Origin of the sequence: Arthrobacter sp. zg-Y1143, assembly GCF_030125565.1 — a bacterium.
Taxonomy (GTDB): domain Bacteria; phylum Actinomycetota; class Actinomycetes; order Actinomycetales; family Micrococcaceae; genus Arthrobacter_B.
In genome coordinates this window covers 1-85790 of the sequence record NZ_JASKLW010000014.1, presented here as the reverse complement: position 1 = coordinate 85790, position 85790 = coordinate 1, and the positions used below count along the sequence as shown (strand labels likewise).

The 85790-nt window shown below is 64.2% G+C and carries 78 protein-coding genes, 2 tRNA genes and 2 rRNA genes; 62 read left to right on the top strand and 20 right to left on the bottom strand.

Annotated features, from left to right (window positions below; translation table 11 throughout):
* From QNN98_RS15680 to thiL, 13 genes are all read left to right on the top strand, one after another.
* Nucleotides 1-123 (top strand): 23S ribosomal RNA (locus QNN98_RS15680); the annotation flags it as partial.
* A gap of 227 nt (nt 124-350) precedes the next feature.
* Nucleotides 351-467: ribosomal RNA gene (gene rrf / locus QNN98_RS15675) — 5S ribosomal RNA — on the top strand.
* 139 nt (nt 468-606) lie between these two features.
* The gene (locus QNN98_RS15670) at nt 607-1380 is read left to right on the top strand and encodes a fumarylacetoacetate hydrolase family protein (protein ID WP_227911741.1); all 774 of its coding nucleotides are present in this window, start codon (nt 607-609) and stop codon (nt 1378-1380) included.
* Nucleotides 1380-2000 carry a hypothetical protein gene (locus QNN98_RS15665; protein ID WP_283998323.1) on the top strand — a complete coding sequence of 207 codons (621 nt, stop codon included), beginning with the start codon at nt 1380-1382 and terminating at the stop codon, nt 1998-2000. The genes QNN98_RS15670 and QNN98_RS15665 overlap by 1 nt, the downstream gene beginning before the upstream one ends.
* A 39-nt stretch (nt 2001-2039) precedes the next feature.
* A complete protein-coding gene (gene gltX / locus QNN98_RS15660; RefSeq protein ID WP_227926056.1) occupies nt 2040-3557 on the top strand; it encodes a glutamate--tRNA ligase in 1518 nt (505 codons plus the stop codon).
* A 9-nt stretch (nt 3558-3566) separates the two neighbouring features.
* Nucleotides 3567-4292, top strand: coding sequence for an HAD family hydrolase (locus QNN98_RS15655; RefSeq protein WP_283998320.1), 726 nt, complete (start codon nt 3567-3569; stop codon nt 4290-4292).
* A gap of 134 nt (nt 4293-4426) precedes the next feature.
* Nucleotides 4427-4498, top strand: a tRNA-Gln gene (locus QNN98_RS15650).
* A 127-nt stretch (nt 4499-4625) separates the two neighbouring features.
* Nucleotides 4626-4698: transfer RNA gene (locus QNN98_RS15645), tRNA-Glu, on the top strand.
* Between the two features lie 172 nt (nt 4699-4870).
* A complete protein-coding gene (locus QNN98_RS15640; protein ID WP_283998318.1) occupies nt 4871-7111 on the top strand; it encodes a D-glucuronyl C5-epimerase family protein in 2241 nt (746 codons plus the stop codon).
* Nucleotides 7101-8279, top strand: coding sequence for an AGE family epimerase/isomerase (locus QNN98_RS15635; protein WP_283998316.1), 1179 nt, complete (start codon nt 7101-7103; stop codon nt 8277-8279). The genes QNN98_RS15640 and QNN98_RS15635 overlap by 11 nt, the downstream gene beginning before the upstream one ends.
* Nucleotides 8280-8376: 97 nt before the next feature.
* A complete protein-coding gene (locus QNN98_RS15630; protein WP_283998314.1) occupies nt 8377-8805 on the top strand; it encodes a hypothetical protein in 429 nt (142 codons plus the stop codon).
* Between the two features lie 13 nt (nt 8806-8818).
* Nucleotides 8819-10927, top strand: a complete 2109-nt coding sequence (locus tag QNN98_RS15625) for a glycosyltransferase (protein ID WP_349643228.1) — start codon at nt 8819-8821, stop codon at nt 10925-10927.
* Nucleotides 10928-11157: 230 nt separating this feature from the next.
* A complete protein-coding gene (gene thiL / locus QNN98_RS15620; protein ID WP_283998312.1) occupies nt 11158-12168 on the top strand; it encodes a thiamine-phosphate kinase in 1011 nt (336 codons plus the stop codon).
* Nucleotides 12169-12468: 300 nt separating this feature from the next.
* Here the strand turns inward: thiL and QNN98_RS15615 are convergent, their stop codons facing one another.
* The 3 genes from QNN98_RS15615 to QNN98_RS15605 all read right to left on the bottom strand — a co-directional run bounded on the left by QNN98_RS15615 (nt 12469) and on the right by QNN98_RS15605 (nt 15149).
* Complete coding sequence (locus QNN98_RS15615; RefSeq protein ID WP_283998310.1) at nt 12469-13113, bottom strand: acyltransferase; 645 nt, start codon at nt 13111-13113, stop codon at nt 12469-12471.
* 857 nt (nt 13114-13970) lie between these two features.
* On the bottom strand, nt 13971-14396 hold the full coding sequence (locus QNN98_RS15610) for a potassium channel family protein (RefSeq protein WP_227911736.1): 426 nt from the start codon (nt 14394-14396) through the stop codon (nt 13971-13973).
* 33 nt (nt 14397-14429) lie between these two features.
* Nucleotides 14430-15149 carry an IclR family transcriptional regulator gene (locus tag QNN98_RS15605; RefSeq protein WP_227911735.1) on the bottom strand — a complete coding sequence of 240 codons (720 nt, stop codon included), beginning with the start codon at nt 15147-15149 and terminating at the stop codon, nt 14430-14432.
* 111 nt (nt 15150-15260) lie between these two features.
* Between QNN98_RS15605 and leuC the strand changes: the two genes are divergently transcribed.
* The 7 genes from leuC (at nt 15261) to QNN98_RS15570 (ending at nt 23064) form a co-directional block, all read left to right on the top strand.
* Nucleotides 15261-16715, top strand: coding sequence for a 3-isopropylmalate dehydratase large subunit (gene leuC, locus QNN98_RS15600; protein ID WP_283998307.1), 1455 nt, complete (start codon nt 15261-15263; stop codon nt 16713-16715).
* Nucleotides 16716-16725: 10 nt separating this feature from the next.
* Entirely contained in the window at nt 16726-17325 is a 600-nt protein-coding gene (leuD, locus tag QNN98_RS15595; protein WP_283998305.1) for a 3-isopropylmalate dehydratase small subunit, read from the top strand.
* 245 nt (nt 17326-17570) lie between these two features.
* Nucleotides 17571-18911, top strand: coding sequence for a UDP-N-acetylglucosamine 1-carboxyvinyltransferase (gene murA / locus QNN98_RS15590; protein ID WP_283998303.1), 1341 nt, complete (start codon nt 17571-17573; stop codon nt 18909-18911).
* 9 nt (nt 18912-18920) lie between these two features.
* The gene (locus QNN98_RS15585; protein ID WP_283998301.1) at nt 18921-19685 is read left to right on the top strand and encodes a lysophospholipid acyltransferase family protein; all 765 of its coding nucleotides are present in this window, start codon (nt 18921-18923) and stop codon (nt 19683-19685) included.
* Nucleotides 19682-20725: an NAD(P)H-dependent glycerol-3-phosphate dehydrogenase gene (locus QNN98_RS15580; protein ID WP_283998298.1), complete on the top strand. Its 1044-nt coding sequence runs from the start codon at nt 19682-19684 to the stop codon at nt 20723-20725. The genes QNN98_RS15585 and QNN98_RS15580 overlap by 4 nt, the downstream gene beginning before the upstream one ends.
* Nucleotides 20726-20736: 11 nt before the next feature.
* A complete protein-coding gene (locus QNN98_RS15575; RefSeq protein WP_283998331.1) occupies nt 20737-21876 on the top strand; it encodes a D-alanine--D-alanine ligase family protein in 1140 nt (379 codons plus the stop codon).
* A 258-nt stretch (nt 21877-22134) separates the two neighbouring features.
* Nucleotides 22135-23064, top strand: a complete 930-nt coding sequence (locus tag QNN98_RS15570; protein WP_283998296.1) for an LCP family protein — start codon at nt 22135-22137, stop codon at nt 23062-23064.
* Nucleotides 23065-23072: 8 nt separating this feature from the next.
* Here the strand turns inward: QNN98_RS15570 and QNN98_RS15565 are convergent, their stop codons facing one another.
* Nucleotides 23073-23543 carry a DUF3515 domain-containing protein gene (locus tag QNN98_RS15565; RefSeq protein ID WP_227911728.1) on the bottom strand — a complete coding sequence of 157 codons (471 nt, stop codon included), beginning with the start codon at nt 23541-23543 and terminating at the stop codon, nt 23073-23075.
* 97 nt (nt 23544-23640) lie between these two features.
* Between QNN98_RS15565 and QNN98_RS15560 the strand changes: the two genes are divergently transcribed.
* The 10 genes from QNN98_RS15560 to QNN98_RS15515 all read left to right on the top strand — a co-directional run bounded on the left by QNN98_RS15560 (nt 23641) and on the right by QNN98_RS15515 (nt 39269).
* The gene (locus tag QNN98_RS15560; RefSeq protein WP_283998294.1) at nt 23641-24681 is read left to right on the top strand and encodes an LCP family protein; all 1041 of its coding nucleotides are present in this window, start codon (nt 23641-23643) and stop codon (nt 24679-24681) included.
* Nucleotides 24682-25003: 322 nt separating this feature from the next.
* Nucleotides 25004-25420: a hypothetical protein gene (locus QNN98_RS15555; RefSeq protein ID WP_283998293.1), complete on the top strand. Its 417-nt coding sequence runs from the start codon at nt 25004-25006 to the stop codon at nt 25418-25420.
* A gap of 69 nt (nt 25421-25489) precedes the next feature.
* On the top strand, nt 25490-26701 hold the full coding sequence (locus tag QNN98_RS15550; RefSeq protein ID WP_349643227.1) for a glycosyltransferase family 4 protein: 1212 nt from the start codon (nt 25490-25492) through the stop codon (nt 26699-26701).
* Between the two features lie 278 nt (nt 26702-26979).
* Entirely contained in the window at nt 26980-28452 is a 1473-nt protein-coding gene (locus tag QNN98_RS15545; RefSeq protein ID WP_283998291.1) for a glycosyltransferase family 4 protein, read from the top strand.
* Nucleotides 28449-29339 (top strand): ABC transporter permease, encoded by an 891-nt coding sequence (locus tag QNN98_RS15540; RefSeq protein ID WP_283998290.1) that lies wholly within the window; start codon nt 28449-28451, stop codon nt 29337-29339. Before QNN98_RS15545 ends, QNN98_RS15540 begins: the two co-directional genes overlap by 4 nt.
* Nucleotides 29323-30234, top strand: coding sequence for an ABC transporter ATP-binding protein (locus tag QNN98_RS15535; protein ID WP_283998289.1), 912 nt, complete (start codon nt 29323-29325; stop codon nt 30232-30234). Before QNN98_RS15540 ends, QNN98_RS15535 begins: the two co-directional genes overlap by 17 nt.
* A 218-nt stretch (nt 30235-30452) precedes the next feature.
* Nucleotides 30453-32135 (top strand): glycosyltransferase family protein, encoded by a 1683-nt coding sequence (locus QNN98_RS15530; RefSeq protein WP_283998288.1) that lies wholly within the window; start codon nt 30453-30455, stop codon nt 32133-32135.
* Nucleotides 32136-32146: 11 nt separating this feature from the next.
* The gene (wecC, locus tag QNN98_RS15525) at nt 32147-33394 is read left to right on the top strand and encodes a UDP-N-acetyl-D-mannosamine dehydrogenase (protein ID WP_283998287.1); all 1248 of its coding nucleotides are present in this window, start codon (nt 32147-32149) and stop codon (nt 33392-33394) included.
* A 38-nt stretch (nt 33395-33432) separates the two neighbouring features.
* Nucleotides 33433-37833: a glycosyltransferase gene (locus QNN98_RS15520; RefSeq protein WP_283998286.1), complete on the top strand. Its 4401-nt coding sequence runs from the start codon at nt 33433-33435 to the stop codon at nt 37831-37833.
* Nucleotides 37834-38225: 392 nt separating this feature from the next.
* The gene (locus QNN98_RS15515) at nt 38226-39269 is read left to right on the top strand and encodes a hypothetical protein (RefSeq protein ID WP_283998285.1); all 1044 of its coding nucleotides are present in this window, start codon (nt 38226-38228) and stop codon (nt 39267-39269) included.
* On the opposite strand, the gene QNN98_RS15510 is transcribed toward QNN98_RS15515, so the two are convergent.
* From QNN98_RS15510 to QNN98_RS15495, 4 genes are all read right to left on the bottom strand, one after another.
* Nucleotides 39235-40416 carry a hypothetical protein gene (locus QNN98_RS15510; protein ID WP_283998284.1) on the bottom strand — a complete coding sequence of 394 codons (1182 nt, stop codon included), beginning with the start codon at nt 40414-40416 and terminating at the stop codon, nt 39235-39237. The genes QNN98_RS15515 and QNN98_RS15510 overlap by 35 nt on opposite strands.
* Nucleotides 40413-42155 (bottom strand): DUF6270 domain-containing protein, encoded by a 1743-nt coding sequence (locus QNN98_RS15505; RefSeq protein ID WP_283998283.1) that lies wholly within the window; start codon nt 42153-42155, stop codon nt 40413-40415. Before QNN98_RS15505 ends, QNN98_RS15510 begins: the two co-directional genes overlap by 4 nt.
* Entirely contained in the window at nt 42076-43215 is a 1140-nt protein-coding gene (gene wecB, locus QNN98_RS15500) for a non-hydrolyzing UDP-N-acetylglucosamine 2-epimerase (RefSeq protein WP_283998329.1), read from the bottom strand. Before wecB ends, QNN98_RS15505 begins: the two co-directional genes overlap by 80 nt.
* Nucleotides 43216-43322: 107 nt before the next feature.
* On the bottom strand, nt 43323-43577 hold the full coding sequence (locus QNN98_RS15495; protein ID WP_283998282.1) for a hypothetical protein: 255 nt from the start codon (nt 43575-43577) through the stop codon (nt 43323-43325).
* A 200-nt stretch (nt 43578-43777) separates the two neighbouring features.
* Here QNN98_RS15495 and QNN98_RS15490 point away from each other — a divergent pair, with 200 nt between their 5' ends.
* Genes QNN98_RS15490 through rsmD form a run of 3 tightly spaced genes read left to right on the top strand, consistent with a single transcriptional unit; the run spans nt 43778 to nt 47558 of the window.
* Nucleotides 43778-44755 (top strand): DAK2 domain-containing protein, encoded by a 978-nt coding sequence (locus QNN98_RS15490; RefSeq protein WP_227911745.1) that lies wholly within the window; start codon nt 43778-43780, stop codon nt 44753-44755.
* On the top strand, nt 44745-46970 hold the full coding sequence (locus QNN98_RS15485) for an ATP-dependent DNA helicase RecG (protein ID WP_227926065.1): 2226 nt from the start codon (nt 44745-44747) through the stop codon (nt 46968-46970). The genes QNN98_RS15490 and QNN98_RS15485 overlap by 11 nt, the downstream gene beginning before the upstream one ends.
* A 9-nt stretch (nt 46971-46979) precedes the next feature.
* Nucleotides 46980-47558: a 16S rRNA (guanine(966)-N(2))-methyltransferase RsmD gene (gene rsmD, locus QNN98_RS15480; protein WP_227911725.1), complete on the top strand. Its 579-nt coding sequence runs from the start codon at nt 46980-46982 to the stop codon at nt 47556-47558.
* A 9-nt stretch (nt 47559-47567) separates the two neighbouring features.
* Here rsmD and QNN98_RS15475 read toward each other — a convergent pair whose 3' ends face one another.
* On the bottom strand, nt 47568-48356 hold the full coding sequence (locus QNN98_RS15475; RefSeq protein WP_227926067.1) for a spermidine synthase: 789 nt from the start codon (nt 48354-48356) through the stop codon (nt 47568-47570).
* On the bottom strand, nt 48353-49597 hold the full coding sequence (locus tag QNN98_RS15470; RefSeq protein ID WP_283998278.1) for an aminotransferase class I/II-fold pyridoxal phosphate-dependent enzyme: 1245 nt from the start codon (nt 49595-49597) through the stop codon (nt 48353-48355). Before QNN98_RS15470 ends, QNN98_RS15475 begins: the two co-directional genes overlap by 4 nt.
* Nucleotides 49598-49637: 40 nt before the next feature.
* On the opposite strand from QNN98_RS15470, the gene coaD reads away from it, so the two are divergent.
* The 5 genes from coaD (at nt 49638) to mutM (ending at nt 52825) form a co-directional block, all read left to right on the top strand.
* The gene (gene coaD / locus QNN98_RS15465) at nt 49638-50111 is read left to right on the top strand and encodes a pantetheine-phosphate adenylyltransferase (protein WP_227911722.1); all 474 of its coding nucleotides are present in this window, start codon (nt 49638-49640) and stop codon (nt 50109-50111) included.
* 177 nt (nt 50112-50288) lie between these two features.
* A complete protein-coding gene (locus tag QNN98_RS15460) occupies nt 50289-50855 on the top strand; it encodes a YceD family protein (protein ID WP_227911744.1) in 567 nt (188 codons plus the stop codon).
* A 2-nt stretch (nt 50856-50857) separates the two neighbouring features.
* Complete coding sequence (gene rpmF, locus QNN98_RS15455; protein WP_146364453.1) at nt 50858-51061, top strand: 50S ribosomal protein L32; 204 nt, start codon at nt 50858-50860, stop codon at nt 51059-51061.
* An 85-nt stretch (nt 51062-51146) separates the two neighbouring features.
* Nucleotides 51147-51854: a ribonuclease III gene (rnc, locus tag QNN98_RS15450; protein ID WP_227911721.1), complete on the top strand. Its 708-nt coding sequence runs from the start codon at nt 51147-51149 to the stop codon at nt 51852-51854.
* An 11-nt stretch (nt 51855-51865) separates the two neighbouring features.
* The gene (mutM, locus tag QNN98_RS15445) at nt 51866-52825 is read left to right on the top strand and encodes a bifunctional DNA-formamidopyrimidine glycosylase/DNA-(apurinic or apyrimidinic site) lyase (RefSeq protein ID WP_283998274.1); all 960 of its coding nucleotides are present in this window, start codon (nt 51866-51868) and stop codon (nt 52823-52825) included.
* Nucleotides 52826-52831: 6 nt separating this feature from the next.
* Here mutM and QNN98_RS16555 read toward each other — a convergent pair whose 3' ends face one another.
* Together QNN98_RS16555 and QNN98_RS15440 are read right to left on the bottom strand one after the other, a co-directional pair.
* Complete coding sequence (locus tag QNN98_RS16555; RefSeq protein WP_502864784.1) at nt 52832-52987, bottom strand: VOC family protein; 156 nt, start codon at nt 52985-52987, stop codon at nt 52832-52834.
* Between the two features lie 95 nt (nt 52988-53082).
* Nucleotides 53083-54000 carry a phosphotransferase gene (locus QNN98_RS15440; RefSeq protein ID WP_283998272.1) on the bottom strand — a complete coding sequence of 306 codons (918 nt, stop codon included), beginning with the start codon at nt 53998-54000 and terminating at the stop codon, nt 53083-53085.
* 170 nt (nt 54001-54170) lie between these two features.
* Here QNN98_RS15440 and QNN98_RS15435 point away from each other — a divergent pair, with 170 nt between their 5' ends.
* Nucleotides 54171-55688, top strand: coding sequence for an HNH endonuclease (locus tag QNN98_RS15435; RefSeq protein WP_283998270.1), 1518 nt, complete (start codon nt 54171-54173; stop codon nt 55686-55688).
* Nucleotides 55689-55694: 6 nt separating this feature from the next.
* On the opposite strand, the gene QNN98_RS15430 is transcribed toward QNN98_RS15435, so the two are convergent.
* Genes QNN98_RS15430 through QNN98_RS15415 form a run of 4 tightly spaced genes read right to left on the bottom strand, consistent with a single transcriptional unit; the run spans nt 55695 to nt 61277 of the window.
* Complete coding sequence (locus tag QNN98_RS15430) at nt 55695-56480, bottom strand: serine hydrolase domain-containing protein (protein WP_283998268.1); 786 nt, start codon at nt 56478-56480, stop codon at nt 55695-55697.
* 29 nt (nt 56481-56509) lie between these two features.
* Nucleotides 56510-57526 (bottom strand): NAD-dependent epimerase/dehydratase family protein, encoded by a 1017-nt coding sequence (locus QNN98_RS15425; protein ID WP_283998266.1) that lies wholly within the window; start codon nt 57524-57526, stop codon nt 56510-56512.
* A complete protein-coding gene (locus QNN98_RS15420) occupies nt 57523-60258 on the bottom strand; it encodes an alpha/beta fold hydrolase (protein WP_283998264.1) in 2736 nt (911 codons plus the stop codon). Before QNN98_RS15420 ends, QNN98_RS15425 begins: the two co-directional genes overlap by 4 nt.
* A complete protein-coding gene (locus tag QNN98_RS15415; protein ID WP_283998327.1) occupies nt 60252-61277 on the bottom strand; it encodes a 3-oxoacyl-ACP synthase III in 1026 nt (341 codons plus the stop codon). Before QNN98_RS15415 ends, QNN98_RS15420 begins: the two co-directional genes overlap by 7 nt.
* A gap of 214 nt (nt 61278-61491) precedes the next feature.
* On the opposite strand from QNN98_RS15415, the gene smc reads away from it, so the two are divergent.
* A complete protein-coding gene (smc, locus tag QNN98_RS15410) occupies nt 61492-65130 on the top strand; it encodes a chromosome segregation protein SMC (RefSeq protein WP_283998262.1) in 3639 nt (1212 codons plus the stop codon).
* On the opposite strand, the gene QNN98_RS15405 is transcribed toward smc, so the two are convergent.
* Nucleotides 65127-65858 (bottom strand): glutamine amidotransferase, encoded by a 732-nt coding sequence (locus QNN98_RS15405; protein ID WP_283998260.1) that lies wholly within the window; start codon nt 65856-65858, stop codon nt 65127-65129. The genes smc and QNN98_RS15405 overlap by 4 nt on opposite strands.
* Nucleotides 65855-67084 (bottom strand): MFS transporter, encoded by a 1230-nt coding sequence (locus QNN98_RS15400; protein ID WP_283998258.1) that lies wholly within the window; start codon nt 67082-67084, stop codon nt 65855-65857. The genes QNN98_RS15405 and QNN98_RS15400 overlap by 4 nt, the downstream gene beginning before the upstream one ends.
* Before the next feature lie 62 nt (nt 67085-67146).
* Here QNN98_RS15400 and ftsY point away from each other — a divergent pair, with 62 nt between their 5' ends.
* From ftsY to QNN98_RS15385, 3 genes are all read left to right on the top strand, one after another.
* Nucleotides 67147-68334: a signal recognition particle-docking protein FtsY gene (ftsY, locus tag QNN98_RS15395; protein ID WP_227926079.1), complete on the top strand. Its 1188-nt coding sequence runs from the start codon at nt 67147-67149 to the stop codon at nt 68332-68334.
* Nucleotides 68335-68544: 210 nt separating this feature from the next.
* Nucleotides 68545-69840 carry an ammonium transporter gene (locus tag QNN98_RS15390; RefSeq protein ID WP_227926080.1) on the top strand — a complete coding sequence of 432 codons (1296 nt, stop codon included), beginning with the start codon at nt 68545-68547 and terminating at the stop codon, nt 69838-69840.
* Nucleotides 69837-70175: a P-II family nitrogen regulator gene (locus tag QNN98_RS15385; RefSeq protein ID WP_227911708.1), complete on the top strand. Its 339-nt coding sequence runs from the start codon at nt 69837-69839 to the stop codon at nt 70173-70175. Before QNN98_RS15390 ends, QNN98_RS15385 begins: the two co-directional genes overlap by 4 nt.
* Nucleotides 70176-70182: 7 nt before the next feature.
* Here QNN98_RS15385 and QNN98_RS15380 read toward each other — a convergent pair whose 3' ends face one another.
* Entirely contained in the window at nt 70183-71580 is a 1398-nt protein-coding gene (locus QNN98_RS15380) for a glucose-6-phosphate dehydrogenase (RefSeq protein WP_283998254.1), read from the bottom strand.
* Between the two features lie 130 nt (nt 71581-71710).
* Between QNN98_RS15380 and ffh the strand changes: the two genes are divergently transcribed.
* The 15 genes from ffh to QNN98_RS15305 all read left to right on the top strand — a co-directional run bounded on the left by ffh (nt 71711) and on the right by QNN98_RS15305 (nt 82115).
* Complete coding sequence (gene ffh, locus QNN98_RS15375; protein ID WP_283998253.1) at nt 71711-73294, top strand: signal recognition particle protein; 1584 nt, start codon at nt 71711-71713, stop codon at nt 73292-73294.
* 122 nt (nt 73295-73416) lie between these two features.
* Nucleotides 73417-73989, top strand: a complete 573-nt coding sequence (locus QNN98_RS15370; RefSeq protein ID WP_283998251.1) for an NUDIX domain-containing protein — start codon at nt 73417-73419, stop codon at nt 73987-73989.
* Nucleotides 73990-73997: 8 nt separating this feature from the next.
* Nucleotides 73998-74699, top strand: a complete 702-nt coding sequence (locus QNN98_RS15365) for an alpha/beta fold hydrolase (protein WP_283998249.1) — start codon at nt 73998-74000, stop codon at nt 74697-74699.
* A complete protein-coding gene (locus QNN98_RS15360; RefSeq protein WP_283998247.1) occupies nt 74699-75238 on the top strand; it encodes a GNAT family N-acetyltransferase in 540 nt (179 codons plus the stop codon). Before QNN98_RS15365 ends, QNN98_RS15360 begins: the two co-directional genes overlap by 1 nt.
* On the top strand, nt 75235-75576 hold the full coding sequence (locus QNN98_RS15355; protein WP_283998245.1) for a GrpB family protein: 342 nt from the start codon (nt 75235-75237) through the stop codon (nt 75574-75576). The genes QNN98_RS15360 and QNN98_RS15355 overlap by 4 nt, the downstream gene beginning before the upstream one ends.
* 44 nt (nt 75577-75620) lie before the next feature.
* Nucleotides 75621-76502 carry a VOC family protein gene (locus QNN98_RS15350; RefSeq protein ID WP_283998244.1) on the top strand — a complete coding sequence of 294 codons (882 nt, stop codon included), beginning with the start codon at nt 75621-75623 and terminating at the stop codon, nt 76500-76502.
* Nucleotides 76503-76708: 206 nt separating this feature from the next.
* Nucleotides 76709-77116, top strand: a complete 408-nt coding sequence (gene rpsP, locus QNN98_RS15345; RefSeq protein WP_283998242.1) for a 30S ribosomal protein S16 — start codon at nt 76709-76711, stop codon at nt 77114-77116.
* Nucleotide 77117: 1 nt separating this feature from the next.
* The gene (locus tag QNN98_RS15340; RefSeq protein ID WP_227911701.1) at nt 77118-77360 is read left to right on the top strand and encodes an RNA-binding protein; all 243 of its coding nucleotides are present in this window, start codon (nt 77118-77120) and stop codon (nt 77358-77360) included.
* Nucleotides 77361-77529: 169 nt separating this feature from the next.
* Nucleotides 77530-78111, top strand: a complete 582-nt coding sequence (gene rimM / locus QNN98_RS15335) for a ribosome maturation factor RimM (RefSeq protein WP_229958807.1) — start codon at nt 77530-77532, stop codon at nt 78109-78111.
* A complete protein-coding gene (gene trmD / locus QNN98_RS15330) occupies nt 78112-78891 on the top strand; it encodes a tRNA (guanosine(37)-N1)-methyltransferase TrmD (protein WP_283998239.1) in 780 nt (259 codons plus the stop codon).
* Nucleotides 78892-79143: 252 nt separating this feature from the next.
* On the top strand, nt 79144-79503 hold the full coding sequence (rplS, locus tag QNN98_RS15325) for a 50S ribosomal protein L19 (RefSeq protein ID WP_227911698.1): 360 nt from the start codon (nt 79144-79146) through the stop codon (nt 79501-79503).
* Nucleotides 79504-79508: 5 nt separating this feature from the next.
* Nucleotides 79509-80219, top strand: coding sequence for a signal peptidase I (lepB, locus tag QNN98_RS15320; RefSeq protein ID WP_227911697.1), 711 nt, complete (start codon nt 79509-79511; stop codon nt 80217-80219).
* Between the two features lie 11 nt (nt 80220-80230).
* Nucleotides 80231-81001, top strand: a complete 771-nt coding sequence (gene lepB, locus QNN98_RS15315) for a signal peptidase I (protein WP_502864779.1) — start codon at nt 80231-80233, stop codon at nt 80999-81001.
* Nucleotides 80998-81798: a ribonuclease HII gene (gene rnhB / locus QNN98_RS15310; protein WP_283998236.1), complete on the top strand. Its 801-nt coding sequence runs from the start codon at nt 80998-81000 to the stop codon at nt 81796-81798. The genes lepB (QNN98_RS15315) and rnhB overlap by 4 nt, the downstream gene beginning before the upstream one ends.
* A complete protein-coding gene (locus QNN98_RS15305; RefSeq protein WP_227901490.1) occupies nt 81795-82115 on the top strand; it encodes a DUF2469 domain-containing protein in 321 nt (106 codons plus the stop codon). The genes rnhB and QNN98_RS15305 overlap by 4 nt, the downstream gene beginning before the upstream one ends.
* Before the next feature lie 3 nt (nt 82116-82118).
* Here QNN98_RS15305 and QNN98_RS15300 read toward each other — a convergent pair whose 3' ends face one another.
* Complete coding sequence (locus tag QNN98_RS15300) at nt 82119-82709, bottom strand: GNAT family N-acetyltransferase (RefSeq protein ID WP_283998234.1); 591 nt, start codon at nt 82707-82709, stop codon at nt 82119-82121.
* 41 nt (nt 82710-82750) lie between these two features.
* On the opposite strand from QNN98_RS15300, the gene QNN98_RS15295 reads away from it, so the two are divergent.
* The 4 genes from QNN98_RS15295 to QNN98_RS15280 all read left to right on the top strand — a co-directional run bounded on the left by QNN98_RS15295 (nt 82751) and on the right by QNN98_RS15280 (nt 85712).
* On the top strand, nt 82751-83350 hold the full coding sequence (locus QNN98_RS15295; RefSeq protein WP_229958813.1) for a 2'-5' RNA ligase family protein: 600 nt from the start codon (nt 82751-82753) through the stop codon (nt 83348-83350).
* A 35-nt stretch (nt 83351-83385) separates the two neighbouring features.
* Nucleotides 83386-84429, top strand: a complete 1044-nt coding sequence (locus QNN98_RS15290; protein WP_283998231.1) for a hypothetical protein — start codon at nt 83386-83388, stop codon at nt 84427-84429.
* A 103-nt stretch (nt 84430-84532) separates the two neighbouring features.
* Nucleotides 84533-84889 (top strand): YraN family protein, encoded by a 357-nt coding sequence (locus QNN98_RS15285; RefSeq protein ID WP_227911692.1) that lies wholly within the window; start codon nt 84533-84535, stop codon nt 84887-84889.
* Nucleotides 84890-84941: 52 nt separating this feature from the next.
* The gene (locus tag QNN98_RS15280; RefSeq protein WP_283998228.1) at nt 84942-85712 is read left to right on the top strand and encodes an STM3941 family protein; all 771 of its coding nucleotides are present in this window, start codon (nt 84942-84944) and stop codon (nt 85710-85712) included.
* Nucleotides 85713-85790 lie beyond the last annotated feature (78 nt).

Below are 85790 nucleotides of genomic sequence, written 5' to 3'. Positions count from 1 at the left end.
TTCCATACACCTTGTGTGTGAGAGGCCCCCAGCCAGACCACTGGGTTGATAGGCCGGATGTGGAAGCGGGGACTAAAGACCCGTGAAGCTGACCGGTACTAATAGGCCGATAACTTACACCACATCAACACCTGGGGAAACACGACTTCAAACGGTTTCCCAATGTAGAGGGTGTTGTGATCATGCTGCTTGCGTCCACTATGTGGTTCCCGGACAACAACCCGTGAGGGTTGTTCCCCTGGGAACGAATGAACACTATATTTGAATATTTGCTTACGTCTGTTTGATGTTCGTGACCATTGTTTTCCCCACGCACACTGTTTTTGGGTGTGTGGTGCGGGTGGAAGGGTTACGGCGGTCATAGCGTGGGGGAAACGCCCGGTCCCATTCCGAACCCGGAAGCTAAGACCCACAGCGCCGATGGTACTGCATCCGGGAGGGTGTGGGAGAGTAGGTCACCGCCGGACAATTTGTGGGGTGAGGCCCGTACCAGTGTTGGTACGGGCCTCACCTGTTTAACCCCTGAACCCTGGTTGCGGCCTACAGGGGCACCGCTCCAGGGTTGCCCATGCCGGCAGGGGCGGTTTCTCCACTAGGCTTGTATCCATGCGTATTGCTCGATTTGTACAGGACAGCGACCCGGCGTTCGGCGTGGTCGGCGGAGAAGAAGGCAGCGAAGAAATTGCCGTTATCAAGGGAGACCCGTTCTTTTCGGGGATCCAGCTCACGGGGGAGCGGCACAAGCTCGAAGACGTTCGGCTGCTGGCGCCGATTATCCCGCGCAGCAAGGTAGTGGGCATCGGCCGCAATTACGCGGACCACGCCAGCGAGATGGGCAACGAGGTGCCGGCTGCACCGCTGATGTTCCTCAAGCCCAACACCTCGGTCATCGGCCCCAATGATCCCGTGGTGCTGCCCTCCTTCTCGGACGAGGTCTCATACGAGGCGGAGCTCGCCGTCGTTATCGGCCGCATCTGCAAGGACGTCCCCATCGAACGGGTGGACGAAGTGATCTTCGGGTACACCTGCGCCAACGACCTCACTGCCCGCGACGTGCAGCGTACCGATGACCAGTGGGCGCGGGCCAAGGGCTTTGACACCTCCTGCCCTCTGGGCCCGTGGATTGAAACCGAACTGGACCCGGAAAGCACCGACGTGCGCGGTTTCCTGAACGGCGAGCTCGTTCAGGACGGCAACACGAGCTCCATGATCTGGGGTGTCAAGGAACTGGTGTCCTACGTGTCCCAGGCCTTTACCCTCTTGCCGGGCGACGTCATCCTCACCGGAACCCCTGCAGGAGTAGGCATCATTACCGACGGCCAGCGCTTCGAGGTCGACATCGAGGGCATTGGCCGCCTGGTTAACACCGTCCGCAGCTGATGTCCTTCGGGGCGGTCAGGCAGGAAGGCCAGGGCACGTTCGCCGTGCCGGCGGCACTATGGTCCGCCATCCTCCTGGCTGCCCCGTTCCTCAGCTTCGCACCGGCTGCCGCATGGCCGTGGGGCGTAGGGGCGGCACTGCTGCTGGGTGTGTTCCCCACCGTACTCATTGCCACTCTCCGGCGCCGCTGCGACCTGCGTCTGCTGCCGCCGTCGTCCCTGCCGCCCGCTGTGCTGGGCGCGGCCGCACTGGCGGGCATGACGCAGTGGGCAATTCTGTGGCTGGACGGTCCGTTGGCGCTGTCCGCCGCCGCTTTCGGGCTGATCACTTCCGCCGTTGTCTTGATGATCGCGAACTGCTTTGCATCCTGGGACTGGCTGGACGTGTCCCTGGGCGCCGGCGTCGTCATCACCGCGGCGGAGGCCTACCTGTTGCTGCCGGGGGGTTACGGCCCGGCGGCCGCAGTGGTCCCGGCAGCAGGGTTGGGGACCGCAGTGGCCCTGCGTTTCCGCGAAGCGGCGCCGCACCACAATTACCGGTTCCGGCGCCTCGCTGCTGCTGCTGCCGGCGCACTTGCCGGGGGAGGAGTGTTCCTCTGGCTGCTCTCACATGCCCGGTGAGGGCCCTGCGGGGCAGAAGCGACTAAACTGGGAAGCATCATGACTAATGCGCCCACTCCCTTAGCTGACCTGCCCACCGTTACCGATGACACGCCCGTGCGCGTGCGGTTCTGCCCGTCTCCCACCGGCACCCCGCACGTGGGCCTGATTCGGACAGCCCTGTTCAACTGGGCCTATGCCAAGCACACCAAGGGCACCATGGTGTTCCGCATCGAGGACACCGATACGGCCCGCGACAGCGAGGAAAGCTTCCTGCAGCTGCTCGACGCGCTGGACTGGCTGGGCATCACCTGGGACGAAGGCGTCAACGTGGGGGGTCCGCATGAGCCGTACCGGCAGTCCCAGCGCGGAGAGATCTACCAGGACGTCATCGCCAAGCTGCGCGACGCCGGCTACCTCTATGAGTCCTACTCCACTCCCGAAGAGATCGAAGCCCGCCACCGCGCTGCAGGCCGCGACATCAAGCTCGGCTATGACAACTATGACCGGGACCTGACCCCGGAGCAGATCGAAGCCTTCAAGGCCGAAGGACGCTCGCCTGTGCTCCGCGTCCGGATGCCCGATGAAGACATCACGTTCACCGACCTGGTCCGCGGTGAGATCACGTTCAAGGCCGGCACCGTTCCCGACTTCGTGGTGGTCCGCGCCAACGGCGCCCCGCTGTACACATTGGTGAACCCCGTGGACGACGCCCTGATGGGCATCACCCACGTGCTGCGCGGCGAGGACCTGCTCTCCTCCACCCCGCGCCAGGTTGCGCTGTACCGTGCATTGATCGACGTCGGAGTGGCGAAGTACATGCCGCTGTTCGGCCACCTGCCGTACGTCATGGGCGCCGGCAACAAGAAGCTCTCCAAGCGCGATCCCGAATCCAGCCTCTTCCTGCACCGGGAGCGCGGCTTCATTCCGGAAGGCCTGCTGAACTACCTGTCCCTGCTGGGCTGGTCGCTCTCGGCGGACGAGGATATTTTCACCGTTGAGCAGCTGGTGGAGAACTTCGACATCCACAACGTGCTCGCCAACCCGGCGCGGTTCGACCTGAAGAAGGCCGAAGCCATCAACGGTACCCACGTGCGGATGCTCGAACCCACTGACTTCCGCAACCGCCTGGTCCCGTACCTGCAGCACGCCGGCTTGGTGGGGGAGACCCTCACCGGCCGTGAAGAGCAGATCCTCACCGAAGCAGCCCCGCTGGTGCAGGAACGCATCACCCTGCTCGGCGAGGCCCCGGATATGCTCGGCTTCCTGTTCAAGGCCGACGACGCCGTGGACGTTGCCGATGACGCACGCAAGGGACTGCCGGCGAACCTGGCCGAAGTGCTCGATGCAGCGCTGGGTGCACTGGAACCGGTCACGGACTGGACTGCCGAGAACATCCAGGCGGCGCTGCGCCAGGCCCTCGTGGAGGACATGGGCATCAAGCCGCGCCTGGCCTTCGGCCCCGTGCGTACCGCTGTTTCCGGCCGACGGATCTCGCCGCCGCTGTTCGAGTCGATGGTCATCCTTGGCCGCGATTCCTCGCTCGCGCGCATCCGCGCCTTCCGCGACGCCGCGTAGGAGCACCTGATGGGCAGGTCCATTGATGCGGTGCTGTTCGACATCGATGAAACATTGGTGGACCTGCAGGCTGCCATGGGTAGTACTCTGCAGGCAGTAGGGGCCGCGGATCTGACCCATTTCACGGCGGCGGACTGGGACGCGTATACCGCCCTGTTCGCCGCCGACCCGCAGGGCCACTATGAGTCCTATCTTGCGGGGCGGCTGGACTTTGCCGATCAGCGGGTGCTGCGCCTGCAGCACGCGCGCGAGCAGGCGGGCCTGGCGCCGCTGGACAGTGACGCCGCCCGCGCCTGGAACGACGCCTACGAGCAGGCCCTGCCGCGCTACTTCCGGGCGTTCGACGACGTCGTGCCCCTCCTGGATGCGCTGGACGCCCGCGGGATTTCCTACGGTGCGGTGAGCAACAATGTCCACGACTACCAGCGGGCCAAGCTCGACGCCGCCGGACTGGAGCGCATCAAGGTCCTGGTGGGCATAGACACAGTGGGCGTCTCCAAGCCGGACCCGATCATTTTCCATGAGGGTGTCCGTCTCCTGGGCGCCGCGCCTGAGCGCACCGCCTATGTGGGGGACAACCTCCGGGTGGACGCGGCAGGAGCTGTCGCCGCCGGGCTGCTGGGGGTATGGCTGGACCGCACGGACAACCCGTCACCGGTCCGTGAAGACAGCATGCCCGTGCCGGCAGACGTGCACACCATCGGTTCGCTGGCAGAGCTGCTGGGCCTGCTCTGACAGCAGCCGGAGAGGGGTGAATGATCCCTATCCTCCCGTTTTGCACTAGCCGCAGAAGGCGTGTATAGTTATATCTCGTGCTGAGGGGTTGAGCGGCCAAGGGAAACCTGAAAACAGCTCAACGGAAAGCATATTGGGATATGGTGTAATTGGCAACACATCGGTTTCTGGTACCGACATTCTAGGTTCGAGTCCTGGTATCCCAGCGGTTACCGATTGTAACGGCTTCACGTCGAATTGGTATCTAACTGAAGAGTATGGAAATGCTCTTTAGATCGGTTTCTTGAAACCGGTAAGGAAGTGCCCGAGCGATCAGCTTGGCGCACTGTACACGGCCCCATCGTATAGCGGCCTAGTACGTCGCCCTCTCACGGCGATAACGCGGGTTCGAATCCCGCTGGGGTCACATATTGAGAGCCGGTCCGGACATTGTCCGGGCCGGTTTTTTGTGTGCTTCGAAACTGAAGCGTCCAGTGAAATTGGGATTTATAGCCTGTCCATGCGCGGTCCTTTGTAAGGATGTTGTGAGCTTCCTGTAGAATCTCAGGATCACTGTACGAATAGTTGGGGAAGCTTCAATGGGGCCAAATTGGGACAAGCGGCATGAAGTACCGGTTTATCATTTTTCTTCAATCGAAGGTTCATGGATAGATCCTGGGCATCCAAGTCGTATTGTTATTACGGCTAGCGGTCTCCCCTCCGACGTTCTGGATATAGATTCGCTGTTCATTCCGAATGATTCGGACACGCTCATTGTGGCTTTCCATGGTGCGCTGGTGCGCAACGATGTGGAACTGCCCCGGTTCGAATGGCTCGGAACCCTCCGAGAGCGCCCCGAGAACTTGCTTTTTGTTGCTGACACAACGCTCTCCCTCTCGGATAAACTGACGCTTGGTTGGTACATAGGCACCGCCGAAGACGACCTAACACAAAAGATCGCGCGATACATACGGCATGTACAAGCTGTCCGCGGAATAAAGAGGACTATTCTCTTAGGATCGTCCGGCGGAGGCTATGCCGCCCTGGCGCTGGCAACGCTTCTCGAGGATAGTTGTGCGGTGGCCTTTTCGCCCCAAACGAACGTTTTCGACTTTACGCAAGGCCACACGGACAATCTCATCAAGTACGTATTCCCGCAGTACAGCAACGCTGACGAATTAATGAAGCGTTGGCCAGAGCGCTTTTCGCTTATCGAACGATATAAGGTCTCACCATCCCCTTCCCGGTTCATATATTTCCAGAACCTCGGCGACATTGAGCACAATCTGAAACACAAGAGACCATTTGCTGAGTCTCTGGGGGTTCGCCTTCCCAATGGTCGGACTTTCGATCAAGCAGCCCGCTTTGTCGCCGTGAACCACGGGGCAGGCCATGTTCGCCCTCCAACAGCTGAGGTGCCGAAGCTTATCGTTGAAGCGAGCGAGATGATCTCTCGTCCGATAAAACCGCGGTTGGGCAGCGCCGGACATGCGGGTAACCTGCTCGATTTTGACTTTATTGAGGGGCCTAGCCAGTCCTTCGTGCGTGTGAAACCTGAAAGCAATTCATATTACTCGCTCCAGCCCTATCCTGTGCCCCCAGAGGGGCCTGGTCTTGCCTATACCGACCGTGGTGTACCTCTCCGTGTAATAGGCGGTGAGGCCTATGATCATCCGGTACTTCAAGCTCAGTTTTTGTTGAAGTTGGTTAATAACTACCGTCTGGAACCGACAGGTGAATTGCGGCAACTTATGAATAGCGTGTTTGAGCGGCTGGTCGGTCAGTCTGTTCTTTCGCGGGGGGCGCGATACCTGCCCTATCGGTTTTCTTGGCATCAGGGAAAGTTGCAACCGCCTTGGTATTCCGCCATGGCTCAGGGGCAGGCGCTAGGAGCAATAGCCCGTCTTTACGAAGCGGATCCGCGTCCGGAGTACCTTGAATTCGCACACTCCTTGTTTAGCAGCTTCTTGAAGTTAAGGGATGGGACAAGCCCTTGGATCGTAGACGTGGATACAGAGGGATATCTGTGGTTTGAAGAGTACCCTTATGGCGACCACGGGATGGGCGTCATGAACGGACACCTGTTTGCTGTATGGGGAGTGTATGACTACTGGCGGGTTACCGACGATAATCTTGCCCTTCGCCTAGCTAGCGCCGCGCTAATGACGACCAAGAAGTATTTGCGACATCATAGGAACAGAGGCTGGTCATCCCACTACGATCTGACCGAATTTCTACTAATACGAAACTATCACGCGACGCACATTTCTCAGCTCGAGACGACATACAACTTAACGGCTGATCCTTTCTTCGTGGCTACGGCCGACGAGTACGAGTCAGACTTTCCGAGCTATCAGCGAGGCGGTTCCGTGTATTGCTCACCGGGGGAGCACACGCTCGTCAAGGCTGATCACCACGTCGTGCCCACGATGGTCGTCGAGAGCCAACGAGTGGTAATTGACAAGGCAATGGCCTTTCAGTTTTCACTTCGTACCAAAATGGAGTCCGAGGGGGGCATTTGGCTTCTCATATCCAGTGGCGAATATGCCGGGCTTTGGATCAGAGAAGAACCAGATCGGGTTTTCCCAAAGGGCCGATTCGATCAGCATGTGTATACCAGGCCCCGAAAGGCTTTGTTCCGGACGGGCGAATACATAGCCCATAAATTTAACGAATTTGGTTCCGCGGTGGAACCCCTATCGCTGCAAATCTCAGAACCTAGTATTGAGATCGTTACCGTAAAGGCACTGTGGCGGGGCCGGTGGTACTGGAAGATCGGTTCGGGGACTTTCCGCGAGCGGTGGATGAGATGTGATACGGAAGGCATGTATGTCCACTGACATTTTCCCTGGATCCAATATTCATGAATCCGAAGTAACCTTAGATTTTTCCTCTATACAGGAGAAGCTTGGCAAAAGTCAGCGGTTCCTCAGATACAGTGAGTCATTGCGAACATACTTTGACAAGCACCTTGACCCCAGCCTTGATGCTCAAGCGTACGCATTGACTGATCCTGCCTTAGGTTCTTTCGCGAGTTGCTGCACTCAGGTGCAGGCCGCCGGCCTGTACGCCCTAGATGGTCTACTCCGCAATACGGATGGTCTCACCATTGCGGCAGGACTAATTAGCGATGTTGCGTCCAGACAACAGGAGGATGGAGGTTTTTCGCTGCCCTATAACCAGGCAGCAGGTGAGGGACCTTTTGCAGACGTAGCTGAGCTGGGCGCGGCTGCAGACAGCCTTTATCTGGTAGCCCTGTGTGCCCCCAATAGCGCTGCGAAACAAGTATTGGAGGCTGGAGCCACATATGTATTTATGAACCAGTCTTCCGAGACGGTTGGTGCCATTTACAAGAACCGGCGGACCACCAACGGCGATATCCTGAACGGAGACGTTTACGGCGCGTTAGTGTGTGCCAGAGCATATAGCGTCACCGGAAACGGCCGTTACTTGGGGCTGGTGTCCTCGGTGGTGGAACATATTGCGGAGCGCTTCGTCTTGACGGACCAGGGGGGGTGGTGGCCTTATATGGAGGCATGGGACGGTAACTCGTTAGTCGGCAAGAGCATGGCTTATCAGGCGACTATCGTGGCATATGGCCATTCGCTCTTCCCATACCTGCCCCGGGGCCAGCGAGCGTCATGGTCCAGAACCCTGGACTTAGCCCGTCGTACTTTAGTCCAGGAGTTAGGGTTCGGTCCGCACGCGGACAACGAAGCCGCGACATGGGCCAGGGACTGGGAGCACACATGGGAAATCTATATGGCTCTGGCGTTAGACGTTGGAGGTCCGCGTGCGCGCAGTTATCTGGATAATCGGTTAGAGAGGTTGGATGAAACCGTTGGGAGGATAGGTGCGGATGCCTGGTCGCCAACTGCGAATACCAGGGACGGGAAAAGCGCCGTCACAAGTCAGTTTCGCAAGTGCTCCAGTTTTGCCGGCGCGGTTGTTTCTAGGTGCCTGCAAGAGCTGATTCCTTCGGTGGTGACAGAAGAGGTCTTTCCCTGACACCTGCAATGGTGTTCCGCCGTACTGAAACGGGAGTCCCCGGCGTCGCGATGGACGTCGCTCGCGAGGCCCCTGTACATACCTATGAAAAGTGGTTGTGAACATGAAATCTGTTCGAAAGTTGGGCACCGCGTCCTCTATTTTGTTCGCAGGAGCGGCAATGCTGGGTCTGCTGGGTTTGGTAGGTCCCGCCGTTGCAGCTCTATCTGCTGCGTCATTGTGTTTACTGGCAGTAATGTACGTTTTGGAACAGCGCCGGGGGCTCGCGCATCGGGAACAGATGCGCGAACTTCGTCGCCTAAACCAAGTCGTCGCCAAGGACACGGCGGCCCAACAGAAAAGTACAGGTCTTTTGTTTCGCGAGGTCCGACTCCTTACTTCAGAGTTGTGCAGCGATAACTCGCTAATCATCCGCGAGAGCGAGAAAGCGGTGTCTATCCATCTCCATGCCCTCCGCCTCGCGAAAGCGGAAATCATGGAGTCGGTCGAAGTGCGTGGAGCAGATCTTGCACTCGGTAGCAAGTGACTAAGTCGGCACAGTGGGGGGAGAGTTAGTGCAAACAGCGCACGTCGAGGTATCTGTGGTCATACCGGTTTACATGGGCGCCACCTGGTTGGAAACATGCCTTAATTCGCTCAACAAACAAACGCTAGACCACGCGCGCTTTGAAGCGATTCTTATTTTCAACGGACCTGACGATGGAAGTGCAGCTCTCGCAGAAGCATTCGGGCAGCGCCATCCCTCACTTAACATCCAGCAACTTATGAGTTCAACGGCCTCAGCTTCGCACGCTCGCAACTTGGGAACGGGGGCTGCTGCGGGAAAATATTTGACTTGGCTCGATTGCGACGACTGGATTTCGGCAGAATATCTTGAGTTGATGTTATTGTCTTCCCGGCGAGGCATTGTACCGCTGGCCCAAATAGTGAACGTCTCAGAAGACGGTTCACACGATGAACTCTCACTAATTAATCGTTCGATTCTTGGGCATGATGGCCACCTCATTAGTCCGGCCGATTTTCATCGGGGTCTTTCGTTTATGACTTGCAAACTTATTCCGACCTGGATGGCTCGGAAGGTCCCCTTTAATGAGTCCCTCCGCAGCGGTGAGGATGTCGCACTGTATGGCGAAATGTTTGCTCGCTATTCTTTCCAATTTTCGCTTTTACCTGCCCTCGCAGGAGCAAAGTACTTCCGTCTTATGCGCGATTCATCCGTTTCGCGACAAGAGCCGTCTTTCGATTTTCTTGTTACGCAGCGCGTCGATGTCATATCGTCCCTGAATCAGACGCTAAACGAGTGTCGAGCTGAGGCGCTTCCCTTAGTGAAGGGCTTTATAAATTCGCAAGCTTCATTCATCAAGAGATACTATCACGCACATCCCGAGGACCAATCCGTTATTGCCGATATACTGGCCCAAGCAGGGTTTCGATACTTTCCTTGGACCAATTGGTTTGATGTGGTAAGCCGCTTGGTAATTGCCTACAACTTCGTTCCATATTCTGATACCGGCGCTATGGTCATGGCTAAGCGAATACGCGAAGAAGGTCAGGCTGTAGATGTTATAACGCATAATATGGATAATGTCCGCAGCAAGGACGCTACGCACAACGCTATAGCTCGTCCTTACGTTCAGTATGTTGGTTCGGTCCCGGGTCCAGCAAATTTCGCCCATTCTGGATCGATTGCTGACTTTTGTAAGAGGGGGTCACATATAGTTGAATCCTGGACGCGGTCAAAAAACCGACACTATACTGAGGTGTACAGCCGAGCAATGTGGCCGGCGTCCCATTTTCTTGCTGCCCTGTACAAGGCGCGCCATCCGCATGTCCGGTGGGTCGCGGAGTTTTCGGATCCCGTTCAATTGAATACTGATGGTGAATTCCGCTCGTCTCCGATCACGATGGATACCGTCTTTGAGGAGATACTGCAAGCGGTTCCGGACGAACAGCGGGCTGTCCTTCTCGACAACATGAATGTGTTCTTCTGGACGGAACATATAGCGTACCTGTTGGCTGACGAAGTGGTTTTTACCAACACGAATCAGCGCGACGTTATGCTTGCTTACGCAGACGTCCGAGCTCTAGATAAGTTGGGGCAGGAATCTGCGGTGGCATTGGCCGGCCAGCCCACATTAGCCCCGTCGTTTTACCGGATCAAGGATGTCGAGCTGGCTTTGTCGCCTGCTTACGTCAACATTGGTTATTTCGGAGAATTTTATGCCACCCGCGGCCTTGACGAGGTGGTTGCTGCTCTAAGTGGACTCCCGGCTGCCGATCGGGAGCGGGTTCGCCTACATGTGTTTACCTCCAACGCGGACGCGGCACAGAGCAGGTTGTTGGCTGAGGAGAGTGAACTGGCTCGAAACGTAGCCTTCAGGGCTGCGTTACCCTATTTTGAGTTCCTGAATGCGCTCCGGAAGTTTGATTGCCTGCTTGTGAATGACGCTGTTACCGGGGCAACCCATTCAGTGAATCCCTATCTTCCTTCGAAGCTAAGCGATTATCGTGGTTCGGGTACTCGTATTTGGGCTCTTGTTGAAGGAGGGAGCGTATTGAGCCAACTTGAACACGACTATGTCAGCTCCGTTGGGGATGCAGAGGGAGCTGCCGCTATTCTTCTTCGACTAGTGCAGGGACTTGAATAGCTATGGCTAACCTATAGACGTGACGTCAGGATTTGAGGTTGCAGGACTGGTTGGCGCTTATCCCCAGCAGGGCAGCGCATTCTATGGGGGCAGAGATCCCTCGGAGTGTACAGGAATAATGTAGCCGTGGGAGCGGGCGTTGGCCCACATATCTCGCGCTGTTACGGGGACTGAGTGATGTAGGTGGTAGTTTCGAAGCCGTACCCCACTGGATTACAGAGGAACAGCGCGTGCCACCCAATGCCCTGACCGTAGGCCAGCTCGACGAAAAGACGCTCCTTGAACGGATCTTCCCCCGCCTAGGTCCGGACACCGCGCTTCTGGGCCCCGGAGATGATGCCGCCGTTATTGCTGCTCCGGACGCACGGACCGTGATCTCCATCGACACCCTCGTCCAGGATGCAGACTTCCGCCTGCTTTGGCCATCGGGGTACCGCACCAGCGGCTTCGACGTCGGCTGGAAGTGCGTGGCACAGAATGTTTCGGATATCCGCGCCATGGGCGCTGTGCCGACGTCGCTGGTGGTCAGTCTCACCCTCCCGGCCAGCACGGAAGTGTCCTGGGTGGAGGATCTTGCCGCTGGGCTGGCTGCGGGCATTGGCTCCCTGGCGTTCGAACGGTGTTCCGTAGTGGGCGGCGACCTTGGCCGTGGCAGCCAGATAGTGGTTACCGCTGCCGTAACGGGTGATCTGGAGGGCAGGGACCCGGTCCTGCGCTCCGGGGCCCGGCCAGGTGACGTCCTGGCCCACATCGGCTCGCTGGGACTGGCAGCAGGCGGCCTGGCGGTGTTGGAGAGCGGCGTCGATATGAATGACCCCGGGAACGCTGCCGACCAGGAGCTTGCAGGCCTGGCAATGGCACAGTGCCGGCCCCGCCTGCCACGCGTGGGAGCCGGCCCTGCGGCAGCAAAGACCGGTGCCACAGCTATGCTGGACGTCTCCGACGGATTGGTACGCGACGCCGGCCGCATCGCGCGGGCCTCCGGGGTGGGCATAGACCTGGACGCCGGCTACCTGACCGCACGCGCGGATTCGTTGGCAGCGGCAGCTGCCCGCCTCGGCGTCGATCCGCTGGCCTGGGTGCTTGGCGGGGGAGAGGACCACGGACTGCTGGCCGCCTTCCCGCCGGGCGCCGTCTTGCCGGAGGGGTTTGTCCGGATCGGAGAAGTGACCGACGGCGAGGGAGTGCTTTTCGGTGGTGAGGTTCCCCCGGTGACCGGCTGGGACCACTTCGCGGGCTGAGGGGCTGACGGGTTTGTGTTTGGCGCCGAGGTCGGCCAGCACGGACTCGGAATCGTCCGAGTGGCGGTGGGGGACAAGTTGTCTGTCTTCATCCGTTTCATCCATGCCCGTGGTCGGCGACGAACGCTGGCGCATGGTCCAGGAAGCCGATGCAGGTGGAACCTTTCTCCTCGGCGTGGACGTAGTCGAACCCGACCCGGGTATGGCCTTTTCATGGTCGCTCGCGGACGGACGGACTGGTACGGTGACACCAAAAAGGGATTGACATTTTATTTGTACCTCAAGTGGTACTCGGCAAACCTAGTCTTCCAAGAATCGGAGCACTTTCGCAGGAACCCCTCCAACCACCGCGTTAGGAGGGACGTCCTTCGTAACCACCGCGCCGGCACCGATTATCGCCCCGTCCCCGACAGTGACCCCACCGATTATGGTCACGTTGGCACCGACAAAAACGCCGTCGCCAATAACGATCGATCTTGAATAGAGCTTGCCCGCACGCTGGGATGGCCCGCCCAGTTCGTGATTATCCGTCACCAGCTTGCAATAAGCTCCTATAGCAACTCGGGAGCCGATGGTCACGTTGGCACGGATGTAACCGTCACGGTTGATGAAGGACCTGTCACCGATAGCGACAGGCCCCAACAATTCGTTACCCCGATAGAGCTTGACGTACTTACCCAGAGAGACCGCCTGTTCGGGCCCAGGAGCCATGATCCGGACGCCGGGCGCCACAGTCGCCCCCTCGTCGAGGGAGACGTACGGATGTTTCTCGGGTGCGAATGCCGGCAGTTTCACGGCGTGCGAACCGCCATGCTGGGTGTCCCTGAGCAATGCTATCTCTGACGCCAGGTCAGCGATCGAAGATTCGGAGCGAGCCACTTCGGCACGAAGGAAGGCGACTTCTTCGTTCAGCTGCGCGAAACTCTTAGTACGTCGTCGGAACATTCTGGAACCTTATCAAGAGCGGGATGGATACCCCGCCGGTGCACCTCAAGGGCGGAAACCGCCCTTCCCCCGGAGTGGGGGGTGCTTGTTAGGCACTCCGCCCTCATCCGTGTCGCGCGGCTCGCAGTCAGCGGTTGGAATCCTATGATGCTTCATGAAGCCATGGCCAAATCACCAATGGCAAATCGTAAGTGGCGTGAATTGCGGGCTTAACGTGGCAACACCCTCCGTTCGGTCAAGAAACTCGGACGGACCCAACGGCTAGCGGACACCGGGTTGTGGGCAACGTACGCGGAAACCGGAACAAGACCGGAACTGCAGCCCACCGGGTGCCGGGTTTATTCCTGGCTTTTTGCAGAACGTGATCGATGATCGTTGACGGCTGGCGGATACCGATTGTCCGATGAGTGCAAGGACACCGCTACGGGCTATTGGAGAATTGCCTAGGACTCCTTCGTCCGCCACGGCATCACCGTTTAGCAGGTGACCATTGATAACGGCTCCCGCTATCCGCTCCCTGATCTTTACGGAGCCCCGCTGACCAGCATCAAACACGGCTTCACCCGCCGGTAGCGTTGCCAGACCAACGGGAAGGTCGAGCGGTATAACCGACTCGAGGCCTTACCCGCACCGCGCTCAGGGCCCAACCAGCAGCCAGCTGCGTACCTGACCGCGCAGGCCAAACACAGTTAGCTGCCTCGGGCTGGGAAGACGCGCTGGATCAGGATCATCTTCCGGCAGAGCCGGACGGGACAGCGGGACATGAAAACCTTTTAGAAATCGGAGTATTTTCACGGACACCTACTTACGAGATCTTCACTCATTTTGTGTGTAACTAATGTGTTGTCTCTGTATAGCTAGCGCAGGATATGGCGCTCCCGTATGCGCTGCGACAGTGACTGCAGCTCCTCCCGGGACAGGTCGGGCAGGTGTTCGAGCTCATCGAGCAGTCCGTTCAAGGAGTCCCGGGAACGGACCCGCAGGAGTTCGTTGTAGAACCCCACAATGATTCCGGTCAACAGCGCGACCACCAGGATGCCGTACAGGGCCACCACCACGGTAATCAGCCGTCCCATGGGCGTGACGGCAACAAAGTCACCGAATCCGATGGTCGTAAAGGATCCGAAGAGATACCAGAGACTGTCTCCCAATCCGGGAATGGCCGATTCGAACAACGGGATCAGCAGGGTGGCCACACCCAGGACGATGAGGAAGCCGTAAATGATGTAATCCGCGTTGGTGACCCGGACGATGTTCCAGAGCACGCGCATCCGCTTCATCATGCCTCCCGTGCATCGGAGACTCCCAATATAGGCTTAGTCGGCGTTCTTGCGCAGGGCTTCCGTCAGCTGGGCGGCTGCCTTGGCAACGACTTCGGCGTGGATGCGGCCGGGCTGGCGGGTCAGCCGTTCAATGGGCCCGGAAATAGACACGGCGGCAATCACCCGGCCGGACGGACCGCGCACCGGAGCGGACACCGAGGCGACCCCGGGTTCACGTTCGCCAAGGCTCTGGGCCCAGCCCCGGCGTCGGACGCCGGCCAGGACGGTGGGAGTGAACCGTGCGTTGTGCAGCCCCTCGAGCAGCCGGTCATGGTCCTCCCATGCAAGGAGGCACTGGGCTGCGGAGCCGGCCTTCATGGACAGCTGGGTGCCTACCGGGATGGTGTCCCGCAGCCCGATGGGCCGTTCGGCGGAGGCGACGCAGACCCGCCATTCGCCCTGTCGGCGGAACACTTGGGAGCTTTCTCCGGTGATGTCGCGCAGCTGCAGCAGCACGGGTCCGGCCGAGGCGATCAGCCGGTCCTCGCCGGCTGCGGATGCGAGCTCCACCAAGCGGCCGCCGAGGACGAAACGGCCCTGGATATCCCGTCCCACGAGCCGGTGGTGCACCAGTGCCAGGGCCAGCCGGTGAACGGTGGGCCGGGCCAGTCCCGTGGCCGAAACCAGCTGCGCGAGCGTGGTGGGGCCGGCCTCCAGTGCATCCAGCACCATGGCCGCTTTATCGATGACTCCTACGCCGCTTGCTGTGTCCATGCACTGATACTGCCGTCTCACTATCTGAGATGCAAATCCAAAAGCTGGCGCGCCGGTGCAGCGTGCTGGTTCCCTTAAGGCATCAGCAGTGAATCGTTAAGGGGTATCGGTATGGGTGAGCATGTGGCAGGCAGGACGCTTGCACAAAAAGTCTGGGACGAGCATGTCGTCCGCAAAGGCGAAGACGGCGCTCCGGACCTTCTCTACATCGATCTGCACCTCGTCCACGAAGTGACCTCCCCGCAGGCCTTCGAGGGCCTCCGTCTGGCGGGCCGCGGCCTGCGCCGCCCCGACCTGACCATTGCCACGGAGGACCACAACACGCCCACGCTGGCCATCGACCGGCCGATTGCGGACCCGGTCAGCCGGACCCAGATCGAAACCCTGCGCGCCAACTGTGCTGAGTTCGGTGTGCGGCTGCATTCGCTGGGGGATGCCGAGCAGGGCATTGTCCACGTGGTAGGACCGCAGCTGGGACTGACCCAGCCCGGCCTGACCGTTGTGTGCGGCGACTCGCACACCTCTACCCACGGTGCCTTCGGCGCCCTGGCCATGGGCATCGGGACCTCCGAGGTGGAACACGTGATGGCCACCCAGACACTGTCCCTCAAGCCTTTCAAGACCATGGCCATCAATGTCGAGGGCACGCTGCGGCCGGGAGTCACCTCCAAGGACATCATCCTGGCCGTGATCGCCAAGATCGGCACCGGAGGGGGACAGGGCTACGTGCTGGAATACCGGGGTTCCGCCATCCGCTCCCTGTCCATGGAAGCGCGGATGACCATCTGCAACATGTCCATCGAGGCGGGTGCGCGGGCCGGGATGGTTGCCCCTGACGAGACCACCTTCGCCTACCTCCAGGGACGCCCGCACGCGCCGCAGGGGCGGGATTGGGATGCCGCCGTCGAGCAGTGGAAGTCCCTGGCCACGGACGAGGACGCACAGTTCGATGCCGAAGTGTTCCTGGACGCCGACACCCTGGAGCCCTTCGTCACCTGGGGCACCAACCCGGGGCAGGGTGTGTCACTTTCGGATGCCGTGCCGGCGCCCGCAGACTTCACCGACGGGAACGCCCGGGCGGCAGCAGAGCGCGCGCTGGCCTACATGGACCTGGCCCCCGGAACACCCATGAAGGAGATCCGGGTGGACACGGTGTTCCTGGGCTCCTGTACGAACAGCCGCATCGAGGACCTGCGCATTGCGGCCGACATTATCCGCGGCCGGCAGAAGGACCCGGCGGTCCGGATGATGGTGGTCCCGGGTTCTGCCCGCGTGCGGCTGGAAGCCGAAGCCGAGGGGCTGGACCGGGTCTTCAAGGACTTCGGCGCCGAATGGCGGTTCGCCGGCTGCTCCATGTGCCTGGGCATGAATCCGGACCAGCTGGAACCCGGTGAACGCTGCGCCTCCACGTCCAACCGCAACTTCGAAGGGCGGCAGGGCAAGGGCGGACGCACCCACCTGGTCTCGCCGGTGGTGGCCGCCGCTACCGCCGTGCGCGGAACCCTCAGTTCACCCTCGGACCTGGACCCGCTGCCGGGTGCCGTCGACGCCGCTGCTGCTGCCTAGGAGAGACCCCATGGAAAAAATCACCACCCACACCGGCATCGGTGTTCCGCTCCGCCAAAGCGATGTGGACACAGACCAGATCATCCCGGCCGTTTATCTCAAACGGATCACCCGGACCGGCTTCGAGGACGCACTGTTCGCCGGCTGGCGCAAGAACGAAGACTTCATCCTCAACCGGGAACCGTACGGTCGCGGCTCCGTCCTGGTGGCCGGACCGGACTTCGGCACCGGTTCCTCGCGGGAACACGCCGTCTGGGCGTTGAAGGATTACGGATTTCGGGCCGTGCTTTCCTCCCGCTTCGCGGACATCTTCCGCGGGAACTCCGGCAAGCAGGGCCTCGTCGCGGCCCAAGTGGCGCAGGACGACATCGAGCTCATCTGGAAGGTGCTGGAAGACTCTCCCGGCACGGAAGTCACGGTGGACCTGCAGGCCTGCACGGTCCTGTGCGGCAGCGTCAGCGCCGGTTTCGAGATTGACGAGTACACACGCTGGCGGCTGCTCGAGGGCCTGGACGACATTGGGCTGACCCTGCGCCACGAGTCGGAAATCACCGGTTTCGAAGCGCAGCGGCCTTCCTACAAACCCGTCACCCTCCCGGCCCTGCCTTAGGAGGCAGGCAGCCGCCGGTTTGCCCCCGGCAGCGTTTCGTGCACCTAACCAAATCCCTATATCATTGACAGGCCCCGTCCAGGCGGGGCCTGTCCGTTTGTCCGGGCGGTGCAACGTGTCGGGAATCACCCCGACGAGGGGCCATGGCAAGGCGGCGTTATTTCAGTAAGCAGACGCTTCCTCCTATGCTTGGTTGCAGTCTCTTATTGCTTTTGGGGCCCAACTAGTTAAGAAATCAGGTGTTCATGGGTAGCGTTCTCACCATCCGAGGCGGTGTTCCTCTATCGGGGAAGGTACCGGTCCGCGGGGCGAAGAATCTGGTCCCCAAAGCCATGGTTGCGGCCCTGCTTGGCAACGGCCCGTCCCTGCTGCGCAACGTTCCGGAAATCAAGGACGTCGAGGTTGTCACCTCCCTGCTGAAGCTGCACGGCGTAGAGGTCACCAAGGACCCGGTAACCGGCGACCTCACGATGGATCCGAAGAACGCGAAAACGGCGGCGTCCAAGGACATTGACGCCCATGCCGGGGACTCGCGCATCCCGATCCTGCTGTGCGGGCCCCTGATGCACAGCCTCGGCGAGGCTTTCATTCCCGACCTTGGCGGCTGCAAGATCGGTGACCGCCCGATCGACTACCACCTGCAGATGCTGCGCAACTTCGGTGCCGTGGTGGAAAAGCGCCCCGGCGGCATTTCCATCTCCGCACCGCGCGGCCTCACCGGTGCCAAGCTTGAACTGCCGTACCCGAGCGTCGGCGCCACCGAGCAGGTGCTGCTGACCGCGGTTAAGGCCGAGGGCATCACCGAACTGCGCGGCGCTGCCGTGGAACCGGAAATCCTGGACCTGATCGCGATCCTGCAGAAAATGGGCGCCATCATTTCCGTGCAGACGGACCGCGTCATCCGCATTGAAGGCGTTTCCGAGCTGACCGGGTACAACCACCGGGCGCTGCCGGACCGTAACGAAGCGGCGTCCTGGGCTTCCGCTGCCCTGGTCACCAAGGGCGACATCTATGTTGAAGGCGCGGACCAGAAGGACCTTACCGCCTTCCTGAACACCTACCGCAAGATCGGCGGCGCGTTCGACGTCGACGACGGCGGCATCCGCTTCTATCACCCCGGCGGTGCCCTGAACCCGCTGGTGCTGGAAACAGATGTACACCCCGGCTTTATGACGGACTGGCAGCAGCCCCTCGTAGTTGCGCTGACCCAGGCTGAGGGCGTCTCGATTGTGCACGAAACCGTGTATGAGAACCGCTTCGGTTTCACCGATGCACTGGTTCGTATGGGCGCCAACATCCAGGTCCACCGCGAATGCCTGGGCAGCGTCCCGTGCCGGTTCGGCCAGCGCAACTTCCTGCACTCGGCGGTTATCGCCGGCTCGGTGCAGCTGCGCGGCGCAGAAATCGACATTCCGGACCTGCGCGGCGGTTTCAGCCACCTGATCGCCGCGCTGGCAGCAGAAGGCACCTCCCGGGTGACCGGCATCGAGCTGATCAACCGCGGCTACGAGCACTTCCAGGGCAAGCTCGAGGGCCTCGGGGCGGACTTTGACGTCACATCCGGTGTATCTGCCGGACTCCGGTAGCCTGACGCCATGAAGGAATCGACTAGGTCACGGGTAGTTTTCGCATTGCTGGCCGGGACGCTGCGGCCCGTGTTCAATGTCTTCCTGAAGAAGCACTGGCAGGGGGCGGAGAACCTGCCGCAGGATTCGGGCTTTATTGTGTGCCCGAACCACGTGACCGAAGTCGATCCCGTTGTGGTGGGGCATTTCCTGTACAACCAGGGCCACCCGCCGCACTTCATGGCCAAGGCCTCGCTGTTCAAGGCTCCCGTCCTGGGCCCAGCCTTGAAGTACAGCAACCAGGTCCCGGTGGAACGCGTAACCACCGGCGCAGCCGGGTCCCTGAATGCTGCGGGGAAGGCCCTGGCGGCCGGGCGTGCGCTGGTGATTTATCCCGAGGGGACACTGACCCGTGACCCGGACCTGTGGCCGATGAAGGGCCGGACCGGTGCGGCGCGGCTGGCCCTGCAGACCGGGGTCCCGGTTATCCCGGTTGCCCACTGGGGTTCGCAGGACCTGCTGCCCCGCTATGCCAAGCGTCCGTCGCTGTTTCCCCGCAAGGAGGTGCAACTGGTAGTGGGCAAACCGGTGGACCTCTCGGAGTTTGCGGGCCGTCCCATCACGAAGGCGGTGCTCGACGCCGCCACTGACCGGATCATGTCCGATCTCACCGACATGGTGGCCAAGCTGCGCGGGGCCCAGCCGCCCGCCGAACGCTGGGATCCCGTGTCCAAGGGCCAGAAACAGATTGGCCGTTCCTTTGAAGCAGATAAACCGAAAGAGGCTGGACAGTGACCGCCAGAAGTGAGCACCCCGCCGTCGTCGCCGTGCTGGGCGCCGGAAGCTGGGGCACTGCCTTCGCCAAGATCGCCGCGGATTCCGGCGCCGGACGCGGCACCGAGGTCCGCCTCTGGGCCCGCCGGGCCGAGGTGGCCCAGGATATCAACGGCAGGCACCGCAATACGCAGTACCTCAAAGACACCGTCCTGCCCGATAACCTGCGTGCTTCAACAGATCTCGCCGAGGTCCTTGCCGGAGCGGAACTGGTCGTCCTGGCCGTGCCCGCGCAGTCGCTGCGCGCCCAGCTGCAGGACGTTTTGCCCCTCATGCCCGCCGACGCGGTGGTGGTGTCCCTGATGAAGGGCCTGGAACGCGGTACCGACGCCCGGATGAGCCAGGTCATTGCCGAGGAACTGGGCGTTCCCGCCGAGCGCATCGCGGTGGTTTCCGGGCCGAACCTGGCCATGGAAATCGCCCGTCAGGAACCCACCGCCTCCGTGGTGGCCTGCACCGACCTGGATACGGCCGCATGGATTGCAGAGGCCTGCACCGCGCCGTACTTCCGGCCTTACACCAACGCCGATGTGGTGGGCACCGAGATAGGCGGCATCGTCAAGAACGTGATTGCCCTCGCCGTGGGCATCTGCGACGGCAAGGGCATGGGAGACAATACCAAGGCCTCGGTGATGACCCGCGGGCTGGCCGAGACCACGCGCCTGGCCCTGGCCCTGGGCGGCAACGCGGAGACCATGGCCGGCCTGGCAGGCATGGGCGACCTCATTGCCACCTGCTCGTCCCCCCTTTCGCGCAACCACACCGCGGGAACGCTGCTGGCGCAGGGCCTGAGCCTGGCCGAGGTCAACGCTTCCATGACCCAGACTGCCGAAGGCATCAAGTCCGCCCAGGCCGTCCTGGACCGGGCCACCCAGCTGGGCGTCTACATGCCCATCACCGAAAACGTCGTCGCCGTACTGCAGGGCGTAATTACTGTGGAAGAACTGGGCCCGCGGCTGCTGGCCCGTGAATTGAAATCCGAAGGTGTGTCCGCCCCGTGACTGTTGAACCCCTGCCCACCACTGCCGAAGAGCCCGGCCGTGCCGCCCGCCCCCGGGTGGCCGTCCTCTTCGGCGGACGATCCAGCGAGCACGCCGTCAGCTGCGTAACGGCTGCCGGAGTGCTGCAGGCCATTGATACGGCCAAGTACGACGTCGTTCCTATCGGCATCGCCAAGAACGGCCAATGGAGCCTGGTTGACGCAGATCCCGCCTCCTGGTCGCTGCGCTCCAGCACGCTGCCGGAGGTGGCCGTCTCCGACGACTCCGTGGTCCTTTCATCGCAGGACGGCAGCAGCGAACTCGTGGCGCACGGGCCCGGCAGCCTGCCGCGCAGCTTGGGCCGCATCGACGTCGTGCTGCCGCTGCTTCACGGACCATTTGGTGAGGACGGAACCCTGCAGGGCCTGCTGGAAATGGCCGATGTCCGCTACGTGGGCGCGGGCGTCCTGGCTTCGGCCGTGGGTATGGACAAGCACTACATGAAGGTGGTTTTCGCGGCCGCCGGGCTCGAGGTCGGCCCCTACGAAGTCATCACCGACAGGCAGTGGCGGCGCGACCCGCAGGCCTGCCTGGCCCGCGCCGGTGCGCTCGACTTCCCGTTGTTCGTCAAACCGGCCCGCGCCGGTTCCTCCATGGGCATCACCCGGGTGACCGATCCGGCGCAGCTGCCGGCAGCCATCGAAGCGGCCCGGCTGCACGACCCCAAAGTGGTTGTCGAAGCCGGGATCACCGGCCGGGAAATTGAAGTGGCCGTGCTGCAGGGCCGCGGGACCCAGGACCCGCGGACCAGCCAGCCGGGCGAGATCGCGGTGCGCGACGGCGGCCACGAATGGTACGACTTCGAGGCGAAGTACGTTGACGGTGCCGCCGTCGACCTCAGCTGCCCGGCGGACCTTCCGGCGGACATTTCCGCCCGGGTGCGTGACCTGGCCGGGGCCGCATTCGAAGCTGTCGGCGGCGAGGGCCTGTCCCGGGTGGACTTCTTCTACACGCAGGACGGCAAGTTGATCATCAACGAGATCAACACCATGCCCGGCTTCACACCGGTCAGCATGTACCCGCAGATGTGGGCCAAATCCGGTTTGCCGTACACCGAGCTGATCGACGAGCTGATCACCCTGGCCCTGCAGCGGCCCACCGGCCTGCGGTAGGCGGCCGCCCTCGCCGGGCCGGGACCTGTCTCCGGGTAGGGTCCGCAAGTTTTCGGGTATGCCTTCCGTGGTTATTCTCAGGACCCGCGTGCCCCGTGCTGGCTACACTCGCATGTCTAGGACCGACCACGGACCCTGATGCGAGGACCGGCTATGCGTACGCACCCCTCTCCAGTTGCCCCATCCAAGGAACCCCCATCCAAGGAACACGGCCGCCGGAGGGTGGCCGTTAGGCGCGTACGGAACGGGCTGTGGCTTGTGGCCAGCGTTGTCCTGGCCGCGGCACTGGTCCTGGGCGGCTACCTCTGGTCCTTGGCAACTGCCTTCGACGGCGGCAGGAACACCATTGTGGGGGCGCTCCCCTTGGACAAACCGCCGCGGCCTGCTGCCGCGGAAAAGTCACTGAACATCCTGCTGATGGGCAGCGAAGCAGGCAATTCCGGCAGCGCCGAGGCGGCACCGGACATGATGATGCTCCTGCACCTTCCCGGCGACCGAAGCGGGGTCTATGCACTGTCCATCCTGCCCGGTACTTCCGTGGACGTGCCCGGCTACGGCGCCCGCCGGCTCGATTCGGCCATGTCGCTTGGCGGGGTCCCCCTGACCGTGGCAAGTGTGCAGAATATGTTCAACACCCCGGTCGACCATGTAGCCGTCATCGATTTCGAAGGCTTTCGGGGGCTCACGAGCGCACTCGGCGGAGTCACCGTGAACAACGGGGAGGCATTCTCCTCCGGGGGAGCCAACGGCGACTATTTCCCCTCCGGGCCGATCACCTTGGAAGGGGATGCTGCGCTCAACTACGTCCGGACCGGTCAGGGTTTCACGGATGGCGACATACAGCAGGTGAAGAACCAGCAGGCATTTGTTGCAGGTATCGTCGACGGGATGCTGACCCGTGGTCCGCTCAACAACGCCGTGACCGCGCGGGGCGCCATCAGCGACTTTGCTCCTTTCCTCAGCGTCGATGCAGGCCTGGACTCCCGCACGCTGGGAAGCATGGCAGTGAGCCTGCGGAGCATGCGGTCCCAGGACGTGCACATGTTCGCCCTGCGGACCAGCAACGGTGCCGGGGCGGACGGCGGGCCGGTACAGATCGCGGATCCCGGCCAGCTCGCCGGTATTTCCGGCGCCTTGGCTTCGGATACGGTTGCGGACTATGTCCAGGCGGGAACCGGCGCCGACTAAGCCGGAGGCTATCCGTCCAGTTCCAGGGTGTCCTCCGGGCTGAGGCACTGCGAGGTGGGCTCGATCTTCGATACCGCGTTCTGCAGTTGGACCAGGATGGTGGAAGAAGCCACTTCGTTGGGGTTAAAGACCACCTCCACGGCCGGTTCGCGGCCGTATGTAGTGGCGGTCCAGGTGTCTTCGTTTTCGCGCAGCACCCAGTCCACGCCGTTGACCTCGGCACACGGGTCCGTGGTGGGCCCGGGCACGGGCACGCCGCACCGGAGGATCGCCTTGGACGGATCGCCCCAGGCCGCCGTTGACTGGCTGGCGGTGTCCCGCAGCCGGTAGCCGGCCATTTCATCAGGCAGGGCCACCATTACGGCGGCGCAGTCTGGATTGGCGGCATCCGGGGCGGCATCAACATTGGCTGTCGCAGTGCAGGCCGTGGCGGAGACGGCCACCAGCAGCAGTACCGCGGGCAAAGCGTAGGACTTCATGGATCAAGGGTATCCGGCACGCCGGGGGAGACCGGAATCGGTGTGGCTGCCCCCACCTGTATAGACTTCAAGCGCCCTACTACTTGAGGACTCCGCTTTGACCGATGACAGCAGCATGCCCGAGTTCGAGACTGGCACGCGCCGTGATGCCAGAACGCGCCGCGAAACCAAGACGCACCATCCCGTGCGGACCACCATCCTGGTAATGCTCAGCCTGGTGGTTGTGGCAGCCCTGGCCGCAGGCGGCTACGTATGGCATCTGGCCCGGACCTTTGACATGGGTAAACAAACCCTCAGCAACGCGCTCCCCGCCACGCAGCCGGAAAGGTCTGAGGAGGCCAAGGGCGCCCAGAACTTCCTGCTCATCGGCAGCGACACCCGCAACCCGGACTCCGGCGATGCACGCTCCGACACGATGATGCTGGTGAATATTCCGGCGGACCACAGCGGTGTCTACGTGATGTCGATTATGCGCGACACATGGGTTGAAGTGCCTGGCCACGGGGAGCAGAAGATTAACGCTGCCATGGCGGAGGGTGGAGTTTCCTTGACAGTGGAAACGGTGCAGAACCTGCTCGAGGTGCCGATTGACCACGTGGCCATTATCGATTTCGAGGGTTTCAAGGGCCTCACCGAGGCACTGGGGGGTGTGACCCTCAAAAATGATGCTGCCTTCACCTCCAGTGGGGTGGATGGAGAGTATTTCGAGGCTGGCTCCATCCAAGTGGAGGGGGACTCCGCGCTCAAGTACGTCCGTGAGCGGTACGCGTTCGCGGACGGAGATTACCAGCGTGTCCGCAACCAGCAGGCCTTCGTCCGCGGGGTGCTGGGCGGGATCCTCAGCAAGGGCACATTGACCAACCCCGTAAAGATCAATGATCTTGTCACCGAAATTTCCCCCTTCCTGAGCGTGGACGAAGGACTCGACGCCTCCGCCGTCGGCAGCTTGGGATTCAGCCTCAGGAACGTGCGAACGTCCGACATCCACATGTTCACTATGCCTAATGCCGGGGTGGGCACTTCCATGGACGGGCAATCCATTATTCTGCCGGATGCCGGAGCAGTGGCGCAGATAAGTGCCGCGCTCAAGGCTGATGATCTTGCCGAATACCTGCAAGCGGCGGAAGGGCAGAACTAAGACCATGAGCAGGATCCCTCGTAGAGCAACCGCAGGCGGTGCCGCGGCGGTTGGGGCGGCACTGCTCTTTGCCTTTCCTGCCATGGCCCAGGAGCAGGAGCCCCCGGCGGATCCGCCGGTAGTGGTGAATCCTCCAGCTGATCCCGTTCCGGAGGTACCGGCACCAGAACCCCAAAAGCCTCCTGAGACCGGTAATGAGCCGCCTGCCGAACAGGTTCCGGCTGGGCCGACCTCCCAGGTCCCCATTCAGGCCCCGGCTCCCGCTCCCGTTCCCGGCCCCGCGCCCGGGGGACTCCGGACTGACCCGGCGACCGGGTATGCGGTGGATTCGGCCACTGGATACCTGATCTATCCGAACACCAGTTTCCTCATTGAGCCGGGAAGCCTGCGCCTGATCGACCGCGTCACCGGACTCTACACCGGCGGCATGTGGGATCCGGCGACCATGCAGCTTGTTGATCCGGACGCCGTCCCTTCTCCGTCGCCTTCTACGTCCCCTTCACCCACTGCAACGCCGTCGATCACGCCTTCACCCACAACTTCCGCAACACCGAGCGGGAAAGGTACACCTACTGCCAGCGCACTTGATGTCGATCAAACTGGCGCTTCCGGGGCCACCGGATGGCCTGTGCGGATAGGCGTTGTTGTTTTGCTGCTCGGTGCCGCTGCTTTCTACTACATGAAGTTGCGTTCGGCCGCTGGCCCCCGCCCGTTTAAGAAGGGCAACAATACGGCGTAGAGTAAGGAAGTCTCTGCTCAATAAGCAGCGCAGGGATTGATTGAGAAATTGGTTATATGCAATGGGGGAATGGCTGTGCGAATACAAATACTGACGCACTCTTATTCCCCGGAGCATAGTCCGCCCCAGCGCCGCTGGATGCAGTTTAATCGGCATTTCCGCAGCTTGGGCTGGGACGTAGACGTAATTGCTCCCGTGGCCCACGCGCCCTACGGCCGGCGGACGTTACCCAAACGGGAGGCCGGCCGTCCTTTTCGGTGGGATACCGGATTGTTCGGCGAACGGATCCTGCGCGTTCCGTACCTTTGGCACCGCACCACCAGGTTGGGCCGTTTACTTGACCACTGTTTCAGCGCGGTGGCGTCCGTAGTAGCGGGCGGGTTGCTGGCCCGGCGGCCCGACGTCGTCGTTGTCACGGTTCCCAGCCTTCCCGTGCTCGGCGCCGGCTATGCTGTCTCCCGCCTCCGCCGGGTTCCGCTCGTGGTGGACATGCGTGACGCTTGGCCGGACATCGCCCGTGACGCCCGCATTGTCCGGGGGAGCGCCAAGAGCATGACCGAACGTGCTGTGTCGACGTTCCAGAGAAAGGCCGACCTCGTGGTGACGGTGACCGAGGGGTTCGCCAAGACTCTCCGCACACGTGGTCTGCAAAACGTCGCCACCGTAGTTAATGGCGTCGACACGTCCGTTCGGGAGCTCCTTCCCCCGCCGCCGGAGCGCCGGGACAAACTCAACGTGCTGTATTTGGGGAACCACGGCGAAAGCCAGCACCTGGACCGGGTGATCCGAGCGGCAGCACTTGCCCGCGACCATGTACGGCTTACGATGGTGGGCCACGGCGTGCGTCGACGGGAACTGATGGCGCTTGCCTTAGAGCTGGACGCTCCGGTCAGCTTTCACGGGCCCGCACGACGGCGAGAGGTAATGGAGTTCTATCGGAACGCGGATACCTGCGTGGTATCCCTGCGTGACGACTGGAAATCCTTCGAGACCACCATTCCTTCCAAGACCTATGAGGTCCTCGCCGTCGGACGCCACGTCACGGGCATCGTCCGCGGCGAAGCGCGCCTGATCATCGAGGAGTCAGGTGGCGGGGACGTAGTGGCGTCCGATGCCGAATCGATCGCGCAGCTATGGCAGGAACTGCATGCTGACCGCAGCAGGTTGCTCGCCGGGACTTCGGGCCGCGACTGGGTTCATCAGCACGCCAACCTGGATGCCCTCTCCACGGCGTATGCCGCCCTGCTGCAGAACGTTGTGCTGAGGCGGCGGGAGCAGTGAGCGGGCTGCGGGTTGCCCGGAATACTGTCCGAAACGTCACCCTGGCAGCCGGTACCGTGCTTGAACATCTGGGGGATGACCCGGTGGTTCTGGCGCTGCAGGTAACCCGGCGGCTGCCGGAGCGCGTGTCCCGTGTGCTGACTTCGGCCGCGGCGCTATTTGCCGGGAGCGGGAGCGCCGCGCCGCTGGTTTCCGTTCTCCGGGGTGACACAGCCGGTGCTGAACGAAGCCTTAGGGCTGCTGCCGACGCCGGTGTTTCAGGCCGAGAGGCGACGCGCTTGGCGGATGTAGCCACAGCGGCGGGTTTGCCGGACCTGGCCGACGAGCTGCTTTCCCGGGTCCTGCCGGGCACGCCCGGTCGAGCCGGAGCAACGGCCCGCCGCCGCTGGTATTCGGGCGACATGACCGGGGCGGTGCGGGCCTTATCTGCTGGAAACCGGGTCGAACGTCGGCAGCAGCAGCGTCTGGCCTCCGAATTGGCTGTCTTCGAGGGATGGCAGCTGCGGCTGCCGCCGCAGCACGCATACCGTCCCGTCCCTCGAACAGTCCTGCACATCTTGACCAATTCGCTGCCCCACACAGGCAGCGGCTACGCACAGCGGACCCACTCCATTCTGAGGGCGCAGCAAGAACAGGGCTGGTCGGTACATGCAGTGACACGCCCTGGCTATCCGGTCCAGGTGGGCAAGCTGACGGCCCGGGACGAGGACCGGATCGACGGCGTTGCGTACCACCGGCTATTGCCGGCCCGGTTGCCGTTGGGTCTCCAGGAACGTCTGCACCAGCAGGCCGAACTAACGCTGGCTCTTGCACTGGAAGTCCGGCCCGAGGTCCTGCATACCACCACCCACTTTGTGAACGGGCTGGTGGCCGCGGCCGTGGCGGAAGCGCTTGGTATTCCCTGGGTTTATGAGGTGCGGGGACAACTCGCCGACACATGGGCTTCCACACGTTCCCCGGAAGCACTACAGAGTGAACGCTACCGGCTCTTCAAAACGCGGGAAGCCGAGGTCATGGCACGGGCCTGCGCCGTCCCGACGCTGGGCAGCGTTATGGCAGCGGAGATGGCCGCCGTCGGTGTTCCCGCGGACCGGGTCCGGCTCCTGCCCAATGCGGTCGGAGAGGACTATCTGGAGGAGCCCCTGCCTGCCGGTGAGGCAAGGCTCCGGCTCGGCCTGGACCCCGACACGCAACTTATCGGCACCGTCAGCAGCTTGGTCGACTATGAAGGGCTGGATGACCTGATCCGAGCCTTCGCCCTAATGGCAGGGGAATCCCCCAATCTCAAGTGCATGATTGTGGGTGACGGCGCGGCCGCGCCCCGATTGCGGGCGCAAGCAGCCGATCTGGGTGTGGCCGACCGCGTGGTCTTTACCGGCCGTGTGCCCCGGGACCAGGCGCGTTTGTATCATCTGGCACTTGATGTGTTCGTGGTGCCCCGGAAGGACCTGACCGTGACACGAGCAGTGACCCCGCTAAAACCCGTAGAGGCACTGGCCTGTGCCCGGCCAGTGATCGCCAGCGCCCTGCCGGCCCTGGCGGAACTGGTCCAGGACAAGGAAAGCGGGCTGCTGGTGCGTCCGGCAGATCCGGCCGGTCTGGCACGGGCCATCAACGCATTGCTGGAGAATCCCCGGCTTCGCAACAAGCTCGGGAATGAGGGACGCCGCCAGGTGCTCGCGAACCGCACCTGGACCGCAGTAGCCGCCGCCACAGTGGCTATGTACAACGACATAAGGCAGGAAGCATGATTCAACCGACAACAGCAGGCGGAGTCAGCGAGAAAAACGTGACGGTTGCGGTGGACCTGCGAAAGGTCTCCCGGGTGGGAGCGAAGCTACCCTTGCTCGACTACCTTGTATCGCTGTGGAACTATCGGCACTTTATGGCGTACGACGCACGCGCGCGGGTGCAATCCAGCAATAGAGGCGACCGCCTGGGCAGTGCATGGCTGCTACTGGACCCCCTGCTTAACGGCTTGGGCTACTTTGCGATCTTCGGGCTCCTGCTGAAAGCTGGCCGGGGGGTAGAGAACTTCATCGGGTACTTTATCATCGGAATCTTCCTGTTCCAAATGAGTTCGCGTGCAGTGGTAAACGGTGCACGCGTTATCCGCAATAACCAAAACGTCATTCAAGCCTTCAACTTTCCGCGGGCAACCTTGGCCGTAGCGGTCAATATCCGTGAATTGCTGGCTAACATCCCGGTCATCATCATGATGTTTATATTGGTCATTGTTCTGGCTCCGACAGAGGAAATTACCTGGCGGTGGGTGCTGGTAATTCCGGCGGTTCTGCTGCAGGTGCTCTTCAATCTGGGCGCAGGCCTGATCCTGGCGCCCATGGTGGCCAAGGTCAACGACTTGGTGCACGTTATTTCCTTCGGCATGAGGTTTTGGATGTTCGCTTCCTGCGTCATGTTCAGCATTGAGAGGTACAACTCGGTGCCCTGGCTGAAATCCGTCGTAGAAGCAAATCCTCTGTATCTGCTGCTGACAATAGTGCGCGACTCCGTCCTATACAGCCGGACGCCAGCATGGCAGAGCTGGGCAGGGCTGTCCGCCTGGGCGCTCAGTGCACTGATTATCGGAGTTGTTTTCTTCTGGAAGAGGGAAGAGTCCTATGTCGGCAACGACTGAGTTCGAGAGATTTGTTAGTGCCCCCGCCGTTGTTGCCGACGGCGTGGGTATGACGTACCGCGTAGCGTCGTCCCGATCCGGCTTCGCCCAGGGCTCCGGGAAGGAGAGCGCTGACGCCGCAGTGGCCGTTCGTAGGGGATGGTCTCACCGCCTGGCACCATCGGTTGAAGTGCATGCGCTGGCACCCATCTCCTTCGTGGCCGAACGGGGCGAGGCAATCGGTGTGATCGGCCTTAACGGCTCAGGCAAAAGCACACTGATGAACCTCATTTGCGGAAAACTCCAGCCCACCGCCGGGGCTGTGTATGCGTCATCTACGCCAACCATGCTGGGTGTATCGGCTGCCCTGGTGCCTGATCTCTCCGGCGCACAAAACATCATGCTCGGTTGTCTGGCGCTCGGCATGACGCCTGCGCAGATTGCTGCCAAGTACGACGCGATATTGGAGCTTTCCGGCCTCGAAGCCTCGATCGACCTTCCTATGCGGTCCTACTCCTCGGGCATGGCCTCGCGTTTGCGGTTCGCCATTGCCACGGCCATAGACCCTGAAATCCTGATTATCGACGAGGCCCTGAACACCGGTGATGACGAGTTCCGGGACCGGACCAAACGGCGGATGGATGATCTTCGGAAGCAAGCAGGCTGCGTCTTTCTGGTTAGCCATAGCCTGAACACCATCCAGGACCTGTGCACCCGCGTTCTATGGCTGGATAAGGGCGAACTGCTTTTCGACGGCGAACCATCGGTAGCGCTGAACTGGTACCGGCGCTACACCAGGGAACTGGCAAAGAAGGACCGTTTCGCAGCTGCCAAGGTGCGCCGGCGGATGCTCAATGACCTGCGGCCCGTGGTCATCCAGCCGCTGGCTGCAGGACGACGGAAGTCGGGGGTATGAGCATCTTGCTTAAGGAGGCACGCACTGCCGCGTGGCATCTGCGAAGGAACGGGATTACCGGGCTCCTTGAACAGCAGCGCAGGCTGAGGACGGCAAAGAACGGACGTCCCGAAACCGGTGCAAGTGCCCGCCCGCATAGGGCACTGTTTCGACGTAACCGGCGCCGGTTCGAGGCCTTTCAGGCCGAGGAACGTCCGCCCAGGCGTCAGGACCTAACCGTGGCGGTTATTCTCGATGACTTCTCCTCTGAGGCCTTCCGCTATGAGTGGAACCAGGTTTCCCTCACGCGGAACAACTGGCGCAAGCAACTGGAGTCTGAGCTTCCGGATCTCTTATTCGTCGAGTCTGCGTGGGCCGGAAACGACGGCGAGTGGCGCTACCAGCTCACTGGGGAAACAGGACCGAAGACGGACTTCCGGGAGCTTATTGCCTATTGCCGGTCCAAAGGCGTGCCAACGGTGTTCTGGAATAAGGAGGATCCGCCGCACTATGAGGACTTCCTCGATGCTGCAAGGCTCTTTGACATAGTTTTCACCAGCGATTCCAACCGCATCGAGTCCTATGTCCGAGATCTGGGGCACAGCCGCGTTGCCGTTCTGCAGTTCGCCGCCCAGCCCGTGCTCCATAACCCGGTCCGGCCAGTCAACGGCTGGCACCAGCTCGACGTTGCCTTTGCAGGAATGTATTTCGCCCATAAATTTCCCGAGCGCCGGGCGCAGCTGGAACTGCTTTTGGGCGCTGCGCACGACGCCCATGAGGAGCGGGGAATAGGACTCGATATCTTTTCCCGCCATGCCGGCGCAGATCCCAACTATAAGGTTCCTGCTCCCTACGACAAATATGTGGCCGGCACGCTTCCCTATGCGGAAATGCTGACGGCCTATAAGGCCTACAGGGTCTTCCTCAACGTAAATTCAGTAGTGGATTCGCCCAGTATGTGTGCACGGCGGATCTACGAGCTGACGGCTGCCGGGACTTCTGTAGTGAGCACGCCGAGTCTTGCCCTGACCCAGTGGGCCCCGGAGGAACAGTTCACGGCCACGTCGCGGACTGAAGCCTCGGAACTGATCCAGGCGCTCGTACGGAACCCGCAGCTTTCCGATCGCCAACTGCACCGGGCCCAGCGCAGGGTGTGGTCCGAGCACACCTACGCCCACCGGGTTGAATCCATTGTGGCCGCCGCTCTTCCAGCTGAATCGGCCAGGCCGGTTGTAGAGCCGTCGGCTTCCCTGCTGGTGTCTACGTTCCGACCGGGCCAGCTTGAACACGTGTTCAACACGGTGGGGTCACTGTTGGGTCGGAAGCCCGAACTGGTCCTGTGCACGCACGGATTTGAAGTGGACAAAAATACCCTTCAACGGCTGAAGGACCGGAGCTCTGTTGAGGACCTGGTTCTTTTGGACCGACCATCGTCGGCAACTTTGGGGGAATGCCTCAACGCATGCGTGGACGCGGCGGGCGGCGAGGTGCTGAGCAAGATGGACGACGACGACTTGTACGCGCCCAACTATTTGCGTGACCTTGTCCATGCGCTCACCTACTCCGGAGCGGACATCGTGGGAAAGCAGGCACACTACATGTATTTGGCTCGGCACCATGCGACTTTGCTCCGGTTTGCCGAGCGGGAACACCGCTTTACACCATCAGTTATGGGTCCAACTATCACCGGCGGGCGAGAAGTGTTTCTCAAAAACCCGTTCCAGGCCGTCAATCGAGGGGAAGATACCGCCTTCCTGAACGCCGTATTGTTGAACGGTGGCCGAATCTACTCTGGTGACCGTTTCAATTACGCCCAGTTTCGGGGCCCGGGAAACCATACCTGGAAAATTTCCGACGCCGCCCTGCTGGCGTCGGGGGAGATTCAATTTTTCGGAACTCCCAATAACCACATTGCACTATAGGGGGAATTACTATGAATGAGATCAAAAACGTGGCTGTCATTGGACTCGGCTACATCGGCCTGCCTACGGCCGCCGTGCTTGCGGCGAACGGTCTCAACGTTATCGGTGTAGACGTCAAGCAAGCCAACGTCGAAGCCATTAACCGCGGCGAGGTGCCCTTTGTAGAACCCGACCTCGGTGTGCAGGTGGCCGGCGCCGTGAGCCAGGGAGCGCTCACGGCCACCATGGAGACCCCCTCTGCAGACGCCTATATAGTCGCCGTGCCCACACCGTTCAACGCGGACCGGACGGCTGACCTGTCCTATATTGAAGCCGCCGCCAGGGGTATCGCCCCGCAACTGACCGGAGGCGAACTGGTCATCCTTGAATCCACTTCGCCTCCAGGTGCCACCCGGCACCTTGGGGATTACCTGGTGCAGCTGCGCCCCGATCTTTCCCTTGATGCAGACTCCGGGCTTCCTGTCATACATATGGCTCATTGCCCCGAACGTGTGCTCCCCGGGCGGGTCATGATTGAACTCGTCACTAATGACAGGATTGTGGGCGGGCTTACACGGGAGGCCGCCGAGCGGGCACGCGACCTCTACAGCGTGTTCTGCAAGGGAAATATCCACATCACCGATGCAGCAACGGCGGAGATGGCAAAACTGGTAGAAAACGCTTACCGGGACGTTAATATTGCTTTCGCCAACGAGCTCTCCGTGATCAGCGACAAGCTGGGGATAGACGTGTGGGAGCTGATCGAACTGGCGAACCATCACCCGCGCGTGAATATTCTCCAGCCCGGCCCCGGCGTCGGCGGACACTGCATTGCTGTTGACCCGTGGTTCATCGTTTCGAGTGCTCCCGACGAGGCGAAACTGATTCGACAGGCCCGCGAGACAAACGACGCTAAGCCGGAATGGGTCCTCGACCGGGTAGAGCAGTTGGCAGCTGGCAAGCCGATACCAAAAATTGCCGCCCTGGGGCTCGCGTTCAAGGCCAACATTGACGACTTGCGGGAATCTCCTGCGGTCACCATTGTCTCCGACCTCAGTTCCCGGCTCCCGGCTGCTGTCATCGCGGTGGCAGAGCCGCATGTCACGGCACTTCCGTCTGCCCTGGCCCACCTGGGAAATGTGGAACTGACGTCCACAGAGGCGGCCTTAGAGGATGCCGATATCGTTGTCCTCCTGGTGGACCACGATATGTTCAGAACCATCGACCGCAGTCTGCTCGAAGGCAAGGGCCTCATCGATACACGGGGTATCTGGCGTTAGCCCGACCCTGGGCGGAAATTAGCAACAGTTAGAAGGACATGACGCACGCAGATGAACAGCCGGCTTTTTCCGTTCAAAAAGCGCTCCGGCGCCAGCGGTACGCGGCAGACCTCGACGCCCTTATTGCTGATTATGAGGAGCTCCTCGAAGGCAGCAGGCAGGACGTGCAGGAGCTGCGGCTTCTGCGGACCGAGGTCCGGAAGCTCCGGAGCGAATCTGCCAGGCTTCGGGCGGACCTGCAGGCATCCAAGCAGGAGATTGTCCGGCTGCGTCAAACGCTGACGACGTTGCGTCATTCGCTGAGCATGCGGGCGGGGAAGGTCCTGGCCCTCCCCGCCCGGGCGGTTCGGAAGACCGTGCGCGACCTGAGGCGTCCTGTGGCAGCTGGTCCATCAGTCACCTCGCCCGGGTCCGCGACGGCTATCGCAAAGGGTGCTGGCCAGGATGCCCCGGACCCGGAGGAGCTCAAAAGAAGCTACTTTGGGCAGGCTGAGCAGGATCCGTCTCCGGAAAATGTGATGCGTGCCGTGGCGCATGCGCACTTCGTTACAGGCGACGTCCGGGAGCCTGCTGCCCTTCTGCGACGGCATAAAACGCATGAGTCACCGCTGGGAGCCGGCGAGAAAAGGACCGCGGAAATGGTTCTGGGACTTGACCGTCTCCTGGACCGGCTGCCGCTTATTCCGCCGCGGCAGCCTAACGCCGGTTACTTGGCCGAGCGGGGCCGGATCATGTACTGTGCCCACAGCACCGGCCGCTTTAACAGCAACGGCTATTCGACCCGGACTGCTGAACTGACCCGCGGGCTTATGGACAGCGGTTTGGACGTCCTTGTGGCAGCCCGGCCCGGCTACCCCTGGGACGCGAAGGTGGACCAGCCGGCCCCGCCGGCCAAGCGGTTCACTGAACACATCCTGGGTGTCAGGCACGTTTTTAATCCCGGCCCCAGCTGGAGCGAGCAGCCGCTGGACCAGTACTGGCTGGAGGCTACGGACATCTACGTGCGGGAGGCCCAGCGGGAACGCGTTGAAGCCATTCATGCAGCGTCCAATCACGTCACGGCACTTCCCGCGCTGGTCGCTGCACGGCGGCTGGGCATCCCGTTTTCCTACGAGGTGCGGGGGCTGTGGGAAGTCACAGAGGCGTCGGGTAAGCCGGGGTGGAAGCACTCTGAGCGGTACCTCTTGGCTGAGCGGCTCGAAACGTTCGTCGCCGTCAACGCAGACATTGTCTTCGCGATCACGGAGGAAGTGAAAGACGAACTGGTACGGCGCGGGGTGGATCCCGCTAATATCCGAATCCTTCCCAATGGGGTCGACACTGACCGGTTTAGTCCACTGCCGCCGTCGCCCCGGCTTCGGAACAAACTAAAGGTTCCGGCGGGCATCCCGGTGATCGGATACGCGGGCAGCCTGGTCCGGTACGAAGGCATCGCTCATCTGCTGGAGTCACTAAACCTTTTGAAGCAGGCCGGAACACCCTTCCGTGCTGTGATAGTCGGCGACGGACCCGAACTCGGGAACCTGCGCGCACAGGCATCAGCCCTTAACCTTTCGGAACTAGTGCATTTCACCGGGCGGGTTGCCGCCACGGAGATTCCCGAGTACGTCAGTGTTTTCGACATCGTGCCGTGCCCGCGAATCCGGATGCCCGTCACAGAACTCGTTTCACCGTTGAAACCGCTGGAAGCCATGGCTGCAGGAAAGGCGGTGGTCCTGACCGATCTGCCGCCCCTGAGAACGTTCGCTGGAGAAGACCAGGGCAGGGCATTGCTGGCCCGCCCTTCAGATCCGGCATCGCTGGCTAAAACTTTGCAGATCCTGCTGGACGATCCCGAGCTGCGCCGTGAAATGGGTCAGCGGGCGAGACTATGGACCGTGGATTCCCGCCAATGGAGCATGCTAGGGAACAGTGCCGGCGACACGCTGAAATCTGCTATCTCTGCGGCTGCCCACGCGGCGCCGGACGGCCTGCTTTTGCGGAACATGACTATTGGCATCATCGCCGACGCATTCACCACTGAGGGCCTGCGTCCGGAGCTGGGTCTCCTTGAAGTCCAACCGGAGAGCTGGCGCACCCAGTTGGAGAACAGCAGGATTGACGCGCTTTTGGTGGAGTCAGCCTGGGAAGGCTCCGGCGGACAGTGGCGGCAAAAGGTGGGGTATTACGACGCCGAGCGGTTCGCAGATCTGCGCGAGCTGTTGGACCACTGCAATCGGAACGGTATTCCGACCATCTTCTGGAACAAGGAAGATCCGGTGCACTTCAACCGTTTCAGCACGACTGCCGGGTTCTTTGACCACGTCTTTACCACCGACGCCGACTGCATCCGGAGGTATGGCCGTTCAGCGGGAGTTCACACGCGAACCATCGCGTCCCTGCCCTTCTACGCACAACCCGCTCTGCATAATCCGTTGCCCGGTACCCGCGGATATTCGCACACAGTGGCCTACGCCGGGTCCTACTACGGGAACCGATACCCGCAGCGCTCAGCGGAGCTGACCTCTTTGCTGGATGCCGCGCGCCCCCACGGCCTGGCGATATACGACCGGCAACACCTGAACCCGGATAGTCCTTACACCTTCCCCGGCAGCCTCGGCCGCTACGTTGTAGGCGGCCTGCCCTACCTGGAAATGGTCGAGGCCTACAAAGCCCACCCGGTCCACATCAACGTCAACTCGGTTGATGGCTCGCCCACAATGTTCTCCCGCCGCGTTGTCGAACTTGCCGCCTCCGGTACGGCCGTGCTTAGCGGCAAGGGAGAAGGAGTGGACCAGGTGCTGGCCGGACTGGTGCCCACTGTTTCCAGTCAAGAGGAGGCCGAGGTACTGCTGTCCCGCTGGATGAACGATGAGAAAGCGCGGCTGGACGATGCATGGCTCGCGTACCGGCTTATCCACCGCGGACACACGGCCGCTCACCGCCTGGCCTACGTCCTTCGGTGCGCCGGACTGGTGGTTTGCGCGCCGGAGCTGCCGCGCTATGCGGTCTCCGTTGGCCGGGTGACACCGCAGGTCCTGGCAGATTTGGAAGCGCAGACCGTCCGTCCCGCAGCTGTAATCTGCACGGAACTGCCAGCGAACAGCAGCCTCAACTGCCTGCTGGAATCCGAGGCAACACCGGACGTTCTGGAGCAGCTGGGTGTGTCATGGGCGGGAAGCCTGTACCCCTATGAAGGTGACCGGACCTTGGCAGAAGACCTCCTGACAGGCACCGTCTACGGTAACTGGTCAGAACTGGTCGCCGCGCCGGCACGTCCCGGGGACGCACCCGGGCTGGCGGCGGAGGCGGCGGCCCCGGACGGCAGTCCGCACTTGGTCTCTGTCAGGACCGGGAACAACGACGGCGGTTCAAAAGGGCTCCTCTTCCGGCGGAGGTTTCCGCACGTGGCCGGCCCCAGCGATGCCGCTTCGTCACAGAACATAGAGCGACGTCAGGCGAAGCCGCGGAATATTCTCATAGCGGGGCATGACCTGAAGTTCGCGAGGGACATCATCAGCGCATTGAGATCTGCCGGGCACTCCGTGGACATTGACCGCTGGGCCGGGCACCAGCAACATGATGAAGAACGCAGCCGTGTGCTTCTGGCCCGCGCCGACGTGGTCTTCTGCGAATGGACATTGGGCAACGCAGCTTGGTACGCCGCCCACATCCTGCCCCACCAGCGCCTGGTGACCCGGTTCCATTCGCAGGAGCTGTTCACGCCCTATCTGGAGCGCCTGAAAACCTCAGCCGTAGACCGGATAATTTTTGTGGGCAGGCACATTGCCGAACTCGCAGTACGCGATCACGGGATTCCCGCCGACAAGGCGCTTGTTATCCCGAATGTTGTACACCGGCAGGACCCCGCTCTGCCTAAAGCGCCGGATGCAAGGTTCCGGTTGGGCATGGTGGGCATCGTGCCTGCGCAGAAGCATCTGGACAGGGCACTGGACCTGTTGGCCATACTCCGGGACGAGGACCCGCGCTACGAGTTGCGCATTAAAGGAAAGCGGCCCGAAGACTACCCCTGGATGGCGGACAGGCCGGAAGAAATGGACTATTACCAGGAGCAGTACCGCCGCATGGAGACGGAGCCGCAGCTGCAGGGTGCAGTGCATTTCGACGGGCACGACGACCAGATGGCCTCTTGGTATCAGAACATCGGCGTTGCCCTCTCTCTTAGCGACTTTGAATCCTTCCACCTGACCCTGGCCGACGGCGCCGTGAGCGGGGCTGTGCCGGCCAGTATCGCTTGGCCGGGCGCTGACCGGATTTACCCCGCCTCCTGGCTCCGGCCGAACATGTCGGAATTGGCGGACTACATACTCGAGGCAACTTCTTCAGAGCAGCGATGGCGTGGCCTAGGCGCTGCGGCATCCGCCTGGGCGGCCAGCAACCTCAATGAGGACGTCACCCTTGAGCGCATTGTTTCCACCATCCTGGGCGACGACGAGTGAGCGCGCGCCGGGGGATACGGGCTGTAGCCAGCGCCCTCGCCCGCCGAATGGCCGAGAACGTCCTTACCGCCCCGCTGAAGCGACAAGGGAATGAAGCAGACCCGTCCAGTGCAGGCGGCGGGGTTTTCCGCTTGAAGGGCGGGGCCGGGTTGAGCGCGGCAGTCGTCTGGAAGATTCCTTTCCCTTTCCGAGTAGAAGGTCACGGACATTCATTTGTACTGACTACGCCCGGCGGACACCGGCCGGCAGAACTGCGTCTCAAAGGAGACGCTCCGGCGGTTCTCCGTTACCGGAGGGGAACACGTCCATGGTTCCGCAACAGGACCCGTTCAGTTGAGCTCTGCAGCACCGGGAACGTCGAACTGACGGTCTCCTCCGGCCAGGGACTGGTGGTGGACCGCGGCGTAACGCGGTCCGGGAGCGGCTGGAAAACCCGGCACGGCGACCGGGAAGTGACGTACTACTTGGAGGAACCGCTCAGCGAGCGTGGGAGAAACCGGCTCACGGTGGTGTTCTCCGCCATTTCCGGACCCTATGACTTCACCTATAACTACCGTTCGTCGCTGGCCGCCGTGGACGCATACCGCCTGTACGTCCTGGACGACTTCGGCGCACAAGGCTCGTACTACTATGCGGACCACCGGGATACAGGAATATTTTCTGCCGTGCAGAGCCTTCTTCGTGATGTTTCCGCAGAGCTTGGTATCCGGGCTTCGGACACCTCTTTTGCCGGATCCTCAAAAGGCGGCACAGCGGCTCTGGCCCACGGGCTGGTCTTCGGCGCCGGGAGAATCATCGCGGGAGCGCCGCAGTGTTTCCCTGGAAGTTATCTGCGGGGTGCGTCTTCGGACATTCTGGGTTTCATCGCCGGAGACGAGTCCGACGAATCGGTCGCATGGCTGGATCGCCTCATCCCCGAGTCCATTGACCAGCGTCAGGGGAACCCGCAGGTCACGGTTCTCGTGGGACAGAACGACAGCCATTTGCATGTCCATGTGCAGCCGTTCATGGAGTTGGCCCGACAGGCCGGAATTGATGCGCAAACCCTCATAGTTACTGACGTGGACCACCAAAATATCGGCTCGGCCTTCGGTCCTTACCTGGCGGCGGCACTGCAAGGGGAAAGGACTTCGGACCGCACGGTACTTCCCTATCAGTTGGGTCGGCGTGATGGCCCGGACGAAGAAGTGCAGTTGAAACTGTGGCTGCCTCCGGGTGAAGTCGCAGCGGTCAGGATCATTAGCCAAGGCAAGGAGTTACTGTCCTCGGACTATTCCGCGTCGACCTTCTTCAAGGTGCCCGCTCCGGCAAACAGGGCGGTGCAGGCACAGGTGAGCCGCATGGACGCCGAAAGCGGGACGATTGTGGGATCCTTCGAGACGGTGCCGCTGGCCGCTGCTGTCACCCGAAAACCCGCCGACCTTTGCGGGCAATGATTTCACCGTCGTACTGGACAAACGCCCGCACCGTGCAGCCAGGCGGAGTGTGCGTGAACTGGGCCGATCCATCGCCGGAATACCAACGGACATCTAAACGCTCTGCTCCGTGCATCAGGTAGAAAGCTATCCGGTGCCCGGGGCCGAACATGGTGTCGAAGTTCGTTGAAACATTGACGGTACCGTCGTGAGCCCGGCTGCAGGTTAGCCGGAATTCGCGCGGCAGCGGGGCCATCACCGGCACCCGTGCAGGCTCGGCAGGGGAGGAGCGGAGATGGTCCAGTAGGTCCTCTTCGTTACTGAACTCCTGTTCAGCATGGGTGTTATCTATGCAGGCGTCTTTGGACTGGAGGGACAAATTAGCGGCACGCCGCATGTATACAAAGGTCGGGGCATTGTTGCGGACCAGCACAAGGTTGACCCCTGTCCCCGCGAAACGTTCTACGGCATCTTCGTCAATGAGCTCTGGAATTGCCCAGGGGCTGTAGCGGGCCGCGTTGGGAACATGGGACGCCGGGATAACAAAGAACTTGTTCCCGGGGATGACCCGGTTGAAATCCACGTCCCGCATGGAAATCCCGGCAGGAGTCACCGTGGCCAAGTTCTGGCGGTACAAGCCTGCGGCACTGACTGACTCCGGATGCGAAACGAGCAGGGCATCAGCGAAGGCAGAGATCTGGCTCAGATGCCCGGGGAAGTACAGGTCATCATCATCCATGGAAATCCGGACTAATGACTCGTAACGACCGAAGTTTTCGCCTGCAGCTGCAGCAGCAAAGAGGGCCTCGCGGCGTCCAGGCTGTTTGTTGGGGTTTTTGATGCTGTCGATATGGGAGCTTGCCGGCACACCGTATCCACCCGGCGGGTGATCGTAGAGGTGCACGCGCGTTCCGTGGCGGTGGGCAGCGCCCAAACGGCAGATCGCTTGTTCGATCCGCGGGAGGTACGCCAGCTTGTCACGGGAGAGATTCACTGTGAAGCGGAAATCCGCTCCGTCGGGGATGGTCTGCGCGCCAATGCTTTCCATGGTGAGCAGGAACCGCTGCAGGTAGCGTTCAATGATGTCCGGGTCATCCTCCGCGTCACAGAGGACTGTGTCGATCCAGAGGAGTTTTAGCCCGGAGTGGGAGCTGGATTGGAGCGTCATGAGGCTTCCGGACCCGTAAGCAGATGGGCATAATAGTCCCGGTCCCAGCCAGCCAACGGAGATCCCCAGTTACTCAGGGCCCGGTCAACAAACGGATTGAGCACTCTTCGGTACGGCATGTTGTGCCCTTCGGCAAACCTGTCCACAATCAGTTGCACGTTGCCGCTGGACGAAACGGCAGATTCTGCCGGCATCCCTACCGCTGATGCAAAGGGCCCAAGGTGATTCTGCATATGGAAAGCGTCATCGTCATTCTGGACATAGATTACTTGGTAGTCCCGCGGAGAGGTCTGGGCTACGCGGGCTACCGCGCTGACGCGGGTTCCTAATCCGTCGAGCGGGCGAACTGAATCCCATTCAGGGAAAAGTGCCTGTTGATACGCGGTGACCGCTTTGTTCCAGTATTTGCGGATAGCGGTTTGCGGGTTGAAGGCCAGCGCCCGTGAACCGGGTACGAGGGACGCTAAAGCGAGTGACGCGAAGCCGCCGCCCGATCCGCCGACAAAGAGGATCCGTTTGGCACCTATTTGCCTGGACACGGTTTGGACTATGTGGGCGAAACGCTTGGTGAGGTCGTCCTCGGCATCACCCGTAAACCAGGCCAATTCCAGCTCCGGGTGGTTTTCCAACGCTCCATCCGCCAGGAACAGGAGGTTTTCCGGGCGGTCCTGAAGAGTTGCCAGCCACTCGAACCGCGGTGTTTGGTATTTTGCCCTCGGCAAGGCCCCATGGCTGATGACCAGCAGGGTGTCCGAGCCGGTGTTCTGCAGGAGGAAACGGGCCGGAAACTTCTCGCCCTCAGACCGGCGTGGAGCGATGACGTGGGCGGTTCGGCCTGGCGCTGTGGCATCGAGTTCTTCGAGGGCTTTCCAGCGAAGCACCGGTGCTTGGTGTCGGCTGTCCCAATTCCAATGGCTTGTAGTGTCTCCTCGTTCCGGGGCAGCTCCCGGGCCCTGGAGAACCTTCGACAACTGCCCCAGCGCACTGTGGTAGGAATCGTCGCGGAGGTGCAGGGGCGAACGTCCGCCTGGATGGTGGGAAGACCCCAGGGTATGAACTTCCTCGATGACAGAGATTCCCAACCGATCCAGATGCTCAAAATAGGGCCGGAACAATGCGTTCATTTGAAAGGATGCCGGGCCGAACGCCAGCTCGACGCTGCCCCCGGCTGCATCGTTTGCAGCCCAGTGAAGGCGGAAGGCATGGGTTCGGGAGGAAATTCCCAGATCCTTCAACCACCGCACGAAGACGTCGGCAGCGGAGGTCCACAAGGTGAGGTGCTCCGTGGAGCCAAATTCTATGTGGCGGCGGATTGACGGCCCGGCAATGGTTGCCCTGGCGAGCAGCGGCGAACGGGTGAGGTAGCTGCCGTCCTCCATCTCATAAACACCAAAGCGCTCATCGTCCAAGTCCCAAAAAACCAGGTCCGTATCCGGCGCGGATTTCCCCAGTTCATCTGTCAGCGAGGAAGCGGCATCCTGTCGCACCAGGCGCTCGGCGGATGCCGTGACCCCTGGGGGAAGGCCAAACTCGACCCGGCCGGGCGGATTCATTGCGCTGATCAGCGACTGCCGCGCAACAAATCCGACGCGTGCTGCGTTTTCGCTGTACGCATTGACCAGGGCGGAGGCCGCGTTGCCGCCGTAGACAAAAATGCGTTTACGCAAAGTCCGATGTCCGTGTTCCCAGCCCCAGCAATTCTTCGATCGCTGCGACGGTCCGCATTGCTGCTTTCCCATCTCCATAGGGGTTGACCGCGTTGGCCATGGAATCGAAATAATCCTGATCGTTGAGAAGCCGGGTTACCTCGGTGAAAATGAGGTCCTCATTGGTGCCGATCAACTTGACGGTGCCCGCATCCACTGCCTCGGGCCGTTCGGTGTTTTCGCGCATCACGAGGACGGGCTTGCCGAGGCTTGGTGCCTCTTCCTGGACTCCGCCGGAATCGGTGAGCACCAAGTGGGAGAGGGAGAGCATGCGGGTGAATTCGCCGTACGCCAACGGTTCGGTGACCACAATGTTGGCGTGGCCTTCGACGTAGGGCATCACCGCTGCGCGCACCACGGGGTTTTTGTGCAGCGGAAGAACAATGGTTACGTCCGGTTCGGCCTCCGCAATGCGGGCAAGCGCCCGGCCAATGCCCCGCATCGCCTCACCCTGGTTCTCACGGCGGTGGGTCGTGGAAAGAAGGATGCGGTTACCGGCTACCGCAAGTTCTTCGAGCTTTGGGTCGGTAAACGGAACCTCCTTGTCAACAGTCATCAAGAGCGCATCAATGACGCTGTTGCCTGTGACGGCTACATCGCGGGGATTGATGTTTTCAGCCATGAGGTTGGCCCGGCTGGTATTTGTGGGGGCAAGATGCAGGCTGGCTATCTGGGACGTGATCTTCCGGTTGGCTTCCTCCGGGAAGGGTGAAAAGAGGTCCCCGCTGCGCAAGCCTGCCTCAACATGGACCACGGGGATCCCGTGGTAAAAAGCGGCGATGGCCGCGGCCGTGGACGTTGTGGTGTCCCCCTGGACTACAACAACATCCGGTTTGTTGACGCTGAAAAGCTTGTCCAGGCCGTCGATTGTCCTGGTGAGAATTCCGCTGAGGGTCTGCCCCGGGGAGAAGATGTTCAAATCGTGGTCGGGGACGATATCGAACAGACCGTTAACCTGGTCCAGCATTGAACGGTGCTGGCCGGTAACGGTGACAAAGCAATCGAGTGTTTCAGATTGCTGGATAGCGGCAATAATCGGAGCCATCTTGATGGCTTCCGGCCTGGTTCCATAGATAGGCATAACAACAGGCACGAGTTCCCCCAAATACACTTGACAAAGACTAAAGCCATTCTAGCTGTGTCCGACGTGGTGTTGGACGTTCCCCCGTGGACGAAATAAAGCAGTTTTTCGCGTTCGTCCTAGCCGAAAAGCACAAGCAGCAGAATCAGGGCCGGAACTGACAGGCAGGCAAACAGGCTGACCACCAGGGCAACAAGCCGCTTGCGCCGGTAGGCTTTGTCCCTTCGCGGCTTGGGCGCACGGGCAGTCATCTGGTTGTCTTCTCCGGCGGTGACAGCGGATACATGCCCTTTGGATGCGCGGGGGCGCGGTTCCTGCGACCAGTCGCGCATGTGGCGGGCGGCGGCGACGTCCGCGTAGTGCTTGTTGGGCATAGGTACAGCTTTCCATATCGGAGCGTGATCAACGGGCAAATCGTTATCGGCTTCTGTCAGTGCCCTGCGGTAGGCTTCCTAATGACATAAACGGTTAGCGGCAAAGACGGCGAAGACCGGACGGGACGGGCCCCAGATGAGTGGCACAAGCAGGAAACGGGACTACTTTGCAGACTAAGATCACCGCCAACGCGCAAGCGCTGAAGCGATGGTTGAGCAACGCAGAGGTGTCCCTTGGCAACCACAGCGACCGCCTCAATGCCATCAACATTTTTCCGGTGGCCGACGGCGACACCGGCACCAACCTGTACCTGACACTTTGCGCCGCCGCCAAGGCAGCTGCCGAAACCGATACAGCCGACATCGGCGAACTGCTGGGAACCGCAGGCCGCGCCGCCATGGAAGATGCCCGCGGCAACTCCGGCACCCTGTTTTCGGTCTTCCTCACGTCCATGGCCGAACCCCTGGCCGGCGCCGTCCGGTTGTCCGCGCCGCTGCTCGCCTCTGCTTTGCAGCGCGCCCAGCTCCGGTCCTGGTCGGTGCTCAGCGATCCCGTCCCGGGCACCATGCTCTCGGTCCTGGAAGCGGCAGCCCATGCAGCCTCGGACAGTGAAGCCGCCGTCACCGGCGATGACAGCAACGTAGGCCTGGCAGTGACTCTGCGGGCCATGCTGGACGCTGCCCTTGCCGCCGTCGTCCACACCGAAAACCAGCTGGACGCGTTGACGGAAGCCCGGGTGGTGGATGCCGGCGGCGTCGGCTTCCTGCTGGTGCTTGACGCGCTCCGCGCCGCAGCCCTGGGCGAGGAGCTGCAGGAGGAACTGCTGGACGGCCTGCACGGCTACGATGTCCAGGATCCGCACATCCACGCGCATATGCCCCGGATGGAGGGCGTCGAAGTTATGTGCACCATCAATCTCAGTCCGCTGGACGCCGCCACCCTGCGGCTGCAGCTGGATGAGCTGGGCGACTCGGTGATCATGAGCGCCGTCAGCCCCGTTGCGGACGGTTACCGCTGGCGGGTGCACGTGCACACCCCGGAGGCCGGCGCCGCCATAGAGCTGCTGCGCGGGCTGGGCGAGCCGATGAACCTGACCATTACGGAGCTCTCCGCGGACGGACACGAAACCAAGGAGATCCCCGAGAACCAGGAAATCCCCGGGGCGCATGGACTCTAGGCTTCCCGCAGAACTGGATTTCCCGCTCGACCGCCGCATCGGCAAGCCGTCCGCCACGAAGCTGGACAAGCAGCTGGGCCTCAAGACGGTCGGCGACCTGCTGCACCACTTCCCCCGGCGCTACCTCGAACGCGGGGAGCTCACCCCCATTGCCGAAATACCCTTCGACGAAGATGTCACCCTGATAGCCCGGGTACAGAGCAACAACCGGCGGCAGATGCGCGCCCGCAAGGGAATGATCGTGGAGGTGGTGGTCACCGATGACACCGACGGCAGCCTCGGCCAGCTGCATCTGACGTTCTTCAACGGATTCAACGCATCCAAGGAGCTGGCCGTAGGCACCCGGGCGATGTTCTCCGGCAAGGTGGGCGCCTACAAGGGCCAGCTGCAGCTCACCAACCCCAGCTATGTCCTGCTGGATGAAGACACCGTGGACGAGGAAGAGCTCAAACGCCCCATTCCCGTGTACCCGGCCACAGCCAAACTCGCCAGCCCGCAGATTGCCAAGTCCGTGGCCATGCTCCTGGACACCATGGAGACGGACCGGCTGCGCGACCCGCTCCCCGCCGCAATCCGGAGCCGGGAACGTTTTCCCGGCCTGGCAGAGGCGTATAACCGGATCCACCGCCCCGCCACCATGGAAGAGGCCTACGCCGCACGGCACCGGTTCCGCTATCAGGAAGCCCTGGTGCTGCAGACCGCGCTGGCCCGCCGTCGGGCGCTGACCGCTGAGGAAGAAGCCACGGCCCGCCCTGCCGTGCCCGGCGGCCTGCTGGACCGGTTTGATGCCTCCCTGCCCTTCACGCTCACCAACGGGCAGGCCGAAATCGGCCGGGACCTTTCCCGGGAACTGGCCGGAGACCACCCGATGAACCGGCTGCTGCAGGGCGAAGTGGGGTCGGGCAAGACCCTGGTGGCGCTGCGGGCCATGCTGCAGGTGATCGACGCCGGAGGACAGGCCGCCCTGCTCGCCCCCACGGAGGTACTGGCAGCCCAGCACTACGAATCTATTACCGCCATGCTTGGCCCGCTGGGCCGTGGCGGACAGTTGGACGGTGATCCGGACGGCACCCGGGTGACCCTGCTGACCGGTTCCATGAACACTGCGGCACGCCGGGCGGCACTGCTGGATGCGGCCAGCGGAGCCGCGGGAATCATCATCGGCACCCACGCGCTGCTCTCGGAGCACGTCTCCTTCGCCGACCTCGGCCTGGTGGTGGTGGATGAACAGCACCGGTTCGGCGTGGAGCAGCGGGACGTGCTGCGCACCAAGGGGCACAGCACCCCGCACCTGCTGGTGATGACGGCAACCCCTATTCCGCGCACCGTCGCCATGACCGTGTTCGGCGACCTTGAGGTGTCCACGCTGACCGAACTGCCGGCCGGGCGGGCACCGATTTCCACGTTCGTCTCTCCGCTGGCCGAAAAGCCGCAGTGGGAGCAGCGGATCTGGGCCCGCGCACGGGAAGAAATCGACGCCGGGCGCCAGGTCTACGTTGTGTGCCCCAAGATCGGAGACAAGGAAGAAGAGCCGGGCAGCGAGCTGGCGCTCTTTGACCCTGCCGAACCGCCGGCCGGCGGCGAACGGGCGCCGAAGCAGCAGTTGGCCTCCGTCACGGAAATGACGGAGTACCTGGCCACGGTCCCCGCCCTCGCCGGAAAAACAGTGGCGGCGCTGCACGGCCGGCTGGACCCGGCGGAGAAACACGAAGCGATGGCGGCCTTCAACGACGGTGACGTGGACGTGCTGGTCTCCACCACCGTCATCGAGGTGGGCGTGGACGTTCCCAACGCCTCCCTCATGGTGATCATGGATGCGGACCGGTTCGGCATCTCCCAGCTGCACCAGCTGCGCGGCCGGGTGGGCCGCGGCGGGTTACCCGGCACCTGCCTGCTGGTCACCAGCCTGGAACCGGGCCATCCCAGCCGGGAACGGCTGGAAGCGGTTGCCGCGACCACCGACGGCTTCGAGCTCTCCCGCAAGGACCTGGAACTGCGCCGCGAGGGCGACATCCTGGGTGCCAGCCAGTCCGGCGGGCGCTCCACACTGAAGCTGCTGCGGGCGGTGCAGGACGAAAAGGTCATCGAAAAGGCACGGGCTGATGCCGTCGCCCTGGTTGCGGAGGACCCGGACCTGCGGGAGTATCCGGCCCTGGACGAGGCGATCGAGGCGTACCTGAACCCCGAGGCCGAAGCCTTCCTGGAACGCGGATAAAGTGAAGGCATGAGCCGCATTATTGCCGGGACCGCCGGCGGATCCACCTTGTTCAGCGTTCCGGGCGACGGAACCCGTCCCACCACGGACCGGGTCAAGGAAGCACTGTTCTCCCGCCTGGAATCCTACGAGGTGCTGCAGGGCGCCCGGGTACTGGACCTGTTCGCCGGTTCGGGAGCACTGGGTGTGGAAAGCGCCAGCCGCGGAGCCGAGGCCGTGGACCTGGTGGAGCTTGCAGACAAGGCCGCGGCCACCTGCCGGCGCAACGCGGAACTGGTCAACAAGCTGCTGGGCTCCAACCGGGTGAACGTGCACCGGGCCAAGGCGGAAACATTCCTGCTGCGTGTGCCCGAAGAAGTCCGGTGGGACCTGGTCTTCATCGATCCCCCCTACGCCCTGACGGAGGCCGAACTGGAAACGGTCCTGGCGCCGCTGGCGAAACACCTGTCCGAGGGCGCCGTCGTGGTGCTGGAACGATCCACCCGCTCCGATGAGCCGGTCTGGCCGGCGGGGCTGGAACGCTTCAGCGAGCGTAAGTACGGCGAGACCACCCTGTGGTTCGCCGAGCCCGCGCAGCAGGCCGGTTAGCCGCGCCCGCTAGGATCCCGAGGCAAACACGTCCAGGTCCTCGCCCGTGAGCACCGCAGCAGGATGCGGGCCGGCGGCCAGCAGCTGCCGGGTCCATTCCTCCGGCCACGGGAACGGGGTTGCCGCCAGCACGATGTTGCCGGGGTAACGGCCGGTAAACATGTCGGCCGGACCCAGCGCGGCCACCGCTCCGCGGCCGGCACGTTCCAGGCCTGCCGCCAGTTCGCGGATCTGCCTGCGGGCGAACGCCAGCGGCGGATCGTCTCCCACATTGACCAGCAGCACGCCGTTGGGGCAGAGCAAGGCGGCCAGCTCCGCGTAGAAGTCCGACGTCGTCAGGTGCCCGGGTGCATCGGCGCCGGCAAAGATGTCCAGGACAACGGCGTCGAACTCCTGCCCGGTAAAGCGGTCCAGCGATTCACGGGCATCACCGATCACCGTCTGCAGATCCGTTCCCTCCGGCAGCGGAAGGTGGGCCAGGACAAAGTCCAGCAGTTCCCGTTCCAGCTCCACTGCGGCCTGCCGGGAACCGGGACGGGTGGCCTGCAGGTATCGGGCAAGGGTCAGGGCGCCGGCACCCAGATGCAGGGCGCGCACCGGCTCCCCGGCGGGCCGAACCAGGTCCAGGACGTTGCCCATACGGCGCAGGTATTCATAGAAGATCTCCCCGGGCCGGGCCAGGTCTACGTGGGACTGTTCCGCCCCGCCGATGCTCAGCACATAGGCGCCCGGCGTGAAGCCGTCTTCCGTGATGGTGGCGTGGGCTCCGATGCCGCGCAGCAGCCGTGAGGCGTTCACAGGGCACCGCCCAGCCCGGCCAGGCGTTCTGATGCCTGCTCCAGGACCTCGAACTTTTTGCAGAACGCGAAGCGCAGCAGTGAGCGTGTGCGCTGCGCGCCGTCCGCGTGGCAGAACACTGCCACCGGGATGGCCGCCACGCCGATCAGCTCCGGGAGCCGGCGGGCAAGCGCGGTGGCGTCCGTGATGCCCAGGGCGGAGGTATCCGCGGTGAGGAAGTAGGTTCCGGAGGAAGGCAGGACGGTCATGCCCGCTGCGCGCAGCCCCTCGCCGAGGAGGTCGCGTTTGGCTTTCAGGGTAGCCGCGGCCTCCGTGAAGTAGGCATCAGGCAGGCCCAGGCCAACCGCAACGGCGTACTGGAACGGGGTGCCGGAGGTGTAGCTCAGGAAGGTCTTGACCGTCCGGACCGCGGACACCAGCGGTGCCGGGCCGGTGAGCCAGCCGACCTTCCAGCCCGTCACGGAGAACGTCTTGCCGGCGGAGGAAACGGTCAGTGTCCGCTCGGCCGCCCCCGGCAGGGTGGCGACGGGGATGTGCTGCGGCCCGAAGGTGAGGTGTTCATACACTTCATCGGTGACGATCACGGCGTTGTACCGCGCCGCCAGGTCCACGACCTGCTGGAGCACTTCACGCGGCAGGACGGTCCCGGTGGGGTTGTGCGGGTTGTTCACCAGCACCACCCTGGTGCGCTCGCTGAACGCGGCCTCCAGCGCGCCGTCGTCGGGCAGGAAATGCGGGGCCTGCAGGGCAACGGTGGTGTGCGTGGCGCCGCTGAGGCCGATCACGGCACCGTAGGAATCGTAGAACGGCTCGAAGGTCAGCACTTCGTCTCCCGGGCCAGCCAGCGCCAGCAGCGCCGATGCGATGGCCTCGGTGGCTCCGGTGCTGACAATCACCTCGGTTCCGGGATCCACGGCCAGGGAGTAGAAGCGGTCCTGGTGGGCGGCGATGGCCTCGCGCAGCACCGGCAGTCCCTGGCCCGGCGCGTACTGGTTGGCGCCGGAAGCAATGGCGGCGCGGGCGGCGTCGAGCATTTCCGCCGGGCCGTCCTCGTCCGGGAACCCCTGGCCGAGGTTGATGGCGTTGTGCCGGCCGGCCGTGGCGGTGATTTCTTCGAAGATGGTCACGCCCAGGTTGCCGTCTGCTGCGAGCAGGTTGGCGCCGGCTGCGGTGCGCTGCCAGGGCGCGGGGCCGGCTGCCTGCCGGGAGCGGAGCAGGGACGCGGGGGTGGAGAAACTCATTCTTCCAGTATTACCCTGCCGGACCCGGTAGATTCGACTTATGCGACGCGCTGTATGCCCAGGTTCCTTTGACCCTATCCACAACGGCCATATTGAGGTCATTGCCCGCGCGGCAAGCCTCTTTGACGAGGTCATTGTGGCGGTGTCCACCAACTATGCGAAGAAGTACCGTTTCCCGGCCGGGCAGCGCCTGGAACTGGCGGCCGAGGCACTGGGCTCGCTGCGCGGGGTATCCGTGGTTCCCATGGGGGAGGGGCTGCTGGCGGAGTTCTGCCGCGAGCACGGTGCCGGCGCCATAGTAAAGGGCCTGCGGTCCGTCCAGGACTACCAGTACGAACTGCCGATGGCCGTGATGAACCGGCACCTCACCGGCGTCGAAACCGTCTTCCTGCCCGCCGAGGGAAGCTACACCCACCTCTCCTCCTCCCTGATCAAGGAGGTCGCCGCCCTGGGCGGAGACATCAGCGGATTTGTCCCGGCAGCCGTGCTCAAGCGCCTGCTTGCCGCCGATTAGCTCTTGGCCCGCAGGCGGGTAAACTGGACCTCGGAGTTCCGTGCATGCGCGGGCTCCGTGGCTGCAGCGCAGCCGCAGTTTGAGAGATTCCGGCAAGTCAGGCTAAGATGATATGTCGGTCTATGTTCTACAGGAGTTCTCATTAGCGAATTTTCGCGGTCCAATCCGAATACACCCCTGGCAATCAACGTCAGGGACCTCGGGCGCAGCCCGGGAACGATGCGGACCTTGCATGAACATGTACCGGCACCGAAAGACTTCGGTGTTGCGCTTATCGGCGTTCCGGAAGGATCCGAGCTCGAGGTTGACTTGAGGTTGGAGGCCGTGCACGAAGGGATTCTGGTATCCGGCGTAGTCATCGCTCCCGTAAGGGGCGAATGCGGCAGGTGCCTGAAGCCACTCGCGTACGACCAAGAAGTCGATGTGCAGGAACTCTTCTACTACGAGGACGCTGAGTCCTTCGAAGAAGACGAGGAAGAAGAGCAACGCCGGATCGAGCGAGATGTCATCGATCTTGAGCCGGTATTGCGGGACGCCGTGGTTCTTACCATGCCGTTCCAGCCGGTGTGCCGGGAAGACTGCCCAGGCCTTTGCTCCGAATGCGGAGCGCGCCTAGAGGAGGATCCGGGTCACCACCATGAAGCAGTGGATCCTCGCTGGGCAGCCCTCGCAGGGTTGACCGGCACGGCCGCAGAAGATACTGCGGCACCAAGTACAGAGTCAGACGAGAGAGAAGAGAGTTAGCCGTGGCTGTTCCGAAGCGGAAAATGTCCCGCGCGAATACACGTGCACGCCGGTCCCAGTGGAAGGCGACCGCGCCCAACCTGGTGAAGACCGTGGAGAACGGCCGCGTCACCTATAGCCTGCCGCACCAGGCCAAGGTCGTCACCGATTCCGCCGGCACCGCGCTGTTCCTTGAATACAAGGGCCGCAAGGTCGCGGACGTCTAAGACCAGTGTTCGGCCCTGCCATGCACACCTTTAGGGGAACCGCTGCCAGGGCCGTGAATACTGCTTTTCGGGTTGTATCCAAAAAGTGAAGAATACTGAAGAGCTTATGAAGCGTCTCGGTGTCGATATCGACGCCGGGACGCTTCGTCTTGCGCTCACGCACCGCTCCTACGCTTACGAGCAGGGCGGCATCCCCACGAACGAACGCCTCGAATTCCTTGGCGATTCCATTCTGGGGTTCTCGGTGACCGATGCGCTCTACCGGGATAATCCTGACCTTTCCGAGGGGGAGCTGGCCAAGCGCCGCTCCGCCGTCGTGAGTACCCGCGCCCTGGCCGGCATTGCCCGCGACCTGGGGCTGGGCGAATACATCCTGCTCGGCCAGGGTGAAAAGCTCACCAACGGACGCGACAAGTCCTCCATCCTCGCGGACACCACGGAAGCCGTTATCGGCGCCGTGTATCTGGACCACGGGATTGAAACCGCACGCCAGATGGTGATGCGGCTGGTGGGACCGCTCCTCTCCGACGCCGATGCCCTGGGCGCCGGTACGGACTGGAAAACGAGCATCCAGGAGATCGCCGCGAGCCGGAAAATGGGCGACATCGAATACCGTGTCACCGGTTCCGGCCCGGACCACTCGCGCAGCTTCGTTGCCGTGCTCCATATTGGGGATACGGCCTTCGGCACGGGTACCGGCCACTCCAAGAAGGAAGCGGAGCAGGAAGCTGCCGCCGCGTCCTGGAAGATGATCAATTCCAGGGAAGCCGACGCCGCGGCTGCCGGTTCCTAGGCGGTTCCGCCGTGCCTGAGCTTCCCGAAGTCGAGGTTGTCCGGCGCGGACTCGCCTCCTGGGTCCGCGGCCGGACCATCACCGGCGTCCAGATCCTGGACGCCCGCTCCGTGCGGCGCCACGCTGCCGGTCCCGAGGACTTGGCAGGCAACCTTGAGGGCGCTGTGGTCACCGACGTCGTGCGCCGCGGCAAGTTCCTGTGGCTTCCGCTGGTCGAGGAGGATCACGACGGCGTGCCGTCTCTGGCGCTCATGGCGCATCTGGGGATGAGCGGCCAGCTGCTGATGGAAGACTCCGCGCTGCCGGACGAGAAGCACCTCAAGGTGCGCCTTTCGCTCAGTCCGGCGGTCGACGACGCCGGTGCGGCCATGCCCTCCGAGCTGCGGTTCGTGGACCAGCGGATTTTCGGCGGCGTGTTCCTCACCGACCTGGTGCCGACGCCCGACGGCGCTCCCGGCGGCCTTTCCGAAACCGGACTGCCGCTGGTGGCGCAAGAGGCCGCGCACATTGCCCGAGATCCGCTGGATCCGGCCTTTTCCTTCGATGACTTTTACCGCCGGCTGCGTGCCCGGCGGACCGGGATCAAGCGTGCCCTGCTGGACCAGGGGCTGGTGTCCGGGGTGGGGAACATCTATGCGGATGAATCGCTGTGGGCTGCGCGGATGCACTTCGCCCGGCCCACGGACACCATGCGCCGTGCGGATGCGCTGCGGCTGATTGAGGCGGCGCAGGACGTGATGACCCGGGCGCTGGACGCCGGCGGGACGAGCTTCGATTCCCTGTATGTGAATGTCAACGGGGCGTCCGGCTACTTCTCCCGGTCCCTGAACGCCTACGGCCGGGAGGGGGAACCGTGCCTGCGGTGCGCTTCCCTGGGGCGAAATACGCTGATCCGCAGGGATTCCTTTATGAACCGGTCCTCTTACAGTTGTCCGGTGTGCCAGCCGCGGCCGCGGAACGGGCGCTGGTAGCCAACACTACCGACGTTCCACGAACTGGAGCGGATGTCCGTCCGGGTCCTCCACGAACGCCACCCGGAGCCTTCCGTCCAGGAACGGGTGGGGACCCTCAAGGTCCTTTGCGCCGGCGTTGAGGGCCGTGGCATAGGCTGCAGCGACGTCGTCGGTCCACAGGGTGAGGCACGCCCCGGTGGCCCTCGGTCACCGGGGTGAAGCTGCTGCCCCTTCCGTGTCGGCCACGAACAGGATGATCTGCGGGTCGAAGATCCTCACGAGTGTCCTTTTGTTGTGTGCGCATGGAATACATCCGTGCGGAAGGTGGCCAGCGCGTCGGCCAGCATCCGATGTCCCTGCCGCTCGAACGCATGGTCGCCGGTTTGGTAGGCCCACACCGCGGTGGAGACTGCTTCGCGCAGCAGCGTCATATGCCAGAGTTCCATGTCGCTGTCATCTTCCCGCACGCCGTCCCCGAGGCCTGCACCGTAGCCTGCCAAGAAGACGTCCTTCAGCTGCGGGTGGGTGCGCCATTGCTGCGCTGCCAGGCGGCAGAAGTCCGTGAGAGCGGGGCGGAACGCGAACCGGCCGAAGTCGATGATTCTCAGTTCCGTGCCATGGAGAAGCCAGTTGCGCGGCTGCCAGTCGCCGTGGGTCGGAACCACCGTTACCGGCTTTGGCGAATAGGCGGCAAGGATGGTCCTGGCGTCTTCCACTTGGGACTTCTCGATGCGGTGCGGCCGTTCCAGCCAAGACAGCGCCCTGGCCGTTGCTGCGCTCTCGTAGCCCTTGTTGGTATGCGAGGTCTGATCATGGAACTGACGCAGCAGCGAACCCGCCTGGTGATGAACTTCCGGGTCATGCTCGGCCGTGGTCCCCTCCGCCAGCGATCCATCGAGATATTCCGTGACGAGGACCGTCTGGGCGAGGTCCGAGCGGGCGAGCCGCGGTGCACGGTGCTGCCGGCTCCATACCCGCGTCCATGATTCATGCGCCGCGATCTCGCGTCCTATGTGGTGGTTGGAAAGACCGGCGGCTTTGACGACGTACCGGCGCTCCCCGGATTCGACTTCCAGTACCGCTGTGTCCGAGAGGGCCCAGGAGAGATCCCGGATGAGGCGAACCCCCGGCAGCCACTGTTGCACAAGCTCACCCTGGCTCATGCTCAGTTGGTTCCGGTGCCAGGTTTCCATTCCAGCAGGCTAGCGGGTCGGCTGTCCGGTTCTGCGTATATCCGTATGTGCGGCTTAGCATCGGAGCATCGGCCTCCCGGGCTGAGTGGCCGCGAACAGAGCAAAAACAGGTAGCGGAACAGGTACTTCTGCCCTGTTTTACCTCTGTCCCGCCGCCTAAAATCGAATACATGTTCGAATATTCGTCGCCTCAGGAGCACCGGCCGGCCGGCACTGCCGCAGCTGGCAGCGCCATGGTGCATGGGTGGGTGGAGGTGCTGGTTGACCAAGCTGGCCTGGTGTCGGGAGCGGAACCGGAGGACAGCGAACTCATCGACCGGATACGGGCACTCGAGGAACTGAAAGCCGCCGCCTCAGCCGCCCAGGCCCGGGCCGCCGCAGCGTTTGATGCTTCCCAGCGCCGGAAACAGGCCGCAGCAGGAATGCGCCGTGAGGATGTGGGCCGCGGGATCTCTTCACAGATTGCGTTGGCACGCAGGGAGTCTCCGAACCGAGGCGGGCGGCTGCTGGGCTTCGCAAAAGCCCTGACGTCCGAGATGCCGTGCACCTTGCAGGCCTTGACCACCGGCGCTATCAGCGAATGGCGGGCAACGTTGCTCGTTCGGGAGACGGCGTGCCTCAGCGTGGAGGACCGGCAGCGGGTAGATGCAGAAGTTGCCGGAGACCCCCGCGTGCTGGAAACACTGGGTGACCGCCAGATCATTGCCCGGGCCAGAGGCGCCGCCTACCGGCTGGATCCGAAGGCCGCCGTAAACCGGGCAGCCAAAGCCGCCACCGAGCGGTTCGTCTCCTGCCGCCCCGCTCCGGATACCATGACCTACCTGACCGGGCTGCTGCCCGTGGCCCAGGGAGTCGGCGTTTATGCGGCCTTGTCCCGTGAAGCGGATCGCCTCCGTGCGGCGGGGGATGCCCGGGGGCGGGGCCAGATCATGGCCGATACCCTCGTGGAGCGGATTACCGGCCAGACCGATGCGGGCCAGATGAAGGTGGAAGTGCAGCTGGTCATGTCGGACCGGACCCTGCTGGGTGGAGAATCGGAGCCCGCGTTTGTCCCGGGGTATGGTCCCGTGCCTGCGCAGTGGGCGAGGGACCTGCTGCGGGGGAGCGGGAGAGACGGGGATAACGGCCGGACGCGCCGCGCAGACGGGGACAGCGGAGGGGGACGCAGCAGGAACACCGGCGCCGGCCAGTCAGGGCGGGGGCAGTCGAAGCGGGACAAAAGCGCAGAACGCTGGATCCGGCGGCTCTATGCGGATCCGACCAGCGGGCAGCTGGTCGCAATGGACACCCGTGCCCGGCTGTTCCCTGAATCGATGGCCCGCTTCATCGCTGCGCGGGACCAAACCTGCCGCATGCCGTGGTGCGGGGCACCGATCCGGCACATCGACCATGTACATCCGCACAAGGACGGCGGGGTCACCAGTATCGTGAACGGCCAGGGACTGTGCGAGGCATGCAACCAGGCCAAGGAAGCACCTGATTGGCGAGTCCGGCCGGTCGACCAGCCGGGGCCGCACACGGTCGAGACCATGACTCCAACCGGGCACACCTACCAGTCCACGGCTCCGCCGCTGCCCGGGTCGCCTCAAGACCGGATGCGGAACGGGCCCGCCGTGGATCCAGGGCCTCCGCGCTTCGCAGACGGAACCTTGGAAGCCTGCGTTGTGGACTACCTGAGGGCGGCTTAGCCGGCGCTAGTGGTCTGCGAGCTCCGCCAGGACCGCATCAGTCAACGCTGGCCAGACCTCGGCAGCCCACGGACCGAAGTCCCGGTCAGTGAGGCAAACGGCTGCTGCGCGGGCTGCGGGGTCTACCCAAAGGAAGGTACCGGACTGACCGAAATGGCCGAATGTCCTCGGGGAGCTGTTGGCACCGGTCCAGTGCGGAGACTTGCGGGCGCGGATTTCAAAGCCGAGACCCCAGTCGTTCTCCTTCTGCCGGCCGAACCCGGGCAGTACCCCCGCCAAGCCCGGGAAGACCACACGGGTCGCTTCCGCGAGCCGGCCCGGATCAGTCAGCGTGGGGGACTGAAGCTCCGCGGCAAAGCGGGTCAGGTCCGCAGCAGTAGACACCGCCCCGGCTGCGGGGGATCCCTCCAAGCGGGTGGACGCCATGCCCAGCGGGCTCAGCACACCTTCACGCATGTAGTCGGCAAACCCGATGCCTGTTTCCGCCTCGAGGGTTTCCCCGAGCACTTCGAAGCCGGCATTCGAATACAGCCGGCGGGTGCCCGGGGCATACCGGACGGTGCGCTCGCCGAAATCGTAACCGCCCGAATGCGCCAGCAAATGACGCACGGTGGAACCCTCCGGTCCCGCCGGCTGGTCCAGTTCCAGCGCGCCCTCATCCAGGGCAATCAGGACCGTGTAGGCGCTGAGCAGTTTGGTGACGGACGCCAAGCGGTACGGACGGTCCTGGTCGCCGGCAGTGCCCAGCACTTCGCCGTCCGCTCCGAGGACAGCTACGGAAACATTGTCCACCGGCCACGATCCAACCGCAGCGAGACTCTTCACCGGGCCACCCCGCCGCCGTAATGGAGCGCAAGCCGCGCCATGCCGTCCTCGATCGACACCTCAGGCGTCCAGTCCAGCACCTCCCGGGTTTCGCGCTGGTCAAACCAGTGCGACGTCGAAAGCTGCTCGGCCAGGAAACGCGTCATGGGGGGCTCGTCGTGAACCAGCCCGCGGCGCCCTGCGGCCAGCCATACACGTTCGATGACGCTGCCGGCTTTACGGGCGGCCACGCCGGGCACGCTCCAGCGGGGAGCGCTTACTCCGGCGGCGGCGCAAATGCCGGCGATCAGCTCACCGACAGGACGCGGCTGGCCGTTGGTCACCACCAGCGCCTTGCCCTGGGCGGCGTCCATCCGTTCCAGTCCCCGGACGATCGCGGAGGCGGCGTTGTCGATGTACGTGGTGTCGATCAGGGCTGCACCGGCGTCCAGCAGCGGCAGTCGGCCGGACCGTGCACGGTCAATGACCCGTTCCACCAGCTGGGTGTCACCAGGGCCCCAGACGATGTGCGGCCGGATGGCTGCCACCCGGAATTCGGCCGAATTCGCGGCCAAGGCCAGCAGTTCGGCCTCGGCTTTGGACGAGGCGTAAAAACCGCGGGCCCTTTCGGGGTCGGCCTTGCCTGCGCCGGCGCCGGCAATTGGTTCACCAAAATGGGCCACGGACGGAGAGGAAACGAAGACGACGTCGCGTACCCCGGCTTCCCGGGCTGCCTTGAGCAGTATCTGGGTTCCGAGGATGTTGGTTTCTTCGAACTCCTGCCATTCGCCCGTAAAGGACACCTTGGCGGCAAGGTGGATGACGGCGTCCATGCCCTCCACGGCACGGGCAGCAGCCTTGGGATCCGCCACGGACCCGTCCACGAAATCCGTTCCGGGCAGCCCGGGACGGCGCTGCAGGGTGCGTACCTTGTGTCCCTTGGCAGCAAGCAGCTCAGCGACGGCGCCGCCAAGCAGACCGCTGGCACCGGTCACCAGGACGTTGCGGGGCGCCAGGTTGCCGGAGGTGCTCATTGGGAAGCCTCCTGAAAGACAGGCAGCGATCCGGAGCCGCCGGCGGTACCGGCTGAGGAACCGTCAGCGTCCGCAGAAGCAGGAACCGCGGGGCCGCCCTTGCCGTGCTTGCTCTGCTTTCCAAGCTTTGGCACCGGCCCCCCGGCCAGCAGCTGCGAGGCCCAGCCGGCCAGCGCGGTTCGGTCGATCTTGGAGTTGTGCCGGATGTCGGTGGGCATCGCCGGCAGCACCAGCACCGCGGCGAGGTCAATGCCGCACAACTCCAGTACCTGTGACCGGACCTTGGCGGACAGATCCGCAGCGGCCGTTCCGGCCCGCCGGACCGGCGGCGAGGTTTCCAGTACGGCAACAGGGACCTGGGCCCCGGCCGGTCCGACGCCGACCACGGCCACCCGGCCCACGCCGTCGACCGACTCGGCAGCCTGCTCAGCGGCTACCGGCGTGCGGACGCCCTCTGCGGTGGTGAGGATGTGCCCCAGGCGGCCCTCCACCCACAGCCGTCCGTCCCCGTCGAGGTGGCCGACGTCGCCGGTGCGGTGCCAGCCGGTAATCGAAGAACTGTGGCGCTCGGTAATCCAGAGCCTGTCATACCGGTCCTTCACATGCGGGGCACGGACAAGGATTTCTCCGGTACTGTTCGCCGTGGTCAGCGGGTCGCTGCCCACCGAACCATCGGGGAACACCTCGGCAATGGCCACCTCGGCACGGGACACCGGGGTGCCAACACAGACGCCGTTGCCGGAGCCCGCAGCACGGATGCCCGCCAGGCTGATGTCCGTCACCGGCAGCGCCTCGGTCATACCGTAAGGCGTGTGCAGCGACGCGTTGGGCACCAGGTCCTGGACCATGGCCAGCAGTTGCTCGCCAATGGGGGCGCCGGCCGAAAGCAGCAGGTCCACCTGTCCCAGCGCTGTCCGCTGCGCGGCGTCCAGCTCTCCGGAAGTTGCTGTCACATTGGTCAGCGCGGCGGGGGAGGCGAAAACGGTGGTGGCATTCACGGCCACCGCGGCGTCGGCCAGGGCCGAAGCGGTCAGCGTACGCGGGGAGGTTACATCCATGTCCGGAGTCACCGACGTGGCGCCCAGGGCCGGACCCAGCAGGGCAAACGGCGCGAAGCCTGCCACCAGTGAGGTGCCGGCGCACAGGTTGTAGGTGTCCTTGATCGCATCGCGCATGGCGGCAAGCTGGCGGTGGGTGTACACCACACCCTTGGCCGGACCGGTGGACCCGGATGTGAAGAGGACAGCGGCATCGGCGTCCGGTTCCGCGGGGAACCACGGCACCTCGGCTGTGCTGCCACCGGCAATGAGCTCGGCCACCGAATGCTTGACGCCCAGCAGCCGTTTACGGGCCGGGGCCAGTTCGGTGACGCTGATCCGCGTGCCGGGCCAGCCCAGCGCCCGCGCTCCGATGAGCGCACGGTCGATTCCGATAAGGAACGCGGGACCGGCGCCCTTGATGGCACGCCCCAGCCCCTTGGTGCCCAGACCGGCGTCGGCCACCACAATCACGGCGTTCAGCCGCAGGCAGGCGTAGATCAGCGAGGTCAGTTCAATGCCCGGCGGTACCAGCAGGTTCACCCGGGTGCCGGGGCGCACCCCGGCGGCGGCCAGTCCGGCGGCCAGGGCGTTGACCCGCTCGGCCAGCTCGGCCCAGGACAGTGTGCGCGGCTGTGCATCCGTGCCTGCTGCCCCCAGCGGGGCCATATCGACGACGGCGGCGCTCGTGTCGTCGGCGCGCTCGTCGAGTTCGGCGAGCATGGGCCGGAACGGCTCGCTGCGCCGCAGCGAGGTGTCGGCCGGGGCCTCCACGGCAGTATGCAGCCAGGAGAACACCGGTGAGGCAATGTCCACGTCTTCGTGCAGCAGATGACCGGCGCCCTCGAAGCGGTGCACCGAAGAAGCCGGCAGCCGCTCCAGCAGGTCGCGCAGGTACCGGTCGGAGAACACCGGGTCCTTGGGTCCCCAGAGCACCAGGGAGGGAACGTTGAGACGGCGGATGCCGTCGGCCACAGTGTTCAGGGTGCGCCAGCTCGGATGCGTTTCGTCGGCCGGAATGTCTGCCACGAAGTTCGCCACGCCTTCCCGGCGGGCCGCGCTGCGGTACGGCAGGGCGAAAGCGTTCTTCACGTCGGCGGACAGCGCCGGCTGGGCCAGGGCATGGGTGACGCGGATGAACGCGTCGGTGCTCCGGGTTCCCCACGGGTGGACGGCCGGGTGCAGGGCCAGTTTCAAGGCCGGCGGCAGGGAGAAACCTGCCGGGTGCACGGCGGTGTTGGTCAGCACTACGCCGGCAAGCTCGCGGCGGTGCCGCAGTGCCCAGCCCAGGGAAATGACGCCGCCCCAGTCGTGTCCGGCGGTGACCACCTGGCCGCTGATGCCCAGCGCGTCTGTCAGGTTGCCAAGGTCGGTAATCCGGTCCTCAAGGCGGCGGAAGGTGCCCGTCCGCTGGGAAAAGCCCATGTCCAACTGGTCGACGGCCACTACCCGCCACGGCTTCTGCGCCGTTGCGCCGGCGGCCAGCATGCTGCGCCAGAGGTAGGACCAGGTGGGGTTGCCGTGGACGCACAGCAGCGTACCTTCCGGTTCGACGCCGGCGGCGGCCAGATCAGGACCGTTGTCCAGCACATGCCACTTGTGTACGGTGCCGGGCCGGTCGACGGCGGCGGTTGAGGGTACGCGGACAAACGAGGACCAGGCGGGGGAAACGCCGGGCCAAAGCTCCTCTACCACGCAATCTCCATCATGGTGGTGTTCAGGCCGGACCCCACTCCCATGCACAGCACACGGTCCCCGGGGTTGAGGGTCTTGGACTCCTGCGCCAGGGTCATCGGCAGCGACGCCGGGCCCACGTTGCCCCAGGTCGGGAACGTGATCGGCACCTTGGAACGGTCCAGGTCCACGGCCTTGATGATGGCGTTGGTGTAGGAGTTGGACACCTGATGGGTGACATAGCGGTCCATGCCGCTCCAGTTCCAGCCGTTTCCCTGCGCTTCATTCCAGCCGTCGACCACCAGTTCCAGGCCGCCGTCCAGCAGGCCCTTAGTGTCGGTGTACATGCCGTCCACGCCGCCCACGCACAGCTCATGGTGCTGGGTGCCTGCACGGGAGACACCGCCGAGGATGCGGTGCGAACCGGGGTGCTTGTCGGCGCGGCCGATCACGGCAGCTGCGGCACCGGAGCCCAACGTCAGGGTGGCGAATTCCCGCAGGTAGTCCTGGCGGGTGGAGTCCGGGGCGTTCAGCCGGTCGAACGTGGCCTCCTGCACGCCCTGGGAATCTTCGCCGGCAACAATCAGGGCGTAGTTGATCTGCCCCGAGTCGATCATGTTGGACGCCAGCGTGATGCCGTTCACGAAGCCGAGGCAGGCATTGGCCAGGTCGAAGTTCATGGCGGAAGAAGGCAGGCCCAGCCCGTTGTGGATCTTCACCGCAACGGAAGGCTCAAGGTTGCGGCGGGTCACCGAGGTGTTGATCAGCAGGCCGATCTCGGAGGCCTCGATCCCCGCCTCGGCGAGGGCCTTGGCGCCCGCCTCGATGGCGCCGTCGTCGAACCCTGTTCCAGGGGCCCACCAGCGCCGCTCGCTGACGCCGGCAACCCGTTCCAGCAGGCGTTTGGAGAGACGCAGCCGCTTGAGCGATGGCTCAAGCCGCTGGTCGAATTCACTTGAACTCATAACCATCGGAGCTTCGACGCTGTTCACGCTGAGGATGGCCGAATTGGAGTGCTGGAAGTTGAAGTTCCCGGTCAAAATGCCTGCCTTGTCTGCTGCTGAAACTATCGCGCTGGCGGCCGCCGTGAAGCCTGCATCCACGCCCTAAAATCATATGACTCTTTTAGAAGCCTACTTTCCGGCGCGGCGAATCAGCAGGGAAATGCCGGATTACGCTCTCCGAGTAGAGCGGAATTTTGACGCTAACCGCGTAGATTTAGGGAATCAACCCCGGCAGGAAAGATTAACCCCCGTGCACCTGAAAACCCTGACCATGCGAGGATTCAAGTCCTTCGCATCGGCCACCACCTTCGAGTTCGAACCCGGCGTCACCGCCGTGGTGGGCCCCAACGGGTCCGGGAAGTCCAACGTGGTGGACGCCCTGGCCTGGGTGATGGGCGAACAGGGAGCCAAGACACTGCGCGGCGGGAAGATGGAGGACGTCATCTTCGCCGGCACCTCCGGCCGGGCGCCGCTGGGCCGGGCCCAGGTGTCCCTGACCATCGACAACGCCGACGGCGCCCTGCCGATCGAATACTCCGAAGTCACCATTTCCCGCACGCTCTTCCGGGCCGGCGGCTCCGAGTACGCCATCAACGGCAGCCCCTGCCGGCTCCTGGACATCCAGGAACTGCTCTCGGACTCGGGGCTGGGCCGTGAGATGCATGTCATAGTGGGCCAGGGCCAGCTCGACAAGGTGCTGCATGCCACTCCAGAGGAGCGCCGCGGTTTCATTGAGGAAGCCGCCGGCATCCTCAAGCACCGCCGGCGCAAGGAGAAAACCCTCCGCAAGCTGGATGCCATGGCCGCGAACCTGGCCCGCGTCACCGACCTCACGGCCGAACTGCGCCGCCAGTTGGGGCCGCTGGGCAAGCAGGCCGCCGTCGCCCGCCGCGCCAAGACGGTGCAGCAGGACGTCCGGGACGCCCGCTCCCGGCTGCTCGCCGATGACCTGGCCACCCTCACTGCTGCCTACGAGAAGGAAGCCGCAGACGAATCCGCCCTCAAGGCCCGCCGCGTGGCGGTGGAAGCCGCCGTCGCCGCAAGCCGGGAACGCCAGGCCGAGCTGGAGGCGCTGGCAGCCCGGGCAGCTCCGGAACTGAATGCGGCACGGGACACCTGGTACGAGCTGTCCTCCCTGCAGGAGAGGTTCCGTTCCCTTGCCGCCCTCGCTGCCGAACGTGCCCGGCTGCTGGGGACGGCTGAACCCGTTGCCGGCACCGGCCGGGACCCTGAACAGCTGCAGGCCTCGGCGGACCGGGTGCGCGCCGAAGCCGCCGCCCTGGAAGCGGACATCGAGGACCTGCGGGTCCGGCTGGAAGACGCCGTGGAGATCCGCGAAGCGGCTGAAGAGGACGCAACCGCCGAAGAGCGGCGCTACGCAGCCCTGCTCCGGGCCGCAGCGGACCGGCGTGAAGGGCAGGCGCGGCTGGCCGGCCAGGTGGAAGCAGCCCGCTCCCGCCTGGCCTCCGCCCGCGCCGAGGCCGGACGCCTGCGGACTTCCATCGCGGCAGCCGAAGAGCGGCGCGCCAAAGCGCAGGAAGCCTTTGGCCGGCTGGAAGGAACCGCTGCCGGTGGCGAGGCCGGGGAAGCGGACCTCGATGCAGAGTTCGAAGCGGCGCAGGCAGACCTCGACGACGCAGCGGCGGCCCTGCAGCAGGTGCAGGTTGCCGAGCGTGAAGCCGTCCGCGAGACGGAAACCCTGACAGCGCGCCGCGAAGCGCTCGCCGTCGGACTGGACCGCCGTGACGGCAGCACAGCGCTGCGGGACGCCGGGCTGCCCGGGGTGCTGGCACCTTTGTCGATCAGTGTTAAGCCCGGCTTTGAACGCACCGTTGCCGCTGCCCTCGGCACAGCTGCCGAGGCCGTGGCCGTAGCGGACCTCGACGCCGCCGTCCGGGCGCTGCAGTACCTCAAGGACACGGGGGAGGGGCAGACGGATCTGCTTCTTGCCGGGTCCGGTCCCGCCGGGGAAAACGCTCCGGGCGCCGTGGTCCCGGCAAGGCAGGCCGTGCTGCCTCCCGGCGCCGTGCCGGTGCTGTCCCTGATCAGTGCCGAGGACCAGGTGCAGGCGGCCCTGAATGTCCTGCTGGCTGACGCCGTAGCGGTGGATAGCCTGTCGGCTGCCGCCGTCCTGCTCTCTGCGGATCCCGCTGCCCGGGTCATTACCGCCGACGGCGACGTGCTGAGTGCCTACAGTGCCCGGGGCGGCTCGGCCACGGCCCCCGGCCTGCTCGAAATCCAGGCTGCGGTGGATGAAACTGACGCCCGGCTGCAGGCTGCACGCATCAGGGCGGAGGAAGCAGGGGCAGGGATCGGGTCCGCCGCCGCCCGGGTGGCTGCAGCGCGAACCCGTGCAGAGGCCGCGCTGGCCGCCCTGCATGAATCCGACGCACGGCTGGCAGCCACCGCCGAACAGTTGGGCACCTTGGGCTCAGCCGTGCGTGCTGCAGCCGGAGAAGCCGAGCGACTGGCCGGACTGGTGGCTGCAGCGGACGCCAACGCCGCCGCGGAAGAAGAAAAGCTCGCGGCAGTGACCGAACGTTTGGCGGCGGCAGGAGAGGACAACGCCACCGAGGAAGAACCCTCCCACGGACAGCGGGATGCGCTGGCGCTCGCAGCCTCCGCCGCACGTCAGGCGGAAATGGACGCCCGCCTGGGCCTGCGCTCGGCCGAAGAGCAGCTCAAGGCAGTTGCCGGGCGTGCCGAGGCGCTGGAACGCTCCGCCGTCGCCGAGCGGCGGGCACGGGAAGCCGCAGCGGAGCGGGCCCGCCGCCGCGCAGTGCAGCGGGAACGCGCCGTTGCCGTGGCGGCTGGCGCGGATGCGGTGCTGGCGCACCTGCAGGTGTCCCTGGTGCTGGCCGCCGCGGAACGGGACCGGGCCGAAGAATCCCGGGCGGCCCGCGAAACCGAACTGGCAGCAGTCCGCAGCGCCAACAACGACGCCGCCGCAGAGCTGGCACGGCTCACCGACTCCGTACACCGGGACGAGCTGGCCAGGGCCCAGCAGAGGCTGCGGATCGAGACGCTCGAGGCCCGGGCGCTGGAGGAGCTGGGCATGACGGCCGAGCACCTGGTGGCCAACTTCGGACCGGACCAGCCGGTTCCGGTGCCGGCCGATGCTGCGGAGGGGAAGGGTGCGGACAAGTGGGCCGCCCTGCACACCCCCGTGGACGAGGACGGCAACCCCCTGATGGAGGGCATCCCGTACGTCCGGGCCGAGCAGGAAAAACGCCTGAAGCGCGCTGAACGCGATCTGGCCGCACTGGGCAAGGTGAACCCGCTGGCACTGGAGGAGTTCGCGGCGCTGGAGGAACGCCACCAGTTCCTTTCCACCCAGCTGGAAGACCTCAAAGCCACCCGCAAGGACCTGCTGGACATCATTGCCGACGTTGACCGCCGGGTGGAGGAAGTGTTTACGGCCGCCTACCGGGACACCGCCGAGCAGTTCACGCATGTGTTCGCGCGGCTGTTTCCCGGCGGCGAAGGCCGGCTGGTGCTCACCGACCCGGACAACATGCTCACCACCGGCATTGAGGTCCATGCCCGTCCTGCGGGGAAGAAAATCAAGCGGCTGTCCCTGCTCTCCGGCGGGGAACGGTCCCTGACCGCCGTCGCGCTCCTGGTGGCAATCTTCAAGGCCCGGCCCTCGCCGTTCTACGTGATGGACGAGGTGGAGGCAGCCTTGGATGACACGAACCTGGGCCGGCTGATCACCATCTTCGAGGAACTGCGCGAGTCCAGCCAGCTCATTGTGATCACGCACCAGAAACGCACCATGGAGGTGGCGGACGCACTGTACGGGGTGACTATGCGCGGCGACGGCGTGTCCACCGTGATCAGCCAGCGCATCGAGCGCGGGACGCCCGGGCAGGACGGGGATAACCCCTAGCGGGCGTACCGTGCGGTGAAGTTCGCCAGGATGCGCGGCGGCACGTGTACTGCCGAGTCCCGCACGGCATCCATCACGGTCTCTGCTTCCTCCGGCGGGAAATATCCTGCGTTCCGGTACACCGAGATCCGCGTCAGCAGCCCGGCCACGTCCAGCTCGGGATGGAACTGGGTGGCGTACAGGTTGGTCCGGACCCGGAACATCTGCACCGGGCACGTGGCCGAGCCGGCAAGGTTAACCGCGTTCGGAGGCAGCTGCGCCACCGCCTCCTTGTGGCCGACATAGGCCGCGAAGGTCTCCGGGATGCCCTCCAGCAAGGGATCCGCCCGGCCGGCCGGCGTCAGCGCAATCTCCACCGGCCCCACGGGCTCGCCGTACGTGCGGTCCACCACGGCGCCCTGGTGCCGGCCCAAGGTGCCCACGCCGTAGCAGGCGCCGAAGAACGGGAAGTCCCGCCCCGCAACCTCGTCCAGCAGCGCGGCCATCTCGGCCTCGACCCGCAGCTGCACGGCGGACTTGGACTCTTCCGGATCACTGGAATTGAACGGGCCGCCGCCCACAATCACACCGCTGTAGTCAGCCAGGTCCACCGGCGGCAGAGGGCCGGACTCCAGGCGTACCCGGTGCAGCTGCTCCTCGCCCAGCCCGCCGAAGCGCAGGAAGGAGGCATATTCCTCATCGGCGGCGTCGTCTTCGGCCCGGGTGGCCAGGAGCAGGAAAGGCTTCATTCCTCGATGGTAGTGCTGGCCGGGGCCGCTTTCCGGGCGGGCAGGGTTTCCCGCGCGGCCAGCCACGCCACGAAGCCCAGCGCCATAATGCCCCCGGTCACTCCGAACGCCCAGGAGTAGCCCAGGCGGTCCGCCAGCATACCGGCCAGCACGGGGCCGGCAATGGCACCGGTGTCGCTGGCCATCTGGAAGGTGGCCAGCACCTTGCCGCCGCTGCGCCCGTTGCCGATGATGTCGCCCACGGCGGCCTGCTGGGCGGGGTTCAGCAGGCCGGTGCCCATGCCGGCTATGGCGGAAATGATCAGGAATTCCGGAACGCTGGAGCTGAAGCCGATCAGTGCGGTGGCCACCGCGTTAATGGCCAGTCCGAGCAGGATCATCGGCCGGCGCCCCCAGCTGTCGGCCAGCCGGCCGGAGAAGGTCAGTACGACGGCGGTGCCCGCAGCGAAGGCGGTCAGCGATATGCCGGCCACTTCCGGGCCCGCGGACAGGGCCGCGGCCGCGAACAGCGGCACCAGCGCGTTGCGGACGCCGAAGGAAGACCACCCGTTGGCGAAGGATGAGGCAAGGGCGCCCCGGTAGGCGGAGTCCTTCAGCGCTTCCCGGACCGTGAGCACCGGCAGCTTCGGGGCGGCACTCTCCTCGGCACCGGCCACCGGACGGGTGTCTTTGAGCCGCAGGAACACCACGCCGGCGGCCAGGACCAGGGCGGCGGCATAGACCAGGAACGGGATCCGCAGCCCGAAACCGGCCAGCAGCCCGCCGAGCAGCGGCCCGCCGATGTTGCCCAGCAGGAAGGACGAGGCGTAGGCGCTGGAGACCCGGCCGCGGACCTCCGGGGGAGCGAGCCTGATGATCAGGGCCATCGCGGAGATAGTGAACATGGTGGACCCGATACCGCCCAGGCCACGGAAGACCAGCAGCTGCCAATAGGACTGCGCGAAGGCACACGCGGCGGTGGACAGGGCCACGATCAGCAGCCCGGCGATATAGACCGGGCGTTCGCCGAGTTTTTCCAGCAGCACCCCGCCGGCCGGCGCGAACACCAGCCGGGTGAACGCGAACGCGCTGACGATCACCGAGGACGCGGTCACGCCGACGTCGAAACTCAGGGCAAACTGCGGAAGGACCGGGGCCACCAGGCCAAAGCCGAGGGCAATGACGAAGGCAGCGGCGATCAGGACTTGGATTTCCTGCGGGATTTGGATTCGGGGAGTGCGCACCATGATAAGGCGATTCTCTCAGATTCCCGGGGAGTCAAAGAGCCGTCTGTGAGAAGCTTGGAAGCGTGAATGAGACCCTATCGATAGTGATCTACGTCCTTGTCGCCTTGGCTGTGGTCGGCTCTGTCGCTGCGCTGCTGGTACGGACCCGGCGCACGCCCAAGAGCATGTACCCCACCCGCCGCGACGCCAACGACCCGGTCACCGGATCCGGTGCCGGCACCGACACGCTTGAGGCACCGCCGGGGGAGACCGGCGTCGTTGTTCCCGATGACCTGCGCGGCCTGGAGGAAGCTCCCGCCCCGGAAGCTCCGGGCCTCGAGACGCCCGAACCCGTCCAGGGCCGCCTGGCCCGCCTCCGCGCCCGCCTGGCCAAATCCAACAACGCGCTGGGCAAGGCGCTGCTGGCGCTGCTTTCCAGCGACCGTATTGACGAAGACGTATGGGATGAAATCGAAGAAACCCTGCTCCTCGCGGACCTCGGCACCGAACCCACCATGGAACTGGTGGACGCCCTGCGCGCACGCGTCAAGGTTTCCGGCAGCCAGGACCCGCAGGAAGTCCACGCAATGCTGCGCGAGGAACTGATCAAACTGGTGGATCCGTCCATGGACCGCTCGCTGGCTGTTACCCGGCACGCCGAGACCCCCGCCGTCGTGATGGTGGTGGGCGTCAACGGCGTCGGCAAGACCACCACGGTGGGCAAGCTGGCCCGCGTCCTGGTGGCCGAAGACAAGGACGTGGTGCTGGGCGCCGCGGATACCTTCCGTGCAGCCGCCGCCGAGCAGCTGGCCACCTGGGGCCAGCGCGTGGGCGTGCCCACCGTGCGTTCCGAGATTGACGGCGCCGACCCGGCGTCGGTGGCGTTTGAAGCGGTCAAGGCCGGCATCGACGGCGAAGCGGACGTGGTCCTGATCGACACGGCCGGGCGCCTGCAGAACAAGGTCGGCCTGATGGATGAGCTCGGCAAGGTCAAGCGGGTCATCGAAAAGCAGGCCGCCGTGGACGAGGTCCTGCTGGTGCTGGACGCCACCACGGGCCAGAACGGCCTGACCCAGGCGAAGGTCTTCGCCGACGTGGTCAACATTTCCGGCATTGTGCTGACCAAGCTGGACGGCACCGCCAAGGGCGGAATCGTCGTCGCCATCCAGCGCACCCTGGGTGTGCCGGTGAAGCTCGTGGGACTGGGTGAAGGCGCGGACGACCTCGCCCCGTTCGAAGCCGAAAGCTTCGTGGACGCCCTGCTGGGCTAGTACCCGCCGCAGCTCAAAGCCCCGTCTCCCGGCAAGGGAGGCGGGGCTTTTGCGTACCCGGAAACGCAATGGAAACCTCCCCGTCACCGCCCTTTTACCGGACCTGCGTGTTTGTAACCTCCCGGCAACACCCCCACGCCCGGCCGGAAATCTGGCCCCGGCAAAGTTCATGGTGCGGGAGATGCCCGCCAAACGCGAAGGGACGTGAAGATGGATCTGTCAGCAGGTCACGTCTGGGTAATGGTTTCGGCAGCTCTGGTGCTGCTTATGACACCGGGGGTGGCGTTCTTCTACGGCGGCATGACCCGCGCCAAGGCCGCTCTGAACATGATGATGATGAGCTTTGTATCCATCGGACTCATCGGTGTGGTCTGGGTGCTCTGGGGCTTCTCCATGACCGGCGGGGACGGCATCGCCGGACTGTTCGGCAACCCCTTCACCTCCTTCGGCCTGGAAGACATCCTGGGCAGCGAAGACCTCATCACCGCCGGATACGGGGCAACGTTTGCCATCATCACCGTGGCCCTGATCAGCGGGGCCGTTGCGGACCGCACCAAGTTCGGTGCATGGGCGGTCTTCGTCCCGATCTGGGTGACCCTGGTCTACTGCCCGCTGGCCTTTATGGTCTGGGGCGGCGGACTGCTCGGCGCCGACGGCGCGGTGGGTTCCGTGGTGGGCGAGGCCATCGACTTCGCCGGCGGCACCGTGGTCCACATCAACGCCGGCGCGGCCGGACTGGTCCTGGCCCTGATCATCGGCAAGCGCAAGGGCTTCGGCAAGGACCCCAGCCAGCGTCCGCACAACATCCCCTTCGTGATGCTGGGCGCCACCCTGCTCTGGTTCGGCTGGTTCGGATTCAACGGCGGCGCCGCCGGTACTGCTGAAGAGGCGGGCCTCATCTGGATCAACACGCTCGCCGCCCCCGCCGCCGCCATGCTCGGCTGGCTGCTGACCGAACGGATCCGCGACGGCCGGGCCACCTCGCTGGGAGCCGCTTCCGGCGTCGTCGCCGGCCTGGTGGCCATCACCCCGGCCTGCGCCAACGTCAGCCCGCTGGCCGCGGTGGGACTGGGTGTGGTTGCCGGTGTCCTTTCCGCCCTGGCGATCGGCCTGAAGTACCGGTTCGGCTATGACGACTCCCTCGACGTCGTAGGCGTCCATCTGGTAGCCGGGCTCGTGGGCACCCTCGCCTTGGGCTTCATCGCCCTGCCGGCCGACGGCGCCGGCGGCGGCCTGTTCTACGGCGGCGGTCTCGGGCAGCTCGGCGCGCAGTTGGCCGCAGCCCTGATCACCATCGTCTTCTCGGCCGTGGTGACCCTGGTCATTGGCCTGGCGATCCACAAGACCATGGGCTTCCGGATCTCCGAAGAAGACGAGATCAACGGCGTGGACCTGAGCGAACACGCCGAAACGGCCTACGAATTCGACGGGCTCGGCACGGGCGGCGCCTTCACGCCCTTCCCGGATACGGCACGCACCACCACCAAGGAGACGGTCAACTCATGAAACTCGTAACCGCTATTGTCCGGCCCGAGAAGCTCGACGCCGTCCGGGGCAGCCTGGAAAGCTACGGGGTGCAGGGACTAACCGTCAGTTCCGCGAACGGCTACGGCCGCCAGCGCGGGCACACCGAGGTCTACCGGGGCGCGGAGTACACCGTGGACCTGCTGCCCAAGGTGCGGGTGGAGGTGCTGGTGGCCAATGAATGGGTCAATGACATTGTGGATGTGCTGGTCTCCACCGCCAACACCGGCCGGGCCGGCGACGGCAAGGTGTGGGTGGTCAACGTGGAAGAGGCGCTGCGGGTGCGTACCGGCGAACGCGGGGACAGTGCACTCTAGCTGCTCCCTACAGGTCCGCCCGGCTGGTATTCCAGCCGGGCGGTCCCTGTGTTCCGGCAGGGTAGGACTCCATCGGAACCTCGTTGGAGGCCCATGCCTGCAGCACCGGATCCACGATCCGCCAGCACTCAGCGGCTATGTCGGCACGGACCGAAAGCAACGGATCGCCGTTGAGCACCGATTCGATCACCTCGCCGTACGGGGTCAGGTGCGACACGTGGGTGGGTCCCTTCAAGCCCGTGCGTTCAAGCCGGAACACGCTCTGCGGTCCGTTGATGTTCAGTTCCAGCTCAATTTCCGCCGGGCCGAAGGAAATCCGCAGCCGCGAGGGCAGGTCGGTGATCCCCGTGAACCCCTCCGGCAGGTGGCTGACCGGCCGGAACGTCACCAGCACCTCCTTGCGGGCACGGCTCATGGCCTTGCCGGAGCGGAGGATAAACGGAACCCCGGCCCAGCGGTCATTGTTGATCCGGATGTCCACCTCGGCCAGGGTCTCGGTGCCGCGGGAGGGATCAACACCGGGGGAGTCCGCATAAGACTCGATCTCCCGTCCGTCCACGCTGCCGGCGGTGTACCGGGCACGGCGGCTGGCGGCCGGGTCGGCGACGGAGGCGCGCAGGGTAGCCGCCACCAGATCGCGCAGGTCGCGCTCGCCGAGGGTGGCCGGTGCCTCGATGGCCATAAACGCCATGATGTGAAGCAGGTGGCTCTGGATCATGTCCTTCAGGGCTCCGGCGGAGTCGTAGTACTTCGCCCGCCCTTCCAAGCCCAGCTGCTCGTCGAAAACGATCTCCATCTTCTCGATGTGCAGGTTGCTCCACGCCGGTTCCAGCAGCCGGTTGGTGAACCGCAGGCCCAGGATGTCCATGACCGTGGTCATGCCCAGGAAGTGGTCCACCCGAAATATATCCTCTTCGGGAACCAGCCGGGCGAGGGCCTCGTTCAAAGCAACGGCGGACGCCTGATCGCTGCCGAAAGGCTTTTCCAGCACCAGCCGGGTGTCCGGCGGCAGGTCGCCGGCCTGCAATTTCCCCACGGCCTGCACCGCCAGGGCAGGAGGCAGCGCGAAATAGACGGCCAGGGGAGGCTCCAGGTCCCGGATCCGATCTGCCAGCTCGGCGCCCTTGGACAGGTCCAGCTGCAGGTACCGGCCGCGTTCCACCGTGTCGGCCAGATACTCGGCGGCGGATTCATCGGCAGCTTCGGAGGCTTGGGCGAAGCATGCCCGCATGCGGTCCTGCCACTGCTCCCGGGTCCATTCCCGGGACCCGGACCCGATAACGGTCAGCCCGGGCGCGCGTCCGCGGCTGACTACCCGGGCAAGGCCGGGCAGCAGCAGGCGCTCGGCAAGGTCTCCGGTGCCGCCAAGGATGAGAAGGGTCCGCACACGCTGGGGATCGGCCATGACTCCAGCGTCCCACCGCCGCCGCCGCGGAGGTAGGGCAGGGGAGGCAAATAGGCGGAGCGGCTTGGTACCCTTAACAGCTGGGCCTGGCAAACAAGGCGAAGAAACTGACGAAAGAAGTGCGCGGCACGTGTTTAATTCACTGTCTGACCGGTTGACTTCAACCTTCAAAAACCTGCGCGGCAAGGGCCGGCTCACCGAGGCCGACGTCGACGCCACCGTGCGCGAGATCCGCCGCGCCCTCCTGGACGCCGACGTCGCCGTTCCCGTGGTGCGTGCGTTCACCGCCACTGTCAAGGAACGTGCCCTCGGGTCCGAAGTTTCCCAGGCCCTGAATCCGGGCCAGCAGGTCGTAAAGATCGTCAACGAAGAGCTCAAAGCTATCCTCGGCGGCGAAACGCGGCGCCTGCGCCTGGCGAAGAACCCGCCCACGGTCATTATGCTCGCAGGCCTCCAGGGTGCCGGTAAGACCACCCTCGCCGGCAAGCTTTCCAAGCACCTGAAGTCCCAGGGCCACAGCCCGCTGCTGGTCGCAGCGGACCTGCAGCGGCCCAACGCCGTCCGCCAGCTCCAGGTCAACGGCGAACGCGCCGGCGTGCCGGTCTACGCACCGCACCCCGGTGTATCCTCCGAGTTCGAGGCCGCCACCGGTGATCCCGTAGCCGTGGCCCGGCAGGGCATCCAGGAAGCCCGCACCAAGCTGCACGACGTCGTTATCGTAGACACCGCCGGCCGCCTGGGCGTGGACGCCGAACTGATGCAGCAGGCCGCGGACATCCGCGCCGCCATCAACCCGGACGAAGTCCTCTTCGTGATTGACGCCATGATCGGCCAGGACGCCGTGAACACGGCCCAGGCCTTCAACGAGGGCGTGAACTTCACCGGCGTCGTCCTGACCAAGCTCGACGGCGATGCCCGCGGCGGTGCCGCGCTGTCCGTGGCCTCGGTGACCGGCAAGCCGATCATGTTCGCCTCCACCGGCGAGGCCCTGACGGACTTCGAGATCTTCCACCCGGACCGCATGGCCAGCCGCATCCTGGACCTCGGCGACGTCCTGACGCTCATCGAGCAGGCGGAGCAGAGCTGGGACAAGGATGAAGCCAACCGGATGGCGAAGAAGTTCGCCGACCAGGAAGACTTCACCCTGGACGACTTCCTCGCCCAGATGCAGCAGATCCGCAAAATGGGTTCCATGAAGAAGATGCTCATGATGATGCCCGGTGCCGCCGGCATGCGTGAGCAGCTGGAGAACTTCGACGAACGCGAGATCGACCGGGTCGAAGCCATTGTCCGCTCCATGACTCCGCACGAGCGCGTGGCCCCGAAGATCATCAACGGCTCCCGCCGCGCCCGCATTGCCCGCGGCTCCGGCGTGCACGTCTCCGAGGTCAATGGCCTGCTGGAACGTTTTGTCCAGGCACAGAAGATGATGAAGAAGATGGCTGCCGGCGGGGGCATCCCCGGCATGCCGGGGATGGCAGGCCCCGGCGGCTTCGGCGGTGCCCGCAAGAAGCAGCAGGCAGCCAAGGGGAAAAAGAAGGCCAAGTCCGGCAACCCGGCCAAGGCCGCCCAGGAACGGGCGGAAGCAGAGGCCCGGCGTGCCGGCGCCCGTACCGCCATGCCGACCGGCAGCGCCTTCGGCGGCCAGGATGCGGACTTCGACCCCTCGTCGCTGAACCTGCCCAAGGGCTTCGATAAGTTCCTGGGCAAGTAGGAATACCTGCTGCGCAGCACACAACGCCGGACCACTTGTCCGGCGTTGTGTGTTTAATGGCGTGTGCGTGCCTGAAACGGCGCAATCGCGGAAGCAGGGGCCACCACAGGAAGGGGGGCGGCATGGCGGCACAGGGGCTGAGCGGCTTTTACGGGTCGGTCTTCCGGCGCAGCATCACGGTCCAGGTCCTGATCCGCACCCGTGACCACCGCGTGCTGTTGCTGCGCAACGGCAACGCCTGGGAGCTGCCCGGCGGTGTGGTCAAGGGCGGGGAAGATCCGCGCTCCGCTGCCCGCCGCGTTGCCCGCGCAACGCTGGACCCCGGGTCCGACGTCGGCCGTGTCCTGGTCCTCGACTACGTGCAGGGCTCCCAGAGACAGGGACAGGCGCAGGGGCAGGGACAGGGCGACTCCATCGCCTTCCTGTTCGACGGAGGTGTGCTGTCCACCTCTGTCTCGGCGTTCACCGGAGCCGGCGGGGAGCGGGAAGCACGCTTTGTTCCCCTGATGGATTGGAGCGGGGGGACGGACGAGGGGCACGGCCGGCGGTGGGGGGCCGCGGTGGAGGCCCTGGAGCTGGGCACCGTGGTGGAGCTGGTCAACGGGGAGCCGGCATCCGCCGGTCCGGTGCCTGCACCCCTGCCCCGCAGGATGATGCCGCCGCTGGAGGGTTTCTCCGGAATTCTTGGACATTAGGAGTGGATTTGCCTCGGGAACGAGTGGTGTTTGTGCACGGCGCCGGCAGTTTCGGTGCTGCCGCCTGGCCGCGGCAGCACGGGCTTGCCCTGGACTATGACTGCCTGTTCCTTCGACGCCACGGCTACGACGCCGTCGCCGAACCGCTGCCGCCCGATCTGGAGACCGATATTGCCATCATCCGGGAAGCGCTCGGCGGACGCGGACATCTGGTGGCGCATTCGGCCGGTGCGGTTCCGGCCATGCTGGCGGCTCTGCGCGACCCGGCGGGGGTGTCCTCCCTGGTCCTGTGCGAACCGGCCGTCTTCTCCCTCACCCGTGACCTGCCCGCCACGACGGCGCACCGCGAGCTGCTGCAGCCCCTTTTCGACGCGGCGCCCGGCCTGTCGGACGCGCAATACCAGCGTGAATTTGTCCGCCGGGTCTTCGCGGCCGAAGCAGCGGCAGCCCCGGACGAGGCCGGCCTCCGCTCGGCCGCCCGCCTGCGCCTGCAACAGCCGCCCTGGGATGCTCCGCTGGACATTGTTCCGGGCGTTCCCACACTCGTCCTTACGGGCGGGTGGGAACCTTTGTACGAGGAAGTGGCGGATTTCCTGGTATCCACCGGCGCCGAACACCGGCAGGTTGGCGGGAACCACCGCCCGCAGGACACGGACTCCGGAGCACAGGCCATCCGGGAGTTCCTCGCCCGCCGGCACGGGGAGAGCTGATGGTGAGAGCGTTAATCCGTAGCGCGGAGCCGGAGGACCTTCCCTTCCTGCCTGCGCTGGAATCGGCCTCCGATGCCCTCTTGGACGGAGCGTCTGGACTGCGGGATGCAGCCACGGCGCTGCCGCCCGCGGCGACGCTGCCGGAGTTCGCCGCTGCCCGCCGCATCCTGGTGGCAGGCCGGCCGCCCGTCGGCTTCGCCCGGCTGGAGGAAGCCGACGGCGAGGCCCATCTGGAGCAGCTGTCGGTCCATCCCGATGCCGCCGGCGCCGGACTCGGCCGCACCCTGGTGAAGGCCGCCCTCGGCTGGGCACGGGAGCAGGGGTATGCCTCCATGACGCTCTGCACGTTTGCCGACGTGCCGTTCAACGCACCGTTCTATGCCAGTTGCGGGTTCGAAGTGGTGGTTGATCCCGAGGGTGGATTGGCGGGCCTGCGGCACCACGAAAAGCTGCTCGGCCTGGACTCCCTGGGCAAACGGGTGGCGATGCGGGCGTGGCTGGGACAGCCGCTGCCGCGTGATGGCATGATGCCCTCATGAGCGAGCAGCAACCCGTGGTCCTGGTTCCGAGCAGGTATTCCGAGTGGGTAGCCATGCCGGCGGAGATGGCAGTGCGCATCCGCAGGCAGGTGCCGGATGCGCAGGTCGAACACATCGGTTCCACCTCGGTGCCGGATCTGCCGGCCAAGGACGTGGTGGACCTCCTCGTCGGCGTGCGCCGCGTTGTTTTCCGCGACCTGCTCCGCCATGACCCCCAGGCCCGTGCCCGGTATCTGGCTGCCAAGCAATCTGCGGCCGGGAGCGCCGGCGGCTGGGATGACTACACACAGTCGAAGACGCCGGTGGTCGCCGAACTGCTGGCCGGGCTGGCGGACTGAGAACCCCGGCTCGCATTAGATGAACCTTCAAGTAAGCTATTTACATGAATCTTCAAGTAAATGACCGGCTGCCCGCCAACCTATCCATGGGCACGGTGATGCTTAAGGTCGGCGATCTCGCCACGGTCTCCGCCTATTACCGCGGGGCCTTGGGCCTGGATGTGATCGCGGAAGCGGACGGAGGGCTGTATCTGGGCCGCGGCGCTGTGCCGGTGGTGCATCTGGCCCCGGCGCCGGGCCTGCAGGTCGCCTCCCGCGGGGAGGCGGGGCTGTTTCACACCGCCATTCTTTTCGAAGACCGGGCGGCACTGGCCGCGGCCGTCGCTTCGGCGGCGCAGTATGACCCCACGGCATTCGCAGGGTCGGCGGACCATCTGGTCAGCGAAGCCTTTTACTTCACCGACCCGGAAGGCAACGGCATCGAACTGTATTACGACAGGCCCCGTGAGGGGTGGGAGTGGGAAAACACCGCCGCCGGCCGGGAAGTGAAGATGGCTTCGCTGGCCCTGTCCCCGCAGGCCTACCTCCGGGAACACCTGACCGAAGCGGCACTGGACGGACTGCGGGGCTCCGCGGCCGCCGTCGGGCACGTCCACCTGCAGGTGGGGGACACGGCAACTGCCGAAGCCTTCTACGTTTCCACACTCGGCTTTGAGCGGACCGCCGGGTTCCATGGGCAGGCGCTGTTCGTTTCCGCCGGCGGCTACCACCATCACATGGCCATGAATGTGTGGAACAGCCGAGGCGCCGGGCCGCGCCGCGACACCTTGGGATTGGGGGAGGTGCTGATCAGCGTCCCGTCCGCGGACGACGTCGCAGGGCTGGCCGACCGCCTGAAGACTGCGGGCGTTGCCAGCCACCACACGGGTGCCGAACTGGTCTTCGAGGATCCGTGGCGCAACCGGCTGCGGGTCGCCGCGGGTTGACCGGGACCGCCGGGGAACCGCTTTGGGCCCGCCGGCGCCGTGAGTCGCAAAACGAGGAACCATCTGGCACAATGGTCAGGTACTCGATCTGCGCGGCCCCTCTCTCCGTGCATGCATCTTGTCCTTTTGAACCCTAACGTTATGGCCCGCCCCACGGGAGCAGAAGTACGGGTTCGCCCCATTTCAGATCAGGAGTGACCACAAAAGTGGCCGTAAAGATTCGCCTTAAGCGCCTTGGCAAGAAGTTCTCAGCACACTACCGCGTTGTTGTCATGGATTCCCGTGCCAAGCGCGATGGCCGTGCCATCGAGGAAATCGGACTGTACCGTCCGACCGAGGACCCGTCGTACATCGACATCAAGTCCGACCGCGCCCAGTACTGGCTCGGCGTCGGCGCCCAGCCGTCCGAGCAGGTCGCAGCACTGCTGAAGATCACCGGTGACTGGCAGAAGTTCAAGAACATCGATGGCCAGGAAGGTACCCTGCGTACCAAGGCCCCGAAGGAAGCCTTCGTGGCTCCCGAAAAGAAGTCCGTGATTGTCTCCGAGGCAATCACCCCCAAGGCCAAGAAGGAGGAAGCTCCCGAGGCTTCCGCCGAGGCTGAGGCTGAGTAAATTGCTCGCTGAAGCACTGGAGCACCTCGTGCGCGGAATCGTTGACAACCCTGAGGATGTCAACGTTTCCGCCAAGAGCAACCGCCGTGGGGAAACCCTCGAGGTTCGGGTTCACCAGGAAGATCTGGGCCGGGTCATCGGCCGGCAGGGACGGACGGCCCGCGCACTGCGCACGGTCATCGCCGCCCTTGCCAATGGTGAGCAGGTCCGGGTTGACGTTGTGGACACCGACCGGCGCCGCTGATAATCAACGGCGCAGCGGAAGCGGACAGTTCTTCCTTGCAGTACCAGCAGTAAAAGCAGTACACAGGATCCGGCCCCGACACCAGATAATGGTGCAGGGGCCGGATTTTTTGTGAGGCGGGTTCCCGCCCCACCATCCCAGGCGAGACAACCCCGACAGAGGAGATTCCATGCAGTTACAGGTGGCACGCATCGGCAAGCCGCACGGCATCCGCGGCGAAGTGACCGTCCAGGTGCTGACCGACGCGCCCGCGGACCGCTTTGTCCCCGGCACCGAACTCACCGTGGAGCCGGCCTCCAAGGGGCCGCTGACAGTGATCAGTGCCCGCTGGAACAAAGACATCCTGCTGCTCGGTTTTGAGGAAGTAGAGGACCGCAACGGCGCCGAGGAACTACGCGGCGTCAAGCTGTTCATCGATACCGAAACCGCCGACGAAGATGACGACGACGAAGGCTGGTATGAGCACGAACTGGTGGGCCTGAAGGCGCGGGTGGGCAACGACGTCGTTGGCACCGTCAGCGGGCTGCGGACCCTTACGGTCCAGGACCTGCTGGTGGTCGAAGACACCAACGGCGCGGAAATCCTGGTGCCGTTCGTTGAGGCCATCGTCCCTGAAGTGAACGTCGAAGGCGGCTACGTGCTGCTCACTCCGCCCGAGGGTCTCTTCGAGCTGAACAAGCCCGAAGACAAGAAGCCCGAAGACAAGAAGCCCGAAGCCGGCGCGGCCGACACGAAGGAAGCCGGACAGTAAGTGCGTATCGACGTCGTCAGTATCTTCCCGGAGTACCTCGCCGCCCTTGAGCTGTCCCTCATCGGCAAGGCCCGGCAGGACGGACTGCTGGACCTGTCCGTGCATGACCTGCGGGACTTCACCACCGACCGGCACCGCACCGTGGATGACACCCCCTACGGCGGGGGAGCGGGAATGGTAATGAAGCCCGAACCCTGGGCGGCGGCGCTGGAATCGGTTGCCGGCGACGGCGACGAACGCCCCGTCCTGATTGTTCCTTCGCCGGCGGGCGCGGTGTTCACCCAGGCCATGGCCTACGAGCTGGCTGAGGAGAAGCACCTGGTCTTCGCCTGCGGCCGCTACGAAGGAATCGACGAACGGGTCCTGGAATGGGCCGGGGAACACTTCGACGTGCGTCCCGTCAGCCTGGGCGACTATGTGCTCAACGGCGGGGAAGTGGCTGTGCTGGCCATGGTGGAAGCCGTGGGCCGGCTGGTGCCCGGCGTCGTCGGCAACCCCGAGTCGCTGGTGGAGGAATCCCATTCCGACGGGCTCCTGGAATACCCGGTTTACACCAAGCCGTCCGACTGGCGGAACCGGCCCGTCCCCGAAGTCCTGCTCAGCGGCAACCACGGGAAAATCGCCCGTTTCCGGCGGGACGAGCAGCTGCGCCGCACCGCGGCCCGCCGCCCGGACCTGATCGAAAAGTTCGACGCCGCTGCCCTGGACAAAGCGGACCTGGCCACCCTGGCCGCCCTGGGGTACGAAGTGCGCGGCGGCCGGATCCTTCCTCCGGCCTGACGCCCCGCCCGATCCGCTCCAGCTGATTGGTGGTGCCGGGTCGGATATGGCAAAATAAAGCATTGTGCCATCTGGGTCCGTACCTGCCACAGGGGGAACGCGGCCAACAGCCAGGCACGCCGGCAGCCCAACTTCGGGTTCCTGCCGGTCCTTTACCTTCGACAGCATCCGTGCGGCCCCGGTTTCGGGACGCATTCTTGCTGCCGTTACCAAAGTGGATGACCTGTGGCGTCCACCAGGAGTGATAAACAAATGCACATCCTAGATTCTGTTGACGCAGGCTCCCTGCGTACGGACATCCCCGAGTTCCGCGCCGGTGACACGGTCAAGGTTCACGTAAACATCATCGAAGGCAAGAACACCCGTGTTCAGGTCTTCCAGGGCTTCGTGCTCAAGCGCCAGGGCGACGGCCTCCGCGCGACCTTCACGGTCCGCAAGGTCAGCTTCGGCGTCGGCGTGGAGCGTACCTTCCCGGTACACTCCCCGGTCATCGACAAGATCGAGGTTGTATCCAAGGGCGACGTCCGCCGCGCCAAGCTGTACTACATGCGCGACCTGCGCGGCAAGGCAGCCAAGATCAAGGAAAAGCGCGACTTCCGTCCCGCCAAGTAATTTACTTGTCTGCAGCATCCGCCTCCGGGGACCCCTCCGCGAAGCACACAGAACGCCGGCCCCGGATTGCGGGCTGGCGTTTTGTGCTATGTGCTCTCGCTGCGGCGGTCATCCTCGCCGCCCTTGTCCGGGCCTTCCTGTTTGACGTTTTCTACATCCCCTCGGATTCCATGCAGCCGCTGCTCGAACCCGGAGACCGTGTGCTGGTGTCCCGGATCGCGTATGCGTCGGAGGACATCCGCCGCGGCGACGTCGTGGTCTTTGACGGCCGCGGCTCGCTGGCACCCCTGCACAGTGGACGTCCCGCACTTGAAGAGGCGGCCGTCACCGTGGCCCGCTGGGTGGGCCTGGCCGGCAGCGACACCGTGTACGTGAAGCGGGTGGTCGGTGTGGCGGGGGACCGGGTCAGCTGCTGCAGTGACTCAGATCCCCGAATCACCGTTAACGGAACTCCGGTGGATGAGCCGTACGTTTATGAAGGTGACGCCCCCAGCGAGCAGCCGTTCGACGTCGTCGTTCCCGAGGGCCGCCTGTGGGTCCTGGGGGACCACCGCTCCGTTTCGGCGGATTCCCGTTCGCTGTTGGGGGCACCGGGCGGCGGGCTGATCTCCACCGAAAGGGTGATTGGGCAGGCCCAGCGGATTCTTTGGCCGCTTGGACGCAGTACCAATATTGACCGGCTATCCTTAGGAGCCGAGTGGACAACGGAGAAATAAGAGGAAACGCAATGTCGCAGCAACCGGACCAGTCCCCCGACGGGACGCCCGGCTCCGGGGAGCAGCGGGACCACGCCGCCCACGCCATGGCACCCAAGCAGAAGAAGCGGGGGCTCGGGGCGTGGCTGCGGGAAGTGCTGACCATCGTGGTGATAGCCCTGGTGCTTTCCTTCCTGATCAAGACCTTCCTTTTCCGGGCGTTCTATATCCCCTCGGGGTCCATGGAAGAGACGCTGGAGATCAATGACCGGATCTTCGTCAACCTGCTGGTGCCGCAGCCGATAGACCTGAACCGCGGCGACGTGGTGGTGTTCAAGGACACCAAGGGCTGGCTGCCGCAAACAGCTGAAAAGCCGGCGAATCCGGTGCGCGAGGCGCTCACCTTTGTGGGGCTGCTCCCGGATGAATCCCAGCAGCACCTGGTCAAGCGGGTCATCGGCACCGAAGGCGACCACGTGGTGTGCTGCGATGCGGACGGCAAGATCACCGTCAACGGCGAAGCCCTGGACGAGCCGTACCTTTACCCCGGCGCCACTGCCTCTGACATTCCCTTCGATGTCGTTGTCCCTGAAGGCAAGGTCTGGGTGATGGGGGACCACCGCAACGCCTCCGCCGATTCGCGCGAGCACCAGGCCGGTGAGGGCGGCGGCTTCGTCGATGTAGGGGACATTGAGGGCAAGGCCGTAGTGACCGCTTGGCCGCTGAACCGGATCGGCGGAGTCAGCAGCTATTCCGAGGTCTTCGAAAACGTCCCGGAACCCGAAGGAAGCAGCAGCAAGTGAGCACTGCCGTAAGAGCTTCCGCGGCGTCCAAGGCACCCACCCTGCGTTTTGAGCGGACCTTCGCCGCGCAGGGGCACCAAATCCTTGCCGGCTGCGACGAGGTGGGGCGTGGTGCCCTTGCTGGCCCGGTGTCGGTGGGGCTGGTGGCCGTTGACCTGGCCACGGTGCGTTCCCTGAAAGGCGTCAGGGACAGCAAACTGCTCTCCGTGGCGGACCGGAACGCCCTGGTGCCCCAGATCAAGAAATGGGCGCTGGCCTGGGGCGTCGGACACGCTACCGCTGCGGAGATCGACCTGTTTGGGCTCACGGCAGCGCTGCGGCTCGCGGGAACGCGGGCCTGGGATCAGGTGTGCCTCACCCGGCGGCCCGACGTCGTGCTTTTGGACGGCAATTACAACTGGCTTTCCCCCGAGCGGCAGGGAAGTCTCTTCGACGGTCTGGAGGCACCTGCCGGCGTCGGCGGTCCCGCGGCGCTGGCCCCAGGCGAGGGCTGCGACGCGGAAGTCCACACCAGGATCAAGGCAGATATGCAGTGCCTGAGCGTAGCGGCTGCCAGCGTCCTGGCGAAAGTGGAACGCGACGCCATGATGGTAGAGTTTGCCGCTGCTAACCCGCACTACGCGTGGGAGATCAATAAGGGCTATGCCACCGAGTCGCACCGTGCGGCCATCGATACCCATGGACCTACGCCGCTGCACCGCATGTCCTGGCATCTGGGCTCCAAGCCGAGGCCCGGGGAAACGGCGGCGGTGCCGGGGGACGACCTAAGCCCAGTTGGGGGGATGATAGGAACATGAGCGCCGAAGACCTTGAGAACTATGAAACGGACATGGAGCTCCAGCTGTACCGGGAGTACCGCGACGTTGTCGGTCTCTTCAGCTACGTGGTGGAAACCGAACGGCGGTTCTACCTGGCCAACCATGTGGACCTCCAGGCCCGCTCCGCCGACGGCGAGATCTACTTCGACCTGACGCTCCAGGACGCCTGGGTATGGGATGTCTACCGCTCCGCCAGGTTTGTGAAGAGCGTCCGCGTGATCACGTTCAAGGACGTCAATGTGGAGGAACTGACCCGCAACGATGACCTCACACTGCCCAAGGCGGACGAACTCTAGGCGTTACTCCACGCCCGCCGGCACGGACGGCAGCCGCCGTGCTGTGTCTGCCCAGCTGGCCGCCGGCTCCCTCGAATCACCGTTGGCCAGGGTGGAAATCCAGCCTTCAACCATCTTGCCGCGGTGGTTTAGCAGATAGGGAACGGCTATCGGTGCCGGAAATCCGCAGCGCCAGACCGTTTTGTAGCTGCCGGCGTTTCCGGCGTTCGCGCTCCAAGTCACCACGTCCCAGCCCAGCTCATCGAAGGCGTGGCCGAGTACCAGCCGCACGGCGCGGGACATCAGGCCGCGGCCGCGGAATTCGCGTGACGTGACGAAGCCCAGGTTGCCCGAGTTCGCACCCTGGAAGCGCAGGTCAATGGTCCCGGCGTAGCTTCCCCCGGTTTCCAACGCCCAGGACACGGCATTTTCCTGCGGCACCGAAATGCCCGCAAGATACTCCCGCGCCATCTCCGGCGTATAGTCCAGCGGGACCGTGGTCCACTTGATTGTGAGCGGGTCCAGGCACCGGGCGTAGACGGCGTCGAGGTCGGCAGGAGTATGCGGGCGCAGCGCCAGCGGGCCGTCGACCAGCCGGGGGATTTCAAAAACCATCCCCACATCCTAGGCACGGCGGACCGGTCTAGACTGCTGACATGCCCGAGCACCGCACCGGCTTTGATGCCAACCGGCGGCTGTATGCCCAGATGCAGCCCGACGCTGGCTCGCTGGCGCATCTGCTCGCCCTGCGGGATTCCCTAACCTCGGGTGCGCCGCGCGGGACCCGTCCGGTGCCGCGCGGCCAGCTGCACTTGACACTCATCCATTTCGGTAAAGTGCTTGACGTGCACCGGGTCATCAGTGCGGCCACGGGCATCAGCCTGCCTGACTACGGGCAGCTGCTGGCGGGATACATCGAGCGGACAGAGGCCCTCCTGCCCGAGGACTCCTTCCGGCTGCAGCCCGTGCACCTGACCGGATTCGGCGCGCACGGACGGACCCTCGTGGCGGAATACGCTCCCACCCCGCAGCTTGCCGCGCTGCACGCAGCCCTGCTGACAGAGCTGACCGGGTTCCTGGCCGCCTGCGGGATTGGGGACACTGCCGGGTTCATGGCGGGCGACCCGAACTTCATGTTCGCGCAGACGCTGCGCCCGCACATCACCCTTGCCCGCGGATACGCGGGGGAGCCGCCGGCGCTGCCGCTGGCGCCGGTAACGCTTACACCCATGCCGGTGGTCTACCCCGGGCACTGACCGCGTGCTGACGCGTGCTGTGCGAGGATGGCCGCGTGAATACCGATCAGCTGCTCGCCGGACCCAGGGGCCGCCGGCTGTGCCTGTCCCTCGCCGCGGAACTGGACCCGCGTATCCGCATGGCCGTCTTCAACCTGGGCTATGAGCTTGACCCGGGCAAGGGGGTTTCGGTTGTCCGGTTCGGAACGGCTACCGACGCCGGGGGAGCCACCGACCTTCCGGCCGCTTCGCCGGAGGAGCTGGGTGCGCTTCTTGCTGCCGTGGACGTGCCGGATCTGGACGAGATGCCGGTGCTAGCTGCCCTGGACGCAGCCGTGGCCACAGCCAGGTACTGGCAGGCACCGGACGGTGAGGACGTCCTGGCAGCGCTGCCGGTCATCCGGGAAGCGCTGCGTCCCGTGGCGGACCGGGTCAGGGCGTCACCGGGAGCGGGCTGGTGGGAGCAGCCCCGTGCCCGGGAACAGTGGGCCGTCGACTGGCGGGATCCGGATGCTCCCGCACCGTTGGGGCAGGACCTGCGCACGGTGCTTGCGGAGTGGGCACGGAACACACGTGCCGAGGAGCTCAGAGCGTTGGAAAGTTTCCGCTACGCCTCCGGTTCCTGGTGGTCGATCCCCGTTGGCCTCCTCGGCACGATCAGAGCGCTCCCCGTCGGATTGGACTTGGTGGAGGACGCCCCGGGGTGGCGGGAGGCCACCGCGATTCCGGTTCGAGGGGACGGCCGGACCTACGAAATCCGTACCGCGGACGACTGGGCGCAGCTGTGCCGTGCGTTCCCGCTGGAGGTCACGGCCTCCCGCCGGCGCGACTGGTTCCAGGTCACCGGCAGGGACGGCCGGTGGGTGATCCCGGACTGGGAACGCGTGGGCACGCAATGGGATGCCGTCCACCTCACGGTCCTGGGATATCTGGCCTGTGCCGGCCGGGCACTGACCGTGGACAGCGACACGGCATCGGTGATTGCCGGTTGGGACCCGGACCGGACGATCTGGCTCACCGACGTCGTACGCGAGACCGGCGGACAGCGGCAGTCGTGGCACCGTTCCCAGCCTGGTGATGCCTGGCGGGAGCAGGCCTAGTCCTCTCCTCCCCAACGCCGCCTTCAGCGGCCGCGTCCGCCCGGGACTGCACACGGCGAATGAACCGCGGCAGGGCTGTGCCCGCCGGCGCAAGGATGGCGACATGAAAGCCAAAGACATCCTGGGCAGCCGCGGCGAGGAGCTGGCGGCCCAATACCTGGCCGCCGCAGGAATGACCATCGTCGACCGGAACTGGCGCTGCCCCGAAGGAGAGATCGACCTGGTGGCCGTGGACGGCGCCACCCTGGTGGTGGTGGAGGTCAAGACCCGGTCATCCCTTGCCTACGGGCACCCGTTTGAAGCCATTACCCCGGCGAAACTCGCCCGGTTGCATGGTCTGTCCGCGGCTTGGGTGCGCGAACACGGACGGTATTTTGCGCACCGCCGGATCGATGCGGTGGCAGTGCTCGACGACGGCACGGGGCGGCCGCTTGTAGAGCACCTGCAGGCAGTGGGCTGATACCGCCCGGCGCCGTCGTATGATGAGCCCCGGCACTTAGGGGGACGGCGGGATGAAAGACATCGTAAACAGCGGACGGGAAGACCATGGGCTGGAAGCGGAAGCGGACAGGGGATTGGGCCCCGGCTTGAGACCCACTTTGTGTCCCGGTTTGGAGCCCTTGACCTTTTCGGTTTCGAAGATCCGGGTTCTCGGACTGGGCCTCATGGCGCTGTTGTTCGCCGCGGGATGCGCGGCGTTGGTAGTGCATGGCTTCACCGGCCATCACCATCACGGCAGCGGCCGCGTTGGCGGCAGCTTGGCAGAGGTGGTGGCAGGCTTGATCGGTGTGGCCTTCTTCGGCGGGGGCGCTTTTTTCTTCGTTTGGAAGAAACTGCGGGAGCCGGAACTGCTGACGCTCACCGAGCAGGGCATCATGGTGGCGTCGGGAGGCTTCATCCCCTGGGATAACTTCGCCGCCGTCGGCATCGGCCGGACCATGGGCGGCCCGGGCGGTGCCAAGATCATCGGAATTCGGGTGAAATCGCAGGAGCGCCTGGTCGCGACCATGTCCCCGGGCGATATCCGCGCGGTGCAGGGGGTAGCCAAGGCGGGCAGATTATTTGGCCGGATCATGCCTGGCAGGGGATTGCGCGGGCAAAGGGAAGCCTTGGGCGCTTTGCGCTCCATGCCCCAGCACGGCCCGGTGGCCACTTTCCAGTGGACGCGCGATGTGTCCGGCTGGGATGTGAGCTGGTCCCCGCTGGTATTCAATCGCCGCAGTGCCACCGTGGTGCGGATCATTGAGGATTACCACCGGGCAGTGTTGAAGCTCCGTCCCTAGCCCAGGGCCTTTTCCTCCACAGACCCGGGATTCCTGTTCCCGTTGCTGCGCCGTCCACATCCGTGGGGCGGGGGCGGG

Bases quoted from the DNA above. Each gene is read 5' to 3' on its own strand.
- QNN98_RS15670 (WP_227911741.1), top strand. From the start codon at position 607: ATGCGTATTGCTCGATTTGTACAGGACAGCGACCCGGCGTTCGGCGTG.
- QNN98_RS15665 (WP_283998323.1), top strand. From the start codon at position 1,380: ATGTCCTTCGGGGCGGTCAGGCAGGAAGGCCAGGGCACGTTCGCCGTG.
- gltX (WP_227926056.1), top strand. From the start codon at position 2,040: ATGACTAATGCGCCCACTCCCTTAGCTGACCTGCCCACCGTTACCGAT.
- QNN98_RS15655 (WP_283998320.1), top strand. From the start codon at position 3,567: ATGGGCAGGTCCATTGATGCGGTGCTGTTCGACATCGATGAAACATTG.
- QNN98_RS15640 (WP_283998318.1), top strand. From the start codon at position 4,871: ATGGGGCCAAATTGGGACAAGCGGCATGAAGTACCGGTTTATCATTTT.
- QNN98_RS15635 (WP_283998316.1), top strand. From the start codon at position 7,101: ATGTCCACTGACATTTTCCCTGGATCCAATATTCATGAATCCGAAGTA.
- QNN98_RS15615 (WP_283998310.1), bottom strand. From the start codon at position 13,113: ATGTTCCGACGACGTACTAAGAGTTTCGCGCAGCTGAACGAAGAAGTC.
- QNN98_RS15610 (WP_227911736.1), bottom strand. From the start codon at position 14,396: ATGATGAAGCGGATGCGCGTGCTCTGGAACATCGTCCGGGTCACCAAC.
- QNN98_RS15605 (WP_227911735.1), bottom strand. From the start codon at position 15,149: ATGGACACAGCAAGCGGCGTAGGAGTCATCGATAAAGCGGCCATGGTG.
- leuC (WP_283998307.1), top strand. From the start codon at position 15,261: ATGGGTGAGCATGTGGCAGGCAGGACGCTTGCACAAAAAGTCTGGGAC.
- leuD (WP_283998305.1), top strand. From the start codon at position 16,726: ATGGAAAAAATCACCACCCACACCGGCATCGGTGTTCCGCTCCGCCAA.
- murA (WP_283998303.1), top strand. From the start codon at position 17,571: ATGGGTAGCGTTCTCACCATCCGAGGCGGTGTTCCTCTATCGGGGAAG.
- QNN98_RS15585 (WP_283998301.1), top strand. From the start codon at position 18,921: ATGAAGGAATCGACTAGGTCACGGGTAGTTTTCGCATTGCTGGCCGGG.
- QNN98_RS15565 (WP_227911728.1), bottom strand. From the start codon at position 23,543: ATGAAGTCCTACGCTTTGCCCGCGGTACTGCTGCTGGTGGCCGTCTCC.
- QNN98_RS15550 (WP_349643227.1), top strand. From the start codon at position 25,490: ATGGCTGTGCGAATACAAATACTGACGCACTCTTATTCCCCGGAGCAT.
- QNN98_RS15540 (WP_283998290.1), top strand. From the start codon at position 28,449: ATGATTCAACCGACAACAGCAGGCGGAGTCAGCGAGAAAAACGTGACG.
- QNN98_RS15535 (WP_283998289.1), top strand. From the start codon at position 29,323: ATGTCGGCAACGACTGAGTTCGAGAGATTTGTTAGTGCCCCCGCCGTT.
- wecC (WP_283998287.1), top strand. From the start codon at position 32,147: ATGAATGAGATCAAAAACGTGGCTGTCATTGGACTCGGCTACATCGGC.
- QNN98_RS15520 (WP_283998286.1), top strand. From the start codon at position 33,433: ATGACGCACGCAGATGAACAGCCGGCTTTTTCCGTTCAAAAAGCGCTC.
- QNN98_RS15510 (WP_283998284.1), bottom strand. From the start codon at position 40,416: ATGACGCTCCAATCCAGCTCCCACTCCGGGCTAAAACTCCTCTGGATC.
- QNN98_RS15505 (WP_283998283.1), bottom strand. From the start codon at position 42,155: ATGGGAAAGCAGCAATGCGGACCGTCGCAGCGATCGAAGAATTGCTGG.
- QNN98_RS15495 (WP_283998282.1), bottom strand. From the start codon at position 43,577: ATGCCCAACAAGCACTACGCGGACGTCGCCGCCGCCCGCCACATGCGC.
- QNN98_RS15485 (WP_227926065.1), top strand. From the start codon at position 44,745: ATGGACTCTAGGCTTCCCGCAGAACTGGATTTCCCGCTCGACCGCCGC.
- rsmD (WP_227911725.1), top strand. From the start codon at position 46,980: ATGAGCCGCATTATTGCCGGGACCGCCGGCGGATCCACCTTGTTCAGC.
- QNN98_RS15470 (WP_283998278.1), bottom strand. From the start codon at position 49,597: ATGAGTTTCTCCACCCCCGCGTCCCTGCTCCGCTCCCGGCAGGCAGCC.
- coaD (WP_227911722.1), top strand. From the start codon at position 49,638: ATGCGACGCGCTGTATGCCCAGGTTCCTTTGACCCTATCCACAACGGC.
- QNN98_RS15440 (WP_283998272.1), bottom strand. From the start codon at position 54,000: ATGGAAACCTGGCACCGGAACCAACTGAGCATGAGCCAGGGTGAGCTT.
- QNN98_RS15435 (WP_283998270.1), top strand. From the start codon at position 54,171: ATGTTCGAATATTCGTCGCCTCAGGAGCACCGGCCGGCCGGCACTGCC.
- QNN98_RS15425 (WP_283998266.1), bottom strand. From the start codon at position 57,526: ATGAGCACCTCCGGCAACCTGGCGCCCCGCAACGTCCTGGTGACCGGT.
- QNN98_RS15405 (WP_283998260.1), bottom strand. From the start codon at position 65,858: ATGAAGCCTTTCCTGCTCCTGGCCACCCGGGCCGAAGACGACGCCGCC.
- QNN98_RS15400 (WP_283998258.1), bottom strand. From the start codon at position 67,084: ATGGTGCGCACTCCCCGAATCCAAATCCCGCAGGAAATCCAAGTCCTG.
- QNN98_RS15390 (WP_227926080.1), top strand. From the start codon at position 68,545: ATGGATCTGTCAGCAGGTCACGTCTGGGTAATGGTTTCGGCAGCTCTG.
- QNN98_RS15385 (WP_227911708.1), top strand. From the start codon at position 69,837: ATGAAACTCGTAACCGCTATTGTCCGGCCCGAGAAGCTCGACGCCGTC.
- QNN98_RS15380 (WP_283998254.1), bottom strand. From the start codon at position 71,580: ATGGCCGATCCCCAGCGTGTGCGGACCCTTCTCATCCTTGGCGGCACC.
- QNN98_RS15370 (WP_283998251.1), top strand. From the start codon at position 73,417: ATGGCGGCACAGGGGCTGAGCGGCTTTTACGGGTCGGTCTTCCGGCGC.
- QNN98_RS15360 (WP_283998247.1), top strand. From the start codon at position 74,699: ATGGTGAGAGCGTTAATCCGTAGCGCGGAGCCGGAGGACCTTCCCTTC.
- QNN98_RS15355 (WP_283998245.1), top strand. From the start codon at position 75,235: ATGAGCGAGCAGCAACCCGTGGTCCTGGTTCCGAGCAGGTATTCCGAG.
- QNN98_RS15350 (WP_283998244.1), top strand. From the start codon at position 75,621: ATGAATCTTCAAGTAAATGACCGGCTGCCCGCCAACCTATCCATGGGC.
- rimM (WP_229958807.1), top strand. From the start codon at position 77,530: ATGCAGTTACAGGTGGCACGCATCGGCAAGCCGCACGGCATCCGCGGC.
- rplS (WP_227911698.1), top strand. From the start codon at position 79,144: ATGCACATCCTAGATTCTGTTGACGCAGGCTCCCTGCGTACGGACATC.
- lepB (WP_502864779.1), top strand. From the start codon at position 80,231: ATGTCGCAGCAACCGGACCAGTCCCCCGACGGGACGCCCGGCTCCGGG.
- QNN98_RS15305 (WP_227901490.1), top strand. From the start codon at position 81,795: ATGAGCGCCGAAGACCTTGAGAACTATGAAACGGACATGGAGCTCCAG.
- QNN98_RS15300 (WP_283998234.1), bottom strand. From the start codon at position 82,709: ATGGTTTTTGAAATCCCCCGGCTGGTCGACGGCCCGCTGGCGCTGCGC.
- QNN98_RS15295 (WP_229958813.1), top strand. From the start codon at position 82,751: ATGCCCGAGCACCGCACCGGCTTTGATGCCAACCGGCGGCTGTATGCC.
- QNN98_RS15285 (WP_227911692.1), top strand. From the start codon at position 84,533: ATGAAAGCCAAAGACATCCTGGGCAGCCGCGGCGAGGAGCTGGCGGCC.
- QNN98_RS15280 (WP_283998228.1), top strand. From the start codon at position 84,942: ATGAAAGACATCGTAAACAGCGGACGGGAAGACCATGGGCTGGAAGCG.